Origin of the sequence: Novosphingobium rhizovicinum (assembly GCF_040813635.1) — a bacterium.
Lineage (GTDB): Bacteria > Pseudomonadota > Alphaproteobacteria > Sphingomonadales > Sphingomonadaceae > Novosphingobium > Novosphingobium rhizovicinum.
In genome coordinates this window covers 1-101,342 of record NZ_JBFNXR010000022.1, presented here as the reverse complement: position 1 = coordinate 101,342, position 101,342 = coordinate 1, and the positions used below count along the sequence as shown (strand labels likewise).

At 63.1% G+C, this 101,342-nt stretch carries 92 protein-coding genes, 2 tRNA genes, 2 pseudogenes and 1 riboswitch; of the genes and pseudogenes, 39 read left to right on the top strand and 57 right to left on the bottom strand.

All coding sequences use genetic code 11. The annotated features are described in order from the left end of the window. Positions 1-486: 486 nt before the first annotated feature. The gene (gene tenA, locus ABUH87_RS08280; protein ID WP_367772403.1) at positions 487-1,149 is read right to left on the bottom strand and encodes a thiaminase II; all 663 of its coding nucleotides are present in this window, start codon (positions 1,147-1,149) and stop codon (positions 487-489) included. A gap of 17 nt (positions 1,150-1,166) precedes the next feature. After that, on the bottom strand, positions 1,167-3,341 hold the full coding sequence (locus ABUH87_RS08275) for a TonB-dependent receptor (protein WP_367772401.1): 2,175 nt from the start codon (positions 3,339-3,341) through the stop codon (positions 1,167-1,169). Next, positions 3,333-3,461, bottom strand: a riboswitch (TPP riboswitch). (Overlaps the previous gene by 9 nt.) A gap of 731 nt (positions 3,462-4,192) precedes the next feature. Here ABUH87_RS08275 and ABUH87_RS08270 point away from each other — a divergent pair. Continuing rightward, the gene (locus ABUH87_RS08270; protein ID WP_367772399.1) at positions 4,193-5,062 is read left to right on the top strand and encodes a 2-dehydro-3-deoxygalactonokinase; all 870 of its coding nucleotides are present in this window, start codon (positions 4,193-4,195) and stop codon (positions 5,060-5,062) included. Continuing rightward, positions 5,059-5,694 carry a 2-dehydro-3-deoxy-6-phosphogalactonate aldolase gene (locus ABUH87_RS08265; RefSeq protein WP_367772397.1) on the top strand — a complete coding sequence of 212 codons (636 nt, stop codon included), beginning with the start codon at positions 5,059-5,061 and terminating at the stop codon, positions 5,692-5,694. Before ABUH87_RS08270 ends, ABUH87_RS08265 begins: the two co-directional genes overlap by 4 nt. Before the next feature lie 258 nt (positions 5,695-5,952). On the opposite strand, the pseudogene ABUH87_RS18405 reads toward ABUH87_RS08265, so the two are convergent. Further along, positions 5,953-6,090: pseudogene (locus tag ABUH87_RS18405) on the bottom strand (lyase family protein); the annotation flags it as partial. Here ABUH87_RS18405 and ABUH87_RS08255 point away from each other — a divergent pair. The 3 genes from ABUH87_RS08255 (at position 6,026) to ABUH87_RS08245 (ending at position 6,806) form a co-directional block, all read left to right on the top strand. After that, positions 6,026-6,175, top strand: coding sequence for a hypothetical protein (locus ABUH87_RS08255; protein ID WP_367772411.1), 150 nt, complete (start codon positions 6,026-6,028; stop codon positions 6,173-6,175). The pseudogene ABUH87_RS18405 and the gene ABUH87_RS08255 sit on opposite strands and share 65 nt — an antisense overlap. After that, positions 6,150-6,347, top strand: coding sequence for a hypothetical protein (locus ABUH87_RS08250; RefSeq protein WP_367772409.1), 198 nt, complete (start codon positions 6,150-6,152; stop codon positions 6,345-6,347). Before ABUH87_RS08255 ends, ABUH87_RS08250 begins: the two co-directional genes overlap by 26 nt. 72 nt (positions 6,348-6,419) lie before the next feature. Further along, positions 6,420-6,806: a hypothetical protein gene (locus ABUH87_RS08245; RefSeq protein ID WP_367772395.1), complete on the top strand. Its 387-nt coding sequence runs from the start codon at positions 6,420-6,422 to the stop codon at positions 6,804-6,806. A gap of 333 nt (positions 6,807-7,139) precedes the next feature. Here the strand turns inward: ABUH87_RS08245 and ABUH87_RS08240 are convergent, their stop codons facing one another. Genes ABUH87_RS08240 through ABUH87_RS08220 form a run of 5 tightly spaced genes read right to left on the bottom strand, consistent with a single transcriptional unit; the run spans position 7,140 to position 10,456 of the window. Beyond that, positions 7,140-7,553 carry a hypothetical protein gene (locus ABUH87_RS08240; RefSeq protein WP_367772393.1) on the bottom strand — a complete coding sequence of 138 codons (414 nt, stop codon included), beginning with the start codon at positions 7,551-7,553 and terminating at the stop codon, positions 7,140-7,142. A 3-nt stretch (positions 7,554-7,556) separates the two neighbouring features. Next, positions 7,557-8,957, bottom strand: coding sequence for a hypothetical protein (locus tag ABUH87_RS08235; protein WP_367772391.1), 1,401 nt, complete (start codon positions 8,955-8,957; stop codon positions 7,557-7,559). After that, complete coding sequence (locus ABUH87_RS08230) at positions 8,954-9,268, bottom strand: ASCH domain-containing protein (protein WP_367772389.1); 315 nt, start codon at positions 9,266-9,268, stop codon at positions 8,954-8,956. Before ABUH87_RS08230 ends, ABUH87_RS08235 begins: the two co-directional genes overlap by 4 nt. Continuing rightward, positions 9,265-9,609, bottom strand: coding sequence for a hypothetical protein (locus ABUH87_RS08225; RefSeq protein WP_367772387.1), 345 nt, complete (start codon positions 9,607-9,609; stop codon positions 9,265-9,267). Before ABUH87_RS08225 ends, ABUH87_RS08230 begins: the two co-directional genes overlap by 4 nt. A 10-nt stretch (positions 9,610-9,619) precedes the next feature. Further along, the gene (locus ABUH87_RS08220) at positions 9,620-10,456 is read right to left on the bottom strand and encodes a hypothetical protein (protein WP_367772385.1); all 837 of its coding nucleotides are present in this window, start codon (positions 10,454-10,456) and stop codon (positions 9,620-9,622) included. A 1,160-nt stretch (positions 10,457-11,616) separates the two neighbouring features. Here ABUH87_RS08220 and ABUH87_RS08215 point away from each other — a divergent pair. Genes ABUH87_RS08215 through ABUH87_RS08205 form a run of 3 tightly spaced genes read left to right on the top strand, consistent with a single transcriptional unit; the run spans position 11,617 to position 16,328 of the window. Then, positions 11,617-14,130: a TonB-dependent receptor gene (locus ABUH87_RS08215; RefSeq protein ID WP_367772407.1), complete on the top strand. Its 2,514-nt coding sequence runs from the start codon at positions 11,617-11,619 to the stop codon at positions 14,128-14,130. A gap of 17 nt (positions 14,131-14,147) precedes the next feature. Beyond that, a complete protein-coding gene (locus tag ABUH87_RS08210) occupies positions 14,148-15,320 on the top strand; it encodes a YdcF family protein (protein ID WP_367772382.1) in 1,173 nt (390 codons plus the stop codon). A 15-nt stretch (positions 15,321-15,335) separates the two neighbouring features. Further along, positions 15,336-16,328 (top strand): phospholipase C/P1 nuclease family protein, encoded by a 993-nt coding sequence (locus ABUH87_RS08205; RefSeq protein ID WP_367772378.1) that lies wholly within the window; start codon positions 15,336-15,338, stop codon positions 16,326-16,328. Between the two features lie 517 nt (positions 16,329-16,845). Here the strand turns inward: ABUH87_RS08205 and ABUH87_RS08200 are convergent. From ABUH87_RS08200 to ABUH87_RS08160, 9 genes and pseudogenes are all read right to left on the bottom strand, one after another. Continuing rightward, positions 16,846-17,331 carry a transposase gene (locus ABUH87_RS08200; protein ID WP_367772376.1) on the bottom strand — a complete coding sequence of 162 codons (486 nt, stop codon included), beginning with the start codon at positions 17,329-17,331 and terminating at the stop codon, positions 16,846-16,848. 94 nt (positions 17,332-17,425) lie between these two features. After that, positions 17,426-17,863: pseudogene (locus ABUH87_RS08195) on the bottom strand (IS110 family transposase); the annotation flags it as partial. 294 nt (positions 17,864-18,157) lie between these two features. Then, positions 18,158-18,649, bottom strand: a complete 492-nt coding sequence (locus ABUH87_RS08190; protein WP_367772374.1) for a tyrosine-type recombinase/integrase — start codon at positions 18,647-18,649, stop codon at positions 18,158-18,160. Between the two features lie 26 nt (positions 18,650-18,675). Continuing rightward, positions 18,676-19,404 carry a tyrosine-type recombinase/integrase gene (locus ABUH87_RS08185; RefSeq protein WP_367772372.1) on the bottom strand — a complete coding sequence of 243 codons (729 nt, stop codon included), beginning with the start codon at positions 19,402-19,404 and terminating at the stop codon, positions 18,676-18,678. A 163-nt stretch (positions 19,405-19,567) separates the two neighbouring features. Then, positions 19,568-19,641: transfer RNA gene (locus ABUH87_RS08180), tRNA-Cys, on the bottom strand. A gap of 79 nt (positions 19,642-19,720) precedes the next feature. Then, on the bottom strand, positions 19,721-20,725 hold the full coding sequence (locus ABUH87_RS08175; protein ID WP_367772370.1) for a serine hydrolase: 1,005 nt from the start codon (positions 20,723-20,725) through the stop codon (positions 19,721-19,723). Between the two features lie 294 nt (positions 20,726-21,019). Continuing rightward, complete coding sequence (gene groL, locus ABUH87_RS08170; protein WP_367772368.1) at positions 21,020-22,666, bottom strand: chaperonin GroEL; 1,647 nt, start codon at positions 22,664-22,666, stop codon at positions 21,020-21,022. Positions 22,667-22,709: 43 nt separating this feature from the next. Next, positions 22,710-22,997: a co-chaperone GroES gene (gene groES / locus ABUH87_RS08165; RefSeq protein ID WP_367772366.1), complete on the bottom strand. Its 288-nt coding sequence runs from the start codon at positions 22,995-22,997 to the stop codon at positions 22,710-22,712. Between the two features lie 137 nt (positions 22,998-23,134). Next, complete coding sequence (locus ABUH87_RS08160; protein ID WP_367772364.1) at positions 23,135-24,541, bottom strand: MATE family efflux transporter; 1,407 nt, start codon at positions 24,539-24,541, stop codon at positions 23,135-23,137. A gap of 209 nt (positions 24,542-24,750) precedes the next feature. On the opposite strand from ABUH87_RS08160, the gene ABUH87_RS08155 reads away from it, so the two are divergent. Next, positions 24,751-25,206, top strand: coding sequence for a c-type cytochrome (locus ABUH87_RS08155; protein ID WP_367772362.1), 456 nt, complete (start codon positions 24,751-24,753; stop codon positions 25,204-25,206). An 11-nt stretch (positions 25,207-25,217) separates the two neighbouring features. After that, positions 25,218-25,649, top strand: coding sequence for a nuclear transport factor 2 family protein (locus ABUH87_RS08150; RefSeq protein WP_367772360.1), 432 nt, complete (start codon positions 25,218-25,220; stop codon positions 25,647-25,649). Positions 25,650-25,885: 236 nt separating this feature from the next. Here the strand turns inward: ABUH87_RS08150 and rplL are convergent, their stop codons facing one another. From rplL to ABUH87_RS08115, 7 genes are all read right to left on the bottom strand, one after another. Then, the gene (gene rplL, locus ABUH87_RS08145) at positions 25,886-26,263 is read right to left on the bottom strand and encodes a 50S ribosomal protein L7/L12 (RefSeq protein WP_367772358.1); all 378 of its coding nucleotides are present in this window, start codon (positions 26,261-26,263) and stop codon (positions 25,886-25,888) included. Between the two features lie 87 nt (positions 26,264-26,350). Then, positions 26,351-26,866 carry a 50S ribosomal protein L10 gene (gene rplJ, locus ABUH87_RS08140; protein ID WP_367772355.1) on the bottom strand — a complete coding sequence of 172 codons (516 nt, stop codon included), beginning with the start codon at positions 26,864-26,866 and terminating at the stop codon, positions 26,351-26,353. Positions 26,867-27,180: 314 nt separating this feature from the next. Then, positions 27,181-27,873 carry an SDR family NAD(P)-dependent oxidoreductase gene (locus tag ABUH87_RS08135; protein ID WP_367772353.1) on the bottom strand — a complete coding sequence of 231 codons (693 nt, stop codon included), beginning with the start codon at positions 27,871-27,873 and terminating at the stop codon, positions 27,181-27,183. Between the two features lie 111 nt (positions 27,874-27,984). Beyond that, positions 27,985-28,263, bottom strand: coding sequence for a helix-turn-helix domain-containing protein (locus ABUH87_RS08130; protein WP_367772351.1), 279 nt, complete (start codon positions 28,261-28,263; stop codon positions 27,985-27,987). Beyond that, on the bottom strand, positions 28,263-28,814 hold the full coding sequence (locus ABUH87_RS08125; protein WP_367772349.1) for a DUF2975 domain-containing protein: 552 nt from the start codon (positions 28,812-28,814) through the stop codon (positions 28,263-28,265). Before ABUH87_RS08125 ends, ABUH87_RS08130 begins: the two co-directional genes overlap by 1 nt. A gap of 22 nt (positions 28,815-28,836) precedes the next feature. Then, positions 28,837-28,995 (bottom strand): hypothetical protein, encoded by a 159-nt coding sequence (locus ABUH87_RS08120; RefSeq protein ID WP_367772347.1) that lies wholly within the window; start codon positions 28,993-28,995, stop codon positions 28,837-28,839. 175 nt (positions 28,996-29,170) lie between these two features. Next, the gene (locus tag ABUH87_RS08115) at positions 29,171-29,803 is read right to left on the bottom strand and encodes a hypothetical protein (RefSeq protein ID WP_367772345.1); all 633 of its coding nucleotides are present in this window, start codon (positions 29,801-29,803) and stop codon (positions 29,171-29,173) included. Positions 29,804-30,633: 830 nt separating this feature from the next. Between ABUH87_RS08115 and rpoB the strand changes: the two genes are divergently transcribed. Together rpoB and rpoC are read left to right on the top strand one after the other, a co-directional pair. Continuing rightward, positions 30,634-34,827: a DNA-directed RNA polymerase subunit beta gene (rpoB, locus tag ABUH87_RS08110; protein WP_367772343.1), complete on the top strand. Its 4,194-nt coding sequence runs from the start codon at positions 30,634-30,636 to the stop codon at positions 34,825-34,827. Between the two features lie 74 nt (positions 34,828-34,901). Next, entirely contained in the window at positions 34,902-39,206 is a 4,305-nt protein-coding gene (rpoC, locus tag ABUH87_RS08105; protein ID WP_367772341.1) for a DNA-directed RNA polymerase subunit beta', read from the top strand. A gap of 414 nt (positions 39,207-39,620) precedes the next feature. Here the strand turns inward: rpoC and ABUH87_RS08100 are convergent, their stop codons facing one another. Beyond that, positions 39,621-40,466 (bottom strand): class I SAM-dependent methyltransferase, encoded by an 846-nt coding sequence (locus ABUH87_RS08100; protein ID WP_367772339.1) that lies wholly within the window; start codon positions 40,464-40,466, stop codon positions 39,621-39,623. A gap of 330 nt (positions 40,467-40,796) precedes the next feature. On the opposite strand from ABUH87_RS08100, the gene ABUH87_RS08095 reads away from it, so the two are divergent. Together ABUH87_RS08095 and ABUH87_RS08090 are read left to right on the top strand one after the other, a co-directional pair. Next, entirely contained in the window at positions 40,797-41,003 is a 207-nt protein-coding gene (locus tag ABUH87_RS08095; RefSeq protein ID WP_159870064.1) for a cold-shock protein, read from the top strand. 67 nt (positions 41,004-41,070) lie between these two features. Beyond that, on the top strand, positions 41,071-41,292 hold the full coding sequence (locus tag ABUH87_RS08090; protein WP_367772336.1) for a hypothetical protein: 222 nt from the start codon (positions 41,071-41,073) through the stop codon (positions 41,290-41,292). Positions 41,293-41,324: 32 nt separating this feature from the next. Here ABUH87_RS08090 and ABUH87_RS08085 read toward each other — a convergent pair whose 3' ends face one another. The 4 genes from ABUH87_RS08085 to ABUH87_RS08070 are packed head-to-tail and all read right to left on the bottom strand — an operon-like array spanning position 41,325 to position 46,851. Further along, entirely contained in the window at positions 41,325-44,750 is a 3,426-nt protein-coding gene (locus ABUH87_RS08085) for a chromosome segregation SMC family protein (RefSeq protein WP_367772334.1), read from the bottom strand. A 30-nt stretch (positions 44,751-44,780) separates the two neighbouring features. Continuing rightward, positions 44,781-45,536, bottom strand: coding sequence for a DsbA family protein (locus ABUH87_RS08080; protein ID WP_367772332.1), 756 nt, complete (start codon positions 45,534-45,536; stop codon positions 44,781-44,783). Positions 45,537-45,589: 53 nt separating this feature from the next. Next, complete coding sequence (locus tag ABUH87_RS08075; RefSeq protein ID WP_367772330.1) at positions 45,590-46,288, bottom strand: DsbA family protein; 699 nt, start codon at positions 46,286-46,288, stop codon at positions 45,590-45,592. After that, positions 46,285-46,851 carry a DUF721 domain-containing protein gene (locus ABUH87_RS08070; RefSeq protein ID WP_367772328.1) on the bottom strand — a complete coding sequence of 189 codons (567 nt, stop codon included), beginning with the start codon at positions 46,849-46,851 and terminating at the stop codon, positions 46,285-46,287. The genes ABUH87_RS08075 and ABUH87_RS08070 overlap by 4 nt, the downstream gene beginning before the upstream one ends. A gap of 29 nt (positions 46,852-46,880) precedes the next feature. Between ABUH87_RS08070 and ABUH87_RS08065 the strand changes: the two genes are divergently transcribed. From ABUH87_RS08065 to nudC, 3 genes are read left to right on the top strand one after another with little or no spacing between them, the layout of a single operon-like run. Then, entirely contained in the window at positions 46,881-47,939 is a 1,059-nt protein-coding gene (locus ABUH87_RS08065; RefSeq protein WP_367772326.1) for an A/G-specific adenine glycosylase, read from the top strand. Beyond that, the gene (locus ABUH87_RS08060) at positions 47,936-49,243 is read left to right on the top strand and encodes a serine hydrolase domain-containing protein (protein ID WP_367772324.1); all 1,308 of its coding nucleotides are present in this window, start codon (positions 47,936-47,938) and stop codon (positions 49,241-49,243) included. The genes ABUH87_RS08065 and ABUH87_RS08060 overlap by 4 nt, the downstream gene beginning before the upstream one ends. A 2-nt stretch (positions 49,244-49,245) precedes the next feature. After that, positions 49,246-50,181, top strand: coding sequence for an NAD(+) diphosphatase (nudC, locus tag ABUH87_RS08055; protein WP_367772317.1), 936 nt, complete (start codon positions 49,246-49,248; stop codon positions 50,179-50,181). Between the two features lie 331 nt (positions 50,182-50,512). On the opposite strand, the gene ABUH87_RS08050 is transcribed toward nudC, so the two are convergent. The 5 genes from ABUH87_RS08050 to ABUH87_RS08030 form a co-directional block, all read right to left on the bottom strand. Continuing rightward, positions 50,513-50,586, bottom strand: a tRNA-Gly gene (locus ABUH87_RS08050). A gap of 118 nt (positions 50,587-50,704) precedes the next feature. After that, the gene (locus ABUH87_RS08045) at positions 50,705-51,139 is read right to left on the bottom strand and encodes a hypothetical protein (protein WP_367772315.1); all 435 of its coding nucleotides are present in this window, start codon (positions 51,137-51,139) and stop codon (positions 50,705-50,707) included. 151 nt (positions 51,140-51,290) lie between these two features. After that, the gene (locus ABUH87_RS08040) at positions 51,291-51,752 is read right to left on the bottom strand and encodes a GreA/GreB family elongation factor (protein ID WP_367772313.1); all 462 of its coding nucleotides are present in this window, start codon (positions 51,750-51,752) and stop codon (positions 51,291-51,293) included. A gap of 52 nt (positions 51,753-51,804) precedes the next feature. Beyond that, the gene (locus tag ABUH87_RS08035; protein WP_367772405.1) at positions 51,805-52,260 is read right to left on the bottom strand and encodes a YaiI/YqxD family protein; all 456 of its coding nucleotides are present in this window, start codon (positions 52,258-52,260) and stop codon (positions 51,805-51,807) included. Further along, positions 52,260-54,002, bottom strand: coding sequence for a DEAD/DEAH box helicase (locus ABUH87_RS08030; RefSeq protein ID WP_367772311.1), 1,743 nt, complete (start codon positions 54,000-54,002; stop codon positions 52,260-52,262). Before ABUH87_RS08030 ends, ABUH87_RS08035 begins: the two co-directional genes overlap by 1 nt. Before the next feature lie 130 nt (positions 54,003-54,132). On the opposite strand from ABUH87_RS08030, the gene ABUH87_RS08025 reads away from it, so the two are divergent. Both ABUH87_RS08025 and ABUH87_RS08020 read left to right on the top strand, forming a co-directional pair. After that, positions 54,133-54,966, top strand: a complete 834-nt coding sequence (locus ABUH87_RS08025) for a cytochrome c oxidase assembly protein (RefSeq protein WP_367772309.1) — start codon at positions 54,133-54,135, stop codon at positions 54,964-54,966. Further along, positions 54,963-55,463 carry a CopD family protein gene (locus ABUH87_RS08020; RefSeq protein WP_367772307.1) on the top strand — a complete coding sequence of 167 codons (501 nt, stop codon included), beginning with the start codon at positions 54,963-54,965 and terminating at the stop codon, positions 55,461-55,463. Before ABUH87_RS08025 ends, ABUH87_RS08020 begins: the two co-directional genes overlap by 4 nt. On the opposite strand, the gene ABUH87_RS08015 is transcribed toward ABUH87_RS08020, so the two are convergent. Further along, on the bottom strand, positions 55,433-55,828 hold the full coding sequence (locus ABUH87_RS08015) for a DUF2231 domain-containing protein (RefSeq protein ID WP_367772305.1): 396 nt from the start codon (positions 55,826-55,828) through the stop codon (positions 55,433-55,435). The two genes, ABUH87_RS08020 and ABUH87_RS08015, sit on opposite strands and share 31 nt — an antisense overlap. 9 nt (positions 55,829-55,837) lie before the next feature. On the opposite strand from ABUH87_RS08015, the gene ABUH87_RS08010 reads away from it, so the two are divergent. The 6 genes from ABUH87_RS08010 (at position 55,838) to ABUH87_RS07985 (ending at position 62,484) form a co-directional block, all read left to right on the top strand. Then, positions 55,838-56,635 carry a cytochrome c oxidase subunit II gene (locus ABUH87_RS08010; protein ID WP_367772303.1) on the top strand — a complete coding sequence of 266 codons (798 nt, stop codon included), beginning with the start codon at positions 55,838-55,840 and terminating at the stop codon, positions 56,633-56,635. Continuing rightward, positions 56,632-59,109, top strand: a complete 2,478-nt coding sequence (gene ctaD, locus ABUH87_RS08005) for a cytochrome c oxidase subunit I (RefSeq protein WP_367772301.1) — start codon at positions 56,632-56,634, stop codon at positions 59,107-59,109. The genes ABUH87_RS08010 and ctaD overlap by 4 nt, the downstream gene beginning before the upstream one ends. Beyond that, positions 59,106-59,423: a hypothetical protein gene (locus ABUH87_RS08000; protein WP_367772299.1), complete on the top strand. Its 318-nt coding sequence runs from the start codon at positions 59,106-59,108 to the stop codon at positions 59,421-59,423. Before ctaD ends, ABUH87_RS08000 begins: the two co-directional genes overlap by 4 nt. A gap of 148 nt (positions 59,424-59,571) precedes the next feature. Continuing rightward, positions 59,572-60,777: an LLM class flavin-dependent oxidoreductase gene (locus tag ABUH87_RS07995; RefSeq protein ID WP_367772297.1), complete on the top strand. Its 1,206-nt coding sequence runs from the start codon at positions 59,572-59,574 to the stop codon at positions 60,775-60,777. A gap of 1 nt (position 60,778) precedes the next feature. Next, on the top strand, positions 60,779-61,633 hold the full coding sequence (locus ABUH87_RS07990; RefSeq protein ID WP_367772294.1) for an SDR family NAD(P)-dependent oxidoreductase: 855 nt from the start codon (positions 60,779-60,781) through the stop codon (positions 61,631-61,633). Then, the gene (locus ABUH87_RS07985) at positions 61,630-62,484 is read left to right on the top strand and encodes an alpha/beta hydrolase (RefSeq protein ID WP_367772292.1); all 855 of its coding nucleotides are present in this window, start codon (positions 61,630-61,632) and stop codon (positions 62,482-62,484) included. Before ABUH87_RS07990 ends, ABUH87_RS07985 begins: the two co-directional genes overlap by 4 nt. Here ABUH87_RS07985 and ABUH87_RS07980 read toward each other — a convergent pair. Genes ABUH87_RS07980 through pabB form a run of 5 tightly spaced genes read right to left on the bottom strand, consistent with a single transcriptional unit; the run spans position 62,447 to position 67,295 of the window. Continuing rightward, positions 62,447-63,256, bottom strand: a complete 810-nt coding sequence (locus ABUH87_RS07980) for a helix-turn-helix domain-containing protein (RefSeq protein WP_367772286.1) — start codon at positions 63,254-63,256, stop codon at positions 62,447-62,449. The genes ABUH87_RS07985 and ABUH87_RS07980 overlap by 38 nt on opposite strands. Beyond that, positions 63,256-63,666 carry an alternative ribosome rescue aminoacyl-tRNA hydrolase ArfB gene (gene arfB / locus ABUH87_RS07975; protein WP_367772284.1) on the bottom strand — a complete coding sequence of 137 codons (411 nt, stop codon included), beginning with the start codon at positions 63,664-63,666 and terminating at the stop codon, positions 63,256-63,258. Before arfB ends, ABUH87_RS07980 begins: the two co-directional genes overlap by 1 nt. Further along, positions 63,659-64,336: an RluA family pseudouridine synthase gene (locus ABUH87_RS07970; RefSeq protein ID WP_367772282.1), complete on the bottom strand. Its 678-nt coding sequence runs from the start codon at positions 64,334-64,336 to the stop codon at positions 63,659-63,661. The genes arfB and ABUH87_RS07970 overlap by 8 nt, the downstream gene beginning before the upstream one ends. Next, entirely contained in the window at positions 64,333-65,499 is a 1,167-nt protein-coding gene (locus ABUH87_RS07965) for a pyridoxal phosphate-dependent aminotransferase (protein WP_367772280.1), read from the bottom strand. The genes ABUH87_RS07970 and ABUH87_RS07965 overlap by 4 nt, the downstream gene beginning before the upstream one ends. After that, complete coding sequence (gene pabB / locus ABUH87_RS07960; protein ID WP_367772278.1) at positions 65,499-67,295, bottom strand: aminodeoxychorismate synthase component I; 1,797 nt, start codon at positions 67,293-67,295, stop codon at positions 65,499-65,501. Before pabB ends, ABUH87_RS07965 begins: the two co-directional genes overlap by 1 nt. Before the next feature lie 208 nt (positions 67,296-67,503). On the opposite strand from pabB, the gene ABUH87_RS07955 reads away from it, so the two are divergent. After that, positions 67,504-70,194 (top strand): M1 family metallopeptidase, encoded by a 2,691-nt coding sequence (locus tag ABUH87_RS07955; protein ID WP_367772275.1) that lies wholly within the window; start codon positions 67,504-67,506, stop codon positions 70,192-70,194. Here ABUH87_RS07955 and ABUH87_RS07950 read toward each other — a convergent pair. The 6 genes from ABUH87_RS07950 to ABUH87_RS07925 form a co-directional block, all read right to left on the bottom strand. Beyond that, a complete protein-coding gene (locus tag ABUH87_RS07950) occupies positions 70,187-71,605 on the bottom strand; it encodes a sensor histidine kinase (protein ID WP_367772273.1) in 1,419 nt (472 codons plus the stop codon). The genes ABUH87_RS07955 and ABUH87_RS07950 overlap by 8 nt on opposite strands. Further along, positions 71,605-72,339 carry a response regulator gene (locus ABUH87_RS07945; RefSeq protein ID WP_367772271.1) on the bottom strand — a complete coding sequence of 245 codons (735 nt, stop codon included), beginning with the start codon at positions 72,337-72,339 and terminating at the stop codon, positions 71,605-71,607. Before ABUH87_RS07945 ends, ABUH87_RS07950 begins: the two co-directional genes overlap by 1 nt. 26 nt (positions 72,340-72,365) lie before the next feature. Then, on the bottom strand, positions 72,366-72,995 hold the full coding sequence (locus ABUH87_RS07940) for an EF-hand domain-containing protein (protein WP_367772269.1): 630 nt from the start codon (positions 72,993-72,995) through the stop codon (positions 72,366-72,368). 179 nt (positions 72,996-73,174) lie between these two features. Further along, a complete protein-coding gene (locus tag ABUH87_RS07935) occupies positions 73,175-73,594 on the bottom strand; it encodes a cupin (protein WP_367772267.1) in 420 nt (139 codons plus the stop codon). After that, the gene (locus ABUH87_RS07930) at positions 73,566-73,946 is read right to left on the bottom strand and encodes a VOC family protein (protein ID WP_367772265.1); all 381 of its coding nucleotides are present in this window, start codon (positions 73,944-73,946) and stop codon (positions 73,566-73,568) included. Before ABUH87_RS07930 ends, ABUH87_RS07935 begins: the two co-directional genes overlap by 29 nt. A 21-nt stretch (positions 73,947-73,967) precedes the next feature. Next, a complete protein-coding gene (locus tag ABUH87_RS07925; RefSeq protein WP_367772263.1) occupies positions 73,968-75,791 on the bottom strand; it encodes an aminopeptidase P family protein in 1,824 nt (607 codons plus the stop codon). A gap of 42 nt (positions 75,792-75,833) precedes the next feature. On the opposite strand from ABUH87_RS07925, the gene ABUH87_RS07920 reads away from it, so the two are divergent. Beyond that, entirely contained in the window at positions 75,834-77,912 is a 2,079-nt protein-coding gene (locus tag ABUH87_RS07920; RefSeq protein WP_367772261.1) for a S9 family peptidase, read from the top strand. Positions 77,913-77,959: 47 nt separating this feature from the next. Further along, positions 77,960-78,304, top strand: a complete 345-nt coding sequence (locus ABUH87_RS07915; protein ID WP_367772259.1) for an acyl-CoA thioesterase — start codon at positions 77,960-77,962, stop codon at positions 78,302-78,304. A 13-nt stretch (positions 78,305-78,317) separates the two neighbouring features. On the opposite strand, the gene ald is transcribed toward ABUH87_RS07915, so the two are convergent. The 4 genes from ald to ABUH87_RS07895 all read right to left on the bottom strand — a co-directional run bounded on the left by ald (position 78,318) and on the right by ABUH87_RS07895 (position 84,444). Beyond that, positions 78,318-79,433, bottom strand: a complete 1,116-nt coding sequence (ald, locus tag ABUH87_RS07910; protein ID WP_367772257.1) for an alanine dehydrogenase — start codon at positions 79,431-79,433, stop codon at positions 78,318-78,320. 112 nt (positions 79,434-79,545) lie between these two features. Next, on the bottom strand, positions 79,546-81,303 hold the full coding sequence (locus ABUH87_RS07905; protein WP_367772255.1) for a cation:proton antiporter domain-containing protein: 1,758 nt from the start codon (positions 81,301-81,303) through the stop codon (positions 79,546-79,548). A gap of 100 nt (positions 81,304-81,403) precedes the next feature. Further along, entirely contained in the window at positions 81,404-83,788 is a 2,385-nt protein-coding gene (locus ABUH87_RS07900) for a DNA translocase FtsK (protein WP_367772253.1), read from the bottom strand. A gap of 56 nt (positions 83,789-83,844) precedes the next feature. Next, positions 83,845-84,444 carry a thiamine phosphate synthase gene (locus ABUH87_RS07895; RefSeq protein WP_367772251.1) on the bottom strand — a complete coding sequence of 200 codons (600 nt, stop codon included), beginning with the start codon at positions 84,442-84,444 and terminating at the stop codon, positions 83,845-83,847. Between ABUH87_RS07895 and ABUH87_RS07890 the strand changes: the two genes are divergently transcribed. Further along, the gene (locus tag ABUH87_RS07890) at positions 84,443-85,123 is read left to right on the top strand and encodes a YggS family pyridoxal phosphate-dependent enzyme (protein ID WP_367772249.1); all 681 of its coding nucleotides are present in this window, start codon (positions 84,443-84,445) and stop codon (positions 85,121-85,123) included. The two genes, ABUH87_RS07895 and ABUH87_RS07890, sit on opposite strands and share 2 nt — an antisense overlap. Here ABUH87_RS07890 and pyk read toward each other — a convergent pair. Then, entirely contained in the window at positions 85,120-86,592 is a 1,473-nt protein-coding gene (gene pyk, locus ABUH87_RS07885; RefSeq protein ID WP_367772247.1) for a pyruvate kinase, read from the bottom strand. The two genes, ABUH87_RS07890 and pyk, sit on opposite strands and share 4 nt — an antisense overlap. A 78-nt stretch (positions 86,593-86,670) precedes the next feature. Between pyk and ABUH87_RS07880 the strand changes: the two genes are divergently transcribed. From ABUH87_RS07880 to ruvB, 8 genes are all read left to right on the top strand, one after another. After that, complete coding sequence (locus tag ABUH87_RS07880) at positions 86,671-86,982, top strand: DUF1244 domain-containing protein (RefSeq protein ID WP_367772245.1); 312 nt, start codon at positions 86,671-86,673, stop codon at positions 86,980-86,982. 109 nt (positions 86,983-87,091) lie between these two features. Then, positions 87,092-87,328 carry a DUF2312 domain-containing protein gene (locus ABUH87_RS07875; RefSeq protein WP_353982636.1) on the top strand — a complete coding sequence of 79 codons (237 nt, stop codon included), beginning with the start codon at positions 87,092-87,094 and terminating at the stop codon, positions 87,326-87,328. Positions 87,329-87,392: 64 nt separating this feature from the next. After that, positions 87,393-87,710 carry a heavy metal-binding domain-containing protein gene (locus ABUH87_RS07870; protein ID WP_367772242.1) on the top strand — a complete coding sequence of 106 codons (318 nt, stop codon included), beginning with the start codon at positions 87,393-87,395 and terminating at the stop codon, positions 87,708-87,710. A 107-nt stretch (positions 87,711-87,817) separates the two neighbouring features. Further along, complete coding sequence (locus tag ABUH87_RS07865; protein WP_367772240.1) at positions 87,818-88,561, top strand: YebC/PmpR family DNA-binding transcriptional regulator; 744 nt, start codon at positions 87,818-87,820, stop codon at positions 88,559-88,561. 25 nt (positions 88,562-88,586) lie between these two features. Further along, positions 88,587-89,063 carry a crossover junction endodeoxyribonuclease RuvC gene (gene ruvC / locus ABUH87_RS07860; RefSeq protein ID WP_367772237.1) on the top strand — a complete coding sequence of 159 codons (477 nt, stop codon included), beginning with the start codon at positions 88,587-88,589 and terminating at the stop codon, positions 89,061-89,063. Between the two features lie 59 nt (positions 89,064-89,122). Beyond that, complete coding sequence (ruvA, locus tag ABUH87_RS07855; RefSeq protein ID WP_367772235.1) at positions 89,123-89,722, top strand: Holliday junction branch migration protein RuvA; 600 nt, start codon at positions 89,123-89,125, stop codon at positions 89,720-89,722. After that, positions 89,719-90,114, top strand: a complete 396-nt coding sequence (locus ABUH87_RS07850; protein ID WP_367772233.1) for a GFA family protein — start codon at positions 89,719-89,721, stop codon at positions 90,112-90,114. Before ruvA ends, ABUH87_RS07850 begins: the two co-directional genes overlap by 4 nt. Next, entirely contained in the window at positions 90,107-91,138 is a 1,032-nt protein-coding gene (gene ruvB / locus ABUH87_RS07845) for a Holliday junction branch migration DNA helicase RuvB (protein WP_367772231.1), read from the top strand. The genes ABUH87_RS07850 and ruvB overlap by 8 nt, the downstream gene beginning before the upstream one ends. Before the next feature lie 498 nt (positions 91,139-91,636). Here ruvB and ABUH87_RS07840 read toward each other — a convergent pair whose 3' ends face one another. The 3 genes from ABUH87_RS07840 to ABUH87_RS07830 form a co-directional block, all read right to left on the bottom strand. Continuing rightward, the gene (locus tag ABUH87_RS07840) at positions 91,637-92,233 is read right to left on the bottom strand and encodes a hypothetical protein (RefSeq protein WP_367772229.1); all 597 of its coding nucleotides are present in this window, start codon (positions 92,231-92,233) and stop codon (positions 91,637-91,639) included. A 377-nt stretch (positions 92,234-92,610) separates the two neighbouring features. After that, complete coding sequence (gene acnA / locus ABUH87_RS07835) at positions 92,611-95,283, bottom strand: aconitate hydratase AcnA (protein WP_367772227.1); 2,673 nt, start codon at positions 95,281-95,283, stop codon at positions 92,611-92,613. Positions 95,284-95,417: 134 nt separating this feature from the next. Next, positions 95,418-96,323, bottom strand: a complete 906-nt coding sequence (locus ABUH87_RS07830; RefSeq protein ID WP_367772225.1) for a DMT family transporter — start codon at positions 96,321-96,323, stop codon at positions 95,418-95,420. Between the two features lie 198 nt (positions 96,324-96,521). Here ABUH87_RS07830 and ABUH87_RS07825 point away from each other — a divergent pair, with 198 nt between their 5' ends. After that, the gene (locus ABUH87_RS07825) at positions 96,522-97,916 is read left to right on the top strand and encodes a L,D-transpeptidase family protein (RefSeq protein ID WP_367772223.1); all 1,395 of its coding nucleotides are present in this window, start codon (positions 96,522-96,524) and stop codon (positions 97,914-97,916) included. 61 nt (positions 97,917-97,977) lie between these two features. On the opposite strand, the gene ABUH87_RS07820 is transcribed toward ABUH87_RS07825, so the two are convergent. After that, a complete protein-coding gene (locus ABUH87_RS07820; protein WP_367772221.1) occupies positions 97,978-99,258 on the bottom strand; it encodes a cytochrome P450 in 1,281 nt (426 codons plus the stop codon). A 182-nt stretch (positions 99,259-99,440) separates the two neighbouring features. On the opposite strand from ABUH87_RS07820, the gene ABUH87_RS07815 reads away from it, so the two are divergent. Beyond that, positions 99,441-99,752, top strand: a complete 312-nt coding sequence (locus ABUH87_RS07815) for a hypothetical protein (protein ID WP_367772219.1) — start codon at positions 99,441-99,443, stop codon at positions 99,750-99,752. 175 nt (positions 99,753-99,927) lie between these two features. Here the strand turns inward: ABUH87_RS07815 and ABUH87_RS07810 are convergent, their stop codons facing one another. Both ABUH87_RS07810 and ABUH87_RS07805 read right to left on the bottom strand, forming a co-directional pair. Continuing rightward, complete coding sequence (locus tag ABUH87_RS07810; RefSeq protein ID WP_367772217.1) at positions 99,928-100,299, bottom strand: hypothetical protein; 372 nt, start codon at positions 100,297-100,299, stop codon at positions 99,928-99,930. 116 nt (positions 100,300-100,415) lie between these two features. Beyond that, positions 100,416-101,342 (bottom strand): methyl-accepting chemotaxis protein (locus ABUH87_RS07805; RefSeq protein WP_367772210.1); only part of this gene is annotated, 927 nt, incomplete at its 5' end.

The following is a 101,342-nucleotide window of genomic DNA, read 5'->3' as shown; positions in this document are numbered from 1 at the left end:
CATGCGCCATGATCCGGCATGGCTCAGCCTGCGCAGCGGTCACGCCCCTGGCATCCTGGCCGATGGCCCAACGCATGCCCTTCCCGGAATTAAGCCCGGCGCAGGGCGCACCGCCCAGCAAAACCATCATTGTCTGCACTCTGACGCCGCGCAAACTTACGTCGATCCGGCCAGAACCGACCCTTCCTGATCGGCAGCGAGTACCCGCCAGAACCATCCCAAAGCTTATTTACCCATAGACCAGCGCCTGGGACCCGCGGGTTCCTGCACTGGAGGCTTTCGTACGCAAGCGCCCGAAACCCTTCACAGCTCAAGCCATTCGTTAGCCCGCGCGCGAACGTCCGATTCTTACAGAAGCAGCCGTTGTGGCTCGTCGTTGTGTCGAGGCCGTCGGGGATGGTTCCGCCATGGGAAGTCACCTTGATGGCGACTGGCTCGGTGGCTTGGGCCACACATCCCGATTGAGAGAAGTCTCGAAGGGACCGCTCAGATCGGCCAGGTCTCACGCCGGTAGGCGGAATCCCAGAACATCCATTCGTAGCGCGCGGCGTTGCGGAAGGCGGTCGCCATGTCGGCGCGGGTTGCCGGGGTGGAGTTGTCGGCGGCCTCGTCCACCAGTGCACGAACGCGATCGGTTGCTTCGCCGAAGGAGGGTGCGGCGTAGGTGTCGATCCATGCTGCGTAAGGATTGGGCGAGGCAGCGCGCGATTTGATGTCGCACCCGACTTCCCAGTAGACCCAGAAGCAAGGGAGGGTGCCCGCGATCAGTTCCTCGTAGCTGCGCGTTGCGGCAAGGCTGGCGAGGTAGCTGGTGTAGCCAAGGCACGCGGGCGTCGCCTCGGCCTCCCGGCCCATTTCGGGCGTGATACCGAACTGTATGAAGAAGGCCTGGTGCAGCGCCTCTTCCACCTGCACCGCGACCTTGGCACCGTCCGAGAATTCGAGGCGTCCCGCGGCCGTGGGCGCGCGCGCGGCCGCGATCGCCAGCACGCGGGCATATTCGGCAAGGTAGAGGCTGTCCTGCAAAATGTAGTGCCGGAAGCTCTCTGGCGGGAGCGAGCCATCGGCAAGCTCCGCAAGGAAGGGTTGGGCGAGGATCGCGCGGCGCAGCGGGGCAACGTCTTGCCAGATCGTGTCGCAGAAGCTCATGGGCTGATCCTCTTCCCTTAGAAACGGCGTGTGGCACCGACGCCGAACTGGCGGCCGGTGTTGATCGTGAAGCTGTCGAACGGGCCGTTAGGACCAAGGCCGAGGAGCAGCGGCAGTTGCTGCTGGCCGAAAGCCGAGATAGCCCAGCGCCTGTCGAAGAGGTTCTTCGTCCAGATCTCGAAGCCCCACGGACCGAGATCGACACCGACCCTGCCGTCCACCGAAGCGTAGCCGGGGGTGTGCAGGATATTGTCCATCTCGAAGTCCACGCGCGAAACATAGGCGACGCTTAGGCGCGCATCGACCTTGGCGCGTCCGGCGTCGCCCTGCCAGCCAATTCCCGCGTTCAGCGTCCAGTCGGGCGCATTGGGGGTGCGCTTGCCGGTGAGGTCGACCATCGCCGGTTCGCCGGGTTCGGGCGTGGGGTTTGGCGTGGTGTAGCGGCCGGCACGGCTATGCGTCCATGCGGCACCGCCATCGACGCGGAAACCGAGATCGAGCTCGGCCTCCGCCGATGCTTCGAGCCCATGGACATTCACCTTGGGCACCGAGAGTACCACCGAATTGCCTAGGAAAACGGTGTTCTGGAAATTGCTGTAGTCGGTGACGAAGCCTGCCAGCGTGAGGCGGACGCGCCCATCGGCCAGGCGGCTCTTGATGCCGGCTTCCAGCGACTCGACGGTTTCGGCCGCGAAGTTGGCGGTCCAGATGTCTGATGCACCGGGAAGCGGGTTGAAGCCTCCCGACTTGAAGCCGAGGCTGCCGGTGACATAGGCAGTGAAGTCCTGCGTCGGATGCCAGGCGAGCGAGACCTTCGGCTGCCACTTGTCGAACGTCTGTGCGCGGCGGGCGTAGGTCGCCGCGGTATTTGTGCCGACGGTATTCTCCTTGCGGCGGTCGCGGTCATAACGAAGGCCCAGCGTCGCCTCCAGCGTGGGCAGCACGTCATAGCTGGCCTGAGCGAAGAGGCCGATCTGGTTGGACCGCGTCTCGGCGCGCAGCGGTTCTGCGCCGAATAGGAGCGGGCCGAGATCGTCGGTCCGATCGCGCTCCAGGCGCTGGAAGAAGAAGCCCGCGTGCCACCGCAAGGGCCCGGCCGCTTGCGAGGTCAGGCGCACTTCGCTGGTCCATGCCTCGATGTCGACCGGCTGAGAGATGGGCTGGATGCCGTCCGGAAACAGCGGCACCCCATCCAGCGTGACGGGGGTATCGTGGCGGAAGTCCAGTTCCTCCACGAAGTCCTTGCGGTAATGGTCGTAGCCGCCCGACCAGGTGAGCAACAAAGTGTCGCCCAGTTCCTGCTCGATGGTCGCCTGCGCGCCCCACCACTTGCGCGACGCGCGGCCCTCGAAATCGCCCTGAGGGTTCGTCAGGATCGCGCCCGAGAGGCGGCCGCCGTTGCGCCCGGTTACATTCTCTGACGAGATATAGGCCGCGCCGCCTTCTTCGTCCGCCCACCCGAAGCGCAGCTTCAGCGTGCTCGTCTCGGAAACCGCGACACTGGCTTTCAGGCGCAGGTTTCGGCTGGTGAAACCGTCCACCTTCTTGTCGAGATAGCTGTTCCGGATGAACCCGTCGCTGTTGCGGAAGGAGCCAGCGAGGCGCAGTTGCACCCGGTCCGATACGGGCGCGTTGACCACTCCGTCCGCTGTCCAGGTGAACCCGTTGCCCACGCCAAGCGAAGCCACGCCGCCCGCCACCTCGGTGGGATCGTTCGTGGCGATATTCACCGCGCCTCCCGATGCCGAACGCCCGAAGAGCGCGCCCTGGGGGCCTTTCAGAATTTCCACGCGGGCGACGTCGTAAGTGCGCAGCGTGAAGAGCTCGGAGTCGGGAAGCGCCAGCCCGTCCACCACATAGGCGATCGACGGCGACTGGTTGCGGTTGGTCGAAACACCACGCACCGTTATCATGTTGGTGCCGGGGTCCTGATCGTTGATCATGAACACGCCGGGCGTCTCGGCGATGAAGTCGTCGATGGTGGTCAGCTTGCGGCGGACGATGTCGTCCTGCGTAAACACGGTCACGGTATCAGGCACCGCGATCTGCGCCTCGGGCCGACCGCGCGCGGTGACGATGATGGCGTCCTCGGAGGTCGCTTCCTCAGCATATGCCGGGGTGAGCATGGCCATGAAAAGGCCAGCGCCGAGTGTCGTGATAATCGCAGGCGAACGAGCGGCTTCGCAGCGCATAGTCCCTATTCCTCCGCCGGCATGAACCGGATCAGGTTCGCGGGTTGCGGACTAGACGCTGGAATGCGCCGCGATCCGCCTCTCAGCCCTGACAGCGCCAGGACACCCCGTGGGTTGATGATGTGGGCGCGCGCTTAGGAAAACGGTGCGCCCACGTCAATCGCAGCCGTTAGGCGGGTCGCGCGAGCTCTGTGGCGCGCTGGTTGCTGCGCCGGCGCAAGCTTATGCACCGGCCGGTCGAGCAGGCGCGTAGGAACGTCGGCTCTCTCCGGGAGCGGTCGGATGACGGGACCGGTGGCAACGGCAGCCCCGTCCCAAACCACGTCATCCCGGCGTATGCACCACAAACAGATGTGTGTTCTTCGACCGGAAATGCTGGCTCTCACGCGAGAAACCGAGGTGGCTCTGCAACTCTCGTGTTGCCATGCCACTTCCCTGACAACCCATTGAGGTCGAAGGGTCGGACATAGCTTTGTCCAAAGCGAGACCTCTCGGACAAAACCCTTGTCACTTGCTTTTGACAAATCACGTGATGTTCTGGCGCCAGAGAAACAGCCTAATGTCGAAGGACATCTCCTGTCCTTTGACAGCCAACCTTGCTCGCTGTGACGAAAAGTTCGCGTGGGCCCGGCAGGGTAGGATGCTCCCTCGCCCACCAATTGACGCCTCTCGTGGTGGTCGCCTAGAATCGACCATCACCTTGGGGCGCCATGGTCCATGGTGGCAAGCGTGGATTGAAGCGCTTTCTTCAATCGGCCCTGCAACGCGGCCTGCGCCAGCCAGGTACGCCCGCTCTCTTTAGGCGACTTCGATGAGGTTTTCGCAGTGAGGTTGTTTCAGGGGATGGTCTGGTGAGCGGTGCGTTCATTGCGGTTGACTGGGGAACGACCAACCGCCGCGCCTATCATGTCGAGCAGGGCTCGGTGATTGCCACCGAGCGCGACGGGCTGGGGGTCCTGTCGGTGCGTGCAGCTGGCTTTCCGACCGAAGTCGCTGCGTTGCGGACCCGGTTCGGCCCGCTCCCTGTGATCATGGCGGGAATGGTGGGATCGAACCGAGGCTGGCACGACGCCGGCTACGTCGCATGCCCTGCCACTGTCGAGACCATCGCGGCTGCCGTGGTCCAGCCCGAGGAAGCCGTTTGGATCACCCCCGGCGTCCATATTGATGCGCCTGAGCGCGCGGATGTGATGCGGGGCGAGGAGGTGCAGTTGCTTGGCGCGGTGGCTGCCGGGCTTGCGCCGGGTGATGCGTTGCTGTGCCAACCCGGAACACACAACAAGTGGGCCACCTTGCAGCAGGGCGCCATCGTCGACTTCACGACCGCCATGACGGGTGAGTTGTTTGGGCTACTCAAGGACCATGCTCTGATTGGTAGCGAGATGGCCGGTGCAGTCGACGCTGATGCTTCGTTCCGCGCGGGCGTCGATGCCAGCGCAGAGGCAGACCTTCTTGCAACCTTGTTCGGCGTGCGTGCCGCCTCCGTCCTTGGAAAGCGCGCACCGGGCGAGGCTGCGGCGTATGTCAGCGGGCTGTTGGTCGGCTACGACTGCCGCGCCCGTCTTCGCGAGCCTGGCCAGACCGTCTACCTGCTTGCGGACGGCTTGCTTGCCCGGCTCTACAGGGCCGCGGTCACCATCGTTGGCGGGAAAGCCGTCATGGTCGATAGCCAGGCCTCGTTTGTGGCCGGGATCACGCAAATCAGGAACTTCATGTCATGATCGACTTTGCCTCCGCCGTAGCTGCCATGCCACTGGTCGCCATCCTGCGGGGTATCCGGCCAGACGAAGTGGAGGCCGCAGGCGCCGCTTTGGTCGAGGCGGGCTTCACGATGATCGAAGTGCCGCTGAATTCGCCCGAGCCGCTTGCCAGCATTGATCGCTTGGCCCGCTGCCTCGGTGACAAAGCCCTCGTCGGCGCCGGCACCGTGCTTGACGTGGCGCAGGTCACGCAGGTGCAGGACGCGGGCGGTCGCCTGATCGTCTCCCCCAACACCGACCTGACAGTCATCGCCGAGAGCGTTGCGCGCGGCCTGGTTTCCCTGCCCGGCTACTTCACGCCAAGCGAGGCCTTCGCCGCGCTGGCCGCAGGCGCAAGCGGACTCAAGCTGTTTCCAGCCGAAGCCGCGTCGCCCGCAGGGGTCAAGGCTCAGCGCGCGGTGCTGCCCAAGGGCGTGCCGCTGCTGGTCGTCGGTGGCATCACGCCCGACACCATGCAGCCGTGGCACGCGGCGGGGGCCAACGGTTACGGCCTCGGCTCGGCACTTTACAGGCCCGGTACGACGGCGGAGGAGATCTTCACCAGGGCTAGCGCCTTCGCAGCAGCCTGGGCCGAGCTGGGGCCAGGGACGTAATCCCGATCGCCGCCCATCTGCGCTGCTCGGCGGACCACAGCATGCGCGGCCGCCGGCTTCCGGGAGGGCGAGGACGGCTCGAGGGACAGCCCCTCTTGCAAGGCCGGGCGCCTTGGTGCCGCTGCCAGATCGACAGTGCCGACGCGCCAGTTCAGCTCATCGCTTCCGGCCGTACCAACCGGTCGACCGTTTCGACATCGACAAGGTCTAGCGCCAGCGCCGCCTCGCGCAAAGTGGTGCCGGTGGCATTGGCGTCGCGTTGAGCTCCAGGTGCCCCTGCGGGCCGCCCAGCGTCACGGCCTGATGGTTGCCGATCACCTAGGCTGCCACCATGGTCAGCATCTCGCACTGGGTGCAGTTGACCTTGCCGGGCAGGATCGAGCTGCCGGGCTCATTTTACGGCGAGATGAAGGCCTCGCTCGCCTTGAGGCGCGACGGCGTGAACAGTCCTTGTGATGAACAAACCCAAGCTGATGCCTGAGCAATACCTGAAGGGTCAGCTACATCGGCTGATGATGAGTGCCGTCGATTTTCGTCACGCTTCGAGTGCGGCGACATTCTTGATGGAAGACGTCAATTGGGAAATCGGGCGATGCACGCAGGAGGATCGGCGCCGGTTCAAGTGCTACGAAACGTCGATGGTCGTTTCCTAGGGGCGGCCATTTTCGACGACGCGAGGCGTGGCGGCGTCTTTCAGTTGGAAGCAGCTGGGAAGAGAGTTCGCAATGTCTGCCGAGGAAAAGATCCTGCACAAGATGCTGATCGACGCCCGCGACAGGACCTATGCGCATTCCGATGGCGATCACAGCGACATCACGGGTTCGATCTGGCGATCTGACCTTGGTGAAGGCCGGACTTCGATTTTGTCCATGGAGGGCGGCGAGCTGCTTCTCTTCGATCAGGGACAAGTGCAGGCTATCCATACGTTTCCTTGGAAAGTAAGGCATCACGTCGACAAGGCCGTTCAGCATTATCCTGCCCCGAGGGATGCGCTGCCTATACTTACGATCGACGCGTCGAGTGCTGGTCGTGCCGGTGATATTGGCTCTGGCTCGTTGGTTTCACCAAACTCGGCAGTCGCCGCCTACCCCGTTCCTTGGGACCGTCTGTAGCCGTCCAGAACGTCCGGTGTTCGACTGAAAACCGTCATTCCATGTGTTGCATGGCAATGGCAGCAAAGTCCCACGAAACCCCGTTCCACTTCCGGCAGCACGCGACCAGCTATCGCCGTTCCGATGAGGCCGCTGGAATGTCCGATGACGCTGAAACCGGTCCTTCGACAATTGGATGGGCTGCCGGTCGGCTACGCGCCCATTCCGGTCGCTAAAAAGGTGCTTAATCGGGCCCGAGAGCAGCCGCTCGTTCATGTTACTCGGTGACGCGCGATGCCTAGCGAACCAACGCGCCGAGCGATCGATCATGTCGTCTGTTCAACATATTGCCCGCTATTTCGCAGTCGACAATTTCCCAAGGCGGGTCCGCAGGACCGTGGCCCGCAATTCGATGAAAGCGAGGATGATCGCAATCATCACCAGCGCTATGAGGCTATAAACCTGTGCCGAGGTGAGGACCGCTTTTCTCGCCTTGAGCATATCCGCATCGATGCCCGCGATAGGGCCAGCAAAATACAGCCAGACAGCCGCGATGAACAGCAGGACACTTGCCAGCGCCAGCCCCCGTAATTGTGAAACCAGCCGATTTGCTTCGAGCTCGATCGAGGCGCGCGTTGTGTCGATCTCGGGAAGGGTCACTATGCCGGTGATCAGCGCCCGAACCGTCGTATACAAGCCGCCAAGGCCGAGCAGAAACACCAAACTTCCCTTGAGCTGGATCGCGGTGATAGTCAGTATCTCCATCACGCTTCAGCTTTCCAGACTGGTCGATTTGTAGCGACCGGCGACAGCCTTGAGCGTCGTCGGACGTATGAATTCATATTCCTCGGGAACCTTGCGATTGTCGAAATAGACTTTCGACAAGTCGACGAACTTGGCCTCAAGACCGTTGACCTTCTGGCCCTCGAACAGATCGAGGCAGGCATATTCGATCGCCCGGGCAAAGTTGCTGGCACCGGATTTGATGCCCTGCTTGCTAGTCGCGATTCCGCCACCGACGAAAAAGGCGATATCGGGCCCCAGCACCGATAAGCAAGCATGAACCGAATTGATTGCGACGCCGCCGGCAACGCTGAGCAGCGGATATCCGCCCATATCCATCGTTTGATAATGCTGCTTGGCCGCAGCCACGCGCTGAGTATCGATCCGCCCATTTGCATTGCCGAAGCTGGGAGACTGGCCTGGATAAATGACATCGACACCGCTCATTGCGAGCATGCGAACGAACCCATCCGGGCCAAGCGCGCGTTCGAGCGCATATTTGAGTACCGGGTAGCAAGTAATGATCGGCTGCGCATAAGCCGTGAATTGGCCAGCCCGAATGGCTTGGACCAGAGACAGCCCATCGAGATTGCCATCGACCTTGATGACCCAGGGACCTTCCGGGGCCTGAGCCTCATGCAATTGGGCTAGACGCTCGTAGATCGGCCCGATCACTCGCGGTGGACCCGACAGATTGGCAGAAAAACGGCAGATCCGTCCCTTCGACATATCGAGCGCCAGTGACGTCAACGTTTCGAAAAGCGCCAGTCGGTCGGCACCGTGCAGCAACAGGTCGCGTGTATCGAGCTCGACGATGTCACAGCCGCTGTCGAACGCCTGCCGCGTGATCGCATAATAATCGTCATCCGACAGACAACTGCGCGGCTTGAGGCTGAAGGCTAGTAACGGCTTATGATCGCCGAGCGCAAAAGCTTGCCGGATCTTTGCGCGATCGTTGCTCTGCGTGCGATAGGCGGCTTCGATTGTGCCCTTGAGCGCGCCGAAGTCGATGGTCTTTACGGCTACAAAACCGGCATGATCGCTGATCCGTCGCAGGAATACGTCGCTCGCAAGAGTGTGGATCAGCCGCTGAAGGGCATAGTCAGGGTCGGCGAACAAACTCGTGTCGAACTCAACACGGAACCCGAAAATATTCCTTGCCACATCAGCATCATTGCGATCGTCGTGGCACGCCGCAGCCTCGGCGGCCCGCTTCTGAAATGCATCAGCATTAGCGGCGTTCGGAAAAATACTCTTGTGGAAATCGGCGAAGGTGCCAACCAGCAGGTCACGACCGACCTGCTCGAGAAAATCACCGAACTTCTCGTCGAACCCGCCCTTCGCCTTGTCATTGAGCACATAGGCAGCATGAACGACGACCTTGCTCATCGCGTTATCTCCGTCGGCTCGAAATGTAGGATGCTGACCGGATCGGCCGGTCCAAGATCAGGGTAGAAACTTTCGAGCGCCGCGATCAGTTCGGCAAGGTTGGCGAACCCGTCGAGACGCGCATCGTCCTCAGTCAGCGCTGCATAGGGCTTCACCACCACCTCGGAAACCGCGATAGCGATCGACTGCGAACCCGCGACGAGCATCGCCGGGCCGACCAAATCAGTCTTCGCGCCGGCACGAATCGTTGATCGCTTCTGGCCATTGGCGACCATTGGAAAATAGGCTGGCTTCAGGCCGATCCGCTTCACGGACGGGCAAGCTCGACCTTGAAACCCAGCACCGGGGCATCCTGCCCTTTTTCGATATTCAGGATGCGGCGTGCATCCGCGATCGCCTCGTCGAGCGAGCCGCTTTCGGGCAAAACCGCGTGCCAGTGCACGCATTTGAAGAAAGCTTCGATGCTGTCGGCCTCGAGAACCTCGATGATCTCGCCCCATAGCGCCGATTCGGCATCGGTATAGCCTCGCCGCAACTCGACATCCCGACCGCGCCGCACATGACTGCAGGTATATTGACGTCCGCGCTTGCGCAGTTCCCAGGTTTTTTTTCCTGAGCTGAACCAAGCGAACGGATCGCTCGACAGCGGCACGAACAGCCGGTCACTCGAGGGCTTCGAGGGCTTCGAGGGCTCGTTTGATCGATGCGGGCCTTTTGGCGCTGCGGACGTCGGCATAATAATATCCTGGCACGGGTCGAGCGGTAAGCTCAACTGCAATGCGGTGATTGAGGATGCCATGACGAAGCCATTTTGCGAGCGGAACTGGAACATATCCTGAACGAGATAAAAAGTCACGTGAAGTTCCACAACAGGTGTCGAAGAATTTCCTCGCAGCCATATGCCGGCTTACCTCAACGACGCCGGCCGGTGGCCAGCGATAATTGCCGGCAACAAGCAGCGCTTCGCGGGCAAGGATTTCTCCCAGGCCGTTGCCGCGGTCCTTCTTGCGAAGCGCGAATCGCTTGGCTGCCGTAATTGGAATCGACTTCACGACATCGCCGCGTGTGATCGCCGCATAGCCCTTGCCGAGAATCGGCCGCCCGAACTGGGCCCGGCCGGGGAAATGCGTGTGGAAATACTCACCAAGCTGCGTGACGCCGACCAAGGCGCGCGAATCATCTGTAAATTCCTCATACAGCGATATCAGCATGCCATGCCGCGAAGCACCTTGCGGATGGGTTCGAGCCAGTAGTGCGCAGGCAGCGCTGACCTCGGCGGCGCTCAATGCTGCCATTACGCGAAAGCTCCGCCCATCATGTTCGATCGCCTTGCTGTAGCGGGGCCATAATTTGGCGATTCGGCCGGATGCATACTCGAGGGCGAAGATCGCCACCGGCAGGCCTGCCTTGATCTGGACCAGCAGATCGCTTGGCGGTCGCGTATAGGAACCGCCCGTTGCAATCTCAAACGGGCTTCCTGCCAATCCCGGTATACGCAAGCGTCCCCGCGTTTCGAATGTCGAACGCCGTACTGGCAATCGTCGCCAGGCCACCTATCAGATTCCCCCAATTATTCCGCCCCTGCAAGAATGGTGGCACAATTGCGCATTATGTTGAAGTGGCGAGTGACCCTAGCGAGGGTGGCGATCACCGGCCACATAGCCTCGCGAAGCTCACCTCTTTTGGATAGAAGGGACGAAATAGCTAAAGCTCCTTACGCGAATGGATATAATGAGCGCTTTTCGCATCTGGTGCCGGGCGTGAGGGGGGCTACGATCAAAGCAGGCGCATTCGCTGAGTGATCCCTTCCACTCGCCGGCTTCGACATCGCAAGTCCGCAAGCGTGGCCGCGGTGGCTTCAATGTCCGCATTGGCAGCTCAGTCGGCCAAAAGCCGCCTGTCCGCAATCGGCCCATCTTTCCCGTTCCATACCACCGCATCGCGACCTTCGGGACGTCCGGTGCTCAGCTGAAAGCCGCCCTTCCGAGCCGGGACTAGGAATGACGGCAATGTCCCACGAAGCGGCATTCGCTCCCCGCGGCTGCCGACCAACTGCGGCCATTCCTCTAATGCCGGGCGAACGGCAGCTTACAGAGGAACCTGCCATTTGATGGCGTTCTAGCTGCCGGGTATCAGCGGCGCGTGTATTTAGTGGTTCACGGTCATAGAAGACGTGCACCAGCAGTGGAACTTCCGCAGTTCCCCGAGGATGTTTCCCAGACGGGCTATTTGGCTTGTTCCGCTCGTACGGTCCTGAGAGCCGATCCAGGTCGTAGAAAAGCCTCTCGAAGCTTCAGCTTTAGCCTCGTTGGCGCAGTTCAGCGTCGCCGCTCTGGCAAGTGCGACAGCCGCTCTCTCTTTATGACGAAGCCGCCAGCACCTTGAACGTACGACGAGCATCCGCTCCCGAACGCCCATTTTCACGTAACATCCGCCCTGCGATATGTCATACGCCCCCTTACGTCTGTAGGGCTTCGCGAGCGTCAAGTAGCGCGATGCCGATGCATCAGGGCACACCGGTCGAAGACGATCTTCCCCATGATTGACTACGTTTTGTGATCGCTCCCGAAAGCCGCGTACGACGAACTGTCACATTCTTCCGCCAGAGGCCCGCGCACCGGTCGCACAAATCCAGACCAGATCCTGAACAGGGGAAATGATGCGCAAGTCTATCTTGGTGGGCGGCACCGCCGCCGCTCTCTGCACATTAGTTGGAAATCCGGCTTTCGCGCAAGGTGTAGCTGCACCGGCATCGCGCACCACACCGGAGAACATAGCCGCAGACGAGAGCGGCCCTGCGGGATCGGAGATTATCGTCACCGGCACAGCGCGCGGGCAACGCCGCTTCGATGCCTCCTACGCCATCAACACGATCAGCCAGGAGGCAATCGAGAAGATCGCACCCGTCAACTTCGCCGACCTGATCGGCCAGTTGCCGGGGTTCCAGACAGAGATCACCGGCGGCGAGGTGCAGAACATCTACCGCATCCGCGGCTTGCCCAACGATGGCGGCTTCGTCTCCTTCCAGCAGGACGGTCTTCCGCTGTTCCACGAGAACGACGGCGTATTCTTTCGCGGCGATGCGATCCTGAAGCAGGATCTTATGACGCAGCGCCTCGAAGTGGTGCGCGGTGGGCCGGCACCGGTTTTCTCCAGCTATTCGGGTGCGATCATCAACGCCATCACGCGCGAGGGCCAGGACACCCCAAAGGGCGCAGCGCAGGTGACGCTGGGCGATACGGGCCTGTACCGCCTCGACGCGTATCAGTCCGGTCCGCTCGGTACCGACACCTACTATGCCGTCGGCGGCTTCATCCGCCATCACAACGGCTATCGCGATAACGGCTTTCCCAACGACCGCGGAGGCCAGATCCGCGCCAACATCCGTCACGATCTGAGCAACGGCTACGTCAAGCTGAGCGCGAACTACGTCGACGATAAGAACGTCTTCTACCTGCCAATCCCGATCGCCGACCCGCGCGATCCGTCGGTCAGTCTCGATCCGTACATCGACTACTTCGAAGGCACGATGAACTCGCCCGCCTTCCGCGCTGTCACGATTCCATATCGCAACGGCCAGGGGCTGACGGAAAGCCGCACGACCGACCTCGCTGACGGACGGCACATGCGCATGTTCAACGTCGGCGCGCAGTACGAAGCGGATTTCGATGGCTGGCTCGTCTCCGCCAAGGTGGGGTATACTCAAGGTAAAAACCGCTTCACCGCGTTTTACTCCACAACCAATCCGGCCGATGCGGACACCTTTGCCGCCGGGTATCGTGCCCGCGCGACAGCGGCCTTTGGTCCCGTGAGCTCCTTTGGCTACACGCTCGCCGGCACCAACACGGCTTACAATCCCGACAGTGCTTCGGGTCTCGTCATGCAGGGCCAGTACCGCGACGTGGCCTCCGATTTCTATTCGGCGCAAGGCAACCTGTCCGTCGCCAAGCGGATTGAGACCGGTCTCGGCAGCCACGACCTCACCGTAGGTCTATACGGCAGCTTCTATGGCCAAGATCGTTTTTATGCCTATCAGAACTACCTGATCGAGGTCGCCGGAACCCCGCGCACCCTGGATCTGGTGGCTTATGGCCCCACCGGAGCCGAACTCGGGCGCGTTACGGACAATGGCGTGCTGAACTATGCTGCCACGCTCAACCAAGGCGACTCCGATGCATCGATGTTCGGGATCTATGCTAACGATACCTGGGAGATCGCTCCGGGTCTGCGTCTCGATGCCGGCATTCGACATGAGCGTTATGACTATCAAGGGTGGGGCGCACTGACCGAGCAGGTCAATCTGGGCGATGCGACCACTTTGGCAGACGACGCCACGCGCGGCTTCACGGGTGTAATCGTCAATCGGGATCTCGAGACCGAGGCGACCAACTGGACGGTGGGCGCCAACTACGACTTCAGCAACAGCGTCGGCATCTATGCCCGCGCCTCGCACCTGGAAACGCCACCCAACGTGCAGTCTGCGATGGATGTGAACCCCAACCCCGTCTACATCACCACCATTGCCGATCAGTACGAAGTCGGCCTGAAGCTGGCGAGCGGACGTTCCTATCTTTATGCCACCGGCTTCTATTCCAACTTCGATCCACTGAACGCCTCGTTCCTCGCTTTCGACCCCACCACGGGACGCAACGATGTCAACGTGCCCTTCATTGGAGAGGCGCAGATCCTGGGCGTGGAACTCGACGGTGCCTTGGCTCTGACACCCTGGTTCACGCTGAACGGCGCGCTGACGATCAGCGACCCTAAGTACAAAAACTTCGCCAGCGCAACGGGCGCTGATCCGGAGCAGGTGGAAGGCAATCAGATCGTCCGCCAGCCCAAGGTCTATGGCAACATCCGCCCGTCGTTCGACTTCGTCACCGGTGAAACGGAAGTGTCGATCTACGGCCGCTATACCTACATGGGCAAGCGCTACGTCGATCTTTACAACAACACTGCTTTGCCGGCTTACGGCACGGTTGGTGCCGGCGTCACGCTGAACCGGGGAGCTTGGAAGCTGCAGGTCGTGGGCGACAACCTGTTCAACCAAAAGGGTCTGACCGAAGGCAACACCCGCACGGACTCGCTGGCAGGGCAAGGGAGTTCGGAGGCTATCTACGGCCGCCCCATCTTCGGGCGCAACTTCCGCGTGGTACTGGGCTTCGATTGGTGAGCAAGAGCCGGCTTGTAATGCAGGCGGCGGCACTCGCCGCCGCCTGCGCCGTGCCGTGCGTCACGGCGCCCTCGGGCGTGGCGCAAGCGACCGGGGCAGCGGCAGTCGCCGATACCGCTCTGGGCGCCCTCTCACAGCGTTTGTTTCCTCTGTTCACCGCCTTAGGACGGGATCGGACTGCGATGACTGCGCTGTTGGCCCGGCCTGCAGTGCGTGAACTGCTGTCTGCGCGCTCTGAGCGGCTGACCGGCTGCCAGCAGGAGCCTGGCTGCGTTGCGCAGGCGCTGATCTGGCGGGAAAGCGAAATCGCGGCTCTCGTCCATGCTTTTCCGGCTGGCTTGCCCGTTTTCGACGACGGCGTAGCGGCGCAAGCCCGGCGCGAGCTCCAGGGTGCCAATGTGATCCTCGGAACGTACGGTCTCGGTCAGGTTCCGACCTACACCACGATCGACGGCGCAGGCACCATCACGCCCGCCGAACGCCGTAGCTGGCTGCAGGCGGCGTTTTGGATGTCGAAAGCGCCCCGCCTCGGCTCGGTTCAGCCGTTCGATGTTTCCTTCGACTTTGCACTGGCCTTGCTCGACGGCAGCACCCGCACCGATGCGATCGGCTTCATGCCGCTGAACAGCGGCATGAACGCAGATGCCTTCGCCCGCGCTCGGCGGATCAACTGGGGCGACTTTCGATACACTGCGCTGATCGTCACCGGCATTGGCCCGGAACTGGACGGAATGCCGCTCAGTCCTGGAGGCAAGTATCACTTGCGTCTTGCGGCACAGCAGTTCGCCCGTGGTGAGGCGGCTTTTATCATCGTGTCCGGTGGTCGCGCTCATCCCTTCAACACACCTTTTGCAGAGGCGGTGGAGATGCGCGCTGCGCTGATCGACCGCTACGGCATTCCGGCCGACCGCATCGTCATCGATCCGCATGCCCGGCACACCACCACCAACATGCGCAATGCGGCCCGGTTGCTTATGGCGATGAGGGCACCGCTCACGCAAAACACCCTCGTCGTCTGCAATCCGATACAAAGCAAAAACATCGCCAGCCCCGCATTCGTCGCCCGCAACGAACGCGAACTTGGCTACCAGCCCGGCGTCGCCGGCGGCAGAGTCAGCCTAACCGCCCTTGAATGGCGCCCCGCCGCCAGCTCTGCCCGCATCGACCCTCGCGATCCGCTAGACCCATAAGAATAGGATTTTCACATGCGCCGCCTTCTCGCCGTCGTCGCCGGACTCGCTCTCCTCGCCCCCCATGCTGCCCTCGCCTGGGGCGAGAGAGGTCATGCAGTGATCGACACGGCGGCGATCGAGGCAATACCCGAAGACGGGCCGGTATTCCTGAAGAAACATGTCGACTATATCGCCGCATCGGCATCTCAACAGGATAGCTGGCGCGGCAATGCCGAAGGGTTTTCCAAGATCATCGAGGACCCCAATCACGGCTGGTTCCGCGAACAGTTCACGTTTCTGAAGTCGATCCCACGCAGCCGCTACGAGTTCGTGCTGGCGCTGTACGATCGGTACCGGGAGATCAAGGAGACTGACCCCCAGGCGGCCGCTCGTACCAACGTACGGTGGACAGGTACGCTGCCCTATGCCGCTATGGAAGCGTATGACCGGATCGTCGTTTGCATGCGGCAAGTGCGGCAACTTGCCTCCCAAGGCCGCGACCCAAAGTTCGCGGAGCAGAATTGCGCGTTCGATGTGGCACGTCTCGGTCACTATATCGGTGATGGTGCGAACCCAATGCACAACTCCATTCACTCAGATGGTTGGCGCGGGGACAATCCCGAGGGCTTCACGACCGACCGGACCGTACACGGGCGGTTCGAAAGCCTGTTTGTCGATAACATCGGTCTGACCCCCGCCGACATCCTGCCGCGGATTGGCGCTCCTGCCCGGCAGAAGGGTGACATGTTCGATCTCGTACTCGCGTACCTGGATAACTCCGGCGATAAGGTGAGGCGGCTCTACCAGCTGGAACGGCGCAATGGCTTTGCTGATATCGCTGACGGAGAGGTGCGGGAGATGGTCTATGAGCGCACCGCAGCCGGGGCCGCAATGTTAAGGGACATGCTGTACCGAGCCTGGGCAGAAAGCGCTCACCCGCCCATCGAGGTGAAGCCTGAACCGCTCGACTTCGACAATCCCGCCTTCAACCCGGCGACCGGGTCTGCGCCGGCTGCGCCTCGCTAAATGATGGGCCGTCTGCTGCTTCCGCAATGCGGCGCCTAACGTTTGGGGCAGCCCGGAGGCCGCCGGTCACCATGAGTTGAACTCCAAGTTCAACAAGACGTGAGCTGCGGCTGGCGAAAGGCGGGGATGGAGCGGGCGAAGGCGGTGCCCTCAAGAACGGCGGGCTCGCGCCTGGAGCCTGCTGCAACTCGCCCGTCAGCGATTAAGAGGCTTACTCCTACACGGCTCCTTGTCGCCGAACAGTCTACGCCCGCTACTGGCAAGAGCGGGCGGTCGCCCGCAGTCAAGGAATGGCGGGTAAGTTGTCTAATTGATTCCTGCATTGCTGTTCCTTTTTCCCGTTCGCCAATGGTTGTCTTCGAGGTCATCGGACTGCTGGGTAGCATTTCGTCCGAGCCTTCATGATCGCGGCCGAGCGGAATAGGTGGACGTCTCTGAGTCCCAAACGAGGTTTGACCCTCTACAAACCTGACGAGATCGTCCGAGGTATGGCTGATCGGGATGAGGAACGCTGGGTTTAGGCCCAGCGAAACTCCGTCTCGTTCAACCAAAGCGAATGGAGTAATGCGGCGAGCTTTCGTGCAACGGCCGTTCTGGCGCGCCTGGGGCCTTTGGCTTCGGCGATTTTCCTGCCCCACGCTTGAAGGGCAAATGGCCACTTCACCTGGGACAGCGCGACATTAGCCGCTTCGTAGAGCGCCTTGCGCAGCATGGAATCGCCAGCCTTTGAGATGTGGCCGCTGACATCGCGTTCTCCCGATTGACTGCGTCGGGGCACAAGCCCCGCATAGGCGCCGACATCCTCGCTTCTTGCGAAGCGGTGGGGGTCTTCGATGGTAGCAGTGAAGGTGAGCGCGGTGATCGGTCCGACACCAGGAACGCTCATCAGCCGGGCGCAGACCTCGTCCGCCTTTGCCCGGTCGTTGAGCAGGCGATTGGAGGCGCGCAGTTGCTCCTCGACAGCCTCCATGGATGCAATGAGCGGAGCAAACAGAGCCTTCAAATCCGGTCGCTGGGCGTAGAACGCAGTGAGGCGTTCGGCACGCCGGCCCGGCGTTCTGGGCGGTGCCCATGCGCAGGCCGAACAGCTTCAGGAGCCCACGCAGCTGATTGGCCATGGATGTCCGCGCAGTGATGAGTTGGGCGCGGATACGTAGGGCTGCCCTATCGATATGCGTGGTCGACGCTTTCATGTGGACGCGTTTGTACCAGCCGGTGCGCGCCAGCTGGGCAAGCCCTTCCGCGTCGTGGACGTCGCTTTTGTTTGCGCGGGCAGAAAGGACGCCCTTCGCGTGCCGCGCGCAAATGCATTCTATCGCGACACCACGCTCGGCCAAACCATGGTACAGGAATGTCGATAGCGTTCCCGTCTCTAGCACCACGCGCGACAGCCCGGTACAATGTCTATTGAGCCATTTGGCCAGAACATCGGGATCGCTCGCGACAACATTGCGCCGCAAAACCTTACCGTCGACATCGACCACGCAGATATGCGTCGTCTTGTCACTCACGTCTAATCCTGCGTAGATCGACATCGGTCATCCTCCTGCATTGAAGCGCCAAGGCGACTTCGTACCATGCACGAGGATGACTAAATCAATTACGCGGTGTCCCAGACTAGGTCGCTCTTGCTGACCGAAGCGGAGGTGATTGAAGGCTGCTTCTGACAACCCAGCTTGCTCGGTGAACGGCGGGTTTGCCGGCAGCTCTTGACTCGGTGAGCGGCGCTGGAAAGAGGGCTTCCAATCATCACCAACTTCAAACCGGCACTCTACTCTGGACCCCGTTCCGGCTGGTTGTGCTTAGATGGTGCAGCGGCGTCTGCTAGCTCATGAGCCGCTATGGCCAAACTTAGGCCTTAGGATCGTCGCGCCATCGCGTAACTGATCAAGGTGATCGGACCAGTGCTGCATCATGCGGACGCGTTCCTCCCAGTACTGACCACGCGCATATGCCCGACGGATGGAATTGCCGTCGGCATGGGCGAGTTGACGCTCAATCGCATCGGGGTTCCAGCAGCCCATTTCGTTGAGCAATGTCGCAGCCAGCGCACGAAATCCGTGACCGGTCATTTCGTCCTTGCCGTATCCCAGTCTGCGCAACGCCGCGTTGATCGTGTTGTCCGACATCGGGCGCTCGACCGAGCGGAGCGAGGGAAAGAGAAACGGGCTGTAATCCGCGTCGTGCTCGATTTCCGCCAAGATTGTCAGCACCTGTCTAGATAGCGGGACAGCATGAGGGCGCCGCATCTTCATCTTGTGACCCGGAATGGTCCAGACCCTCTTCTGAAGATCAAACTCGCTCCATTCGGCCCAGCGCAACTCGCCGGGGCGGACGAAGACATGTGCTAGAAATCGCAGCGCCGGGTGAGACCATGGCCATCGTACTCGTCGATCGTTCGCAGCAAAGCGCCAGCTTCGACCGGGGTAGTGATCGCGGCCCGATGGGTAGTCTTGGGGGTTATCAGTGCGCCACGCAGATCCGAGGCGACATCCCGCTCGGCGCGGGCTGTGGCGATTGCGTACCTGAAAACCTGACTGGATGCGGTTCGCGCCCGATTAGCGGTGTCGTAGCGCTTCGTCGCTTCGATCTTCCGCAACGCCAACAGCAGCTCGTGTGCAGAGATCTCGCGGATGGGGCGTTTTCCGATCGTAGGATAGAGCTTGGAGAGGAGCCATCGTGCTTTCTTGACCGTCATGGCTGCAGCATCTTCAGCCGCAATTTTTTCTAGCCACTCATTCGCCACCGCTTCGAAGGTATGCGCTGCTGCCAGAGTTTTGGCGATCTTCTCCAGCTTGGCATGTTCGACCGGATCAACGTCCTTGGCGAGCAACCGCCTGGCATCGAGCAAACGTTCTCGCGCCTCTCCGAGCAGAAGCTCGGGCCAACGCCCAAACGTGATGGTTTTCTGTTTGCCGAAAAAGCGGTAGTTCATGCGCCAGACGCGCGAGCCGCTCGGTTCGATAAGCAGATAGAGGCCATCGCGGTCGCTGAGCTTGTAGGGCTTATCTTTGGGCTTCGCACGCGACCCTTGGGCCGCATTTAGCCCGGACTTCTGCCGTTTTCCGTTCATCATGATGGTATGAGTCCCAGCGCTTCGGCGGGGCTACCATCAAATCATCCATCATAGGGGTGAGATTTGGTGAAATGGCCCGAACCTGACTGGGCCATATTACCATGCGAAAGTGGCGGAAAACAGCCACTTATGCGACGCCCTCAGACCCTCTGAGAAGCAAAAATGGAGGCCCGAGCCGGAATCGAACCGGCGTGCAAGGATTTGCAGTCCTCTGCGTAACCACTCCGCCATCGGGCCATCCGGGGCGTGCCCCTTGCGGGGAACCGGCGCCTAGCAAGCCTGCTGCCAGGACGCAATCGGAATCACGCCTTGTCTACTAGCGAGACGCGGTACGTCGGTACGTTGCGGGTTCCTGAGAGTAGCCCTCGTACACAGCGCGAGCGATGTTTGCGATGCGGCCTTCGCGGTTCAGGCGCGTGCCTTGGCCGGTGACGTAAATTGCGACCGCATAGGCGCGTCCGTCTGGGGTCTGGATGATGCCGACGTCGCTGGACGTGTTGTTCAGGGAACCCGTCTTGTGCAGCACCGTAGCCTCCGACGGAAGGAGAGCGGGAATGCGGCGCTTTCCGGTAATGCAACGACCCATGGCGCCCAGGAGGAGTGACCGGCTCGACGCGCTCAGTCGATTTCCGTTATAAATCTCTGCCAGCAGCTGAACCATGGCCAGCGGCGTGGCGCTGTCGCGCTTGTCGATCACTTCGGCAGGATCCACCGCTCCATCGTCTCGCACGAGCGTGGCGATGTCCCGATCGATGTGCCAGTCATTGATTCCGGCGCGCCGCACCCAATCGTTAACCGCCTGAGGGCCGCCGACGACCTTCAGCAAGGCATCCGTGGCGTAATTGTTGGACCGGGTGATCATCACCTCGATCAGGTCCCGTGCCGTCATGTACGTGCCAGGGCGTACCGGAGCGACAGAACTCGAAAACGGAGCCGATTTGACGGGGATCAGCAGCGGATACTCGCTCGTGAGGCTCCAGCGCCCCTTGTCGACTCCCTCGAGAAAAGTGGCGGCAATCGCGATCTTGCTCGTGCTGGCCATCGGAAAGCGCTGGCTCCCGAGCACGTCTATCGTACGGCCAGAGCCCAGATCGAGCGCAGCGACGCCGATTCTGCCCTGCGACGCCTCAGCCAAGCTGGCGAGTTGCTGCTCAAAGCCCGGCGCGTAGCGCCGTGGGGCCCGCATCTCGGTGCCCAGAACGTTGTCGAATGCGCTCTGCACGTCGTCGATAGCAACCCGCTCGACGCTGCCGGCGTGAGCCACGCTCAGTGGCGCCAGCAAAGCGGCGGCTGCGGCCATCGCTTGGAAGATTCGTTTCATATCAGTCCTGCCTGCCCCGGAAACGCAGGGTTCAACCTAGATCAGTCCACGTTGGCAAAGGGTTAACTGTCTTCAGTCCAAACGCCATGAGCGTGCGACGAGTTGCAGCGCTTTTACGGCCATTGCTGGAACGCGTACGATTCCGTCGCTTTGCAACCGCTTTGTTGCAGTGCTGCCACACCAAAGATCGCGACGGATAGCCACAGATTCGCGTGCGCAGACTCGCGTGTGCACAAACGAAAGGGCCGGGGGATCGCTCCCCCGGCCCTCCGGATGCTCGAATGAGCGTGGGCCTTAGAAGCCCATGTCGCCCATGCCGCCCATGCCGCCGCCCGGCATTGCCGGCATTGCGGGCTTATCTTCCGGCTTTTCGCTGATCGCCGCTTCGGTGGTGATCAGCAGACCAGCGACCGAGGCTGCGTCCTGCAGCGCGGTACGAACGACCTTGGTCGGGTCGATCACGCCGGCCTGGACCAGGTTCTCATACGTGTCGGTTGCGGCGTTGAAGCCCTGGTTCTCGTCATTCTCGCGCAGCAGGTTGCCCGAAACCACGGCGCCGTCATGGCCGGCGTTGGTCGCGATCTGCTTGAGCGGGGCGGTGATCGCCTTGCGAATGATGTCGATGCCCTTGGTCTGGTCGTCGTTGGCGCCCTTGAGGCCTTCGAGAGCCTTGGTCGCGTAGAGCAGAGCGGTACCGCCACCGGGGACGATGCCTTCTTCGACTGCGGCGCGGGTCGCGTGGAGAGCGTCGTCGACGCGGTCCTTGCGCTCCTTCACCTCGACTTCGGAAGCGCCGCCGACCTTGATCACGGCCACGCCGCCGGCGAGCTTGGCGAGACGCTCCTGGAGCTTCTCACGATCGTAGTCGCTGGTGGTGGTTTCGATCTGCGAACGGATCTGCTCGACGCGGCCCTTGATGTCGTCGGCCGAACCCGAGCCGTCGACGATCGTGGTGTTGTCCTTGTCGATCGTGACCTTCTTGGCCTGACCGAGCATGCCGAGCGTGACGTTCTCGAGCTTGATGCCGAGGTCTTCGGAGATCATCTCGCCAGCGGTCAGCGTGGCGATGTCGCCCAGCATGGCCTTGCGACGATCGCCGAAGCCCGGAGCTTTGACGGCTGCGATCTTCAGGCCGCCACGCAGCTTGTTGACGACGAGCGTGGCCAGAGCCTCACCCTCGATGTCCTCGGCGATGATGAGGAGCGGACGACCTGACTGCACCACGGCTTCCAGGATCGGAAGCAGCGACTGCAGCGACGACAGCTTCTTCTCGTGGATGAGGATGTAGGGGTTGTCGAGCTCGACAGTCATCTTGTCGGGGTTCGTCACGAAGTAGGGCGAGAGGTAGCCGCGGTCGAACTGCATGCCCTCGACGACGTCGAGTTCAAACTCGAGACCCTTGGCCTCTTCGACGGTGATCACGCCTTCCTTGCCGACCTTCTCCATGGCCTCGGCGATCTTCTCGCCGACTTCGGTGTCGCCATTGGCCGAGATGATGCCGACCTGAGCGATTTCCGAGGAGCCCGAGACGTCCTTCGAACGTGCCTTGAGGTTCTCGACCACCTTGGTCACAGCGAGGTCGATGCCGCGCTTGAGATCCATCGGGTTCATGCCGGCTGCGACCGAGGTCATGCCTTCACGAACGATCGCCTGCGCCAGAACGGTGGCGGTGGTGGTGCCGTCACCGGCCTTGTCGTTGGCTTTCGAAGCCACTTCGCGCAGCATCTGCGCGCCCATGTTCTCGAACTTGTCCTTGAGTTCGATTTCCTTGGCGACGGTAACGCCGTCCTTGGTGATGCGGGGGGCGCCGAAGCTCTTGTCGATCACGACGTTGCGGCCCTTGGGGCCCAGCGTGACCTTTACTGCGTTGGCCAGTGTGTCCACACCGGCGAGAATGCGCTCACGAGCGTCGCGCGAAAAGCGTACGTCCTTAGCTGCCATTGTCTAATTCCTTCTCGAAAACTGGGTTAGGATAGGCGGATGCTCAGCCGATGAGGCCGAGAATGTCCGATTCCTTCATGATCAGCAGGTCTTCGCCGTTCACCTTGACTTCGGTGCCCGACCACTTGCCGAAGAGAACGCGGTCACCCACCTTCACGTCGAGGGCGATACGGTCGCCATCGTCATCGCGGGTACCCTCGCCGACGGCGACGATCTCACCCTCGGCGGGCTTTTCCTTGGCGCTGTCAGGGATGATGATGCCACCGGCCGTCTTCTCCTCGGCCTCGACGCGGCGCACGAGAACACGGTCGTGCAGCGGACGGAAACTCATGGGATTCTCCCTCATCCAATCAAAAAAGCATCTTGGCACTCTCACGTAGAGAGTGCCAACGCCGCGCATATGGTTTGATGGCGAGGGGGCGTCAAGGACGGCGCGAGAATTTTTGCCAGTCGGGTCCTGGGGTCCGCTCAGGCGAGTGCGGGGGTCGGAAGAAGGCCCAGCCGGTCACGCCGGATCCATCGTAGTAGCAGCAAGGCAGCCGCTACAGTCAGTCCCACTGCGAGCCCTATCCACACGCCGATGCCACTCAACGGCGTGTGGAGACCCAAGGCGTAGGCGACTACGAACCCGACGGCCCAGTAACTGATGATGGCGATGACCATGGGTATGCGCGTGTCCTGCATTCCGCGCAGGACTCCGGCTGCCACCGCCTGAGCGCCGTCCACGAGCTGAAACGCTGCGGCGACCAGCAGGTACTGCACGGCAAATGCGAGGAGTGCTGCGTTTGCCGGAGCCTCGATGTCGACATAGGCGGAGACGATCAGCGCAGGAAAGACGAGCATGGCACCGGCGGAGAAGCCGACGAACGCCAGTCCGATGACCAGCGCTGCCCAACCCGCTCGCCCAATTGCCTCGCGGTTCTTGGCGCCAAAGTGATAGCCGACCCGGATTGTGGCTGCTTGACCGATGCCGAAGGGTATCTGGAAGAAGATCGATGCGATCTGCAGAGCGACAGTGTGGGCGGCAAGCTGCGCCTCTCCGATTAGCCCCATCAGAAATGCGGCACTGCTGAATAGGCCGCCCTCTGCGAGCAGTGTCGCGGCGATCGGCACGCCCAGTGCCACGATCTGCTGCAGTCGCGACCATTCTGGACGCCACCAGCGGCCGAAAATGTGCATGCGTCGCAAGTGGCGGTCGGAACGGATCGCTATGCAGTAGGCCAGAACGGTCACGCACGCGGTGAGAAAGCTCGCCAGAGGTGAGCCGAGCAGACCAAGCGGTGGCACTCCGAGGTTGCCGAATACCAGCACCCAGTTGCCGAAGGCGTTCACCGCAATCGATGCGCCGGTGATAAGCGTGGCGAAGAACGGGCGCCCCATCGCAGAGACGAAGGTGCGCAGCACGTTGATGACGAGCATGGGGATCACGCTGAGGGCGCAGACCTCCAGAAACTCTGCGGCGCGGCGCGCAAGGACAGGCTGCTGTCCTGTGGCCAGAATGATCGTCTCGCCCGTGAGGCACACGGCAATGCCGATGACGCCCAGCAAACCGCAAAGCCAAAGTGCCATACGGACGGAGCGGCGCACCTCGCGGACAGCGTGGCGGCGGCGACCGATCTCGGCCGCAATGAGCGGGGCGACCGCGCCGGTGAGGCCGAAGAAACCCATCAGCATGAGGCCGAAGATCGCCACGGCCAGGCTCGATGCCGCAAGGGCTTCTTGCCCCAGGCGTGAGACGAACATTACGTCGGTCGCGAAAACCGCCATTTGCAGGATGTTCGCGGCGGCAAGTGGAACTGAGAGGCGCAAGGTCGCACTCAGTTCGTCACGAAAGAGCCGGGGGGCACGCTGGGTGAGGGGAGCAGGAGCCGTCATCGTTCCGTCAGCAGAAGAGGTGAAACTGCCAGGATGTCCGATGCACTCGTGGCGGTCGCTGATATCCGCATCGGCAATGCCGGGAAAGGGGAAACTGCCATGATTCAAGCCGCTGAATTAAACCAGGAGCTCTCTTGCGCTTTCCTACCTTACGCTTCTGCCATAGGTGCGGGGTTCATGCTTTCGCACAGTTCGGGAACCTGCCAGTTATGATGATCCGCCGGTCGCTCTTGCTTGTCTGCCTCTTGTTAAGCGCTTGCGGGCAGGGCTCTCAAGGAGAGGGTGAAAATGCGGTCGAGGTTGGGGAGGGCGATCCTGTTTCGCAGACGGCAGCAGCGCCCACTGAGCTTGCCACCCGGCAGGCGCAGCAGACCGGTCAGCCTCCAGCTGCCTTCGCGGTTTGCCGTTCATGCCACACCGTCGTGCCGGGGCGCCATGGGATCGGCCCCAGTTTGGCGGGTATCTGGGGCAAGGAGGCGGCAAGTTTGCCGGGCTTTGGTTATTCAGAAGCCCTCAGGTCTTCCGGCATCGTATGGAATGCCGAGACTCTCGACACATGGCTGAAGGCGCCAACGAAGATGGTGCCGGGCACGCGTATGATCGTGGGCATTCCCAATGCAGAAGGTCGCAAGGCCATCATCGACTACCTCGAGACGCTGAAGTGAGAGCGACGGGTTTGACTGACGAACAGGCACGCTGGACAGAGACAATCCGGCAGCGTCTTGCCGTCTGCACCCAAGCTGGGGATGCTCGCAAGGCAGAGGAATATGCGAACTGCTACACCGAAGATGGTGTGCTGGAACTGGAGACCCGCACAATCGCGGGTCGCGACGAAATTCTCGCCTGGATGTGCGCGCCCTCTGTGTTCCCGCAGCCGGCGAATGGGGCACCAGGCTTCGTGAGCCACCATCTGACCACGTGTCACATAGCCTTTTCCGGCGGAAACGCAGCCACTGTCCGCACGTATTGGCTCGTCACTAGTGCGGCAGGGCTCGACCACAATGGGTTCTATGTGGACACGTTGCGGCGCGAAGGGGACGCTTGGCTGATAGCCCATCGCCGGCCCCGTACCTTGTGGTTTGCGCCCGATAGCGTGCTGCGGATCTAAGTTCCGAAGGCAAAGAAAAGGAGCGGTGCCTCAAGACACCGCTCCTTCGGGGACAACTTGAGAATGCTTCATGCCGTCGGCCAAGTGCCTGGCTGTCCGGCGGGACACATGCTGCCGCGTTGATGCTGAACGGCAGATGACATGTGAGCGGGAGCGAGCGTGCCAGGCGTGCAAAGAAAAAGGGCGGCCCCGCAGAGCCGCCCTTTCCTTTTCTTCCGGAGATCCGGAAAAGAAGATTACTTGAGCTCGACGGTGCCGCCGGCTTCCTCGATCTTCTTCTTGATCTCTTCGGCTTCAGCCTTCGAAGCGCCTTCCTTGACGGGCTTCGGAGCGCCTTCGACGAGAGCCTTGGCTTCAGCGAGGCCCAGGCCGGTGATGGCGCGGACTTCCTTGATGACCTGGATCTTCTTGCCGCCGTCGCCGGTCAGGATGACGTCGAATTCGGTCTTCTCTTCAGCGGCTTCAGCAGCGCCACCACCAGCAGCCGGGCCAGCAACGGTAACGGCGGCAGCGGCGGAAACGCCCCATGCTTCTTCGAGAGCCTTGGCGAGGTCAGCGGCCTCGAGGACGGTCAGCTTCGAGAGTTCTTCAACGAGATTGGCGATATCGGCCATGGTATTTCACTCCTAAGTTTTTGAACCCGGCGCCGAAGGTCGGACGAACCGGGGCAAATCGCTTTGAAACGTCTGGTAAGCAGGTGCTTACGCGGCGTCCTTCTCGGCATAGGCGTTGAAGACGCGCGCCAGCTTGGACGCCGGAGCGACCGTGAGCTGGGCGATCTTGGTCGCCGGTGCCTGGATGAGGCCGATAAGCGTGCCACGCATTTCGTCGAGCGAGGGCATCGTGGCGAGCGCCTTGATACCATCCGCATTCAGAACCTGCGTGCCCATCGCGCCGCCGACGATCTCGATCCTGTCGGTCGTCTTGGCGAAGTCGACGACGGCCTTGGCGGCTGCGACGGGGTCCACCGAAGTGGCGATGGCCGTCGGGCCGGTCAGGAAGTCGCCGATACCCGAATAATCGGTGTCCGCGATGGCAAGCTTGGCAAGACGGTTCTTCGCAACCTTGTAGGACGCACCGGCATCGCGGATCTTGTTGCGCAGGTCGGTGGACTGAGCCACCGTCATGCCGAGGTTGCGGGTGATCACCACCACGCCGACCTCGTTGAAGACCGCGTTGAGCTGGGCGACCGATTCGGCTTTCTGCGAACGATCCATGCCTTACTCCTTCACAATGGCCGCCGGACCCGAGGGCCTGACGACCGGCTACGTTTTCCCGGTCCGCGGGTGCGGAGCGGACAAGTCCGTTTCGATGGGGAAGGAGTCCGCATTCAAGATGCGAAAGCGGCACCGCGCAGGAGCGAGGGGCCTGAATGTCTCTGTCCCCGTCTAGGCTGGAGATTAAGAGGGAAACCCTCACCAGCTGTCTCGGACGGATGACTCGGCAGCTTCGGTGGAACCTGGGCGGCCAGTCAGCGCGCGCCTTTGCCGCTAATTGCTCCGGGAGTCAAGTTTACCTTGGCAGCAAGCGTTCAACGTACATAGCTGGCGCCGTTGGCATCGACGATGGCGCCGGTCATCGACGGCGGCGCGTCGAGAGCCAGGAAGGTGGCAATGCGTGCGATCTCCTCCGGATCGGCAACTCTGCCCAGCGGTATGTCCGCCAGCAGAGCCTCTCCGCCCCGGCTCGCGAGATAGTCATCGACTGCGCCGGTCATCGTAAAGCCAGGGCAGACTGCAAAGGCCAGGATTCCCTCGCGGCCGTAACCGCGTGCAATCGTCTTGGTCATGCCCACCATGCCTGCCTTCGAAGCGGCATAGTGCCAGTGAGCAGGGCTGTCCCCCCGGTAAGCCGCGCGGCTGGCGATGTTGACGATGCGGCCACCGCACTGCCGGGCCTGCCAGGCCAGTACTGCCGAGCGGCACAAGCATGCGGACGCTTCGAGGTTGACTGTCATCGTGCGCTGCCAGCTTGCCAGCCAGACAGCGTCTGGTTCACTGATTGGAGCCGCTTCGAAAATGCCCGCGTTATTGATGAGGACGTCAACGCGCCCGTCCAATTGTTCGAGAGCCTTCTCCCATAAGAGAGTCGGCCCGTGAGGTTCGGACAGGTCCGCGTCGGCACTGGTGGCTGCGAAAAGTTTCGCGCCGCGTTCGCGCAGAGCTTCGGCGATTGCCGCTCCGATGCCGCGGCCGCCACCCGTCAAGAGAATGTGTTTTGCCATGACCGGCAACTATCAGTGCGGATATCGCAAGGGAACTGGCCCGGCCCAGAATGGCAGCTGCAAGGCCCGACGATGCTCGATGCTTGTTTCGCCATCGAACCTTATACGCCCTTATATGGGTTCGGGCTCGCCGCTGCTCTCCTTGTCATAACCCAGGAGATCGCCCGGCTGACAGTCCAACTCGCGGCAGATCGCTTCCAGTGTTGAGAAGCGCATTGCCTTGGCCTTACCGGTTTTGAGGATCGAGAGATTGGCCAGTGTGATGCCGATCCTCTCGGCCAGCTCCGTCAACGTCATGCGCCGTTGATAGAGCAGGTCGTCGAGTTTCACCACGATCCGGGTTCCCTCGGTTTCGGAATCGTCGGCGGTGGGTTTTGCCTTGGGAGCCATCACACGGTGCCTTCCAGTTCGGCGCGCATGGCGGCACCCTTGCGGAACACGCGGGCCAGGATGAACAGGATAAGCATCAGCAGGAGGCCGTTGCCGGACAGTCCCGCGTTGATGGTAATGTCACTATGAACTTCGGGTGCATCGGCGAAGGCCTCATCGATCCAGTCAGCAAACCCGCTGATCGGGAGCGTGACGAGCTGCACCGCAAGTGTCAGCCACGCCATCTGCGTCAAACGCGTCGCGTTCTCGGGCACGAAGGGGTCGCCCTCGCCGACGGTGCTCACGATGCGTTTCAGGAGTTGGAAGATCCTGAACAGGACCAGCAGCAGCGCGATCACAAACACCAGCAGGCCTGCAAGTGCCCACAGAAGCGTCGGCACCGGAACTGTTGGCGCGTCCTTTCCTAGCTGTATCGTGATGTTGTCCTGCAGCAGGAGCATAGCTGGCATGGCCACGACGCATGCGACAGCTCCTACGAGCATGACGCCCATGAGGAACCAGAGGATGCCCTTGGCGGCGGCGAGCAGTGGGTCGCGCGTGATCGACGTCATAGTGAGTCTCCGGCCTTGCTGCTTACATCAGGACCAGCGGCGTGGCGGCGGCGACCACAAGAGGTGCCTTCGTACCATTGTCGAGAGCGGCAGTGGCGGGTGAAAGCGCCTGGGACCAGAGTGCGACACTCAGGGTGAGCGCGAGGACGGCGGCGAAGGAGCGGGGAGCTTGGCGGGTCATTGTTCGATCTCCGATATGCTTGATATCGAAATTCAATAATCCTGATTCGCCATATCGTCAATCGATAATATCGAAAAACGATGTGCTACTGGGGCGCTAATCTCTCCGTTCGCCTCGCGCAAGAAAAGGGGCGGCTCCGCAAGGGAGCCGCCCAGGACTGGCCACGGTAGAGGGTTCAGGCCGTGACCAGTGGAGGAACTGCTGGGGTGTTTGCATTCTGAGGGCGGTAGGTTCGCCAGTCGAACTGTGCCGTGTCGCGCTCTATCTGCGCATCGCGTTGCTGCAGGATCAGGCGCGCACGCCGGCGGCGGGCCTTGCCTGAGGTGAATGGGTTGGCCGCATCCGGTTCCGCTGCCACCATCCGGTCCAACAGCTCGGCACGGCTCCCGAAGGGCGCGGCCATGGCAGGCCGTGCAGCCGCAGCTGTCGCAGTGGTCGGAACTGGGGCCGTGTGACCAATTTGTGGCTCGGCAGGCGGATCATCCAGCGCGTCGGAGCGACGGCGACGACGCGAGCGCATGGCCGCATATCCTGCCGCGCCCAGCCCAAGCGCAGCGAGGATCCCCGCGACCGTCTCGCCCGGGATACCATCACCGTCATCCGCAGGCACCCGCGCCTCGACCTCCTCAGCCTGGGCAGGGGCGGCCTGCCGCACCGGCTCTACATCGCTCGCCGGGTCGGTGATGGCTGCAGGCGCTGTCGCGGGCCCCTCCTGCGCAGGCGTGGCGCGGGGCTGTTCCGCCGAACCGGGTGCTTGGCTGGCTGCCGTCGCTGCTGCGAGCGGAGCAGCCTCGGGCCGGGGCGTCACGCCGCGAGAACGGGCTTGAGTCGCTGCTGTCGTCGGCTCAGTTGCCGTCTCGCTTGCGGTTGGAACTGCTGATGCTTGAATGACGGGGGCTGATGGCGTGACGGGGAGGGCGACCGAAGGGGCAGCGGGGGCTGCAGGGAGCGTAATGGCCGGTGCGCTCGGATCAGTCGCGGCAGAAATCGATGAAGTATCCGCTGCAGCAGGTAAAGTAATAGGAGGCGGCGGAACTTCGATCGTCGGGCCAGCCTCTTGAGCCAAGACGGATGTGGTTCCAAGCGCGAGAGCGGCGGAAACCACCGCTGTGGCGCTGAGCGATTGGAATGTTGCGTGCTTCATGATCGTCAAACGTTGCTTTGGAGGATCAGTTGGCAAGGGTGATCGCAAATAACCGATAGAATGAATACTCGGAAGCGGTGAGTTGAGTTCGCTATCCTAGGTGAGTAATAATCACGCTCCAATTATGAATAGATGTTCATACTACTCGGCGCTTGGCTTATTGCCTCACGGGGCGTCCCGATAGCCTTTGTGCTGGCGCTCGGGTCAGGCGCGTGGGGGTTTACAGGCGTGACGCATCCCCTTATATGCGAGGTCCGCTCGACGCTTCGAGCAAGATGAGTCCAGCGCGGGGGCTTGTCAGGGAAGGAAGCGGATCCGGGTACCATCTGACGCATCAGGCTGCGGGTTGCAGGCCTCCTTTAGGGTGGCGTGCGCACGCGGCCCTTATTGCGTCTGCTGATGGCGTGACCGCTCAGGCGGCAGAATCGCGAGAGATTATCGATTGTCGGCCGGTCTGTTCCGGTCGTTCCGAGTAGCGAAGAGGCGACCCTTTCATGGCGACCAAGCCCGTCCACTCCGACGTTCAGCCCAAGCAGGGACTGCGTTCGGCCAAGAAGCGTATCCGCAAGATCTTCGGTGACATTCACGAGGTCGTGCAGATGCCGAACCTGATCGAGGTTCAGCGTGAGAGCTACGAACAGTTCCTCCGCTCCGACCCGTCGACGGGTTATGTGTCCGGTCTGGAGAAGACGCTGCGCTCGGTGTTCCCGATCCGTGACTTCGCCGGCACCAGCGAGTTGGACTTCGTTCACTACGAATTGGAAGACCCCAAGTACGACCAGACCGAGTGCCGCCAGCGCGGCATCACGTACGCAGCGCCGATGAAGGTGACGCTGCGCCTGATCGTGTTCGAAGTGGACGCCGAGACCGAGACTCGCTCCGTGCTCGATATCAAGGAGCAGGACGTCTATATGGGCGATATGCCGCTCATGACCGAGAACGGCACCTTCATCGTCAACGGCACCGAGCGCGTGATCGTCTCGCAGATGCACCGTTCGCCTGGCGTGCTGTTCGACCATGATCGCGGCAAGACGCACTCTTCGGGCAAGTTCCTGTTCGCAGCGCGCGTGATCCCCTACCGCGGTTCGTGGCTCGACTTCGAGTTCGACGCCAAGGACATCGTCAACGTCCGTATCGACCGCAAGCGCAAGCTGCCGGTCACCGCGCTGCTCTATGCGCTGGGACTTGATGACGAGGCGATCCTCGATCACTTCTACGAGACCGTTACCTGGAAGCGCGGTGAGGGTGGCTGGCGCCTGCCGTTCGTGCCAGAGGCATGGCGTGGCCTGAAGCCGGCGTTTGACGTGGTTGATTCCAGCTCGGGCGAGGTCGTCTTCCCGGCGGGCCAGAAGATCAGCCCGCGTGCTGCCAACAAGGCGCAGAAGGACGGTCTCTCCGAACTGCTCATTCCGACCGAGGAGATCTTCGGCCGCTACTCCGCCAAGGACCTCATCAACGAGGAAACCGGCCGCATCTATATCGAGGCGGGTGACGAGGTTACGCCGGAGAATCTGGAGGCGCTCGACGCCGCCGGTTTCGATGCGATCGAACTGCTCGACATCGACGACGTCAACACCGGTCCCTGGATGCGCAACACGCTCAAGGCCGACAAGGCCGAGAACCGCGAGATGGGTCTCGAGGCGATCTACAAGGTCATGCGTCCCGGCGAGCCGCCGACGAAGGAGACCGCAGAGGCTCTGTTCGACGGCCTGTTCTTCGATGCCGATCGCTACGACCTCTCGGCCGTTGGCCGTGTGAAGCTCAACATGCGTCTTGGCCTTGATGCCGAGGACACCGTCACCACGCTGCGCACCGAGGACATCCTCGCCGTGGTCAAGGAACTGGTGAACCTGAAGGACGGCAAGGGCGAGATCGACGACATCGACAACCTCGGCAACCGCCGTGTGCGTTCGGTGGGCGAGCTGCTGGAGAACCAGTACCGCGTTGGCCTGCTCCGCATGGAACGCGCCGTGAAGGAGCGCATGAGCTCGGTCGACGTGTCGACCGTGATGCCGAACGACCTGATCAACGCGAAGCCCGCTGTGGCCGCGGTGCGCGAGTTCTTCGGCTCGTCGCAGCTCTCGCAGTTCATGGACCAGACCAACCCGCTCTCGGAAGTCACCCACAAGCGCCGTGTCTCGGCGCTCGGGCCTGGCGGTCTTACCCGTGAGCGCGCGGGCTTCGAAGTCCGAGACGTTCACCCCACTCACTACGGCCGCATCTGCCCGATCGAGACGCCGGAAGGCCCGAACATCGGTCTGATCAACTCGCTTTCGACCTTCGCGCGCGTCAACAAGTACGGTTTCATCGAGACGCCGTACCGCAAGGTCGTGGACGGAAAGGTCAGCGGAGAGGTCGTGTATCTCTCCGCCATGGAGGAGCAGAAGCACACCGTCGCACAGGCGTCGGCCGAGACCAACGAGGACGGCAGCTTCGTCGAAGAGCTCGTGTCGGCTCGCCAGAACGGCGAGTTCGTGATGAGCCCGCGCGACCAGATCACGCTGATGGACGTTTCGCCCAAGCAGCTCGTGTCCGTCGCGGCCTCGCTCATCCCGTTCCTGGAGAACGACGACGCGAACCGCGCACTGATGGGCTCGAACATGCAGCGCCAGGCGGTGCCACTGGTCAAGGCTGACGCACCGTTCGTGGGCACCGGCATGGAAGAGACGGTGGCGCGCGACTCGGGCGCGGCCATCTCGGCCTCGCGTGGTGGCGTGGTCGATCAGGTCGACGCCACCCGTATCGTCATTCGCGTGTCGGGTGACATCGAGCCGGGCAAGTCAGGCGTTGACATCTACACGCTGCAGAAGTTCCAGCGCTCCAACCAGAACACCTGCATCAACCAGCGTCCGCTGGTGAAGGTGGGCGATGTCGTGGCCACTGGTGACATCATCGCGGACGGTCCCTCGACCGAACTGGGTGAGCTCGCGCTGGGGCGCAACAGTCTCGTGGCGTTCATGCCTTGGAATGGCTACAACTACGAGGACTCCATCCTGATCTCCGAGCGGATCGTGAAGGACGACGTCTTCACCTCGATCCACATCGAGGAGTTCGAGGTCATGGCCCGCGACACGAAGCTGGGGCCAGAGGACATCACTCGCGACATCCCGAACGTTGGCGAGGAAGCCCTGCGCAACCTCGACGAGGCGGGCATCGTCTACATCGGTGCCGAAGTGCACCCCGGCGACATCCTCGTCGGCAAGATCACCCCCAAGGGTGAATCGCCGATGACGCCGGAAGAGAAGCTGCTGCGTGCGATCTTCGGTGAAAAGGCGAGCGACGTGCGCGACACCTCGCTGCGCCTGCCGCCGGGCGTCTCCGGCACGATCGTCGAAGTCCGCGTGTTCAACCGTCACGGTATCGAGATCGACGACCGTACCCGCGCGATCCAGAACGAGGAAATCGAACGCCTCGCCAAGGATCGGGAGGACGAGCGCGCCATTCTCAACCGCGCGACGTACAACCGCCTGCGCGACATGCTCCTGGGCCAGACTGCCACGGCGGCTCCCAAGGGCGTGAAGAAGGGTGGCGTGATCGACGATGCGCTGCTCGGCGAAGTCGAAAGGCACGAGTGGTGGAAGTTCGCGGTCGCCGACGACCACGTTCAGTCGCAGCTCGAAGCCGTGAAGTCGCAGTACGACGAGACGGTCAAGGCGATCCAGGAGAAGTTCGAGGATCGCAAGGAGAAGCTGGAGCGCGGCGACGAGCTGGCTCCCGGCGTGCTCAAGATGGTCAAGGTCTTCGTGGCGGTGAAGCGCAAGCTGCAGCCGGGCGACAAGATGGCCGGCCGTCACGGCAACAAGGGCGTCATCAGCCGCATCCTGCCGGTAGAAGACATGCCGTTCCTTGAGGATGGTACCCCGGTCGACCTGGTGCTCAACCCGCTGGGCGTGCCGTCGCGCATGAACGTGGGTCAGATCTTCGAGACGCACCTGGGATGGGCCGCGCGCGGTCTTGGCCAGCAGGTCAAGGAAGCGCTTGAAGACTGGCGTCGGGCCAATCCGAACCCAGAGGCAGGACCGCCTCCCGAGGCAGTTCGTGAACGGCTCAAGACGATCTACGGCGAGCAGTACCACGACGACATCGACGGCCGCGACACGGCGTCGCTGCTGGAGTTGGCGGGCAACCTGACCAAGGGCGTGCCGATGGGCACTCCGGTGTTCGACGGCGCGGTCGAGAACGACGTTGCGGACATGCTGGCGCTTGCCGGGCTCGACAAGTCGGGACAGTCGGACCTGTTCGACGGACGTACCGGCGACAAGTTCGACCGTAAGGTGACGGTTGGCATCATCTACATGCTGAAGCTGCACCACCTCGTGGACGACAAGATCCACGCACGTTCGATCGGGCCTTACTCGCTCGTCACCCAGCAGCCGCTGGGCGGCAAGGCGCAGTTCGGTGGTCAGCGCTTCGGGGAAATGGAGGTCTGGGCCTTGCAGGCTTACGGTGCCGCCTACACCTTGCAGGAGATGCTGACGGTGAAGTCCGACGACGTGGTTGGACGCACCAAGGTCTACGAAGCCATCGTCAAGGGTGACGACACCTTCGAGGCCGGCATCCCCGAGAGCTTCAACGTGCTCGTCAAGGAAATGCGCTCGCTGGGCCTGAACGTCGAACTGAACTCGGTCATCGACCACGACGATGCCGACGATGAGGCGATCAACAACGGCCGGTTGGCGGCGGAGTGAACTTTCGGAGCGCTGCCCCGAAAGGGCAGCGCTCCACCGCTCCGCTTACGAAATACCCCAAGAGGGACTGAACTATGAACGACCTGAGCAAGTTCACCAACCAGATGGCAAAGCCCGAGACTTTCGATCAGATCCAGATCGGTCTCGCCTCGCCCGAGCGCATCCGCTCCTGGTCCTTCGGCGAGATCAAGAAGCCGGAAACGATCAACTATCGCACGTTCAAGCCCGAGCGTGACGGTCTGTTCTGCGCGCGCATCTTCGGCCCCGTGAAGGACTACGAGTGCCTTTGCGGCAAGTACAAGCGCATGAAGTACAAGGGCGTCGTCTGCGAGAAGTGCGGCGTCGAAGTCACCGTCACCAAGGTGCGCCGTGAGCGCATGGGCCACATCGAGCTGGCCGCGCCTGTCGCGCACATCTGGTTCCTGAAGTCGCTGCCTTCGCGCATCGGCTTGCTGCTCGACATGCAGCTGAAGCAGCTTGAGCGTGTCCTCTACTTCGAGAGCTACATCGTCATTGAGCCGGGTCTCACCCCGCTCGAGAAGTACCAGCTGCTCACCGAAGACGAGATGCTCGACGCGCAGGACGAGTATGGCGAGGATGCGTTCAGCGCCGGCATCGGCGCTGAAGCGGTCAAGCACATGCTCATGAGCCTGGACCTCGAGCAGGAGCGCGATGACCTTCTGGAAGAGCTGCGGACGACGAAGTCCGAGCTCAAGCCCAAGAAGATCATCAAGCGCCTCAAGGTCGTCGAATCCTTCATTGATTCGGGCAACCGTCCCGAGTGGATGATCCTCGACGTCGTACCAGTCATTCCGCCGGAACTGCGTCCGCTGGTTCCGCTGGACGGTGGCCGTTTCGCGACGTCGGACCTCAACGATCTCTATCGCCGCGTCATCAACCGCAACAACCGTTTGAAGCGGCTGATCGAGCTGCGCGCGCCCGACATCATCGTGCGCAACGAAAAGCGCATGTTGCAGGAGGCCGTCGACGCCCTGTTCGACAACGGCCGTCGCGGGCGTGTCATTACCGGCGCCAACAAGCGTCCGCTCAAGTCGCTGTCCGACATGCTCAAGGGCAAGCAGGGCCGCTTCCGCCAGAACCTTCTGGGTAAGCGCGTCGACTATTCGGGCCGCTCGGTGATCGTGACCGGACCGGAGCTCAAGCTGCACCAGTGCGGCTTGCCCAAGAAAATGGCGCTCGAACTGTTCAAGCCGTTCATCTACGCCCGTCTCGACGCCAAGGGTCTGTCCATGACCCTCAAGCAGGCGAAGAAGTGGGTCGAGAAGGAGCGCAAGGAAGTCTGGGATATCCTGGACGAGGTGATCCGCGAGCACCCGGTCCTCCTGAACCGCGCGCCCACGCTGCACCGTCTGGGCATCCAGGCGTTTGAGCCCGTGCTGATCGAGGGCAAGGCAATCCAGCTTCACCCGCTCGTCTGCTCGGCCTTCAACGCCGACTTCGACGGTGACCAGATGGCCGTCCACGTTCCGCTTTCGCTGGAAGCCCAGCTCGAAGCACGCGTGCTGATGATGTCGACCAACAACATCCTGTCGCCCGCGAACGGCAAGCCGATCATCGTGCCTTCGCAGGACATGGTGCTGGGTCTGTACTATCTCTCGATGGATCGCGAAGGCGAGCCGGGCGAGGGCATGATGCTGTCCGACATCGCCGAAGTGCACCAGGCGCTGCACGTTGGTGCCGTCACGCTGCACTCGAAGATCCAGACGCGCATCCCGCAGACGGACGAGAAGGGCAACGAGTATATGCTCCGCGTCGAGACGACTCCGGGCCGCATGCTCATCGGCGAATGTCTGCCGAAGTCGCACACGGTGCCTTTCGAAGTCGTCAACCGCCTCCTCACCAAGAAGGAGATCGGTGACGTTATCGATCAGGTCTATCGTCACACCGGTCAGAAGGACACGGTGCTGTTCGCGGACGCGATCATGAGCCTTGGCTTCCGCCACGCGTTCAAGGCGGGCATTTCGTTCGGCAAGGACGACATGATCATTCCGGACAGCAAGGTTGCGCTGGTCAACGAGACCAAGGAGCTGGTTGCCGACTACGAGCAGCAGTACCAGGACGGCCTGATCACGCAGCAGGAGAAGTACAACAAGGTGATCGACGCCTGGAGCCGCTGCGGCGACCAGGTGGCGAATGCCATGATGGACGAAATCCGTGCGATGCCGATCGATCCGGAAACCGGTCGTCAGAAGCAGATCAACTCGATCTACATGATGAGCCACTCCGGTGCGCGTGGTTCGCCAGCGCAGATGAAGCAGCTCGCGGGTATGCGTGGCCTGATGGCCAAGCCTTCGGGCGAGATCATCGAGACGCCGATCATCTCGAACTTCAAGGAAGGTCTGACCGTTCTTGAATACTTCAACTCGACGCACGGCGCCCGTAAGGGGCTGGCCGACACCGCGCTCAAGACGGCGAACTCGGGTTATCTGACTCGCCGTCTGGTCGACGTGTCGCAGGACTGCGTTGTCGTGGTTGACGACTGCGGAACCGAGCGGGCGCTGGAAATGCGCTCGATCGTGCAGGGCGGTTCGACCATCGCCTCGCTGGGCGAGCGTATCCTGGGCCGCACCCTGGCGGAGGACATCGTCGACAAGGAAGGCAGTGTGGTCGCCGCCAGCGGCGCCCTGCTCGACGAGGCTGCCGTGGCGAAGATCGAAGCAACCGGCATCCAGGCCGCGCGCATTCGCTCGCCGCTGATCTGTGAGGCAACGCAGGGCGTTTGCGGCAAGTGCTACGGGCGTGATCTCGCTCGCGGCACGCCGGTCAACATCGGCGAAGCTGTCGGCGTCATCGCCGCACAGTCGATCGGTGAGCCGGGCACGCAGCTCACGATGCGTACGTTCCACATCGGTGGTGCGGCGCAGCTCAACGAGACCAGCCACCTCGAGTCGATCTGCGATGGTACCGTCGAATATCGCGACGTCCCGACCATCATGGACAAGCGCGGCCGCCGCCTGAGCCTCGCCCGCAACGGCGAGATCGTCGTCCTCGACAGCGAGGGCCGCGAGCGCGCCATGCACCGCGTGCCCTACGGTACTGTGTTGCTCCACGAGAACGGCGCGAGCGTGAAGGAAGGTGAGCGCCTGGCCGAGTGGGATCCGTTCACCCTGCCGATCATCACCGAGACTTCGGGCGTGATCCGTTATCAGGATCTGATCGACGGCCGCACGCTGACTGAGCAGGCGGACGAGGCGACCGGCATGACCAGCCGTGTGGTGACGGAGGATCGTTCGTCCAGCCGGGCCAAGAAGAAGGAGGACCTGCGTCCGCGCATCACTCTGCTCGACGAGCAGTCGGGTGAGGCGGCGCGGTACATGCTCGCTCCGGGTGCCACGCTCTCGGTCGAGGATGGGCAGGCGGTCGAAGCGGGTGACATCATTGCCCGCGCAAGCCGCGAAGCCGCCAAGACCCGTGACATCACGGGCGGTCTGCCGCGCGTCGCCGAACTGTTCGAGGCGCGCAAGCCCAAGGACAACGCGATCATCGCCAAGACCAGTGGCCGCATTGAGTTCGTGCGTGACTACAAGGCCAAGCGCAAGATCGCGATCATCCCGGACGAGGGCGAGCCTGTCGAGTACCTGATCCCCAAGAGCAAGGTGATCGACGTTCAGGAAGGCGACTTCGTGAAGAAGGGCGACAACCTGATCTCCGGTTCGCCCGATCCGCACGACATCCTCGAAGTGCTCGGCGTGGAAGCGCTGGCGGAGTATCTCTGTGCGGAGATCCAGGAAGTCTATCGCTTGCAGGGCGTGAAGATCAACGACAAGCACATCGAGGTGATCGTTCGCCAGATGCTGCAGAAGGTCGAGATCACGGCCAGCGGTGACACCACGCTGCTGCCGGGCGAGCAGGTCGACCTTGAGGAGATGCTCGAGATCAACGGTAAGCTCGAGAAGGATCAGCGTCCTGCCGAGGGCAAGCCGGTGTTGCTGGGCATCACCAAAGCCTCGCTGCAGACGCGTTCGTTCATTTCGGCCGCGTCGTTCCAGGAGACCACCCGCGTGCTCACGCAGGCGGCTGTCGAGGGCAAGCGGGACTCGCTGATCGGCCTCAAGGAAAACGTGATCGTCGGCCGCCTGATCCCGGCAGGCACGGGCGCGGGCATGAACCGCGTTCGCGTGGCGGCGTCCAGCCGCGATGCCGCGCTGCGTGCTTCTTACCGCAAGCTGCAGGAGTCGCTCGTAGCGCCTCGTTCAGCGGCGGAAGAGCACGCGGCCGAGTTGCAGCGCGATCCGGCTGACGACCTCGGCGATGATCCGCTGGCCGTCATGGAAGGCGAGGCCCACGGCACCGACGCCGACGCAGGTGATTACCTGATCAAAGGCGAGGGCGAGGGCGAGGGCGACGAGCAGGCGTAAGCCGTCGTCCTTTCCTTTCGAAGGCAAAAGAGAACCCCGTCGGAGAAATCCGGCGGGGTTTTTGCTAAGAAAGAAGGCACGGGATGAGAGGAGACGTAGACACAGGGTATCGCTCAAAAGTGAGCGTGCGCTACCAGGACGCTCTCACGATGAGCGGCGTCCGAGAGGCATCCCGCGCGGCGAGTTGTTCGATTTACAAATCGGCGTCGTGGGGCGACTGCGATGGATCTGATCGTCCCGACGACTTGGTCCCTCGTGAAGGCCGCTGACATCCGCTGACCAACGACTGCAGGCGGCGCTCAGATCTTCTACCTGCCGCCTTACGGTCTCGGCATGAGCCCGATCGAGATGGCGTGTGCCAAGCTAGAAGTGCTCCTCCGCTAGCAGCACCGTCCTACGCTCGCGCGTTGCGGGCTAGCGGATGCGTTCCATCACCGTGTAGATGCTGGTGGTGAAGATCGGTTCTAGTGGACCGATGCGGCGAAGAACACGGAAGGCTTTCATGCCCATTCCGCCACCCTGATTGTAGTCGATTGCCTTGGTCCGCCAGTCCGTAGCCGGGAAGGCCCGGCGGAAGTCGGCTGGGGTCATCTTGTTCAGGCCCATGTCGTGAGCACTGCGGATGGGGCGTCCCGCCCGCTTTCCAGCAAGCTTGAAGAGGATGGGTTCGGGGATGAGGGTAGACCACGGCTTGCCCGGCCCCAGATACCACCCGTGATCGCCGAACGGGCTGTAGTAAAGCGGGCTGGTGCCGATCACTGCATATCCGCCCGGCTTGAGCAGGCGCCGCATGGCCTCCACCGTCTCGTTCAGGGGGATGATGTGTTCGAAAGTGTCCTTGGACACGATGATGTCGATCGTGCCCTCGGTCTGCGGCGAGAGGTAATCGCAGATGTCTTCGCAGCGGAAGTGCACTGCACTGGCGTACTCGGGGAACTGGGCGGGTACATGGCGCTCCGCGAAGCTGATCCGCTCGTCATCGAGATCAAAGCCCCAGACCTCTGCCGCTCCGGCTTGCGCCATTCCGACGCTCAGCGTGCCGTGTCCGCAACCCAGTTCCAGGATTTTCTTGCCACGAAGGTCGGGTGCCGTTGGGATGCGTCGCCAAAACTCGCGAACGCTGTCGTGCTGATACTCGAAGTAGGCCAGATTGCGCCGCCAAGCGAGCTCGGCCGGCGTCTCGCCGGGCAGTGGGGGAAGCTCCCACGGTTTGTATTTCGGCTCCGTCGCCCCTGACGGCGAAGCGGTTTGCGTCTGCATGTTGTCTTGGCCCCGGCCTGTGCGGCTTGGTAAACAATATATTAAGGTGTCCGGCGGTCAATGGTCACCCGTTCCTCATCATAGACAGTTTGAGCATAAGCCGGGCACCGCGCACGGCGGGCTGATTAGGTGAATGCGCCCCTCTGTGTTACAAGAGATCCGCTGACGTCGAATTTTGCGACGGACTTTGCCGATTTGTGAGCGTGCGGACTCCGGGATCTCTTGGGGGAAGAGCGCAAGCCTGACGACGACTTCCTTTCGATTGACGACCCGACGCACGGCCTTGCCGCATGTTGCGGTCGGGCAACTGTTTCTTGAAAGGAAACGCTTATGCCTATCGGCACTGTAAAGTTCTTCAACGCCGACAAGGGCTATGGCTTCATCCAGCCCGACAACGGCGGAGCCGACAGCTTCGTCCACATCTCCGCAGTCCAGGCCGCCGGCATGATGACGCTTGAGCGCGATCAGCGCGTCTCGTACGAAGTCGAGCGCGGCCGCAACGGCAAGGAATCGGCAACGAACCTCGCCTCTGCCTGACGCGGAATGCCGGATCGGTCATTCGGCCGGTCCGGTTACCCGCCGTCCTCTCAACCAAGGAGCCGCCATGAGCATCAGCTACGAATTCGCCACAGAACGCGCACAGGAAGCTGCTCAGGCCGCAGAAGCTGCAGAGTTGGACAACGTGCGGGATCGCGCGCTGCGCTCCGAGGCCGCTTGGCGCGACATGGCGTCGCGCGCTCGCAAGACCGAAGAATCCCGCGCCAAGCGCGAAGCGGCTGCAGAGGCAGCGCGCCAGACTGCACAGGCCGCCGCCCCAGCGGGGTGACGCAAAGCCTTTGTGGCTTCTGATGCGGATGGCTATTCCGCCGCGACCAGTTCTTCCGCAGCGCCGAGATCGACGCTGACAAGGCGCGAAACGCCTTTTTCAACCATGGTTACGCCGAAGAGGCGATGCATCCGGCTCATCGTGACAGCATTGTGCGTGACGATCAGGTAACGGGTCTGCGTCTCGGTCGCCATCGCATCCAGAAGATCGCAAAAGCGCTCGATATTGGCATCGTCCAGTGGCGCATCGACTTCGTCCAGCACGCAGATCGGCGCCGGGTTGGTCAGGAAGAGCGCGAAGATCAGAGCTACAGCAGTCAGCGCCTGCTCTCCGCCCGACAATAGCGTAAGAGACTGGAGGCGTTTGCCGGGAGGCTGGGCGAAAATCTCCAGGCCGGCCTCCAGCGGGTCATCTGAATCCACGAGAGCGAGATGTGCCTGCCCGCCCTGAAACAGGCGCGTGAAAAGCCGCCGGAAGTGTTCGTCCACCGTCTCGAACGCGGCGCGCAGTCGCTCTCGCCCTTCGCGATTGAGATTGCCGATCGATCCTCTCAGCCGGTTAACGGCTTCGCTGAGTTCGGCCTTCTCTGTCGCGCTGGTGCTTAGCTGCTCCTCGGCTTGGGACAGTTCGTCGGCCGCGACGAGATTGACGGGCCCAATTCGCTCCCGCTCAGAGACGAGGCGGTTCATGGACCCGGTTTCGTTCTCTGCCGCGCCAACCTCTTCGGCTGTGAACCCGAACTTGCCGGGCAACAGGGGCGGGGGTGACTGGAAGCGCTCTCCGGCAAGCCGGTTCATCTCGACGCGCCTGGCATCCTCGTTCTCTGCTCGAGCAGCGGCACCGGCGCGTGCTTCGCGAGCGGCTGAGAGCTCCTCCTGCCCCCTGGCGAGTTCCGCGTCGGCCTCGCGCGCAGCTTGGGCGGCGCTCTCGAGCTGCGATTCCGCCTGGGCAAGCTCACCGGCGAGGCGGACCTGTATCTCCTTCGCGGCCTGTATCTCCTTCGATAGCGCGACCGGGAGTGCGGCAATGCCGGTGCGCTCCTGCTCAATGTCTTCGAGCCTTCGTGTCGCTTCGGTCAGGCGCTTGGCCGCATCGCCCGAGCGCGCTTGCCAGCCACGGACGTCGGCGCGTTGCGCGGCTGTGCGCTCGCGCAGAGCGGCAAGTGCCTGGTCATGAGCCGCGAGCGCGGCCGTCGCGGCTTGCATGGCGCGACGGCCCTGCTCCTGGATCGCCTTTTCCCGATCGAGTGCGGCCCGTCCTTCCTGGGGGTCAGGCAGCGCTTCCTGCCGCAGGCGTGCCGCTTGTCTCTCGGCTTCCGCCGCGCGCTGCTGATCCCCTGCCTCGTTGGCGCTACGCTCAAGTTCTTCGCGGCGCGTGACGAGGCGCGTGCGGGCATCTTCCGCCTGATCCGCGGCACGCAATGCACTTCGTTCCTGTTCTGCGGCTGCCGCAATTTCGCGTTCGCCAGCCACGATGGTCGCCTGCAGCTCTGTCAGCGCCTTCTGCGCGCCAGTAGCCTCCTGCTCGGCAGATTGCACCTTATCGCGAAGGGAGGGCAGTTGCGCATCAAGCAGTGAGAAGCGGTTCTCTGCCTCAAGCCGTGCCGCTTCGGCAGCACCTTCGCCACGCGCCACAAAACCGTCCCACCGACGCAGCGCGCCGCTGCGGGTTACAAGCCATTCACCCGGCTTCAGTTCGCTTCCTTCGTCTGCCTCCGCAAAGCGGACCAAGGCAAGACGGGCAAGCAGTTCCGGCGGGCACCGGGTGAGGTGATGCGACAGGCTGTCCGGGAGTGGCGGCGGGGGCGTTGTTCCCGCCCAGAAGCGCCCCTCAGAGGACGGTGGTGGATTGCCGAGTGGTGCCTTGGCATCGCGACCGAGAACCGCTGCAAGGGCGCGCTCGAACCCCGGTGCGACCTGCACGGCATCGATCGCGGTCGGCAGTCCATGGGCTGCCTTGGCGCTCTTCGCTCTGGCCAGACGGTCGCGCGACAACGCCGCATGTTCTCGCTCGATGCCGCTAAGGTCTACGCGTGCAGCGGCGAGCGCTTCGGCCGCCACATCGCGAGCCGACTGCAGTTCAGCCTTTCGCTGGCTGAGGTGATCCAGCGTCGCACGTGCATCGGTCACTCGCTGCGCTGCTTCGTCCCGACGCGCAACGGCCAGCTGGACGGCTGCATCGGCCTCGCTTGTGCTGGCGAGGCCTTGCAGGAGGGCTGACAGGCGCGCCGCCTCTTTCCCCGCGCGTTCCGCACGCGTACGCGCCTGCTCCACTTCCGCAGCAGCGATACGCCATTCGGCCTCCACGCCCGCCTGTTCGGCGGTTGCCTGGGCCAGGTCCAGCTCGGCGGCTCTTGCGACCGCTTCCGATCTCTCCAACGCTGCCGCAAGGTGAGGCCGTTCTCCTTCGGCGGTCTTGAGATTATCCGACCCTGCAGCCAGTTCGCGTTGCAGCCGGCGGAGGGCATCCGCGGCGTCTTGCGTGATCCGGTCGGCCTCGCTGCAGTCCTGTTTTAGCCGATCCCGCTGGCGGTCAAGGTCAGTGAGCCGTTGCTCGGCGGCTTCGAGCTTGCCGGTAAGCGCGGTCAGGCGATGTTCTTGTGCGTTGGCGTCGTCTCGCCGGTCCGCCACGACATCGCGTGCGGTTGCCAGTAGTTCTGCGGCTTTCGCCTGGGCCTTCTGGGCGAGAGCTGCCGCCTCTTGGGCGCGGGCGACGTTTGCCTCGGCATGCGCGGCCTCGGTGCGGGCCTTATCCGCTGCTGCTGCGGCGTCTCGCCAGCGAGCAAAGACGAGGCGGGCTTCGAACGTCTGGATCTGGTCAGAGAGCGCCTTGTAACGCTCGGCTGCGCGAGCCTGCCGCCGCAGGGCGGTGACTTGCTTGTCGAGCCCGGCCATCAGGTCGTCCAGGCGAGACAGGTTGGTTTCCGTTGCGCGAAGCTTGCTTTCGGCATCCTTGCGGCGAACGTGCAGGCCGGCGATGCCCGCGGCCTCTTCCAGCATGGCGCGCCGTTCAGCAGGCTTTGCGGCAATGACGGCAGCTATTCTTCCCTGGCTGACGAGTGCCGGCGAGTGCGCACCGGTCGCCGCATCGGCGAAGATGAGGGCGACGTCCTTGGCCCGCACATCGCGGCCGTTGACCCTGTATGCACTGCCGGCACCCCGCTCGATGCGGCGCAGGACCTCGAGTTCTTCTCCGTCTGAAGTCTGGGCGTGGAGAACAACTTCCGCGAACGCACGCGGTGGCCGGGCCGCCGTCCCGGCGAAGATCACGTCCTCCATTCCGCCGCCACGCATGGACTTGGGCGAGCTTTCACCCATGACCCAGCGGATCGCTTCGAGCAGGTTCGACTTGCCGCACCCGTTGGGGCCCACGACTCCGGTGAGCCCCGGGTCGATGCGCAGTTCAGCGGCTTCGACGAAACTCTTGAAGCCGCTGAGTTTCAGCCGCCGGATGCGCATCGTGGGTTCGGGCCTCCGGCTGCTCCGCGATCAGCGCGCTCCGGCAGCTTGCAGCTTGTTCTCGAGAGTCGCCCAGTCAGCGGTGCCGACGGGTGCGCCGTTGATGAAGAAGCTGGGTGTACCCGTCACGTTGTACTTGGTCGCGGCGGTTTCCGTCTGCTTGGCCAGCGCTTCCGCCTTGGCTGTGTCAGTCAGGCATGCGGCTGCCTGATCGCGGGAGATCCCGCGTGCAGCGAAGAACTCTGTCATCCCGGAGAGATCGGCGATCGCCTGCATGCGCTGCGCCGGAGGCTGGGCCGCCGCCTGCTGCAGCCTTGCATCGCCCACGCTTTGCAGGTTGCTGAACAGGGTGGGCTGCCAAGCCCAGAACTGCTCACTCAGAGGAATGACTGCCTCTGTCGAGCCACAAGTCGCCAGAAGTGTAGCGGGGACGTCGAGAGCGTTCAGCATGAAGAAGCGCAACTCGTAGCTTACTCGCCCGCTGTCGACGTATTCGTTGTGCAACTCCTCAGAGCTTTCCTTGGCGAAGTCTGCGCAGTGCGAGCAGGACAGGGCGCCATATTCGACCAACTGGACAGGTGCCTCTGGATTGCCCATCCGGTAGCCGCCTTCTTCAGTCTTGGTGACGACCTCCGACCACGACTTACCTGCAGGCGCAGGCACCTTCTCGATCGCTTCGCTGCTGGTCGGCGCTTCAGTAGGGGTCTTGTCGCCGCATCCGGCAAGAGCCAGTGCAAAAGGCGCTACCGCGGCGGCAAGCGCGAAGGAGCGAATCCGGGAAATCATGCAAGGGTCCTTCTCAGAGCAGGGGCATCAGCTAGCCTGAACCTGAAACCATATCAAAGTTTCTCGTCGATTTGCTTGGCGAGTGCTTCCCAATCGTGGGTGTCGGTGAGCAGCTCACCGTTGAGCGCAAAGCTCGGCGTCCCTTGCACTCCTGCCGCCATGGCCGCTTGCGTCTGACCGGTGACCGCCTTCATTACGGCCGCATCCGCAAGGCATTGATCCACCTGGGTCCGAGAGTAGTTCCACCGGCTCATGATTTTGTAGAAGTCGAAGTCCGCGGCGATCGCGCGCAGGCGGGTTGGCACCGGGCCATTTGACCAGCGGGCGGTTTGTGCGGCGCTGAAGCTGTTCAGCTTGGACAACCACTGATCCTGCGTCCCCATGAAGCCGTTGTGGCGCGCGAAGAACAGCTTCGGATCGCCGCAGTTGGTCAGCATGGCCACCGTCAGGTCCACGGGATTACGGAGTACCTGTTGGACTGTGACCGACAGCTTGCCTTGCGGGATATAGGTCAGCCGCAGAACGGTATCCGCCTTCTTGTGGAAGTCACCGCAATGGGGGCACGTGTAGCTTACGTACTCCGTCAGCTTCACCTTCGCATCTGGGTTGCCGAGGGTGTAGGCCTGGTCGGGGCCCTGAGTGACGGTAGCGTTCCAGTTCGGATGCGGAGGCGATGCCGCAATGCTCAGGGAAGCGAGGGCAAGCAGCGCGATGATGCGAACGGGGATGATGCGAACGGGTCTGGGTATCACGTCACGTCCTTGTCGTTTGCAGCCGCCATACTGCGCGCCAGTGACTCCAGGACCGCTCTCAGCTCCGGATCGCCGATGTCGCGCAGCGAATCGCCAAGCTCGATCGGCACCGGCTTGAGGGAGGGGGGCGCCTTGGACTTCGAAGCCGGGGCAGGGGCCTTAACCTCTCCCTGCCGTATCTTGATTCTGGCCACCGCATTGTAGCCGAAGAATCGGTTCACGCGTTCGATGATCTCGGGGATCACGTGCTGGATCAGCGGCGCATGGGCGGGCACGACAACGAGTTGCAGGATCCCGTCGTGCCTTTCGCCGGGAGGGAAGCGGATCGATTCGGGCGTGCAGATTCGTGCATGCCTGGCGCCGACGATCTCGGGCCAGCGGGTGACCACGCTGGACTGAACAAACCCGAAGCGCCGAAACGCTGTGCGGCCGACTTCCGGCATCAGATCGGATATCGCGCGAGCCTGGCCCCCACGCGGCCGTTCGTAGCGCTTGGGGCTTGTGGTCTTGCTAGTGGCGCTCTTGCCCGCTTTGCCCTCTGCCAAGTTTCCGACCCGTTCCATTACCCGTCCGCCAATGCCATAGCGGCGCGATGGATGCCAGTTCGCAAGATGTCGCACGCGCGTTGCTCGGCTGGTATGACGTTCACGCACGCGATCTGCCCTGGCGCGCCCGCCCCGGCTGCGCGGCGCCTGACCCCTACCGCGTCTGGCTATCGGAGGTCATGCTCCAGCAGACCACGGTGGCGGCGGTGAAGAGCTATTTTGCCGAGTTTGTCCGGCGCTGGCCTTCGGTCGAGGCGCTCGCTGCCGCGGACGAGGGGGAGGTGATGGCCGCGTGGGCGGGGCTGGGCTACTATGCGCGTGCCCGTAATCTTCTGGCCTGCGCCAAGGAGGTGGCAGGACGCGGCGGTACCTTCCCGGCCGACGAACTCGAATTGCGAGCGCTGCCGGGACTAGGCGCATACACGGCTGCAGCCGTGGCCGCGATCGCGTTTGGGCAAAGAGCAGTGGTTGTCGATGCGAACGTAGAGCGTGTGGTTTCCCGGCTCTTTGCCGTAGCCGCTCCATTGCCCGGTGCACGGGTGGCGATCCGCCGTCACACGGACACGATCACGCCCAGTGAGCGCGCTGGAGACTTCGCTCAGGCCATGATGGACCTGGGCGCCACGATCTGCACGCCGCGTGCGCCGCGATGTCTGCTGTGCCCTCTCTCGGCGTCTTGCCTCGCGCGCTTACATGCGGAGCCTGAGCAGTTCCCCGTGAAAGCTCCCAAGAAGGCGCGCCCCCAGCGGGCGGGAAAGGCTTTCTGGATCGAGCGGGATGGTGCGGTCTGGCTGGTTCGCCGTCCAGGCAAGGGGATGCTGGGCGGCATGCGTGCTCTGCCTGACGACGGCTGGAGCGCGAGGGCGAACGGAAACGGTACGCCACCGCTGATGGGGCCTTGGCAGCCCGGCGGCGTGGTGGCCCACGGCTTCACCCACTTCGGGCTGGACCTGCATCTGGCAGTTTACGAAGGCGACGATTGGTCTAGTCTCACCGCAAGCGAAGGCGAATGGTGGCCGCTCGACAGCATCGACGATGCAGGACTGCCGACGCTTTTCGCTAAGGCGGCGCGCCTTGCGCTCGCTGAAGCGGGAGAAGTGGGTTGAATAGACGATTGAGCCAACTGGAGTCCGCGCTGGACCGGCGTACTCTGCTCTCGCTCGGCGCCCTTGCAGGGCTGGGAACCATGATGCCCGGCCTGCTGCGTGCAGCCGAGCAGCCGAGCATCATGCCGCATGTGAAGGCGGTGGTAGAGAAATGGGTCGGGCCGGGCAAATTCCCCGGGCTTGTTGCTTCGCTCGGCCTCCCGGGCCGGGAAGCGCAGTTCGTCGCCCGTGGCAGCGAAGGGTTCACCGACCTGGATCCCGTGACGCCGGACAGCCTGTTCCGTGTCTACTCCATGACCAAGCCCGTGACCGGAATGGCCGCGATGCAGCTGATTGCGGAAGGAAAGATGGCTCTGGATCAGCCGCTGTACGAGATCCTGCCGCAGTTCCGGCATATGCAGGTGCAGGACACGTACGACGGTTCGCTCACGGCGCTGCATCCCGCCGCTCAACCGATCACAATCCGCCAGCTTCTTACGCATACCTCCGGCATCGGGTATTCCATCATCCAGAAGGGGCCGATAGCCGAACTGATGGTGGAGAAGGGGCTTGTCGCGGGGCAGGTCACGCGCCTGCCTGTGCCGGGCCTCTTTCGCTCTCAACCTGTTAAGGGGCTGGATGTCTTCGCGGATCGCCTGGCGCAAATCCCGTTGGTCTACGACCCGGGAACGCGTTGGAGTTACTCCATGGGTCTGGACCTCATGGGTCGTGTTATCGAGGTGGTTTCGGGCAAGCCCTTCGACGTTTACCTTCAGGACACGATCTTCAAGCCCGCCGGAATGAATGACACCGGGTTCCAGGTGGCACCATCCGACGCGGACCGTCTCACGACGAACTATGGCATCCTGAAGGGCATATTCGTGCCGATCGATGAAGGTGCGCAATCGATCTACCTGGACGAGCCGGCATTCCCGTTCGGCGGAGCAGGGCTTGTCAGTAGCCCCCGTGATTATGACCGGTTCCTGCGCGTCCTGGCGCAATTCGGCGAGATCGACGGCAAGCGCGTCCTTGCTGAGGAAGCCGTGCGGCTTGGCACGTCCAATCTGCTGCCGCCCGGAGTGCCCGGCCCCAGCATCATGGGACCAGTGAGCGCCTTCGGTGCAGGGGGGCGGGTCGGCCTCGGCGATGAGGCAGGTGTCTTCGGTTGGGCAGGCGCAGCCGGCACGGTGGCGATGGTCGATATGATCCACGGCTTCCGCTCGCAGATCTTCGCCCAGTTCATGCCGCCCACGGCGCTGAACCTGCTGCCTGAGTTCCAGGCCGCGCTGAAAGCAGACGTTATGGCGTTGCTTCAGAAAGCGTAGGAATGACAGTCATCCATCAGACAGCACCCATCGCATTCAGCGGTTCGCCTATAGATCGTGCGGATCATCTGCGTTCCGATCCGGCTGCCATCGCAGCGCTCCGGGACAAGGGAGGCCGCTTGCTGTGTCTTGATGGTCTGGACCCGGTGCTGGACGGCAACGGGTCGCTTGTCTGGAGTGTAGCCGCTGAGTTTCCTGAGCAAGCAGAGCTCATCTTTCTCGGATTGGACACAGGCAACGACAATGCCGCTTGTTTCGCCGTTGTGCCGCCCGAGCTTCGAGGATCATCGGCAACGGGTCCCGCCAGCTGGAATGCCATGGCAGTGCTTACGGCTGAGGACCTCGCAACTTATGGAATGGCGCGTGCGCTGGTTAGCTGGCACGCGCGTCACCAGTTCTGCGCCGTCTGTGGTCATTCGTCCCAGATCGTCAAAGGAGGGTGGCAAAGGACGTGCCTCAATGACGACTGTCGAGCCGAGCATTTCCCGCGGGTCGATCCTGTCACGATCATGCTGGTGGAGCATGAGGGCAGGGTTCTTCTTGGCAGGCAGCCGCGCTTCCCCGCGGGGCGTTACTCCGCGCTGGCCGGCTTTGTGGAGGCCGGTGAGACGATCGAGGAGGCTGTCGCGCGCGAGGTCTTCGAAGAGGCTGGCGTGCGCGTGCGAGACGTCACGTATGTCGTCAGCCAGCCGTGGCCATTTCCATCATCCTTGATGATCGGATGTCACGCCCACGCGAGCGATCCGGCCATCACAATCGACCGCACCGAATTGGAGGATGCGCGCTGGTTCACCTTGGCCGAAGTCGTGGACGCACTGGGAGCGAGCAGTAAAGGCGAGAGCGGCCGTGCCTTCGGCGCCCCGCCTTCAACTGCTGTCGCGCACACGCTCCTTCGCTGGTGGAGCGACCGCCAAGCTGCCGTGCCTGAGGTGTGCTAGAGCACATTCAGGATGAATCGCTGACATTTCGGTGAACGCTCGGGTGATCCATGGCGCGCCTTCGCGACGAGCCGACGATGTGCTGGCGGCTTGATCATAGCGAACCGCAGGATTTTGCGATTGGGTTAGCTTCCGCTCTACAAGGATCCAATCGAAATGGAGTTCTCCAATCTCGAGGAGCAGGAGCGAGCCGTCGAGCCCAGCGTCGAGCGCATCGCGAGCCAGTTCAGTCGCTTACACCCTGGGGAACCGAGCAACTTCACCCGAATCAACGAGGGTTATCGTAAAAGTGCTCCAAGACGTATATCTCGCCAGCCACCGCAGTGAGTGCTGGAGCGGGTGAAGGGAATCGAACCCTCGTCGTAAGCTTGGGAAGCTTCTGCTCTACCATTGAGCTACACCCGCAGAGCCGCTCTCGGTCGCTGACGATGCGGAGCCGATGCGGACGGTAAGTGGTCCCTGCCAGATTCGTGGGCTGCTCGCAACTGGAACGCGACCGGTCCTGTTGCGGCGGCTTGATCTCTCAGCGTTTTTCCAGGGGCATGACATAGACATCGAGTTGGCGTAGCTTCTCTGCCTGATCGAACTCGTAAATGGTGACGGTGTTCGATACATCTGTAAGGCCGTCGCGCGAATTGCGTTCCTCAAGTTCAAGGATGACGCGGCCTGGCTGTTCCGTCACGTGCCTCAGCGTACCTTCCCAGGAACTGCCGGCTGCGTATTGGGAGACGTAGTGCCGGTATGTGGGCCAATCGATGACCTCAGCCTGCGGTCCCAGGAACACGCCTACGCGCTTGTAGGCGTCGACATTCACAAGGCGCTCGATTGGCTGCCAGTCCGCTTCTGTCAGAGGGCCGTTCTTCGCTTTCTCGACCAGCGCCGCAAATGCCTCACTGTACTCGATAACCTTGCGAGTAAGCCCGTTGAACTCGGTGGATTCGGGCATCTCGTTCGCCATGTCGCTCTCCCTATATGGGGCGCCTCTTTCGGGAGCCCTGCATCGGCGTGGTGCGCCTCTGATGAGGAGGTGACCACGCGAGTTCATGTATCGCGTCATTCGCGTGGGAAGCAAGCGGCATCGCGCCGCCTGCGTAGCTGGCCGCGGACCTTCAGGCTGCGGCGACAGTCACAACTTCGATAGCGTCCTCGCGGTTGCCGAACGCCAGAATCTCGCCAGGCTCAGCGCCGATGAGGGCGCGGCTTAGCGGTGCGGTGAAGGCAATGAGGCCCTCTGCGGGGTCGGCTTCGTCGTGCCCCACAATAGTCACCGTGCGCAGTTTGCCGTCGAGCCGGAAACTGACGGTGGTGCCAAACTCAACTGTTGTGCCATCCGGAACGGGCGCAAGCTCCGCGGTGATCTGGCGCGTTTGCCAGTAACGCAGATCACGCTTGGCAGCGTTGATCGTGGTTTCATCGCCCCCTTGCTCCAGTAGCGCTTCCAGTGCAGCCACCCGCTTATCGATGAGGTGCCGCCCGCGGGCCGTTACCAGGTTGGGGCCGGGTGGTATCGGGATCTCGAACTTGGGCTCGAGGTGCTCGTCGTCACTCTCGCGCCGAAACGCGACGCTCACTGTTCCGGCTTCCGTGTCAGAGCGCCAGGCGTGTTCAGGCTGTTGCCACCGTTCACTTCTGCCCTTTCTTCGCGCGCACGATCGCCTCGTCGAGAGCGGACAGGAAGCGCGAGCGATCGTTCTTGCTGAACGGCGGCGGTCCGCCAATCGCGTCTCCGCCCGCCCGAAGATCCGCCATGATCGCCCTCATGGCAATGGCGCTACCGATCGAGCTGAGCGTGAACGGCTTGCCGTTCGGCGCAACAACCGCCGCCGCACCGGCCTTCAGGCAGCGATCGGCCAGCAGGATGTCGGCGGTGATGCAGATGGTCTCCGGCCCTGCATGCTCCGCGATCCAGTTATCCGCTGCGTCGAAGCCATCAGACACGATCACGCGTTCAATCCAGGAGTGCGCCGGAGTGCGGATCGGGCTGTTGCTGACGATTGCCACACTCGCGCCGTGACGGCCCGCGACCTTGTAGATCTCTTCCTTTACCGGACAGGCGTCGGCGTCCACAAGGATGCGGATCACCGCTCCGGACGCCCTGGCGAAGGCCGCTTCTTATGGAAGGGCTTGGCATGCGCTCTGTCGCCCGGGCCCTTGGGGCCGCGGCCGTCCTGCCGCGGTTGGCGGGCCCTGTGGGAGCCTCCCTGTTCCCGGCGATTGCGCTTCGCCTCAGCGCGGGGCGGCCCTTCGACAGCCACGATCTCCACACCGTCGTCCTCGTCGGTCGCAGTACGGCGTACGGCAGCCATGAAGCGCTCCGCCACTTGTCCGGGGACTTCGAACAGCGTTTCCCGCGCAGCGATGCGAATAGCGCCGATCTCACCCCGGCTGAGATGGCCGCGACGGCACAGAAGCGGCAGGATCCATCGCGGATCGGCGTTCTGGCTGCGGCCGATGTTGAGGCGGAACCAGGCGCTCTGTTCAAAACCTTCGCGCGGAGTCCTGGGGGCCGGCTCTGCCGTCAGGAGTTCCTCTGGCTGTGGCAGTCTTGCGCGGTGTGCCTGAACGAGCGCGGTGGCGATTTCCTCTGCGCTGCGTTCTGCAAGCAGCCGAGCGACCAGCGTCTGGTCCGCTTCTTCCTGCTCGACCGGAGCGAGCAGGGCGGTGAGCAGCCTCTCGTTATCGGCGGCGTGAATTTCCTCTGCGGTAGGCGCCGCCTTCCACTCGGCCGCGATGCGGGCAGAACGGAGCATCCCTTCCACTCTGCGCCGGCGAGGATAGGGGACCAGCAGGACTGCCGTTCCCTTCTTGCCCGCTCGCCCGGTCCGTCCGGACCGATGCTGAAGCGTTTCGGCATCGCGCGGAATCTCGACATGGATCACCAGCGTCAGGCTGGGAAGATCGATGCCTCTGGCGGCAACGTCGGTCGCCACGCAGACTCGCGCACGGCGGTCGCGCAAGGCTTGAAGCGCCTGGTTGCGTTCGTTCTGGCTGTGCTCGCCCGAGAGCGCGACCACCGCGAAACCGCGTTCCGTCAGGTTTGCGTAAAGATGCCGGACGTTATCGCGGGTGGCACAGAACAGGATCGCCGTTTCAGCCTCGTGCAGACGCAGGAGATTGACGACGACCCGCTCGATGTCGGCAGGGGCGACTGCCATGGCCTGGTAGCTGATGTCACCATGGCCGCGATCTTCGCCGACCGTCGATATGCGCATCGCATCGCGCTGATAGCGGCGGGCCAGCGCGACAATCGGCTTGGGCATGGTTGCCGAGAACAGCAGAGTGCGCCGTCCTTCCGGCGTTGCGTCCAGCAGCTCCTCAAGATCCTCGCGGAAGCCCATGTCGAGCATCTCGTCGGCTTCGTCGAGCACCACCACGGCAAGCGCGCTCAACTCCAGCGCGCCGCGTTCGAGATGGTCGCGCAGGCGTCCGGGGGTGCCGACGACGATCTGCGCACCTTGGCTCAGTGCCCGGCGTTCGACCGAGGGGTTCATGCCGCCCACGCAGGTTGCCACGCGGATCCCGCTCGTCTCGTACAGCCATGACAGCTCGCGGCTCACCTGCAAGGCGAGCTCACGGGTGGGCGCGATGATCAGGGCGCGAGGCGAACGGGCCGGCAGCGGCTTGCCATTTTCGTCCAGCAGCTGCGGCGCCATCGTCAGGCCGAATGCTACCGTTTTGCCAGAGCCGGTCTGGGCCGACACGACAAGATCTCGTCCTGCCGCCTCAGGTTCGAGGACGGCAGCCTGGACGGGGGTGGGTGCGGAATAGCCGCGTGCGGCAAGCGCTTCGGAAAGAAGCGGGGAGTAAGTTTTGAAGGTCATGGCTCTTGCTTGTAGATGGCTCGCCTCAAAAGGCGGGCTCGCATACGCCGAAGCGTCTGCAGATAGGCGCATGAACGTAAAAATTCAATAGCATGGATGGCCGCGAGTCCGTGGCCCGGCCAGAGCTTCGATGGCGGCCCGCGTTATCCGCGAGACAGCTTCGGAACGGGAACTCGCGAAAGTCGTTAAGGATGTCAGGGAACAATCGGGAAAGCTGGAATTCGGGCGTATGGAGGGGATCGCACTGAACGTGCCATACTGCGGGCCCGCGCCGCTGGGAGCGGAGTGGATCGCGCACTGGAACTTCGATCCCCTGCTGATTGGCGTGCTCCTGCTGCTCGCCATGGTGTCCGCCAGGTTTGCAAGGGCCGACCGGAGAGCCGCGGCGGGAGCGGGCATCTTCGTGCTTTTCGTCGCGTTCGTCTCTCCGCTCTGCGCATTGAGTAGCGCCTTGTTCTCGGCCCGGATCGTGCATCATGTCCTGCTCGTCGCCGTCGCGGCGCCTTTGCTGGCGTGGGCTTTGCCTGCGCGGAGTGAACGGGGGATGGCCTTCCCGTTCGCGGTGTCGTCGCTGGTCCTCTGGTTGTGGCATGCCCCGCAGCTCTACACCGCCGCACTGAACGACCTTGCGCTCTACTGGGTCATGCAGGTGTCGCTGCTTGCTACAGCAGTGTGGTTCTGGCGGTCCGTATTTGCGGTGAGCGCTGTGCTGCCAGCCGCCTTGCTGACAGTGTCCGCGGCCGTGGGGCAAATGGGGCTGCTTGGCGCGCTTTTGACCTTCGCGCCGAGGGCGCTCTACCCGCACCACTGGACCGCGCCCTTGTCGTTTGGCCTGACACCCCTTCAGGACCAGCAGCTTGCAGGACTTATTATGTGGGTGCCGGCCATGCTGCCTTATCTGCTCATCGCGGCGTTGATGGCGCGGAATGCCTGGAGCCGAAATCTGGCGCAGGCCGTCTCATGATGCTGGCAATCGGCATCGTGAAGGGAATTCACATCATCGGCATTGCGTTGTGGGGAGCAGGTCTGATCGCCCTGCCGCTTCTGCTTGCGCGGCACATGTCCGGCGATCAGCAGCAGGAATACGCCCGGGTGCGGCGCTTCAGCCACTACGGATACACGCACCTGCTGACGCCCGCGGCTGTTCTCGCGGTCGCGGCTGGCACCGGGCTGATCTTTCTGCGCGAGGTTTTCGTCCCGTGGATGTTCGCAAAGCTTGTGCTGGTGGGCGGGCTGGTCGCGCTGCATGCCGCCATCGGTACGGTCGTAGTGGGGATGGGCGAGCATACGAATGAGCGCCAGCCGCCGCACCCGGCGTTTTTCCTTCTTCCCGCGATCACTCTGCTGGGAGCGATCCTGTTGGTCGTGCTGAGCAAGCCAGATCTGGGAGAGGATCTTGTCCCGAACTGGCTTCACTCACCACGCGAGATTCAACTTCCGCTGGATGAGGTGCCGACTTGATAGTCGAACACCAGCTTTCCGCCATGCCACCCCGCGAAGGCCGCAAAGGCGGTGGCCAGAGCCGACAGCAGCAGTCCGAACGGCAGCAGCGCTTCCTCGTACCCGTAGAGGCGGTAGCCCCAGTTTGCGCCCAGCATCGCCAAAAGCGTGATTGCGACGATGAAATGCGTCCAGCTCGCGGCCCGGGCGCGAATGCCGGGAACGGTGAGCAGTTCGATCGTACCGGAGAGACCCGCAAGCAGTCCCATGAGGAATGCCATGCCCGAAGCCCAGAGCGCGGCGCGGGCCCAGAAGATGTCACCCGTGGCCCAGTAGAAGAGGTCTGCGCCCAGCGCACAGGCCGTCAGCGCAATGGGAAAGGACACCAGCATCGCATGAACCGGATGGCCTGCGATCGCGATGCGGGACTCCGCCTGATCGAACTTGGGATTGCTGCTGATCGGATCGGTAAGCTGGTTCTCTCGTTTCTCGTGCGCCTGCATCGTGGCCCTTCCGTTTTCCTCGCAATTACGACCATAACGCTGGGCGGCGGATTTCTTTCCGGCTGCTCGGGTCCGCTTTCCACAATGGACCCGGCAGGACCATCGGCCGAGGCGATCAATTCGATCTGGTGGGCGATGCTCGCCGGCGCGGCGGCGATTTTCCTGCTGGTTGGCGGGTTGTTGGCATGGGCGTTTGTGCGGCGGGGCGACGGAACCGTTTCTGCTCGCACCTGGATCGTGGGTGGAGGCCTGATTTTCCCCACGGTCGTCCTGCTGATGCTGCTTGCTTACGGACTGGTCATTGGTGAGCGTTTGCTGCCGCGCTCCGGCCCCGACGTGGTCGAAGTGGAAGCCCGGAGCAGCCGATGGCAATGGACTTTCCACCATCGCCGCGCGGACGGTAGCGTGCTCAGCACACCGGGCGTGCTCCATATTCCTGCCGGACGCCCTGTCGACGTGGTTCTGACCACGCAGGACGTGATCCATGCCTTCTGGGTGCCGAGACTGGCGGGAAAGATGGATGCCATACCGGGGCACCGGAATGTCCTGCGCATAGAAGCTGGCGCACCTGGCACTCACCCCGGGATTTGTGCGGAGTATTGCGGCATCGGCCATGCCCGGCACTCCTTCAGAGTTGTAGTGCATGATGAAGCCGGATGGGCTCGGTTCCTGGCGGGAGAAGGTGCATGAAGGCGCTGCGGCTTCACCGCGCGTTCGAGGCGATATGGGGTACGCCCAGGGGCTGGCGCGGCACAGTCTGCAGCGTGAATCACAGCACGCTGGGCATCCGCCTCATGGTGACGGCCTTCGCGTTTTTCCTGATCGGCGGCGTATTGGCCATGCTGATCCGCGCGCAGCTTGCGACGCCGCACAGCGCGTTCGTGGGCCCTGAGGCTTACGCGCAGCTTTTCACGATGCACGGAAGCATCATGATGTTCCTGTTCGCGATCCCCATGTTCGAGGGATTCGCAATCTACATGCTGCCCAAGATGCTGGGCACGCGCGATTTCGCGTTTCCGCGCCTGACCGCTTACGGCTGGTGGTGCTATCTGTTCGGCGGATCGATGCTGCTTGTGGCGATGCTTGCCGGCCTTGCGCCGGACGCGGGCTGGTTCATGTACACGCCCTTGTCGTCCAAGCCCTATTCGCCGGGGATCAATTCCGATTTCTGGCTGCTGGGCATCACCTTCGTGGAGATCTCCGCCATCGTGACTGCGGTCGACATCGTGGTCACCATCCTGAAGATGCGCGCGCCGGGCATGTCGCTCGACAAGATGCCGCTGTTTGCGTGGTACATGCTGGTTACGACCATGATGATGCTGGTGGGTTTTCCGCCGCTCATCCTCGGCTCTATTCTTCTGGAGCTGGAGCGCGCCTTTGGCTGGCCATTCTTCGATGTCACCCGCGGTGGGGATTCTCTGCTTTGGCAGCACTTGTTCTGGCTCTTCGGGCACCCGGAAGTCTACATCATATTCCTGCCCGCAGCGGGCGCCGTCTCGACCATCCTGCCGGTCATGGCACGCACGGCCATCCTCGGCTACGGGTGGATCGTCGGGGCGGTGATCGCACTCGGGTTTCTGAGCTTTGGCTTGTGGGTCCACCACATGTTCACTGTGGGCATTCCCCACATGGCGCTCGCGTTCTTCTCGGCCGCGTCGACCCTGGTGGCGATCCCGACAGGCGTGCAGATTTTTGCGTGGCTGGGCACCCTGTGGGCCGGACGGCCGCAGATGAAGATGCCAATGCTCTATCTGATCGGCTTCTTCATTGTCTTCGTCATGGGCGGGCTCACGGGTGTCATGGTGGCGGTGGTGCCGTTCGACTGGCAGGCGCATGACAGCGCCTTCGTCACTGCGCACCTGCACTACGTCCTGTTCGGCGGCTTCGTGTTTCCGATGCTGGCGGCGGCCTACTACTGGCTCGCCCACTTCACCGGGCGGCAGTACCAGTATCGGCTCGGGGTGAGCGCCTTCTGGCTCATCCTGATCGGTTTCAACCTGACATTCCTGCAGATGCACATCGTTGGCTTGCTGGGGCAGGCACGCCGGATCGAAACCTATCCGGCAGAGATCGGGTGGACTGCATACAACCTGGTCTCGTCCATCGGCGGGTTCATCCTCGCCTTCGGCATCGGACTGTTCCTCATCGACATCCTGCTTCAGTTTTTCCACGCTCCGAAGAGCAAGCGGAACCCTTGGTCAGCGGGAACGCTTGAGTGGGGAATGACCATGCCCCCGCCGAGCTATAACATTGCCAGTATCCCCCATGTGGAAGGGCGTGAGCCGCTTCACGATCGTCCCGATCTTGCGCTGTCGCTGGCGCGGGGTGAGGGATACCTTGGCGAACCGCGCAATGGCTGGCGCGAGACGTTGGCTGTCGGGACAAGCAGCGGCAAACTCGATCACATCGTCGTGCTGCCTGGCAATACGACTTTGCCGATCTGGACGGCAGCGGTGACCGGTTCCTTCTTTCTCCTCATGCTGCTCAAGCTCTACTGGCTCACGCCGCTGCCGTTGCTCGCGCTGGTGGCGATGGCGTGGCGCTGGGCCTGGCTCCTGGGGCGGAAGGAGGACGTTGGCGCGCTGCCTATCGGTCACGCCCAGAGCGCGCCCACCCATGCGGAGGTGCAGGATCCGCCGGGGTGGTGGGGCAGCATCTTCCTGCTTACGGCTGATGGCACGTTCTTCGTCTCGCTCCTGTTCGGCTATGCGTTCCTGTGGACCGTCGCGCCAGCCTGGCCGCCGCCGCAACTTTTCGACGGGGGGGTGCTAAGCCTTGTCACGGGCGTCGGGGCAACCGCACTTGCGGTAATAGGTGCCAGAGTGGCGAGCCGCAGGCTTCAGCGCGGCAACGGGGCAGGCGGGGGTATGGTCCTGATTGGATTGGTGCTCCTGATCGCTGCTCTCTCCATGGCGATTCTGGGTGCACCTTCTCCCACAGAGCATGCGTACAATGCCGTGGTCGCGGTTCTGCTTGCCTACGCGGTGTTTCACGCCGCTATCGCGTTGCTGATGCAGGTGTTCGTGGTGCTTCGCGCGCGGGCCGGTTTTCTCTCTGCCAGACGCAGTGCAGAGTTACGGATCGCGCAGCTCTGGACCGATTACGCGGCGGGATCGGCCGCGATCGTGCTGCTAGCCATTTACGTTCCGGCGCTCACAGCATGATGGGCTTGTTGCGCGCGATTTCCGGCTTGATTGCCTGGGCCGTTGCCTTCTCGGCTATCTATGGCCTGCAGGGCCTTGGCTGCGCGCTCGGTTGGGACCGTGTAATGATCGGCCCCCTTCAGCTAGGCCGGACGCTTCTGATTGTCCTCTGGCTCGCGTTCGTGGCGGTACAGGCCTGGATGATCTGGCACTTCACACACCACCCGCGTGGTTCCGTGTTTCTGAACCGTTTGACAGTGGCGGTGGCCGTCGTCGGTTGGGTTGCGACAATCTACACCGGCGTGCCCGTTGTCCTTGCCTCGATGTGTTTCTAGCCAAAGCCGGGCTACTTCGGTGCGGGATAGCCGAACGAAATTGCGTAGATACGGATTTGGCCGTCCTGGCCCGGTTCCGCTTGCCGCTGTGTGATAGCGGAACGTAGTCTTCCTCCCGAACAGAGAGACAATTCGGGAGAAGGACGTCATGGATCTTGGGCTGTTGTACGAATTCGACGTGCCGCAACCTTGGGCGGGTGAGCACCCGTGGGGCCAGCGCACCGCCGAGCGCGCTGCTTATCGCGACAACATCGAGCAGATCGTGCTGGCTGATAAGCTCGGCTTCGAGGCGGTCTGGCTGGTCGAGCACCATTTTCGCGAAAACCGCAGCCACATGCCCTGCAACGAAGTCGTGCTGGGCGCACTCTCGCAGATCACCGAGCGCATCAAGCTGGGCTTCGGCGTTGCGCTGATGCCGCATGAGTTCATTCATCCGGCTCGGGTGGCCGAGAAGGTGGCGACAGTGGACGTGCTGTCTCGTGGGCGGGCGATCTGGGGCATGGGCCGCTCGACGCCGATGGAGCAACAGGCATTCGGAGTGGATATTCCGAACAGCAAGGAGAAGCTGAAAGCGGCGGCCCGCACAGTCGTCGGCATGTGGGAGCAGGAGTATTACGAGGAGGATTCCGAGTTCCTGAAGTTCCCGAAGCGGATGGTCACGCCCAAGCCCTATCAGTTCCCGCACCCCCCGGCCTGGATGGCCGCCTCGACCGAGTCCAGCGCCCAGATGGCGGGAGAGAACGGCTGCGGACTGCTGTGCTTCAGCATCATGCAGCCGATTGCCCGCCTGAAGCAGGTGATCGACACGTATCGGGAAGCGCAAAAGGCAGCTGCTCCGCTCACCAGCGTGCATACCAATAAAGTGGGCGTGTACACTCTCGTCCACTGTGCCGAAACGCGCGACGACTTCGCCACCAATCGCCTCTGGGAGTCCATGTGGTGGTGGTACAAGGGCCTCGCCGAGTTCCACCTGAAGTGGGAGATGGCGCACCTCACGCCGGAGCAGCAGGCCCAAGCCTTCCCCCTCATGTCGGCCCGCGCGAAGGGTGAGTTCGATATCACCGAGTTCGATCGGGAAGACATGGTGATCGTCGGCACGCCGGAGGAGTGTCTCGAAAAGCTGCTCCGCTATGAAGAAATCGGAGTCGACCAGCTGCTGTGCTACGTCAACTTCGGCTATCTGCCGCACGACGCGATCATGAAATCCATCGAACTGCTCGGCACGCGGGTCATCCCTGAGCTGAAGAAGCGTGGCTCCAGCGGTCTCGCTGCCGGACTGGAGAAGGGCATTCGCGAGGCGGAGCTTTCGGTGACCCAGAAGAACTGGTCCAAAACCCCCGAGGCGGCAGTCTGATATGGCAAACAAGGGCAGGCTGTCGACGGAGGAGCGACTGTTCGGCATGGAGGGCCGCCATGTCCTGATCATCGGCGGCGGCCAGGGAATGGGCGAAGCGACGGCGCGGCTGCTTGCGCGCCTTGGCTGCAACCTCACGCTCCTTGATCTGGAACAGGAACGTGCCGAGCGCGTCTGCCAGGCAGTTCGCGCGGAGGGGATCAAGGCATGGGCAATTGCCGCCGATGTGACTGACGAGGCGCAGGTCGTTGCTGCGATGGAGCGGATCGAGCGCGAGTTTGCGCCGCTCGACGCAATGGCGGCGATTGTCGGCATGGCGGGCTGGAGCAAGCTTGCCGAGATGACGACCGAGACATGGGACCGGGATCATAACCGCAACCTGCGCTACTTCTTCATCGCGGCGCGGGAGCTTGCGCGCAGTTTGCTGGCGCGTGGGGCGCCCGGCTCGATCGTGGCTGTCAGTTCGGTTGACGGGCTGAGGTCAGCGCAGAACCACGGAGCCTACGGAGCCGCCAAGGCCGGGCTCGTGAATCTTGTACGAACGATGGCGGCGGAGTGGACGCCCGATGGTATCCGCGTGAACTGCGTTGCGCCGGGCGCTATCGTCACGCCGCGCATTCCTCTCGGCCCGGAAGAGCAGGAACGAGCGGCGATGGCGCTGGTCCCGATGCAGCGGCGCGGCTCCACCGAGGACATTGCCCGTGCGATCGCCTTCTTCCTTTCGGACCTGTCGCCATACGTCAGTGGCCAGACTCTGGCGGTAGACGGCGGATATCTTGCGAAGGGCGGATTCAGCATCGGCACGCCGCGCGTGTCTTCTCAGGGTACCCTCGGCGTGGACGACGCCAAGGCATGAGACTGCCGGAGCGCAGAGGCTATCCGGCACCGCCCGAGCTTGCCGCCATCCGAGAGCAAATGGTTGCGGCTGCGTCCAAGGGAGCCTGGCGCACGGGCTGGCCCCGCATCGAGGAGAGCATCGCAGGCGTGCGTTGCCTGCGCTTCGTTCCGGACGGCAAGCCGCGCGGGAGAGTCCTGCACGCGCATGGCGGCGGCTTCCGCATCGGCTGCCCTGAGGCGGTGGAGCCTTATGCTGTTTCGCTCGTCAGAGGATGCGGAGTCGAAGTGATCTGCCCTGCATACCGTCTGGCCCCTGAGCACCCGTTCCCTGCCGGTCTCAACGACTGTCTCGCCGTAGCGCGGGCGATTGGCGAAGAGGAAAGCAGTCCGCTCGTGCTCTCAGGAGACTCGGCCGGGGGCGGTCTCGCAGCCGCAGCGGTTTCGATCGCGCGGCGGGAGGGGCTGAATGTCGCGGGGTTGGTGCTGCACTCGCCTTGGCTGGACCTGACGCTGACGGCGAAGAGCCTGCACTCGAACGGCGCGAGCGATCCCCTCTTCTCGCTGACCGCAGCGCAGGAGGCATCATCGCTGTACTTGCAAGGCTGGCCGAGCGACGATCCGGAGGCATCTCCGCTGTTCGCGCAAGTGCGGGCCTTTCCGCCGACCCTGATGAGCGTCGGCTCGGGGGAAGTGCTTCGCGATGATGCCAGGGCGTTTCATCAACGCCTGATCGCTCAGGAAGTACAAGCCAGCTTGGTGGAAGAGGAAGGAATGGAGCACACAGCCGTCGTTCGCGGGAGCGAACTGGTCGGAGCTCCGCGCGTGCTTTGCGCTACGCAGGCATTTCTGATGCAGGTTCTGCCGGCTTAATCCACGTTTCAACCGCGCTGCGCAAAGTGGCGCAGTAGAAGTCTGCCCGCGCCTCGATCTCTTCCGCAGGCCCTGCAATTCCCAGCACAGCGCGTCCGCGAAGAACCGACGAAGGCAGTGGGATGGCAAGAGACCATAGCGGACTTCCCGTAGTCGGCCCCGCCGCGTGGCCCGCTTGCCTGATTTCTTCCAGCACGCTCAAGATGCCCGCGAGCTCGGACTCCGGTATGCGGGCGCGGATGGCCAGCCTGCGTACTTCGGCGTCGCTGAGCGTGGAAAGGAATGCGCTGCCGATGGCCGAGCCAAACAGAGAGATCTGCAACCCCCGCTCGCCACCGGCTCCTGCGGGTCCCGCCAGATCGATGATCTGCATGAACAGGTCGTTGGGCGTGGTCACGGTCGCCACAAGGCCGCTTGTGGCACTGACATCGCTGAGCAGGCTGGAGAGGCTTCCGCCGACCTCGTAGGTCTCGGCGATCCAGGCCGCCACGGCGGCCAGGCGCGGAGAGGGCGCGTAAGTCTTTGTCTGCGCGTCGAACAACAGGTGCGCGGAATCCACCATGGTCTTGAGTAACTGGTTCATGGTGGACGGAGTAACGTCGATCATGCGTGCGATCTCGACAGCGCGCAGCGGACGGCGCAGTTGCCCGAAGACCTCCAGCACATCCAGCGCGCGCGTCGCCGATCGTGAGAGGCTGCGCCGCTCATGCGGGCGCTTCACACGCAGGGCCAAATGTCGCCCGGCCTGCTGGGGTAAGGTGATGAACCGCATCAGTCGAAGGCAACTTTCCCGCGGCCGGCCTTGACGGAACCGCGCAGCTTCTTGCCTTTGAGGCGCTGTTCCTTGCCAACGCGGTTGAGTCGGCTCTTGGCGCGCTTGGTGGGGAGCTGTTGCGCCTGCGTGAGCAGTTCGGAAAGCTTCTCTCGCGCGTCGGCGCGGTTCGCTTCCTGCGTCCGGAAGCGGCGTGCCGCGATCACCAGTTCACCTCGCGCCGTCATGCGGCTGCCAGCCAGTTCGCGCAGGCGGGCGAAGACGGGAGGAGACAGCCGCAGGGCATAAACGTCGAGCCGAAGCTGAACCGCCGTCGCGACCTTGTTGACGTTCTGACCGCCGGGACCGGAGCCCGCGATGAAGCTCTCCGTCGCCAGCGACTGAGCGCGCTCTATCAGCTCGTCAGACATCGTCTGGAGGCGTTGGCTCCGGTTCGAAGCCTGCAGCGGTGAAGTCGGTCGGGAAGGGTGCAGCGGCAATGATGGAGGGCTTGCCGTCGCGCGGGACGCGCAGCACGGCAGCATGCAGCATCGTCCGCGGCGCGCCTTTGCCGTCGCCGTAAACGGGATCGCCCAGCAGTGCGGCGCCAAGCCCGCTGGCCGCATGAACCCGGATCTGGTGTGTCCGCCCCGTCTCCGGCCTGAATTCAACCAGGGTGCGCCCCGCGTGTTCGGCTACCTTGCGCCAGTGCGTGACGGCGGGCTTGCCTTTCCGGGCGGGGATCATTCGCCAGCCGTCCTTTGCAGTGCTGACTTTCGAAAGCGCCAGCTCGATCGTACCCTCGTCCTGCTCAATCCGCCCATCGACGATGCCGAGGTAAACTTTTTCGACGGTACGAGCCTCGAATGCGGCAGCAAAGCGCTTCAGGGCCTTCGGGTTGCGGGCCAGCAGGAGGCAACCGGACGTGTCGCGATCAAGGCGGTGTACCGGAGCTGGGGCGCGCTGGAAGTTCAGCTTCAATCCCTCCAGTTCATCCTCGAGGCTGCGTCCCCCGGCGCGGGGGCGATCCAGCGGCAGCCCTGCCGGCTTGTTGATGACCAGAGCTTCGGCGTCCTCGAAGAGAATGGCGGGGGTATTCATGACAGGGCCTTTGTGATGCGCTCGAGTGCCTGGCGCAGTTTTTCTTCGTCCGCCGCGAAGCTGATGCGGAAGCCATCGGTGCCGCCAAAGGCCGATGCAGGTACCACGGCTACGCCGTTCTCCAGCAGATGCAACACGAGAGCGGAGTCGTCTGCGAAACGATCCATGTGAGCGCTCGCGTCCACCATGCAGTAGAATGCCCCTTGCGGAGTTGGTGTGCTGAGGCCGGGCACTGCGTTGATGGCGCTGACGACCATGTCCCGCCGGGCGCGGAAACGTTCGCGCCAATCGGCAAGGAACTCCTGCGGCCCCTCAAATGCCGCCACCGCAGCGGCCTGGCTGATCGAGCAAGGGTTGCCGGATGAGTGCGACTGCAGCTTCTCCATGCTGCGGATCAGCCATTCCGGTCCGGTAGCGACCCCTATCCGAAAGCCTGTCATGGCGTGACTCTTGGACACGCCTGACACGGTCAGGATTCGCTCTGCCAGGTCCGGACACTCGGCTGCAAGGGTGACGTGCCCTTGGCCGGTGTAGTTGAGCGGCGCATAGATATCGTCGGAAAGGACCATCACGCGGGGGTGGCGACGCAGCACCTCACCGATGCTGTGCAGCATCTCGGGCGGGTACCAGGCGCCGGTGGGATTGCCTGGGCTGTTCAACAGCAGCCACTGCGTGCGAGGGCCAATCTGGGCCTCCAGCTCTGCCGCCGTGAAGAGGTAATTATTCGCCGCCGATGTGATGAGCGGCACGACCTTGCCCCCGGCGAAGCGCACGATCTCTGGATAGCTCACCCACCAAGGGGCGGGCACGATCACTTCTTCGCCTTCGCTGACGGTCGCCATCAGCGCATGGAAGATCGCTTGCTTGCCGCCAGCGCTGACGGTGACACGCGAAACAGGCGTTTCGATGCCGAGATCACGGGCGAAGTGCAGCGCGGCAGCCTGCTTCAAGCGGCTGGTGCCGCCGATCGGCGTGTAGCGCGTATCTCCATGATCCAACGCCTGCTTTGCCGCCGCAATGACGTGGGGCGGAGTCGCAAAGTCCGGTTCCCCAACGGATAGCGAGATGATGTCGATCCCCTGTTCGCGTAGTTGTGTGGCGCGGTCGGTCATCGCAGCCGTTTGCGAAGGGGCGATGCGGGAGAGGGCGGTGGACGTATGCATCAGGTTAACAGCCGGGCCCGCATCAACCCGCGAAGGGCGTTGCCGACAAGAAAGCCAGCTGCCAAGTCGTCGAGGGTCAGCTCAGCTTCGCGAGCGCGCCCCGCCTCAACCAAGGAGCGGCGCAGGACGCCGGGCAGGAGCCCGAGCCGCGCACTCGGCGTCAGCAACACGCCGTCCCGCTCGACAAAGATGTTCGTGAAGCAACCTTCCGTCACCAGACCGTCGTCCCGCAGGAAAAGTGCCTCGTGCGCGCCAGCATCCCGTGCAGCGGCAAGGCCTGCGTCATAGAAGCTGCGGTCCGTGGTCTTGTGCCGCAGCCGCCAGTCGCCGGCGTCCACCGGCATCGGCAGTACAGCGCATATGACCTGTTCCGGCAGAGCGGCGGGCATGGGGCCCAGTTCAAGGCTGTAGGCTCCGCTGCGAGCTGCCACGATCCGCAGTCTGGAGGCATGCTCTGCATCGAAGCACAGCGCCTGGATGGCGTTGCGCAAGGCGTGGCGGTCAAACGTGAAGCCAAGTTCCTGCGCGCTGTCACGCAGCCGCTCCAGGTGCAACTCGAGTAAGGGTATGCCTTCCTCGGGCGTGAAGCGCATCGTCTCGATCAAGTCGAACCGGGCCGGGCTGCCTTCTCCCGATTTTCGCACGAACCCCCCCTTAACCAGACACTCCCGCCATTCAGGAAGTGCTTGCGAATCCGCGACGATCGCAGACCCGACGCCCAGCACCGCCTGGCCGCTGGAAATACCGGCGGCTTTGCCCTCAACGGTCAGGCGCAAAGTGCGGATTGCCACATTGAACGCCGCATCGCCAGAGGGATCGATCCTGCCGATGCTGCCGCAGTATGCCTCGCGGTTGGCATGTTCGATTTCCCGGATCAGTTCCATGGCTCTGATCTTCGGCGCGCCGGTCACCGAACCGCAGGGAAACAGTGCGCGCAGGATGTCGAGTGCTCCCTTCCCCTGGGCGAGCCGCGCGCGGACGGTCGAGACCATCTGGTGCACGGTGGGATAGGACTCGATTGCGAATGGTTGTTCCACGCGAACACTCCCAGGTACCGCCACCCGCGAGAGATCGTTGCGCATGAGATCAACGATCATGAGGTTTTCGGCACGGTCCTTCGGGGCTGCCGCCAGGGCATCGCGCAGCGCTGCGTCTTCGGCTGGATCTTGTCCGCGTGGTCGCGTGCCTTTCATGGGGCGCACGGTTGCAGTGTCACCCTCCAGCGTGAACAGCAGTTCCGGCGAAAAGCTCAGCAGCCATTGCGAACCGTCGTAGACGATCCCTCCGTGACCGGCCGCTGCGGCCGGACGAAGGGCCGCATAGAGCGCGACCGGGTCGCCTCGCCACGGGCCGGAGAGGGGGAAGGTGAGGTTCACCTGATAGATATCCCCCGCTTCAATCGCTGCTCGCATGTGCCTGAACGCGCGAATGTAGGAACCAGGCGAGACTTCTGGCTCGAGCGGGCCGAGTGAAGGCGGAGTTCTGCCGCAATGGCTGGCGAGCCATGGCTCTACAGCGGAAGCGGGTACGGCTTCGTAGCCTTCGAACGCTCCGAACCACAGCAAAGATGGGTTGGCGCGCTGGACCGGGAGGGCCTGCGCCAGCTTCGGTTCGAGTGCCATGCCCGCTTCGTAGGAGACGAAGCCCGCAAGGTGATAACCCCGTGCCGAAAGATCCCGGAGCGCTTCGAATGCGGGGAGTACGTCTTTCGGGCAGCGAGCGATGACGACCTCGCTGGGGTTCCTGTAAAGCCGGGCGCTGGCCGTTGCGCCCTGCCGCGCGTCGTCGAGCAGCACGAAAGGAGTGTGATCCAGGGGCGAGATGGGCAGGTGCGACACTGGCGGGCGTTTAGCCGCTGAAAAGCACGGTGGCAAAAAGGCTCTCGCACAGCGTGCCCGCCGGTTCTATCGTCCGTTTCGAAAGGCCGAGTGAAACCATGCCGGGAGAGTACCTTCGTATCGCGTGCGCTGCGCGTACTGCCGCTGTCGGGTTGATGCGCCAGGCGTGAAAAGGTTCAGCCGCTTCACAGTTCTTGTCGGCATGTGTCTCGCCGGGGTGGTTCACGTCCCGGCTCACGCTGTCGGCTCGTCTGAGGTCGAGCCTGTCCCGATCGAAGTAATCGGGCAGCGGATCGAAAAGGATGGCTACCCCAAAGGGCGACTGGGCGATGCCGTTACTCCCCTGGCCTACCGTCTTGACCTGACCATCGACCCGGCCGCGCCGCGATTTTCAGGCACGGTGGAGATCGATGTCTCTCTTTCACATGCAGCGAAAACGATCTTCCTTCACGGGCGCGAACTGGACGTGGACAGCGTCTTTGTACGAAGTGGCGGTCACACCATCGAGGGGCGATGGTCCCAACTCGATGTCCAAGGCGCCGCACGGGTCACGTTCGCTGAGCCGGTTCCAGAGGGTCCGGCCACCCTCGTCTTTGCCTATGAAGCGCCATTCTCCGCGGGTGCGGCGGGCATGTTCCGCGTACAGGTGGATGGTGCGTGGCATAGCTGGACCCAGTTCCAGTCAACCGACGCGCGAGCGGCTTTCCCCAGCTTCGATGAACCCGGGTTCAAGACGCCCTTCGAAGTAACACTGCGGACGCCGCCTGATCTCAAGGCGATTGCAAACGCTCCCGAAGTCTCGACCATCCGCGAGGCAGGCTTCGACGTGCATCGCTATGCGCCGACATCGCCGCTCCCGACGTACCTTGTGGCGATGATGGTGGGGCCTTTCGCCGTCCTTGACGGCTCGGTGGCGCCCACCCCGCGGCGGACTGAACCGCTGCCGTTGCGCATTGTCTCGACCCGGCAGAACGCACGCCGGCTGGACTACGCGCGGGAAAACACGGGGCAGATCGTGCGGCTGCTCGAGCATTGGTTCGACGAGCCGTTCCCTTATCCCAAGCTGGATCAGGTCACCACGCCGGTGCTGCCAGGTGCGATGGAGAATGCCGGAGCAGCCCTCTACAGGGATGACCTGCTGGTCATGGATGCCAAGGCGCCCCTCGCTCAACAGCAGGAGTTCGGGCGGGTGGTCGCGCACGAAATGGCGCACCAGTGGTTCGGAAATCTCGTCACGCCCGCGTGGTGGGACGACCTGTGGCTGAACGAGAGCTTCGCAAACGCCATGGGGTACGTTATCGGCCAGGCTTGGCGACCCGACCTGGATATCTGGTCGGGGATGCTGGACGAGGGCTTTGTGGCGATGGAGATGGACTCCCTCGTCGCCGGGCGGGCTGTGCGGCAGCCGATCGCCACGACCGCAGAGATCGACAGCGCCTTCGACCGGATCACATACGGCAAGGGCGGGCACGTCATTGCCATGATCGGAGCCTATCTTGGCGAAGAGCGGTTTCGCGCCGGCGTGCGCCGCTTCATCGCTGCGCACCGCCACGGCACCGCCACCAGCGATGACTTCTTCAAGGCCTTGGCGGAGGCGGCGGAAGAGCCGCGCATCGTTCCGGCTCTGCGCAGCTTCGTGCAGCAGCAAGGGGTTCCGCTGCTCGTCATCAATCGTGAGGGTGGCCGTTACCGCGTGACGCAGACCCGATACGCCCCGCTCGGGGTTGTGCCGCCCGCAACGCAGTGGCTTCTGCCCATCTGCATGCGGCGCGGGCGGGAGAGCCTGTGCCAGATCATGGAGGGTGATTCTGCTATCTTCGAGGTGTCCGGCGATGATCCTCTTGTGCCGAATGCCTGGGGGACGGGCTACTATCGGTTTGAGCTATCCAGCCGCCACTGGGATGCGCTGATATCCGGGGCGCAGAATCTCACGGCAGGAGAAGCGCTCTCAGTTGCCGATTCCCTTTACGCATCAGTGCTGGCGGGACGAGGAACGGTGCTGGAGCTTGCCCGGCTCTCCAGTAGCCTGAGGCATCATGCCGATAGCCGGGCTGCCTTCGCGGCCGATGCGGCACTCAGCAAATTGGTGCGCAAGGGGCTGGTTGACAGGGTCGGGCGCTCTGGCTTCGTCCGCCTGCGGCAGCGGCTCTATGCACCGATGCTGCGCCGCGTCGGCTTCGATCCGCGCGCAGGCGTTTACGCGAGCGAAGCACCTGCGCGAAGGCGCTGGCGCAGTGCTCTGGTGGCCGTGCTGTTGGGAACGCCGCGCGGGTCATCTCTTCGCCGCCAGCTTCAGGAAGCTGCGGAGGATTACCTTGGAGGAGATCGCGCGGCTCTTGATGAAGCCTGGATCGACCATGGCTTCGATCTGCACATCGTCGGCGGGGGCGAAGCGGCTGCGCGTCAGCTTGTGCAGGCGGCGCTTGCTTCAGAGGACCCCGTTCTCCGCCCCGCTGCGCTTGCGGCAGCAGCGCGTAGCAGCAAGGTGGCGGTCGCCAGCTGGCTGCTCGATCTGGACGATCCACGTCTGCGTGAGACAGAGAGGCTCGATATTCTCGACGGGATCATGGCCCGAAGTGTCACGCGCGAGCTTGGGTACGACTGGATTGTCGGGAATCTGGACCGGCTGCTCGCGGGAAGCGAAGGGCCGTTCTTCGCGGCGCGGACCGCCGCCGCGCTGGGGCAATTCTGTTCCGTTGAGTGGGCAGACCAGATCGCATCGGATCTGCGGGCCCGCTTTCGCGGTATGGCTGCGGCGCTTCAGCTGGAGCGCTCAATAGAGCAGGTCCGCAACTGCGGCGTTCTCAACAAGGAACTGGGCAGCGCCATCACGGAAGAATTTGCCAAGCTCAAGTAAGCGGCAGCACGAGCATGGCGGTCAGGCCCTCGATCTGTCCTTCCGGCGTGCGGCGATTGACCAATTGAAGCGAGCCGCCGTGCTGCTCGGCGATGGCCCGCGCCAGGGCGAGCCCCAGGCCTGCGCCACCGGTTTCCGTGTTCCGCGAGGGGTCGCCGCGCGTGAAAGCTTGAGTCATCGCCTGCAGCGATCCCTCGGGAATTCCTGGACCATCATCATCGATGCGGACCAGAGCCTGTCCCTCGGCCTTAAGGAGCGACACTCTGGCAACGGAACCATAGCGCAGTGCATTGCCGATAAGATTGCGCAAAGCACGCCGCAGCCATGTTGCCCGCGCCTCGATCACAGTCCGCTCCGTAGAACCGAGCTCCACTGGCTCTCCCATGTCCTCGTACTCTTCGACGACGGCGGAGACGAGGGCCGCGAGTTCGGTGCGCTCCACCGGATCGGTAGGGCGGCCGACCCGCGCGAGCGAGAGGATGTCATCGAGCGTGTGGACAATGTCCTCGATCGTGGCGGCCATTCGGGCGCGCTCGCTCTCGTCTTCCACCGATTCAATACGGACTCTGAGCGCTGCTAGCGGCGTCTTCAGGTCATGGCCGATCGCGCCGAGCATCACGTCCTTTTCGTCGAGGAGCGATGAGATGCGCCATTCCATGGCATTTTGGGCAACGATCAGGCGGCGCACGTCGTCGGGGCCTACCGGAGCGATCTGGCCAGAAGGGTCCTGCGTACTTGCAAAGTGCGCCACCTGCTTCGTCAAGGCTGCCAAGGGGCGCGTGATCCGGCGCAGGATCAACGCCACGACGCCAACCAGCACAAGGTAGATCGCCAGCGTCTGCAACAGCAGTGGCCGAATGAGAGCGTTTGCTGACGGTGGCGCCCTTACGCGCGCGACCATCCATTCGGCCCCACCTACCGGTCGGACCGCGGCGACGTATAGATCTGCGTCGAGCGCGCGCGCGACCGCATGAGGCTCCACTTCAAAGCGATCTGCCCTGCGGCCGATCGCCATCTGGGCGTAGGGATCGGCTGCAACGGAGCGCCGGAATACGACTGCTTCGGCAACTCGGAAGTCTTGCGTTGTGAGGATCTCGCGCAGCTTCTGCTCTGCGCTGGCGTTTCTTCGCTTTCCGTCGCGCGGGGGTGCCTCGCGGACAATCTGGACAGCGAATCGATAGAGACGATCCGTAAAGAGTCCACGCGGCTCCACGCGCAAGTGACGCGGGAGCCGTTCGTTGCCCCGCGCCTGCGCGATGAGGCGGAATGCCACGGCGTTCATGGTCTCTGCTTCGAACCGCTCGTGCTGCGCACGATAGATCAGGGCCGCGCCCAAGCCCTGCACCAGCAGGAGGGCGGCCGCGACCGCGAGCAGCATCTGGCCCATAAGGCTGCCAGGGCGCAGCGACATCAGTCCGCTTCCAGTGTAACGCGCTTCACGTCTGCAGCGAGCATGTAACCGCCGCCCCACACCGTCTGGATCATCTGCGGATTGCGGCTGTCTACCTCGATCTTCCGCCTGAGCCGGCTGACCTGATTGTCGACAGCCCGGTCGAACAGGTGCGCCTCCCGACCTTGAACCATGTCGAGCAGACGGTCGCGGTCAAGCACCTGACGGGGGTGTTCAAGGAAGGCAAGGAGCAGCCGGAACTCCGCTGACGAGATCGCCACCACGGCGCCCTCGGGATCACTAAGGCGGCGCTTGAGCGGGTCGAGCCGCCAGCCATCGAATTCGAAGACCTCGTTCTCCGCTGCGGGAATGGCGGCGCGGCTGGTGCGGCGCAGTACGCTGCGGATCCGGGCCACGAGTTCTCGTGGCTCGAACGGTTTGACGACATAGTCGTCCGCGCCGATCTCCAGCCCGACGATGCGGTCGGTCGCCTCACCCTTCGCGGTGAGCAGGATGACGGGCAGGTCGCGGCTTTCGACCAGATGGCGGCACAGGGACAATCCATCCTCGCCAGGCATCATGATGTCGAGCAGGACGAGTTGCGGCTTGTCTTCCCGCAAGCGGCTGCGCGCTTCTGCCGCACTTGCAGCGGCCGTCACGAGGAACCCCTGGCGAGTGAGATACTCGGCCAGGGGCTCACGCAGTGCTGCCTCGTCGTCGACGAGGAGCACCTTTGGTGACGCGGTTTCGTTCATCGCTGTCACGTCTCCGCGTCGCCCGGTCAGTTAGGCGTGGTCTGCGTCTGGGCTTTCTGCGCGCGCATCTGCTGCCACTTGGCCTTCATCTGCTCACGCATGGCCTGATGCTCCTGCGCCGTCACCTGACCGTCGTTGTTGGCGTCTGCCGCTTCGAAATGCTTCATTGCGGCTGCGGTGAACTCAGCTTGAGAGACCGCACCATCGTTGTTCGCATCGGCCATTCTGCCCATGCCCATCATGCCGCGATGATGCATGCCGCCGCCGTGACCATCCCTCGGACCGGCCTTCGCGTGCTGTCCCTTGTCGGCTCGTCCCGCAGTCGCAGAGCCTTTGCCGTCGCGCCTGGCTCTATCGCTACCCGCCGTGAACTCCTGACGGGACAGCTGGCCATCGTTGTTGGCATCCAACTGGTCGAAGCGTTCGGCCTTCATCTGCTGGCGACGCTGAGACCAGTCTGCCCGGTCAAGCTTGCCATCCTTGTTGACGTCGAGCTTCGCGAACATGGCAGTGGTGGCCGCCTGTGCTTCAGTGCGGGTGATCGTGCCGTTGCCGTCGGTATCCATCTTTGCACGCATGTCGCCAGGCGCAGCGTAAGCTGTTCCGGCGATCGCCAAAGCGGCGACCGAAAGGCCGATAGCTGTTTTCTTCATCATTCGTAACTCCAATCCAACTCCCCGCAGTCAGGGGAAAGTCGTGCGAGGCGGGATGGCCCGCAGCCTCGCGACCTTCTGGAAACGCTTATAGCCCCGCATTGTCGCGCAGTTATGCCGCCAGAGCGGGAAAGTGTCGTCGATTGTAACAGGCCGCCTGTCTGGTTCATACGGCCGCAACCTCAACGGCTGCGATGTTCCGTTCCCAGACCAGAGGTAATGAACAGAGCTCTTGCCGAACCGCTTACATTGGCTGTGTGCCAGACCCCTGCGGCGTTCACTGCATACTGGTAGGGGCGCAGGGTTTCCGCGTGGAAGCTGCCGTCGAGCCGCTCCTGAATGAGCGTGATCTCTCCCTCCAGGCAGACGACCAGTTCGTCGCCGGCGGGGTGCATCTCCCAGTCTTCGGAGAAGTCGTAAACCGAGACAAGACGCCCATCTGGCCCATCAGCAGTCACGCGCGCGGCATAACTCTCGTACCACTCGGCGCCGGTGAAGGGCGGCTGCGGAACCGCTTTTCCGCCGGAGCCGAGGTGGACGGGATGAGTGCTCAGATCGTTTGCATCCACAAGATCATCCTGCCGCGGGTATGCAGAAGGCATTGAGCTTGTTGCCGTCGGGATCGCGGAAGTACGCTGCATAGAAGCCGTTCTCACGCAGGCCCGGCTCCCCTTCGCAGCTGCCGCCATTGGCCAGCGCGGCGCCATGAACGCGGCGTACCTGGTCCTCACCCGATGCCATGAGGGCGAACATGCTGCCGTTGCCGACGTTCGCGGGAGCGCCGTCGAACGGCGTGCAGATGCCGATACTGGTTCCCCCCTCGGGGAAGCTCCAGCCGACGGCGCGATCGGATTCCATCATTCGTGAACCGCCAAACTCAGCCATCACTGCATCGTAAAAACGCGCGCCCCGCTCCAGATCGGCGCTTCCGAATGTCACATGAGCTACAGGCATCTTGGTCCCCCTTTTTGTTGTTTAACCGATAGCGCGGCATCGCTCTTCAAGCCACGCTTTGTCTGACCCCTCGAGCTGCGGCCCAATCACCTGCGCAACACGGGCGTGGTACGCGTTCCACCAGGCAATCTCGTCAGCCGTAAGCAATCCGACGTCGACGAGCCGAGACTCGATGGGAGCCAGGGTGAGTGTCTCGAAACCAAAGTACTCGTCTTCTGCGCCGGGAATCTCGCGTGGCTCCACGAGGACCAGGTTCTCGATCCGGATGCCGTACTCGCCGGTCTTGTAGTATCCTGGCTCGTTGGACAGGAACATGCCGGGCAGCAGATCCTGATCGGTTCCAGCCTGCCCGCCCGCAGATTTGGCGATGCGCTGTGGTCCTTCGTGCACGGAGAGGAAACTGCCGACACCGTGACCGGTCCCGTGGGCATAATCCAGCCCCGCCTGCCAAAGGAACTGGCGCGCGAGGATGTCGAGTTGGTGGCCCGCGGTGCCGCGCGGGAAAACCGCCCGAGCAAGAGCGATATGGCCCTTGAGTACGCGGGTGAAGCGATCCTTCACTTCGGCGGGGGGCTCGCCAGGACCGATCCAGACGGTCCGGGTGATGTCGGTGGTTCCGTCAGGATACTGACCTCCCGAGTCAACGAGGTACACACTGCCGGGCTCCAGCGTTCGGTTGGTCTCCTCGCTTACGCGGTAGTGGACGATAGCCCCGTTTGGTCCCGCGCCGGAGATCGTGTCGAAGGAAAGATCGCGCAGATCGCCGCCTTGCTTGCGGAATGTGTGCAGGGCCTCGGCGGCAGAGATTTCAGTTACTTCACCCTTGGGGCCTTCCTGCTCAAGCCAGTGGAGGAAGCGCGACATCGCCGCTCCGTCGCGCACCTGTGCGGCGCGGTGACCCTGCTGCTCGACCGGATTCTTTACGGCCTTCGGCAGCACCGTGGGGTCGCGCGCTTCGACGATGGCGGCGCCGGCATTCTGCAGAGTGGCGAAGATCGCCTCCACCGCACGTTCCGGATCGACGGCGATCCGCTTGCCCGCGAGGCTTTGCAAGGATGGCACAAAAGCATCGCGAGCCATGATCCGCACGGCATTGCCGAGGTGACGGCGTAACTCAGCCGTCACTTTCTCTTCGGCGATGAAAAGATCGGCCGTGCCGTCCGCATGGGCAAGGACGTACGACAGGGCGACCGGCGTGCGCTCCACGTCCTCGCCACGAATGTTGAGTAGCCACGCAATCGAGTCGAGGGCGGTGATGACAGCAACGTCCAGCTGCTCTTCGGCCAGCCATGCGGAGAGCGCTTCACGCTTGGCCTGGCTGGATTCGCCGGCAAGCTCTTCACCGTGTACCAGCGCAGCGGCGGAGGAGGGCTCGGGGCGATCCTCCCAGATCGCGTCGATCGGGTTGCGCTCCACTGGTACCAGCGTACCGCCTTTCGGCTCCAGCGCGTTGCGCACCGCTGCCACCCAGCCCTTGCTGTGCAGCCAGGCGTCATAGCCGATCCGCGCGCCCTTGGGGGCATATGCGGCGAGCCACTTTGCAACGCTCGTTTCCGGCACGCTTTCATAGGCGTAGAGGCGGCCGTCCACCTGATCGCGGACCTGCAAGGTGTACCGCCCATCGACAAAGATCGCCGCGCCGGGGTCAACGGAGGCATCGGCCAGCACGACGGCAGTACCGGCGGAGCCTCCGAAGCCCGTCAGCCATGCGAGCCGTTGCGCATACCCCCCCACGTACTCGCTCATATGCTCGTCAGAGATCGGCACGACGAAGCCATCGAGGTTCTGGCGAGCCAGCTCCTTGCGGAGGGCATCTAGCCGCGCTTCATGGGTGTTCATCAGCATGGAAAGCATGTCCGGGTTGCGGGGGTCATCCGCCGATCATAGATGCGGGGCATGGCAACTTCCACCCACACCCTTTCCGGTCCACCGCAGGCGGCGAAAAAACCGCACGTTTCCTCCCATCATGGCATCGATGTGTCCGATGATTACGCGTGGCTTCGCGACCAGGGCTACCCAGAGGTCAGCGACAAAGCCATCCTGCAGCACCTTGAGGCGGAGAATGGGTGGTTCGAATCGCGCATGGCTGACCGCAAGCCCTTGATCGACAAACTGTTCAAGGAGATGCGCGCTCGCATCAAGGAAGCCGACAAGTCCGTACCGCAAAAGGATGGCGACTGGTACTATTGGATCGAGTTCGAGGAAGGCGCCGAGTACAAGAAGTGGTGGCGTCGCCCGGTCGAGGGCGGACCCGACGAGCTGATCCTTGATGAAGTCGCTCTCGCTGAGGGCAAGGAGTACTTCAGGCTTGGTGCGATCTCTGTCAGCAAGAACGGCAAGCTGCTGGCATATTCGATCGATGACAACGGTTCGGAGCGGTTTACTGCGCGTATCAAGGATCTTGCGACCGGCGAGCTGCTCGCCGACGAGATACCCGGCACTCTATCCAGCCTCGTCTGGGTGGCGAACGACACCGCGCTCGTCTACTCGCTTGCCAACGAGCAGTGGCGTACCGACAATGCGCGCTTGCACAGGCTCGGAACCCCCACGAGCGAAGACGTGGAACTATACCACGAGGACGACGAAGGTTTTCGTGTCGGTTCTTCTCTTTCAGCCAACGAGCAATGGCTGATCATCGGCGCGAGCGATCACGAGACCAGCGAAGTGCGGATCGTCCGCGCCGACGATCCCCTGGGTGAGCAGATCCTCGTTCGCGAACGCCAGAAGGGCGTGGAGTACGACGTCGATGAGCGCGAAGGCGTTCTCTACATTCATGCCAACGATACGCACGAGAACTTCCGCCTCGCCACCGCTCCGCTCGACCGACCGGGCGAATGGACGACCCTGATCGAGGGTTCGGACGCGTTTTATCTTACCGGCTTTGAGTTGTTCCGCGACTTCTACGTGGTCGAGGGGCGGCGTGCCGGCCTCGATACCATCGAGGTGCGCTACTACGACGCGCCCTCGCGCATCGAGCCGATCGTGTTCCCGGAGGCGAGCTACAGCGCGGGTCTCGGCGACAATCCCGAGTGGGACATGCACACACTGCGGCTCTCTTACGAGTCGATGGTTAGCCCCGCCACTGTCTACGACTACGAAGTGGCGGCAAAGCGGCTTACAACGCTGAAAGTGCAGGAGATACCGTCAGGATACGACGCATCCCTCTATGTGACGGAGCGGCTGGAAATCCCCGCGCGCGATGGCACTGCCATCCCGGTGAGCGTGGTCATGCGCAAGGATCGCGCGCCTGCTGGGCCGCTGCACCTTTACGGCTATGGCGCATACGGCATCGCGATCGATCCGGGCTTCTCCACCGCCCGGTTGAGCCTGGTCGATCGCGGTTTCGCCTATGCTATCGCGCATATCCGTGGCGGAGACGACCTCGGCCGCGCCTGGTACAAGGCGGGCAAGCTGGAGAAGCGCACCAACACCTTCAACGACTTCGTCGACGCTGCGAAGGGCCTGATTGCGCGTAGTTATACCGAGGAAGGCAAAATCAGCATCTCGGGTGGCTCTGCGGGCGGCGAACTGATGGGCGCGGTGATCAATTCGGACCCGGAGCTTTTCGGAGCGGTGGTCGCGCACGTGCCCTTTGTCGATGTGCTCAACACAATGCTCGATGCCTCGCTACCGCTCACTCCCGGTGAATGGCCGGAATGGGGCAATCCGATCGAGGATAGGGCGGCCTTCGAGTTCATCCGCAGCTACAGCCCTTACGATCAGGTGCGGGAACAAGCCTATCCCCCGATCATGGTCACCGCGGGTCTAAATGACCCAAGGGTGACTTACTGGGAGCCCGCGAAGTGGGTGGCAAAGCTGCGCGAACTCAAGACGGACGATAACGAACTCCTTCTCAAGACCAACATGGGGGCAGGGCACGGCGGCAAGTCGGGCCGGTTCGAGAGCCTGCAGGAAACGGCAGAGGAGTTCGCCTTCATCCTCTGGCAGTTGGGAGTGGAGAGCTGAACAGGTTCACGCTCAGCTTCACAGCCGAGCCTGCGCATATCGACCGGATGGGCCACGTAAACAACGCGGTCTGGGTCCAATGGATGGAGGCGCTGGCCACGGCTCACTGGGAGGCTGTAGCTCCACCGGAGCACCAGGAGCGCTACGCCTGGCTCGTGGTACGGCACGAGATCGACTATCGCGGCAATATCCGCGAGGGTGAGGTCGCGCAGGCGACGACGTGGATTGAGGCGCCGCCCGAAGGGGCGCGCTTCGAACGGCGCTACGAATTCCGCAGCGCAGCCGGGAAGATCCTGGTTGCTGCCCGGACCCAGTGGGCGATGCTGGATGTCGAATCCGGTCGGATCATGCGGGTGCCGCCTGACGTGGCGGCACCCTTCATGACACCGTGATGGCGGCGGCCGATCAGTCGAGAACGTCACCCACCGGTACGTAGTGGTAGCCCAGATCCTCGGCCACGGCCTGGTATGTTACCTTGCCTGCGTGCACGTTCAGCCCCTCGGCAAGGTGCGGTTCGTCGCGTAAAGCCTGCTTCCAGCCTTTGTCCGCAATGGCGAGGGCATGGGGCAGGGTTACGTTGTTGAGCGCGTAAGTGCTGGTGCGTGCGACGGCGCCAGGCATGTTGGCCACGCAGTAGTGAACGATGCCATCCACGACAAAGGTCGGGTCAGCGTGCGTGGTCGGCTTGCTGGTTTCGAAGCAGCCGCCTTGGTCGATGGCCACGTCCACCAGCACCGCGCCCGCCTTCATCGAGCCCAGCATCGCACGGCTGACAAGCTTGGGGGCGGCGGCCCCCGGGATCAGCACAGCGCCGATCACGAGGTCTGCCTCGGCGACGCTTTCCGCTAGATTGGCCTTGCTTGAGAAGCGAGTCTTGGCTCGGCTTTCGAAGTGAATGCCGAGCCGCTCCAGCACTTCGGGATTGCGGTCGAGGATCGTCACGTCAGCACCAAGCCCGACGGCCATCTGCGCTGCGTTGAAGCCGACGACGCCACCGCCGATCACCGCGACCTTGCCCGGCATGACTCCGGGCACGCCGCCCAGCAGCACGCCGCGCCCGCCATGCGCTTTCTCAAGCGCGGTCGCGCCGGCTTGGATCGACATGCGCCCTGCAACCTGGCTCATCGGCTTCAGGAGCGGCAGCGACCCACCAGGGCCCGTGACGGTCTCATAGGCGATGGCAGTTACGCCCGATTTCACCAGATCCGCCGTCTGCTCCGGATCGGGTGCCAGGTGAAGGTAAGTGTAGAGCACCTGACCCTCGCGGAGCATGGCTCGCTCCCCGGCCTGTGGCTCTTTTACCTTCACGATCATCTCGCATTCGGCAAAGATTGTTTGCGGGCTTCCCTTGATGAGGGCCCCCTGTGCTTCATAGTCGCTGTCGGCAGCGCCGATGCCGAGGCCTGCACCTGTTTCGACCCAGACTTCATGCCCGTGTGAAACCAGTTCGCAGACACTCTCGGGAGTCAGGCCGACGCGGTACTCGTGGTTCTTGATCTCGCGAACCGTTCCAACGCGCATACTTTGTCTCCGTTGCGGGGCAGTAGTCCCGCATCTTAATGGCGGGAAAATAACAATGTTTCGCGAGATTGTAAGATTATGTGCGCGCTATCCTGCTCCCCGTTCACGGACTTCAGCCAGTTGGCGACGCGGGCGTAGTAAAGATATGGTCCCGGGCCGCCGTCACGTCGTCAGCAGCGAACTGCGCCCTCAGCCGCTCCTTGTCCCGCGCGCGGTACGCCGCCTCTGCAAGGTCGATGCTTTCCCTCGAATTTCCCAGCGCCTCCAGTGACAGGCGTGCCATGCGTACGGCGGACTCCAGGACTTCGCGCACGACGAAGCGGGCCGGCGCATCCTTGAGGCGCAACATTGTGCGCCGATCGAATGCCCTCACGCTGATTTCCGCTTGTGGAAACGCGTGGTGCACCGCCTCCAACAAACCCTCGGTGACTTGCTCGCCATCGATGCAGAAGGCGATCAACTGTGCTTCTGCTCCCCCAGCCTGTCGCAGGAGGTCGATACGGGTGCCGTCGCCAAAATAGACCTTCGCGCCAAAGTCTCGAGCAACGTCGATCATCTCAACGTCGCGGTCTATCAGCGTCACGGGAACGTCGGCAGCGAGCAGCATCTGCGCGACTGTCTGGCCGAAGCGGCCATAGCCCACGATCAGTGCACTCGACCCCTCCGGTGTGGGGCCGTCTCTCGACTCCGTTGCTCGAACTGGAACCTCGCGTATGCGACGCGTTGCGTTCATCAGGAACGGCGTCGATATCATCGACAGAGTGATGATGGCTGCAAACACGCTCGCGGCCTCGGGCGAGATGAGCAATGCCCCCTGCGCCTGCGCGAACAGAACGAACCCGAACTCGCCACCTTGGCTCAGCAGAAGGCCCAGGGCCAGGGCACCGCGCCATTCCATGCGGAAGGCCTTTGCGATCAGGAAGATCACGAGTGTTTTCGTGGCGATCAGAGCCAACGCCAGCGACAGGACGAACACCGGGCGCTGAGCGATGGCATTGAGGTCGAGCAGCATGCCGACCGACATGAAAAACAGGCCGAGCAGGATCGTGCGGAAGGGCTCCACGTCCGCCTCTAGCTCATGCCGGTAAGGGGTGTCCGCAAGCATCACGCCTGCGACGAAGGCGCCCAGCGCAGTGGACAGCCCGAGCCATTCCATCGCGGCAGCAGAAGCGATGACCGTGAAAAGGGCCGCGAAGACGAACATCTCCCGCTCGCCCAGATTGCCGATCAGCCGGAACAATGGCCGGATGACAAAGCGACCGGCGGCGATCAACCCCACGATAGCGCCGAGTGTGTAGACCACCAGCAGCCAGCCAGGTGGCCCATCGGCGGCGGCAGGGTTGCGGCTCATCGCGGCGATGATCGTGATGAGGGGGATGATGGAGAGGTCCTGAAACAGCAGGATTGCAAAGGCCCGCTCCCCGAACGGCGTGTGAAGCCGGCCCGCGCTCTGGAGCATGGGCAGAACCTGAGCCGTCGATGAGAGGCCCAGCGGCAGGCCAAGTGCGAGCGAGGCTGTCAGTGTGAAGCCCGTGAAAGTGTAGATCACGCCAGAGATCGCCAGCCCGCAGGTGGCGACTTGCAGCAGGCCCAGTCCGAAAATCTCGTGTCGCATCCGCCATAGCCGACGCGGGGCCAGCTCCAGACCGACGATGAACAGCAGCAAGGTGATGCCGAGTTCGGCAATCCCGATCTTGGCCTGCGCATCGCCTACGAGATTGAGAGCATAGGGGCCCAGAATGGCGCCCGCCATCAGGTAACCCAGCGTGGCTCCAAGGCCGAGCCGGCGAAACACCAGAACGAAGATCAGAGCGGTACCGAGCAGGAAGAACCCGTCCCGCAGGAGGAAGCTCTGGGCGTGCTCTTCCATCAGCGGAGTAGCGGGCGAGGGAGAGATACAGGCTTCATATTACTCTCCTGCCGTCCCGAGATTGCCAACGAATGGCGCGGCTGCAGATCGTCCCTGAACCTCAAAGCGGATTGCCGTTCTCGTCGCGGTAGATGTCTCGGCGGCCGACATGGTTGGCAGGCCCGACGTAGCCGTCGTTCTCCATGCGCTCGACCCACTTTGCCGCCGTGTTGTAACCGACGCCCATTTGGCGCTGCAGCCAGGAGACGGAGACCTTCTGGTTCTCGAAGACCAGGTGGCAGACCTGACGGTACTTGCGCTCCTCCGGGTTGTCGGAGGCGGCGTCGATATCCTCAAAGCCGAAGCCGCCGTCCTCGGGCTCTTCAGTGACGGCGTCGACGTAGTCGGGCTTGCCCTGGCCTCGCCAGAAGTCGGCCACGCCTTCCACTTCTTCGTCGCTGACGAAGGGGCCGTGCACGCGCTTCACCGGGTCGGTGTTCGGCTTGTAAAGCATGTCGCCCTTGCCGAGCAGCTGTTCGGCGCCTTGCTCGCCTAGGATCGTGCGGCTGTCGATGCGGCTGGTCACGGCAAAGCTGATGCGGGTCGGCAGGTTGGCCTTGATGACGCCGGTGATGACGTCGACGGAAGGGCGCTGCGTCGCCATGATGAGGTGGATGCCGGCGGCACGGCTCTTTTGGGAGAGCCGCTGGATCAGCACTTCGATTTCCTTGCCGACGGTGACCATGAGGTCGGCAAGCTCGTCCACGATCAGCACGATCTGCGGCAGCACCTGATAGTCGAGCTGGTTCTCCTCGTAGAGCTCCTCGCCCGTGTCCGGATCGAAGCCGATCTGCACGCGCCGTCCCAGCGGCTTGCCCTTGGCAGCAGCGGCGCGCACCTTCTCGTTGAAGCTGGCAAGGTTACGAACGCTGATCTCGCTCATCATGCGATAGCGGCGTTCCATCTCCTCCACCGCCCACTTGAGCGCGCGCACGGCCTTGGGTGGCTCGGTCACGACGGGCGACAGCAGATGCGGAATGTCGTCGTAGCTCTTGAGCTCGAGAACCTTCGGATCGACCAGGATCATCCGGCATTGTGCAGGTGTCATCCGGTAGAGCAGCGAGAGCAGAATGCAGTTCAGGCCCACCGATTTGCCCGACCCGGTGGTGCCGGCCACCAGCAGGTGCGGCATGGTTGCAAGGTCGGCGACCACCGGCTCTCCGGCGATATCCTTGCCCAGGATGATCGGCAGCATGCCCTTGTGGCTGGCAAAGGCCTCCGAGCCGACCATCTCGCGGAAGGAGACCATCTGACGATCGACGTTGGGAAGTTCGATGCCCATGACCGTGCGGCCGGGTATTGCAGAGACACGAGCGGAGATCGCGCTCATGTTCCGGGCAATATCGTCGGCAAGCCCGATGACACGGCTCGCCTTGATGCCGGGTGCGGGTTCCAGCTCATACATCGTGACGACCGGACCGGTCCGCACTGCTGTAATCTCGCCTTTCACGTTGAAATCGTCGAGGACGGTTTCCAGCAGGCGGGCGTTGCGCTCCAGACTGAGTTTGTCGATGGGCTTCTGCGAGCCGGCCGGTGCTTCCGCGAGCAGGTCGAGACCGGGCAGTTCGTATTGGTCGAAGAAGTCCTTCTGCCGCGCGCTGGAAGCGAGTTGCGCGGGCACTGCGGGCTTGCTGGGGTCGACGATCTCCGGAGCCTTGCGCGGCCTCTCATCCGTGCTCGTGATGGGCGAGGGTGGCGTGGCAGCTGCCGGCTGGGCCCAGGGTGCGCTTTCAGCTTTCTCGCGCGCGGGCGCTTTCTCCCGCGTGTCGGCCGTCGGAAGCGCGTCGGCCACGCGGCCCAGTCTGCCGGGCAACGACAACAGGATACCCCAGTCGAATGCAAAGACCTTGCCCGCCAGAGCCGTGCCGGTGAACAGGCAGGCGACGGCGATCCCGAATATAGCCCAGCCTTGGATCTGCTCCGGCAGGAATCCGGTGATGCCGTGCACGACCTTCGCGCCCAGCAGGCCGGCGATACCGCCCATGGATGCGGGCAGGACGCCTCCGGGCTGCGTAAACCCTAGCGAAAGCACAGTGGCGATGAGGACCATTGAAAGGGCAAGGACGCTTACCGGACGCCACCAGCGCTCGTCGCTGGGTTCGACGCTGCCGTCTTCCTCCTCGACCAGCCGCCAGAGCTTGCGCGCAAAAACATAAAGCAGCGGCACGAACAGGATACACACGGGCCCGAGAAGGAGGAGGGCGAAATCGGCCAGCCATGCACCTGCCGGACCCATCCAGTTCTGCACGGCACCCTCTGCCGCCGCCGTCGACGTCGAGGGGTCTGTCTGGTGATAGCTGAGGATCGACAGGGCGAAGAACAGCATCGCCGAAAACAGCGTCAGAGCGCCGGTAAGCTCGCTCGCGCGCCGCACGGAGCGCTTGAGGACGGCGCGCCAATCCGGCTTGGCGATCCGCCGGCCGGGCGCGATGGGACGTGTCGCCATGTTCTGTAAATACCCTGGTTCTGGCTGACAATAATGCGCGCGAGCAGGACTCGCCGTCAAGAATGGATCGGGAACGGCCGCTTGCGTGGCTGTGCAAGACTCTCAATGGCGGCCCAATGGCGTGCACCCAGCGCGCGCGCGCGCGACGCATTCATGCCCCCCAGTGCTATCACCGGGACGCGGGAGCGCGCCGCCAGCAGGCGGTAGCGGACGGGGCCGAGCGACGGGGCGCCTGGATGCGTGCGCGTGGGATGAACCGGCGAGAGCAGAACCGCGTCGGCGCGAATCCGATTCGCCTCACCGATCTCCCGCAGCGAATGCGCTGTCACCAGTCGCAAGAGTGCGGGACCGGCGGACAGTTTGCGCGCCCGACCGTAAGCACCAGCAGCCCCCCACCGCCGGGCCGCTGCGGGCGTATCTGCCAGCACGCTCAAGTGCCTGCCTTTGCGCAGCGCTGAGCGGAGAGAGCGAAAGCGCGCGCGCCTTTCGCTGGCAGACAAGTGATAGTGGCGGAATATGAAGCCACTACCGCGAGGAAGGCGGCTGAGCGCACTTTCAAGCCTCTCATCGATGCGTTCATCGCTGATGAGCCAGACGGACGGCAGAGTGCAGGGCGGGTAGCGGTTGCGCACACAGGCGCTATAGCAGCGCGCCATGGATCAGCCAGCTACTCTCGTCTCGCCTGCAAGCCCTCTTGAGGACGTGCGCAATCGCATCGCCAAAGCTGCCGCGATTGCGGGGAGGGAGCCTGATCAGATCCAGCTGATCGCCGTTTCCAAGACACACCCGGCAGAGCGGATCGCGCCGCTTATCGCCCAAGGGCAGTACGTCTTTGGAGAGAACCGCGTGCAGGAGGCGCAGTCGAAGTGGCCGGAGTTGATCGAGGCACATCCTCAGGTCCGATTGCATCTCGTGGGGCAACTCCAGTCAAACAAGGCCGATGAGGCCGTGGCCTTGTTTGACTGCATCCACTCGCTCGATCGGCTCTCGCTCCTGACGGCTCTGGGCAAAGCGATGGAAAAGGCCGGTCGCCAGGTCCCCTGCTTCGTCCAGGTGAATATCGGTGAGGAAGAGCAGAAGGGCGGCTGTCCCATCGCCGCGCTGCCGGAGCTTCTGCAACAGGCGCGCGATGCCGACGTGCCTGTTGCCGGGCTCATGTGCGTGCCGCCGGCGGCTCTTGAGCCCGCCCCCTACTTCGCGCTGCTTGCCAAGCTGGCGGATGAAAACGGGTTGAGGCAGCTATCAATGGGCATGAGCGATGACTTCGAGACCGCCGTCATGCTCGGCGCTACCCATGTGCGCGTCGGATCCGCCCTGTTCGGGAGCCGCAGCTAGGCTCCGTCGTGCCCCTTCAGCTCGTTGCCTGAAAGGGTGATCACGTGCAGCAGGTTGGTGGAGCCCGGTACGCCGAAGGGCACACCCGCCAGGATTACCAGACGCGAGCCGGCGCCGCCGAAACCGTGACGCAGGGCCATCCGCCTGCCCTTCGCGATCATCTCCTCGAAGCTTCCGATGTCCTTGGTCGTGACCGGATGCGCGCCCCAGAGCAGGGCCAGCCGTCGCGCCGATTGCACGCTCGACGTCAGCACCAGCATCGGCGCTGAGGGCCGCTCTCGCGCCACGCGTCGTGCGGAAATGCCCGAGAGAGTGAAGCAGATGATGGCTTCGATCGGCAGAGCATCGGCGATGCTTGCGCAGGCTTCGGATAGCGCATCGGCCATCGTCGCGTCCGGCGGGATCTCAGCCAGGTGGATGCGCTCGCGGTAGGTCAGGTCCGCTTCCACCTGCACAGCGATACGATCCATGATTGTAACCGCCTCAAGCGGCCACTGTCCGGCAGCGGTTTCGGCGGAAAGCATCACCGCATCGGCGCCATCGTACACGGCGTTGGCAACGTCCGACACTTCGGCGCGGGTCGGAGTGGGGCGCTCGATCATCGATTCGAGCATCTGGGTCGCGACAACGACGGGTTTGCCCGCGAGCCGGACCTTTTCGATGATTCGCTTCTGTAGGGGCGGCACTTCTTCCGGATTGAGCTCGACCCCCAGGTCTCCGCGGGCGACCATGATGCCGTCGGACAGTTCGACAATCTCGTCCAGACTCTGGATGGCGCTGGGCTTCTCGATCTTGGCCATGAGCGCACCGTGGCCGCCCAGCAGGCGCCGCGCCTCGGCGACGTCCTCCGGCCGCTGCACAAAGGATAGGCCGATCCAATCCGCCTGATGCTGGATGGCAAAGGCGAGATCGCGGCGGTCCTTGTCGGTGAGTGCGGGCACTGGCACCAGCGTGTCGGGTACATTGACACCCTTACGGTCCGAAATCGGTCCGCCGACCTCGGCCGAGCATAGCAGCGCATCGGGCTCGGCGCGGATCACCTTAAGGCGCAGCTTTCCGTCATCGATAAGAAGCCGCTGGCCCTTTTCGAGGATACCGAAAAGTTCGGGGTGCGGCAGTTCCACACGCGTGTCGTCGCCCGGTTCCGGGTTCCGGTCGAGCGTGAAGTGCGCGCCGTGGCGAATGAAGGCAGAGCCGTCGCGGAACTTTCCGACCCGGAGCTTCGGGCCCTGCAAGTCGCACAGAATCGCGACCGGGCGCCCCACTTCCTTTTCCACCTCACGAATGAGAGCAATGGTGCGGGCGTGCGTCTCGTGTTCGCCGTGGCTCATGTTGACGCGGAACGCATCGGCACCGGCGCGGAGGAGGGCGGCGATAGTTTCCTTGGTGCTGCTGGCTGGTCCCAGCGTGGCGAGGATCTTCACCTTGCGGCGACGACGGATGCCCTTCTTCGTATCAGTGCGTGCCAATTGCTGTCCTGCCGTGTTGCGATCGCAGGTCCATATGGCAAAGGGAACGTGACAAACCAAGGACGAACGGGACGGATTATGAACGAAAACGACCCACTGGACACTCTGGACGATGCACAGGCCGCCGCTGCCTTCCGTAGGCTGGTGCGGCACCTGCGCCACCGGCACGACGCGCAGAACATCGAATTGATGGGGTTGTCCGGGTTCTGCCGCAACTGTCTGGCCGACTGGATTCGCGATGCCGGCTTTCCAGGCGACAAGGCTGCGGCGCGGGAGCTGATCCACGGCATGCCTGCGGCGGAGTGGAAGGACAAATATCAGACGGACGCCACACCAGAGCAGCTCACCCGTATGGAGGAGAGCCTCAAGAGGAACGCGGGATCGCGTTGAAGTCTTCAGGACTTCCGATTTCCACAGCATGTTCTTTTGCCGGATCGAGCGGCTGCCGCTATCAGCCGCGCCCAACCGATTCACCGGATACGGAAAGCACGACACCATCATGGCCGAGACCACCGACGACCGCCTGCGCCTCCTGATCGAGCGCGTCGAACGCCTCGAAGAGGAGAAGAAGGGCATTTCCGACGACATCCGCGACGTCTACGCAGAGGCCAAGGCGGTGGGCTACGACGTCAAGATCATGCGTCAGATCGTGCGCCTGCGGAAGATGAAGCCGGACGACCGCAAGGAAATGGAGATGGTTCTGGACACCTATAAGGCCGCTCTGGGTCTGGGTTGATTCTTGCGATGGCGTCGGTGGGGCGATGCGTTAGACTGCACCTCTCAACTGAGCAGGAGCGGTCATGATCGTCACCACCACGCCCACCATCGAAGGGCGCCCGGCCCGTGAGTATCTGGGTATTGTCACCGGCGAAGTGATCGTGGGTGCGAACGTCTTTCGAGACCTGTTCGCCAGCATCACGGACATCGTTGGCGGTCGTTCGGGCAAGTACGAGCAGGTGCTGCAGCGTGCACGCAAGGAAGCGCTCGCCGAGATGGAGAGTGAAGCGGAGCGGCTGGGCGGCAACGCTGTCATCGGCGTCGACATCGATTACGAGGTCATCGGCCAGTCCGGCTCGATGCTCATGGTAAGCTGTTCGGGAACTGCGGTTCTGGTGTAATGGGCAGCATTGGTACCGGTCGCCGGTTGCCCTCGTGCGCAGGGCTGTTGTAAGGGCGCCCATCCTCAAGCGCGCACCGGAACGCGGGCACAGAAGACGGGCAGACGATGGCAGGCCATTCCAAATTCAAGAACATCATGCATCGCAAGGGCGCGCAGGATAAGAAGCGCTCGGCGATGTTCTCAAAGCTTTCGCGCGAGATTACCGTCGCCGCGAAGATGGGCATGCCCGATCCGGACATGAACCCGCGCCTGCGCGCAGCGGTGAACGCAGCCAAGGCGCAGTCCATGCCCAAGGACAATATCCAGCGCGCCATCGAGAAGGCGAGCAAGGGCGACGGCGAGAACTACGAGGAAGTGCGCTACGAGGGTTACGGCCCGGGTGGCGTCGCCATCATCGTTGAGGCGTTGACCGACAATCGCAATCGCACCGCCACCAATGTGCGGACCGCCTTCTCCAAGAACGGCGGAAATCTTGGTGCAAGCGGGGCAGTGAGCCACGGCTTCGAGCGGCTGGGCCTGATCGAATACCCCGGCAGCGTGGGCGACGAGGAGAAGGTGCTGGAGGCCGCGATCGAAGCCGGTGCGGACGACGTTGAGAGCGACAGCGAGAGCCACTCGGTGTGGACGAGCGTGGAGAACCTCCACGAAGTCGCGCGCGAACTCGAAAAATCGCTTGGCGAAGCCGAAGGCGTCAAGCTGGCGTGGAAGCCGAACCTCAAGGTCGACGTGGGCGAGGATAACGCTGGCACGCTGTTCAAGCTGATCGACGCACTCGACGACGACGACGACGTGCAGACCGTCTGGGGCAACTACGAGGTCTCCGAAGAGGTGATGGAGAAGCTCGGCTAGTGGTCCTCGGCAGAGGGGATACTGGTTGCTCATAATCGGCCTCGACCCCGGCCTTGCCTGCACGGGCTGGGGTATCGTCTCGAAATCGGGAAGTCGGCTAAGTCACATCGCCAACGGGCAAGTCCGCACGGATGCTGCCAGTTCGCTGGCTGAGCGGCTCGTGACGCTCGACCGCGAACTGACCGATGTCATCCTGGCGCACCGGCCCGATTTCGGGGCCGTCGAAGAGGTCTTCGTCAACACCAACGCGCAATCGACGCTCAAGCTGGGACAGGCCCGTGGCGTCTGCCTGCTGGCGATTGCGCGAGCGGGGCTGCCCGTTAGCGAGTATGCAACCAGCTTGGTAAAGAAGGCGCTGGTGGGCACCGGGCGAGCCGAGAAGACGCAGGTGCAAGCGATGCTCAAGGTCCTGCTTCCGGGCGTCAAGCTGGCGGGAGCGGATGCCGCCGATGCCCTGGCGGTCGCGATCACCCACGCCAACATGCTGGGCAGCCACCGCTAGCGGTCGATCCACGCGGGCAGACTTGCCCGGCGCTGCCGCACCTGTCATAGGAACAAACCATGATCGCCCGTCTCTCCGGCACGCTTGAGGATTTCGGCCCGGACTGGGCCGTGATCGACGTACAGGGCGTCGGTTATCTGGTGCACTGTTCCGCCCGGACGCTGCAAGCGCTGGGCATCAGGGGCGACAGGGCCGTGGTTTTCACCGATCTGCAGGTCTCCGAAAACGACATGCGGCTGATCGGCTTTGCCTCTGCAGGGGAGCGGGACTGGTTCCGTCTCCTGACCGCCGTTCAGGGTGTCGGCAGCAAGGTTGCGCTGGCGATCCTGTCCGCGCTGACGACGGAGGAGCTTCAGCGCGCCTGCGCGGGGGGAGACGCGGCGATGGTGGCTCGGGCCAATGGTGTCGGGCCCAAGCTTGCGAGCCGGATTGTCAACGAGTTGAAGGACAAGGCCGGCGGCTTGCCGGCTGCTCCGGGAGGCGCGACAATCGCCGCGCCCGCCGGCTCGGCGACGGCGGATGCCCTTTCCGCCCTGCAGAACCTCGGCTTCAAGCCGGCGGTTGCTGGTGCGGCAGTGGCGCAGGCCGTTGAGGAACTGGGTGAGAGCGCCGGGTTGAACGATCTGGTGCGTGTGGCGCTCAAGAGAGCGGCCACGTGAAACTGCGCGAAGCCCGCTGCCAGTGCGGACAACTGCGAGTGCACACACGCGGTGAGCCGGTGCGCGTCTCCGTCTGCCATTGTCTGGCATGCCAACGACGTAGCGGCTCCGTTTTCGCAGCGCAAGCTCGCTTCCGCTCGGAGCAGATCAGGGTCTCGGGAGAGATTCGTGAGTGGTCGCGGAAGGGGGATGAGGGAAGCACAAGCGTTTGCAGTTTCTGCCCTTGTTGCGGTTCCACGGTCTACTATCGGGTCGTCGAGGAGCGCGACGTGATCGCCGTAGCGGTTGGCGCTTTTTCGGACCCTCACTTCCCGTCCCCTGCGAGTTCCGTTTATGAGGCGCGGAGGCACGCTTGGGTAAATATCGGCGGCGAGGTCGAGCATCATGACTGACAACCCGCTTCTGGCTTCGGACCGCCAACCGGAAGATGTCGACGCCGCGCTCAGGCCGAAGACGCTGGCTGAATTTGTCGGCCAGGCAGCCGCCAAGGGCAACCTGCAGGTGTTCATCGAATCCGCTCGGTCCCGGCGAGAGGCGATGGACCATGTGCTGTTCTTCGGCCCTCCGGGCTTGGGCAAAACGACGCTGGCGCAGATCGTCGCGCGTGAGCTGGGCGTCGGCTTTCGTGCCACATCCGGGCCGGTGATCGCCAAGGCCGGTGATCTGGCGGCCTTGCTCACCAACCTCGAGCACGGCGACGTGCTGTTCATTGACGAGATACATCGCCTCAATCCGGTGGTGGAGGAAGTGCTATATCCCGCCATGGAGGACCGGGCGCTCGATCTCATGATCGGCGAGGGGCCTTCAGCGCGCTCGGTGCGTATCGACCTGCCGCCGTTCACGCTGATCGGTGCGACGACGCGCCAGGGTCTTTTGCAGACGCCGCTGCGAGACCGGTTCGGTATTCCTGTCCGCCTGAACTTCTACACCGTGCCGGAACTGGAGCATGTGGTGACACGGGGCGCGCATCTGATGGGCGTGGGCATAGACAAGGGCGGTGCTACCGAGATCGCCCGGCGTGCACGAGGGACGCCTCGGGTCGCCGGCCGGCTGCTGCGGCGCGTGAGGGACTTTGCCCACGTCGCTGGTAGCGAGCGGATCACACGCGCGGTCGCGGATGATTCCCTTACGCGGCTGGAAGTGGATGCATTGGGACTGGACGCTCAGGACCGGCGGTACCTGACGATGATTGCGGACATCTACCGCGGCGGCCCGGTGGGTGTGGAAACGCTGGCGGCTGGCCTCTCCGAACCTCGCGATACGATCGAGGAAGTGATTGAGCCTTACCTGATCCAACTGGGTATGGTCGCCCGGACGGCGCGTGGGCGTTGCTTGAACGATGCGGGGTGGCGTCACCTGGGACTCGCGCCGCCTGCAGGCACACAGGGCGGTCTTTTCGAACCTGGCGACAGCTGATCGGGGGGCGCAAAAGAGGCGCATCTCTTTACACCTGCATCGGGCCACAGTCCCGTTTCGAAACAACTGTGTGCACCGGCGCCCGAACGGACGCGGATTCCCCGTTCGGGACTGTCGAATCAAGGTTAACGCCGTTGTCCCGTTAAGCACTCTCTGCGTTCTCTGTGGCAGATCGAGGCGGAAGGTCGGCTTTTGCAAGCTGCCCAATGCCCGCCCAGGTAAAGAGAAGAGAGCACCGCCTATGTCTGTCCGGATGGCCCTTGCAAAACTCTCCGCATGTGCGGCCGGGTGCGCGCTGATCGGCGGCGGTGCGGTTCACGTTGCGGAAACGCCCGCGAAGGAAGGCCAGTACCGAAAGGTGAAGGAGGTCAAGCAGGCGAAGCCCGTCAAGCACCTCGCGAAAGCCGAAAAGCCGAAGACGGTGCAGCGTGTGCGTAAGGTGATCAAGCGCACCTGCTGCACCCAGCCGCAGATGGCAATGGTGCCGCTGCCTCCGCCCTACATCCCGCCCGCCCCTCCAGCGATGCCGACCGGCGGCGGCGGTGCGGTTCCTGTTGTAGTCGGCGGCGGACCGCTCGGCGGGTTCGGTGGCGGCTTCTTCGGGGGCTTCTTTGGCGGGGGCGGTGGTGGTGCCGGAGGGAGCATCGTCATTACCTCCACGACGAATGGCGGCGGCCAAGGCTCGTCTTCCTCATCGTCTTCAACGTCGTCCTCCTCGTCTTCGTCCTCCTCCTCCTCCTCCTCCTCGACATCCGGCGGTCCCGGTTCGACCACGACCACCACGACAACAACCGGGGGTGTGAGCACGACAACCTCCGGGAACGTGTCCTCGACCACGTCGGGCAACGTAAGCAGCACCACCTCTGGCAACGTGAGTACGAGCACGACGTCAGGAAACGTCAGCACCACGACCTCGGGCAATGTCAGCACAAGTACGACGTCGGGGAACGTGAGTACGAGCACCACGTCCGGCAACGTGAGCACCACCACCTCAGGAAACGTAAGCACCTCGACAACCACGACTTCAGGCAACGTATCGAGCACCACCACGACGACCTCAGGCAACACCACGACAACGACCACGACATCCACCACCAGTGGCACCAGCGGCACGAGTGGTACGCCGGTACCCGCGCCACCGATGCTCGTTCTGTTCGGGGCGGCTGCTGCGGTGGTTGCGGGACGACGCAAGTGGGGCAAGAATGCAGCCTGAAGCACTTCCAAGTTGACTGTTGACGGTCAACGGCTCGGAAAAATGCGAAGACTGACGATCTGAAGCGTTTCCGCTCAGGCTGGAAACGCACTGGAAGCCGGCAGGAATGGCGAATGTGCGAAAGGGCGGCGCCGATATGGCACCGCCCCTTTTGTTCACCCCAGCACCGGGGCGTTCGCAATTCGACTTGGCAAAGAGAAAGGCCCCGCCTGCACGTGGCAGGACGGGGCCTTCTGAACTCAGCGATGTGCCCGCAGGATCAGGCGGCGAGCTTGCGCAGCACGTACTGCAGGATGCCGCCGTTCATGAAGTACTCGACTTCGTTGGCGGTATCGATGCGGCACAGGGCGGTGAAGGTGAACTTCGAACCATCCTTGCGGGTGACTTCGACTTCCACGTCCTGCTGCGGCTTCAGGTTGGCAACGCCCTTGATGGTGAAGCTGTCGTCGCCGGTCAGGCCCAGCGTTTCGCGCGTGTCGCCATTCTTGAACTGCAGCGGCAGCACGCCCATCCCGACCAGGTTCGAACGGTGGATACGCTCGAAGCTCTCGACGATCACCACGCGCACACCCAGGAGGTTGGTGCCCTTGGCGGCCCAATCGCGCGAAGAGCCGGTGCCGTATTCCTTGCCGGCGATGACAATCATCGGCGTGCCCGCAGCCTTGTGCTTCATGGCGACGTCGTAAACCGCGCCGACTTCCTCGCCATAACGGCTCATGCCGCCCTCGATACCGGGCACCATTTCGTTGCGGATGCGGATGTTGGCGAAGGTGCCGCGCATCATGACCTCATGGTGGCCACGGCGCGCGCCATACGAGTTGAAGTCCGCCTTGGCGACCTGATGCTCCTGCAGCCAGTGGCCTGCAGGGCTGTCCGCCTTGATCGAACCTGCCGGGCTGATGTGGTCCGTGGTGATCGAATCACCCAGAATCAGCAACGGCTTGGCTTCGATAATGTCGCTGACGGGTGCCGGCGTCATTTCCATGCCCTCAAAATAGGGAGGGTTGGCGACATAGGTCGAAGCCGGGCGCCACTGGTACGTTTCGGAGCCGGTCACGTTGATCGACTGCCAGTGCTCGTCACCGCGATAGACATCGGCATAACGCGCCTGGAACATCGCACGGTCCATGCAGGTGGCGATGGTCTCGGCGATCTCGTTGTTGGTCGGCCAGATGTCGCGGAGGTAGACGTCCTGCCCGTCCGTGCTGGTGCCGATCGGGGTGGTGACGAAGTCCTCAATCACAGTGCCCTTGAGCGCGTAAGCGACGACGAGCGGCGGTGAAGCGAGGAAGTTTGCGCGCACGTCCGGCGACACACGACCTTCGAAATTGCGGTTGCCCGAAATCACAGCACTGGCAACCAGGCCGTTCTCGTTGATGGCCTTGCTGATCGGCTCGGCCAGCGGGCCGGAGTTGCCGATGCAGGTGGTGCAGCCGTAGCCCACGAGGTTGAAGCCGATGCTGTCCAGATGCTCCTGCAGGCCCGCCTTCTTGAGGTAGTCGGTCACCACCTGCGAGCCTGGGGCGAGCGAAGTCTTTACCCAAGGCTTCGGCTTGAGGCCGAATGCGTCCGCCTTCTTGGCGACGAGGCCGGCTGCAACGAGCACCGCGGGATTGGAGGTGTTGGTGCAGCTGGTGATCGCTGCGATGACAACGTCGCCATCGCCGATATCGAAGTCCTTGCCCTCTACCGGTACGCGCGCGTTGGTCTTCTTGTAGACCTTTTCCATGTCGGCGTTGAACACGTTGTCAACGTCGGGGAGCGAGACCCAGTCCTGCGGGCGCTTGGGACCGGCGAGCGAAGGAACGACCGTCGACAGATCGAGCTCGAGCATGCTCGAGAAGACCGGATCGGCTGCATTGGGATCGATCCAGAAGCCCTGCTCTTTCGCATAGGCTTCTACGATGGCGATCTGGTCTTCGTCGCGGCCAGTGAGCCGCAGGTAGTCCAGCGTCTTGTCGTCGATGCCGAAGAAGCCGCAAGTCGCGCCGTACTCGGGCGCCATGTTGGCCAGCGTGGCGCGATCGGCGAGGCTCAGCGAGGCGAGGCCGGGGCCGAAGTACTCGACGAAACGGCCAACAACGCCGTGCTGGCGCAGCATCGAGGTGCAGGTGAGAACGAGGTCGGTAGCGGTGACGCCTTCCTTCAGCTCGCCGGTGAACTTGAAGCCGACCACTTCGGGAATGAGCATCGAGACGGGCTGACCAAGCATTGCTGCTTCGGCCTCAATGCCGCCCACGCCCCAGCCCAGCACGCCCAGGCCGTTGACCATCGTGGTGTGGCTGTCAGTGCCGACGCAGGTGTCGGGATAGGCGACCAGCTGTCCGTTCTGATCCTGCGAAGTCCAGACCGACTGCGCGATGTATTCGAGGTTCACCTGGTGGCAGATGCCGGTGCCCGGGGGCACGGCGGAGAAGTTGTCGAGCGACTTGGAACCCCACTTGAGGAAGTCGTAGCGCTCCATGTTGCGCTGATACTCAATCTCCACGTTCTCCTGGAACGCGCGCGGATGGCCGAATTCGTCCACCATGACCGAGTGATCGATGACGAGGTTCACGGGAACCTGCGGGTTGATCTTGCTGGTGTCGCCCCCAAGAGCCTTGATCGCGTCGCGCATGGCCGCCAGATCGACGACGCAGGGCACGCCGGTGAAGTCCTGCAGCAGCACGCGAGCCGGGCGGTACTGGATCTCGTTGCCGGTGACCGGGTTCTTCTGCCAGTCCACAATGGCCTGGATGTGTTCGGTCCCGACGGTGAAGCCGCCATCCTCGAAGCGGAGCAGGTTCTCCAGAAGCACCTTCATCGAGAAGGGCAGGCGGCTGACGTCGCCCAACTTTTCGGAGGCCTTCTTCAACGAGTAGTAGGCGATCTCCTTGCCGCCCGCACTCATGGTGCTGCGGGTGCCGAGAGTGTCCTGTCCGACCTGAGTCATGTGGGCGTGTTCCCCTTTGGTGTTTTAGCCCGTCGCGGCAGTCCGGCTTTCCCCCGTCCGTGCTGCAATGCGACAAGCGGATTCGTCGGCCCCGCCGATGCGCGCTTGGCGCCCGCAGGTCAAGGGTGCCGGCATCACACCGCCGTTTGTTCGGTATGCTCCCGCGCCGGGTTGCGGGTGCCGATCCAGCATCCCATCACGATGAGGACCGTTCCCGCCAGAGTGGCCGCGCTCAGCGGCTCTGCAAAGAAGATCCAGCCAAACAGGGCGGCCCAGACAAAGGCTGTGTACTCGAGGGGTAGCAGCACCTGCGCTTCGGCGCGGGCGTAGCCCCAAGCGAAGAGCGAGAGGGCGATGGTTGCGCAGACGGCGCCGAATGCGATCAGCGCAAGAATTTCGGATGAAGGCAGCACGAGCAACCACGGTGCGAAGACCATCAGGATCAAGGCTACGATCATGTTCTGAAACAGAGTGATCTCAACCGGGCTGGCAAGCACAGCTTGCTTTCGCTGGAGCACGAGGTTCACCGCATAGAGCACGGCAGATGCAAGAACGGCGGCAATGCCCAGCAGCACTTCCGGGTCCGCCTCGGAAGGCCCGAGGCGGCTCCCTACGATGACGACGACCCCTGTGAGGCCCAGCATGGAGGCGATCACTGCCTGAACCCGGATACGTTCACCTAGGAATACGGCAGCAAGGAACAACGCTATGAGGGGCGCAATGAACGAGAGGGCCATGCCTTCCGCCATCGGAATCCGCACCAGACCGACAAAGAACAGCAGCGCCATCCCCGTATTGACGCTTGAGCGCAGGACATGCAGCGCGAGAATGGGCGGGCCCGGCCAGCGCGGTTTGCTCGCTAGCCAGAAAGGCAGCACAAGGGCCGTGCCGATGATGTTGCGCAGGAGCAGCGCAGTGTAGACGCCCACCGCCAGCGAGGCCCCCTTGATCGCAGCATCCATGGCGCTGAATGTGGCGATGCCCGCTACGACCGCGATCACTGCGGGCAGCCGCGTGGAGTGAGAGGACAGGCCGCGCATCGGCAACGCTCTTGTCCGTCCCGACACCGGACGCAAGCATTGTTGCCTGCGCAGGCGCTCAGTTCATCGCGCAGTCAGGACGAATGCTTGATGTTGCATCCTCTGAGAGGTTATCCTGGGGCGCCGGGGATACCTTGCGATTTATCCTGATTTCGGCGGTTTCGGTTGGAGCGACTTCTGACACGTAAGATTCATCGGATGCACAGCATCGGGGCTTTCACCGCAACCGCAGCGCTTGTTGCCGCGCTGGCGGGGCCGTCTGCGCTTGCACAGCAGATTAGGGCACAGCCGACCTCGCAGGAGTGGGAAGCGGACACGGCGGTGCCGAGTCTTCCGGATACAGTGCGGGGTTTGCCGCCTACAGCGCAGAGCGCTCCGCCAGTTACGCCTGCGCCGATGGTGCAGGCGCTGCCCGTGCTAGAGCCTGTAATGTCGTGGTCGGTGCGCGACGCGCAGGCGCTGCTGGCGACAATACAGAACATCAAGAGCGAGGGGCTGTTCGCCAAGGATTACAAGCCAGACGCTCTGAAAGCTGCCATCGCTCAAGGCCCGAGTGATGAACTGGATCGGATCGCCAGCCGCTCCTTCACATGGCTTGTCGAGGATCTGCGCGACGGCCGCACGCCCATGACCTCGCGCGTGCAGTGGTTTGCCGTCGACCCCGATCAGGATCTCATGCCGACAGCCCAGCTGATGGCGCAGGCGCTGAGCGAGCATGACGTGCCCGGAATCGTCGCCAAGCTCGCGCCGACACACCCCGACTATGCTGCCCTGAAGGCGGAACTGGCCGCGACACCTGATGCGCAGGCCGCGCGCAAGTCGCTGATCCGCGTGAACCTGGATCGCTGGCGCTGGCTGGCGCGCGACTTGGGCGACGTCTATCTGATGACAAACGTGCCTGAGTTCCAGTTGCGCCTGACCGTTCGCAACAAGAACATCCGCACCTACAAGACTGTTGTCGGCAAGCCGGGCCGTACCGCGACGCCGCAGCTTGCCGAAACCGTTTCCGCCGTCGTTTTCAACCCGACCTGGACTGTGCCGCAGTCGATTGTAAAGGGAGAGGGCCTGGGCGCGAAAGTGCTGAACAATCCCGGCTGGGCACGGGCGAACGGTTACAAGGGCACGCGGATGGCCGATGGGACGGTCATTGTCGTTCAGCAGCCCGGCAACAACAACGCGTTGGGGCTGATGAAGATCGACATGCCCAACCCGCATGCTATCTATCTTCACGACACTCCGGCCAAGCAGTACTTCAACTCCGAAGTGCGCGCGTTCAGCCACGGCTGCATCCGTACCGAGCGTGCGGTGGAACTTGGCATGACGATGGCGATCCTCGGCGCGCAGATGCCGCCCGAGCAGGCTGCCGAGATCTCCCGCTCAGGGACGTACACGAAGGTAGAGATGACGAGGACCTTTCCGGTCTACATCACCTACTTCACCATGGCTCGCTCGATCGACGGGGAGTTCAAGAAGTTCAACGACATCTATGAGCGAGACAAGCCCGTCCTCGCCAGCTTCGCCGCTCCTCGCGAGGAGAAGACGACGCAGCGTGCAAGCGACGAGCCGATTATTCAGCTCGATAACCCTCTCTGATCGCGATCTCCTAAACACGAGAGGACCGCTGCTGCAGTTGAAGCGGCAGCGGTCCTCGCGATCAGGCCGGGGTTAGCTTCAGGTTGAGTTCGGCAAGTCCACGGATGATGAAGCTGGGTTCATAATCCAGCGACACGGCGCCATCCGGGCTCAGGTGTTCTTCGGCCAGCGCGATATCGGCCGTCTTTTCGAAGAAGCGTTCGAAAATCACTCTTACCTCGACCCGTGCCAGCGGAGCGCCCAGGCACGTATGAGCTCCGCGGCCGAACGCAAGGTGTTCCTGGATGCGCTTGCGCCCGAGTTCGAATGCCTCGGGATCCTGCCACCGCAATGGATCGCGGTTCGCGGCGGCAAGGCCCACGAAGATACGATCGCCCGGCTTGACCGCCATTCCGCCGATGCGCGCGGGCCGCTTCACCAGGCGAAACGTTGCCTTGGTGGAGCCCTCAAGGCGCAGCACTTCTTCCAGGAAGGGCGCAATCGCCTTGGGATCTGCGCGTAAGCGCGCTTGCAGCGCCTTGTCGCGCGCCACGCGCTGCATCGCATTGCCGAGCAGCTTGGCGCTGGTGTCCTGGCCGGCGGCAAAAAGGAACATGGCCGATTTCACCACTTCCAGCGCATCAGGCTGAGAGCCGTCAGGGTAGGCGCCGTTGGCCAGTTCGCTCAGCACGTCATCCCGCGGCTGACTGCGCCGCTCGTGCACGTAGCGCATGAAGAACTGTGCCATGAACATCAGCACTTGGCTTTCCCGAGGCTGCTCTCCCATGTCGAGGCTGCCCGGCGGCGGTCCTTCGTCGATCACCTTTCGAAAGGCCTCGCGATCCTCTTCGGGGACACCCAGCAGGTCGGCGATTACCAGAGTGACGTACGGCGTCGCAATTTCCCCGATCAGTTCGCAGCCGCCACGTGTGACTGCGTCATCCACCAGTTCGCCCGCGAAGTTCCACATGTACTCTTCATTGGCGCGCAGACGCGAAGGAACGAAGAGCCTGTTCAGCAGCGATCGCGCATTGGCATGCTGCTCACCGTCGTAACCGACCATCAGTTCGGACATTGCATTGGGATCGCGCGCGGCGGCGATCTGAGCGGTCAGGTCATCGCTCTCTGGCGTGAAGGGTAGCGGCGTCATCGGTCCCAGTTGCGTCTGAAAAGACGAGAAATGGTCGCTGTCGAGCAAGACATCGACGCACTCCTGAAACCCTGTGACGAAGATCACCCCGTTCGGCGCCCGATGGACCGGACCTTCTGCCCGGAGCGCCTCGAAATAGGCGTAGGGATCGATCAGGAGAGAATGATCTGAGAAATAGTCCCGCTCCGCGAGCGGCAATTCAGCAGTGGCCATGGCCGTTCTCCCATGCGCTGCGCCATTTGCGCGACGATACACAGTGTATCATATCTTGCGCAGCATGTGTCAACAAACACGACCGGATCGCTCGCGACGCCGCGGCGATGGAGGACGCTTGCAGCTTGCGTTCGGCCGATGCGTTACCCAGGTCACACCTGGAGCAATCAGAAGGAACCAAGATGAGCGTGCAGTTCGGCAACGAAAGCAGGGATGCAGAGCGCATCGGCGAGGCGACCAGCCGGATTGTCGAGCTGGAGGCGGAACTCGAGGCCGCAGGTGACGCTACCACAGCCGTCGACGCGCTCGCCGAACTCAAGCAGATCCTGCATCAGTGGGTTGATACAGTGAGCGCTGTCGTGGCGACGCCTGGCGTGGGCCGAGTCGTCTTGATCCACGAAAACGGCAGGGAATCGCGTATTGCCTCTCCCGATCTGCCGATGCTGCTCTCGAAGCCCGCTCGCTTCACCTCGCAGAGCAACCCGGACGAATGACGCGCGTGCGCTCCGCGGGATATGCGCCCGCTTCCCTGCTCATTTTCGGGTAGCTGCGTTGCGAAGGTCGTCGCCAGCGCTTCGCAGGCCGGCAAGGAACTAGTCCTGCCGGTCAGCGCTGACCGTGCGGACGAGTCCTTTGGCGCTTGAGAGCTTCGCTCGGTTGTACCCCCGGTCAGGCGTTGGCTGGTGCGTTTGGTTCCCGCACCATCATGGCCTTGAGAAGCGCATGCTGACGCGCCCAGCGCCAGCGGCGATACTTCCCCACGACGACGCACATCGTCGGCCAGAACAAGGTTGTGGCAATGTCCGAGAGCGTATCCGCCCACCGCCAGGAGCCGTAGAACAGGTAATTCATCGTCTCGTTGAACAACTCGATCTCGAGAACGATGAGCAGCGCCACCCACGATGCGCGCCGGCTCCCGAGCAGGAACTGGCTGATGATGTAGATCGCCATTCCTGCATGAAGGTGGAGCATCTGCGGGGACATGCCGCTTAAGGCTTTGATCCCCTCTGTGAGGTCGCGATAGCTCGTGATCGGGTCCATGCGCGCTGGATCGCATGGATGTGGTTAAAGCGGGGTTACGGGACGCCTTGCAACGCTGCAGATCGAAGGCAGAGAGGCGCGCAGCTCAAGCTTGCGCGCCTCTCGCGTTGTTCCGGCTAGAAGCTGGTCCAGTCGTCGTCTGCGACGGATACCATTGCTGAGCTGCCGTTTGCACTTCCGTTCGCCTTCCGCTTGGCAGGAGGCGGCGGCGCCAGATCGTTGACGGGCGGAGCCATCAGGCTGGTTGCGGACTTCACGACGACCTTGGCGGACCGTGCGCCATCGCTGATCCGGAACTGACCGGCGGTGACGGCGAGCGCTTCGGATTCGCTGTTCAGGTTGCGCGCTGCGGCCGACGTTTGCTCGACCATGGCGGCATTCTGCTGCGTCGCCTGATCCATGTTGTTCACGGCAACGCTGATCTGGGTGATCGCAGAGGCCTGCGCCTGGTTGTCGGACGCCATGCCGCCGAGCAGCTGGTGCACTTCGCCCACGCCTTCTGAAATCCCGGCCAGAGCACCATCGACCCGCTGCACGGCTTCTACCGCGGTGACAATGTCGGTCTGCGTCACCGTCAGCTGATCACGGGCGCGCTTGGCTTCCTCTTCGGCGCGCATTGCAAGCGCGCTGACCAGATCGGCCACGACAGCGAAACCACGGCCCGCATCGCCTGCACGGCCTGCCTCCACGGCAGCATTCATGGCCAGAACCCGGGTCTGGAACGCGATCTTGTCGACACCCTCGATGACCTCGTCGATGCCCTTGGCGCTTTCGCGAACACGGCTCATGGCGCGCACGGCTTCGTCAGCCACGCCCCGGCCGCCCGAGACGGTGCTGATCGCCTCGTCCGCACGCGTCACAGTGCGGCTGGCCGCTTCGGCGGTCGCCTTGATGCGGCCATCGATCTGCGTCAGCGCAGCCGAGGTCTCCTCCAGGCTGGCCGCATTGCTCTCGGTCCGGCGGGCCAGATCTTCCGAAGCCTGCGCGATCTCGTTCGACCCGGTGCGAAGGCTGTGCGAGCTCTCGATCACAGAGCCGATCAG

Coding starts and splice junctions, on each gene's coding strand:
- rplJ (WP_367772355.1), bottom strand. CDS start 26,866: ATGGATCGTTCGCAGAAAGCCGAATCGGTCGCCCAGCTCAACGCGGTC.
- ABUH87_RS07945 (WP_367772271.1), bottom strand. CDS start 72,339: ATGAACGAAACCGCGTCACCAAAGGTGCTCCTCGTCGACGACGAGGCA.
- ABUH87_RS07895 (WP_367772251.1), bottom strand. CDS start 84,444: ATGGCGCGCTGCTATAGCGCCTGTGTGCGCAACCGCTACCCGCCCTGC.
- ABUH87_RS08025 (WP_367772309.1), top strand. CDS start 54,133: ATGGCGGCCCGCGTTATCCGCGAGACAGCTTCGGAACGGGAACTCGCG.
- tenA (WP_367772403.1), bottom strand. CDS start 1,149: ATGAGCTTCTGCGACACGATCTGGCAAGACGTTGCCCCGCTGCGCCGC.
- nudC (WP_367772317.1), top strand. CDS start 49,246: ATGACAGTCATCCATCAGACAGCACCCATCGCATTCAGCGGTTCGCCT.
- ald (WP_367772257.1), bottom strand. CDS start 79,433: ATGCGCGTTGGAACGGTTCGCGAGATCAAGAACCACGAGTACCGCGTC.
- ABUH87_RS08265 (WP_367772397.1), top strand. CDS start 5,059: ATGATCGACTTTGCCTCCGCCGTAGCTGCCATGCCACTGGTCGCCATC.
- ABUH87_RS07890 (WP_367772249.1), top strand. CDS start 84,443: ATGGATCAGCCAGCTACTCTCGTCTCGCCTGCAAGCCCTCTTGAGGAC.
- ctaD (WP_367772301.1), top strand. CDS start 56,632: ATGAAGGCGCTGCGGCTTCACCGCGCGTTCGAGGCGATATGGGGTACG.
- ABUH87_RS08100 (WP_367772339.1), bottom strand. CDS start 40,466: ATGCAGACGCAAACCGCTTCGCCGTCAGGGGCGACGGAGCCGAAATAC.
- ABUH87_RS08090 (WP_367772336.1), top strand. CDS start 41,071: ATGAGCATCAGCTACGAATTCGCCACAGAACGCGCACAGGAAGCTGCT.
- ABUH87_RS08135 (WP_367772353.1), bottom strand. CDS start 27,873: ATGGCAAAACACATTCTCTTGACGGGTGGCGGCCGCGGCATCGGAGCG.
- ABUH87_RS07995 (WP_367772297.1), top strand. CDS start 59,572: ATGGATCTTGGGCTGTTGTACGAATTCGACGTGCCGCAACCTTGGGCG.
- groL (WP_367772368.1), bottom strand. CDS start 22,666: ATGGCAGCTAAGGACGTACGCTTTTCGCGCGACGCTCGTGAGCGCATT.
- ABUH87_RS07820 (WP_367772221.1), bottom strand. CDS start 99,258: ATGGCCACTGCTGAATTGCCGCTCGCGGAGCGGGACTATTTCTCAGAT.
- ABUH87_RS08235 (WP_367772391.1), bottom strand. CDS start 8,957: ATGAGCAAGGTCGTCGTTCATGCTGCCTATGTGCTCAATGACAAGGCG.
- ABUH87_RS08080 (WP_367772332.1), bottom strand. CDS start 45,536: ATGATTTCCCGGATTCGCTCCTTCGCGCTTGCCGCCGCGGTAGCGCCT.
- arfB (WP_367772284.1), bottom strand. CDS start 63,666: ATGTCTGACGAGCTGATAGAGCGCGCTCAGTCGCTGGCGACGGAGAGC.
- rplL (WP_367772358.1), bottom strand. CDS start 26,263: ATGGCCGATATCGCCAATCTCGTTGAAGAACTCTCGAAGCTGACCGTC.
- ABUH87_RS08065 (WP_367772326.1), top strand. CDS start 46,881: ATGGATGCCAGTTCGCAAGATGTCGCACGCGCGTTGCTCGGCTGGTAT.
- ABUH87_RS08210 (WP_367772382.1), top strand. CDS start 14,148: ATGCAGGCGGCGGCACTCGCCGCCGCCTGCGCCGTGCCGTGCGTCACG.
- ABUH87_RS07920 (WP_367772261.1), top strand. CDS start 75,834: ATGCGGGGCATGGCAACTTCCACCCACACCCTTTCCGGTCCACCGCAG.
- ABUH87_RS08000 (WP_367772299.1), top strand. CDS start 59,106: ATGATGGGCTTGTTGCGCGCGATTTCCGGCTTGATTGCCTGGGCCGTT.
- ABUH87_RS08130 (WP_367772351.1), bottom strand. CDS start 28,263: ATGGCTCCCAAGGCAAAACCCACCGCCGACGATTCCGAAACCGAGGGA.
- ruvA (WP_367772235.1), top strand. CDS start 89,123: ATGATCGCCCGTCTCTCCGGCACGCTTGAGGATTTCGGCCCGGACTGG.
- ABUH87_RS08125 (WP_367772349.1), bottom strand. CDS start 28,814: ATGACGTCGATCACGCGCGACCCACTGCTCGCCGCCGCCAAGGGCATC.
- ABUH87_RS08185 (WP_367772372.1), bottom strand. CDS start 19,404: ATGATGAACGGAAAACGGCAGAAGTCCGGGCTAAATGCGGCCCAAGGG.
- ABUH87_RS07915 (WP_367772259.1), top strand. CDS start 77,960: ATGGGCCACGTAAACAACGCGGTCTGGGTCCAATGGATGGAGGCGCTG.
- ABUH87_RS08255 (WP_367772411.1), top strand. CDS start 6,026: ATGGTCAGCATCTCGCACTGGGTGCAGTTGACCTTGCCGGGCAGGATC.
- ABUH87_RS08085 (WP_367772334.1), bottom strand. CDS start 44,750: ATGCGCATCCGGCGGCTGAAACTCAGCGGCTTCAAGAGTTTCGTCGAA.
- ABUH87_RS07980 (WP_367772286.1), bottom strand. CDS start 63,256: ATGCGGTTCATCACCTTACCCCAGCAGGCCGGGCGACATTTGGCCCTG.
- ABUH87_RS08245 (WP_367772395.1), top strand. CDS start 6,420: ATGTCTGCCGAGGAAAAGATCCTGCACAAGATGCTGATCGACGCCCGC.
- ABUH87_RS07905 (WP_367772255.1), bottom strand. CDS start 81,303: ATGGAAGAGCACGCCCAGAGCTTCCTCCTGCGGGACGGGTTCTTCCTG.
- ABUH87_RS07870 (WP_367772242.1), top strand. CDS start 87,393: ATGATCGTCACCACCACGCCCACCATCGAAGGGCGCCCGGCCCGTGAG.
- rpoC (WP_367772341.1), top strand. CDS start 34,902: ATGAACGACCTGAGCAAGTTCACCAACCAGATGGCAAAGCCCGAGACT.
- ABUH87_RS07925 (WP_367772263.1), bottom strand. CDS start 75,791: ATGCTGATGAACACCCATGAAGCGCGGCTAGATGCCCTCCGCAAGGAG.
- ABUH87_RS07935 (WP_367772267.1), bottom strand. CDS start 73,594: ATGCCTTCTGCATACCCGCGGCAGGATGATCTTGTGGATGCAAACGAT.
- ABUH87_RS07830 (WP_367772225.1), bottom strand. CDS start 96,323: ATGCGCGGCCTGTCCTCTCACTCCACGCGGCTGCCCGCAGTGATCGCG.
- ABUH87_RS07880 (WP_367772245.1), top strand. CDS start 86,671: ATGAACGAAAACGACCCACTGGACACTCTGGACGATGCACAGGCCGCC.
- ABUH87_RS08120 (WP_367772347.1), bottom strand. CDS start 28,995: ATGACCCGCCAAGCTCCCCGCTCCTTCGCCGCCGTCCTCGCGCTCACC.
- ABUH87_RS08045 (WP_367772315.1), bottom strand. CDS start 51,139: ATGGCGAACGAGATGCCCGAATCCACCGAGTTCAACGGGCTTACTCGC.
- ABUH87_RS07930 (WP_367772265.1), bottom strand. CDS start 73,946: ATGCCTGTAGCTCATGTGACATTCGGAAGCGCCGATCTGGAGCGGGGC.
- ABUH87_RS08215 (WP_367772407.1), top strand. CDS start 11,617: ATGCGCAAGTCTATCTTGGTGGGCGGCACCGCCGCCGCTCTCTGCACA.
- ABUH87_RS07950 (WP_367772273.1), bottom strand. CDS start 71,605: ATGTCGCTGCGCCCTGGCAGCCTTATGGGCCAGATGCTGCTCGCGGTC.
- ABUH87_RS07815 (WP_367772219.1), top strand. CDS start 99,441: ATGAGCGTGCAGTTCGGCAACGAAAGCAGGGATGCAGAGCGCATCGGC.
- ABUH87_RS08010 (WP_367772303.1), top strand. CDS start 55,838: ATGAACCGGATGGCCTGCGATCGCGATGCGGGACTCCGCCTGATCGAA.
- ABUH87_RS07970 (WP_367772282.1), bottom strand. CDS start 64,336: ATGAATACCCCCGCCATTCTCTTCGAGGACGCCGAAGCTCTGGTCATC.
- ABUH87_RS08250 (WP_367772409.1), top strand. CDS start 6,150: ATGAACAAACCCAAGCTGATGCCTGAGCAATACCTGAAGGGTCAGCTA.
- ABUH87_RS08175 (WP_367772370.1), bottom strand. CDS start 20,725: ATGAAACGAATCTTCCAAGCGATGGCCGCAGCCGCCGCTTTGCTGGCG.
- rpoB (WP_367772343.1), top strand. CDS start 30,634: ATGGCGACCAAGCCCGTCCACTCCGACGTTCAGCCCAAGCAGGGACTG.
- ABUH87_RS08070 (WP_367772328.1), bottom strand. CDS start 46,851: ATGGAACGGGTCGGAAACTTGGCAGAGGGCAAAGCGGGCAAGAGCGCC.
- ABUH87_RS07810 (WP_367772217.1), bottom strand. CDS start 100,299: ATGGACCCGATCACGAGCTATCGCGACCTCACAGAGGGGATCAAAGCC.
- ABUH87_RS07825 (WP_367772223.1), top strand. CDS start 96,522: ATGCACAGCATCGGGGCTTTCACCGCAACCGCAGCGCTTGTTGCCGCG.
- ABUH87_RS08205 (WP_367772378.1), top strand. CDS start 15,336: ATGCGCCGCCTTCTCGCCGTCGTCGCCGGACTCGCTCTCCTCGCCCCC.
- ABUH87_RS08095 (WP_159870064.1), top strand. CDS start 40,797: ATGCCTATCGGCACTGTAAAGTTCTTCAACGCCGACAAGGGCTATGGC.
- ABUH87_RS08160 (WP_367772364.1), bottom strand. CDS start 24,541: ATGACGGCTCCTGCTCCCCTCACCCAGCGTGCCCCCCGGCTCTTTCGT.
- ABUH87_RS07985 (WP_367772292.1), top strand. CDS start 61,630: ATGAGACTGCCGGAGCGCAGAGGCTATCCGGCACCGCCCGAGCTTGCC.
- ABUH87_RS07940 (WP_367772269.1), bottom strand. CDS start 72,995: ATGATGAAGAAAACAGCTATCGGCCTTTCGGTCGCCGCTTTGGCGATC.
- ABUH87_RS07875 (WP_353982636.1), top strand. CDS start 87,092: ATGGCCGAGACCACCGACGACCGCCTGCGCCTCCTGATCGAGCGCGTC.
- ABUH87_RS07990 (WP_367772294.1), top strand. CDS start 60,779: ATGGCAAACAAGGGCAGGCTGTCGACGGAGGAGCGACTGTTCGGCATG.
- ABUH87_RS08155 (WP_367772362.1), top strand. CDS start 24,751: ATGATGATCCGCCGGTCGCTCTTGCTTGTCTGCCTCTTGTTAAGCGCT.
- ABUH87_RS07865 (WP_367772240.1), top strand. CDS start 87,818: ATGGCAGGCCATTCCAAATTCAAGAACATCATGCATCGCAAGGGCGCG.
- ABUH87_RS08275 (WP_367772401.1), bottom strand. CDS start 3,341: ATGCGCTGCGAAGCCGCTCGTTCGCCTGCGATTATCACGACACTCGGC.
- ABUH87_RS08020 (WP_367772307.1), top strand. CDS start 54,963: ATGATGCTGGCAATCGGCATCGTGAAGGGAATTCACATCATCGGCATT.
- ABUH87_RS07965 (WP_367772280.1), bottom strand. CDS start 65,499: ATGCATACGTCCACCGCCCTCTCCCGCATCGCCCCTTCGCAAACGGCT.
- groES (WP_367772366.1), bottom strand. CDS start 22,997: ATGAGTTTCCGTCCGCTGCACGACCGTGTTCTCGTGCGCCGCGTCGAG.
- ABUH87_RS07900 (WP_367772253.1), bottom strand. CDS start 83,788: ATGGCGACACGTCCCATCGCGCCCGGCCGGCGGATCGCCAAGCCGGAT.
- ABUH87_RS08030 (WP_367772311.1), bottom strand. CDS start 54,002: ATGACCTTCAAAACTTACTCCCCGCTTCTTTCCGAAGCGCTTGCCGCA.
- ruvB (WP_367772231.1), top strand. CDS start 90,107: ATGACTGACAACCCGCTTCTGGCTTCGGACCGCCAACCGGAAGATGTC.
- acnA (WP_367772227.1), bottom strand. CDS start 95,283: ATGACTCAGGTCGGACAGGACACTCTCGGCACCCGCAGCACCATGAGT.